The organism is Streptomyces sp. NBC_00029 (assembly GCF_045160505.1).
In the GTDB taxonomy this organism is placed as follows: Bacteria; Actinomycetota; Actinomycetes; order Streptomycetales; family Streptomycetaceae; genus Streptomyces.
Window position 1 is genome coordinate 1,350,773 of the sequence record NZ_CP108292.1, and the last position, 112,030, is coordinate 1,462,802.

Consider the following 112,030-nt stretch of genomic DNA (forward strand, 5'->3'; position numbering starts at 1 on the left):
ACCGGGGAGAACACCGGCTCCTACAGCGGCATGGAACTGGTCGCCGGCAGCGTCGACGGCCGCAAGGGCAGCTTCGTACTGGAGGAGCGGGGCAGCTTCGACGCCGGCGGCACCGTCTGCCGGTTCGAGGCGCTCCCCGGCTCCGGCACGGGGGAGCTCGCAGGACTGACGGGCTCCGGAGGCTTCACGTACCGCCACGGCGACACCTCGGTCGAGTACATGTTCACGTACGCCGTGGGGTAGCCACGTACTCGGGTGCGCGAAGGGGCGCGGACCGTCATGGTCCGCGCCCCCTCGTCCTCAGGGACCCGTCAGGTCACGGCGCACCGAAGGTGAGCGTCAGCTCCGGTGTCCCCTCGTTGGCCTGAGCCTCGGAGGACCACAGCCACAGGGCGTCCGTGCCTGTGCTGCTCAGGCCCAGGCCGTAGCTGCCGCCCAGCGCCGCCGCGACGGTCGCGGTGGTCAGCCCGGTGGTGTGCACCGCCGAGCCGTCCGGGATCCCGGCGAAGGCGCCGAGCGCCGGGCCACCCAGTGCGGGGCGGTTGTTGTACGTCGTCCCGCCCTCGCTCCACGAGCCGGTGACCGGGACGACCGAGACGGTGTCCGTCGTGCCGGCGCCGCTCATCGTGCTCGTCTTCACGCTGAGCGCCGCCGACTTCAGGACCGTGCCGGCGGGCGCGGCGGGGAGGTCGAAGCGCAGGTAGCTCGCGTAGAACGAGGTGCCGCGCACCGCGAGCGATCCCGAGGTCCCGTAGTTGGTGCCGGGTGCCCCGGCGTTGGCGTAGGTGTCCTCCGCGGCGGTCACGCGGACCACCGAGTCGGCCGGGGCGGTGGCGAGGGTGAAGTGGTTCTGCACCTGCGCCGCGCTGAGCACCGTCGGGTAGACGGCCGTCTCGTCGAGCTGTCCCGCCCAGTGGTCGCTGGTCGGGCGGTTGGGCCAGGCGGTGAGGTTGTCGCCGCCGGTGCGCCAGTAGCCGGAGTAGTTCTCGTGCGTGGTGACGTTCAGCGTGCCCTTCTGGGCGCCGTCCACGTAGAGGGTCATCCCGCCCGGCCCCTGGGTGGCGACGACGTGGTGCCACTGGTTGTCGTTGTAGGCACCCGGGGTGGTGATGGTGCGGGTGGCTCCGGTGTACACGCCGTACACCAGCCGGCCGTCATTGGTCATGTAGACGTGCTTGTCGTACTGGTTGCTGGTGCCGCCCTGGCTGTTCCCGAAGCCGACGAGCTTGCCGCCGCGGGTGGTGTTCGTCCTGAACCAGGTCTCGACGCTGTAGGTGCTGCCGATCGCCTGCCGCTTGTCCGCGTACACGTGGGTGTTGGAGCCGTTGAATCCGATCGCCGTGCTCGCCCCGGAGACCGCGCCGGGCGTCTGCCTCAGGGCGGGGGCGTTGTTGTGCACGCCGCTCTGGTTGCCGCCGGCGGAGGAGTCGGCGACGAAGGGCAGGGCCGATTCGTCGTAGCGCCAGTACAGGTCGGCCCCGTCGGTCCGGACCCGGCTCGGGTAGCCCTCCGCCGAGGTGGGGACGGTCACGCTCGCCGTGGCGGACAGGGCGCTGGTGTTGCCGGCCGCGTCCGTGGCCGTCACCCGGTAGGTGTACGTCTGGCCCGCCGCGGCGGTGGTGTCGGTCCAGGAGGCCTGCGGCCGCTTGAAGAAGAGCGAGTCGGCGGCGACCGTGGCGATCGGCGTGGCCGCGCCGTTCCGGTGGATCCGGTAGGTCAGCGCGCTGTCGTCGAGGTCGAGGCTGGTGCGCCAGCGCACCTGGACCTCGCCCGGCTTGAAACTGACCGCGCTGGCCACGGGCACGGTGGGCGCGCCGGTGTCCCCGGTGGAGGCGAAGCGCGTCAGGCTCTGCTGCGCCGCTCCGTTGACGGTGGTGAACTCCCCGCCGACCCACAGGTACTGGACGCCGCCCTTGGACCCGACCGTCATCACGCGCGGCCCGATGCCCTCGCCGATGCCGTCGTTGGTGTCGGGGGCCCAGCCGAGCTTGCCGGTGCCACTGGTGGGCTGGGCGAGCAGGTGGTGGCGCTGGCCGTCGGGGAATTCACCGACGCTGGAGCAGTCGTGCGCGTGCGAGGCGCTGTAGAGCACGTTCTGGTGCGGCAGCACGGCCTGGGTGGCGCCGAGGCAGGTGTCGCGCCAGCGCTGGCCGAAGTCGGGCAGGTTCAGCGCGATCCGGCCGTCGAAGACGCCGCCGCCCGTGCCCTCGTTGGCGGTGTAGAAGCCGGTCGCGTCGGTGGCTATGTCCTTGACAACGGAGTTGGTCTCGATGAAACCGGCGTACGACTTGGTGAGCGCACCGCTCGTCGCGTCGACGACGGCCAGGGCGTGCGTGTTCGTGCCGTTGACGGTGAAGAAGTCCCCGCCGAGCACCACGTTGTTGCCGTCCGGGGTGACCTCGACGGCGCGCCCGGGTTCGTCGGCGTCGGCGGTGAAGGGCTTCAGCGCCCCGTCGGCCGCGCCGACTGCGGCGAAGCGCTGGCGGGGCTGGCCGGCGACGCTGAGGAAGTCGCCGCCCGCATAGACGGTGTCACCGGTGACGGCGAGGGCGCGGACGGTGGCCGCGAAGGCCGGGCGGAAGCCCTGCTTCACGGTGCAGCTCGCCACGTCGATGGCGGCGATGCTGGAGACGGCGGTGCCGTTGACGGCGCCGAAGTAGCCGCCGGCGTAGAGCGTCGACTTGTCCGGAGAGAGGGCGAGCGCGCGGACCGTGGCGGTGCCGGAGCCGACGGTGAAGGACAGTTCGCAGGAGGTCGGGGCGCCGGTCGCGGCGTCGAGCGCCACGAAGTTCACGGCCGACTGCTCGCTTCCGGAGCCTCCGGCGGGCGGGCGCACGGTGGAGAAGGTGCCGCCTGCGAAGACCTGGCCGCCCGCCTCGGCGAGCGCCCAGACGACGCCGTTGGGCTGCCAGGTGGACAGCGCGTCGGCGGTGAACGCGACGGGCGGGGTGACCGCCGCCGCCTGCGGGACGAGGCCGAGGCCCACCCCCGCGCCGGTTCCCGCCAGGGACAGGGCGAGAGCAGCCGCCGGCCCTCGGAATCTACGCATGAATCCCCCAGTTCAGTGTGCGGTACGGCCGTAGGGTGCGGCCGGGCGAGTCATGGCCGAAAACCACCGAACAGCAGTCCGGAACCATGCCTACGGGCGCACCCTAGAGCGATTTGCGGCTTGATTCATCCCACTTGGCGTATCGGATGCCAAATCACTCCGGGCCGTGCGCGTGTTCCGCCGTCACGCGCGGGGCTTCGCCCGGACGTGCATGCGCTCCCCCTGCCGTCCGAAGAGGCTGAGGATCTCGACGGGCCTCCCGTCCGCGCTGGTGAACCAGTGGGGCAGCCGGGTGTCGAACTCGGCGGCCTCGCCGGGGCCGAGGACCAGGTCGTGTTCGGCGAGGACGAGGCGCAGCCGGCCCTCCAGTACGTACAGCCACTCGTAGCCCTCGTGCGTCCGCGGGTCCGGCTCGCCGCCCCGGTCGGGGATGAGCATCTTGTACGCCTGGAGGGGCCCGGGGCCCCGGGTCAGCGGTACGGCCGTGCCGCCGTTCGGCAGGGTGCGGGGGGTCAGTCGCACCCGGGGATCGCCCACCTCGGGGGCGCCCACCAGGTCGTCGAGGGGAACCTGGTACGCGGCCGCGAGCGGCAGCAGCAGTTCCAGGCTGGGGCGGCGCTGCCCGGACTCCAGCCGGGACAGGGTGCTCTTCGAGATTCCGGTGGTCTCGGAGAGGGCGGCCAGGGTGAGGCCGCGCCGGGCGCGCAGCCGCCTGAGCCGGGGGGCGACCTCGTCGAGGACCGCCTGGTGCGGAGATGGCTGCGGGGCCTGCTTGTCGTCCATACGGCCATTCCACTCGGGCGTCCCGGAATCGGCAACAAGGTTTGCCGCCCGGCCCCTGCTCCGCGCACCCTCCCGGCATGACCCCGCACAGTGATTCCAGAACGAGTGGCAGCGCCGAGGCCGGGAGCGGAGCCGGGCAGGCCGGAGCCGGGACGGGCACAGGGACGGGCGCCGGGAAGACCGGGACCCCTCACGCGGTCCGCTGGGCGCTCGCCGGCCTCTCCCTCTCCGTCCTGCTGTCCTCGCTCGGCACCGGCATCGCCCACGTCGGCCTGCCGGCCCTGGCGCAGGCGTTCTCGGCATCGTTCCAGGCGGTCCAGTGGATCGTCCTCGCCTATCTCCTCGCCATCACCACCCTGGTCGTCGGCGCGGGGCGGCTCGGTGACCTCGTCGGCCGGCGACGGCTGCTCCTGGCCGGGATCTCCCTGTTCACCGCGGCCTCGGTACTGTGCGCCGCCGCGCCCGCCCTCTGGCTGCTGGTCGGGGCCCGGGCGGCGCAGGGTGTGGGAGCCGCCGTCATGATGGCGCTCACCATGGCTTTCGTCGGTGAGACCGTCCCCGAGGAACGGACGGGCAGTGCCATGGGGCTGCTCGCCACGATGTCCGCCGTGGGCACCGCGCTCGGTCCGTCACTGGGCGGGGCCCTGCTCGCCGGGTTCGGATGGCGGGCGCTCTTCCTCGTCAACGTCCCGCTGGGCATCGTGGCGTTCCTGCTGGCCCACCGCCATCTGCCCGCCGGCCGCCACAGGCCCGCCGGGGCCGACCGCGCCCGCTTCGACCACGTGGGCACGCTGCTGCTCGCGCTGACGCTTGCCGCCTACGCGCTCGCCATGACCCTGGGCCGCGGCCGGTTCGGCGCGCTCAACGCGGCGCTGCTGCTGGCCGCCGCCGTCGGGGTCGCCCTCTTCGTACGCGCCGAGGCGCGGGTGGCGTCGCCCCTGGTCCAACGGGCGCTGTTGCGTGATCCGGCGATCGGCGCCGGCCTCGCCTCGAGCGCGCTCGTGTCCACGGTGATGATGGCGACGCTGGTGGTCGGTCCCTTCTACCTCTCCCGCGCGCTCGGGCTCGACGGGGGCGCTGCCGGACTCGTCCTGTCGGCCGGGCCGCTGGTGGCGGCGGTGACCGGGGTGCCGGCCGGCCGGCTCGCGGACCGGTTCGGCGCACGGCGCACGACCCTGCTCGGGCTCCTCGTGATGGCGGCGGGCTCCCTCACCCTGGCCGTGGCCCCGGCGTCGACCGGTGTGCTCGGTTACGTCACCCCTCTCGCGGTCGTGACCGCGGGCTACGCAGTGTTCCAGACGGCCAACAACACCGCCGTGATGGCGGATGCAGGACCCGACCGGCGGGGCGTCGTGTCCGGCATGCTCAACCTCTCGCGCAATCTCGGACTCGTCACCGGCGCGTCCGTCATGGGCGCCGTGTTCGCCCGCGGGTCGGGGACGGCCGACATCGCCTCGGCGCATGCCGGCGCCGTGGCCGCCGGCATGCGCTTCACCTTCCTGGTCGCGGCGGTCCTGGTCCTGGCCGCACTCACCGCCGCCGCGACCCGCCGCCCGTAGGGCGCCGTACTAGGGCGTGTCCGGACCGGGCAGGGGACGGCACAGCAGCGCGGCCGGGGAGGGCCGCGAGCCCACGCGGGTGGTGAAGGCGATGCCCGCCGCGTACTCGGTGGTCAGGCACTGGCCCTTGTAGTGCCCGGAGGCGAAGTCCGCGCCGGGGCCGCCCTGCGGGCGGTTGTCCCCGCGGTCGAACCAGAGCGTCCGGCCGCCTGCGGGAAGGGCCGTACGGGACGGTGCGCAGAGCGCCGCCGACACCCGCTCGCCGCGCAGGCTGTAGCCGATCAGGAACTGGCCGCCCGGGCACTGGAACTTGGTGTAGCCGGTGGCCCAGTCGCCGCCCGCGGGGACGTGCGTCTCGTCGCGGACCACCGTGTGCCCGCCCGTCGGGGCGCGCAGGTCGGAGGTGCGGCACAGGCCGCGGCCGCCCGTGTGGGCGAGCCCGGTGAGGCGGGAGCCGTCGGGGCAGACCGCCTTGCGGGCCCCGCTGTCCCAGTCGCCAAAGGCGCGGGTGCGCAGCGAGGCGTTGTGGTCGCGGTGGTCGGTGGTCAGCTGGTACCAGGCGCTGGTGGCGGGGACCGGCCCGGTGCGGCCGGGCGTGGTGGCGAGCGGGGACCATCGGGCGGTGCGCCAGTCCCCCGCGTCCAGTACGCCGGAGCGGCGGCCGGCCGCGTCGTAGCGCAGGAGTGCCCAGCTGTCGCCACCCGGGTTGCCCTGGGCGTCGGTGCTCCAGCCGACGAGGGGCCAGTACGCGAAGTCGGCGTCGGAACGCGTCAGGTACGCGGTGAGGCGGTCGAACCAGGTGCGCGGTGCGGAGCCGGTTTCGTCGGCCCCGGTGCCGAACTCGCTGATCCAGACGGGGGCGGTGAAGTGCGTGCCGGTCTCGGCGGACACGAAGAAGGCCTGGTCGTACAGGGTCTGTTCGAGCTGTACCGCGGTCATGTCCTGGTAGCGGAGGTCGCTGGTCTCGCCGATGCCGGTGGCGCCGCTGTGCCGGGGGCCCGTGTAGCCGTAGAAGTGGGCCGAGTAGACCAGCTTGTTCGAGGTGACCAGGGTGTGGGAGAGGGTGCGTACGGGGGTCAGGGTGGGGCGGCCGTGCGGGAAGCCGTCCACGGGGAGCCCGAACCAGTTGATGCCCTCGACGACGATCAGCAGCTGGGGGTTGGCCTCGGTGAGGATGCGGTCGGCGGCCTCCTGGGCGGCGGCGTGCCAGTCGTGGTTGTCGCCGAGACCCCAGTTGGGGTCGTCGAGGAAGTCGCGGCGGACCTCGTTGTAGAGGTCGGCGCCGACCACGCGCGGGTTGTCCCGGTAGCGGCGGGCCAGGAAGACCCAGTCGTCGGCCCACTGGGCGGTGGAGCGGCCGCTGTTCCAGCGTTCGTTGCCGTCGAGGCCGCAGCACCAACGGGTGGTGACGGTGTGGTTGTTGAGGATGACGGCGAAGCCTGCGTCCGTGAGGGCCGCGACGACGGCGTCGTAGACCTGGAGGGGCGTGCGGCCGCGCAGGGCCGCATTGGCGGCGACGGCCGAGTCCGGGACGGGGGTGGTGTCGCGCAGCATCTCGTTGGAGAAGGGCAGCCGGATGCTGTTCAGCCCCAGGGCGCGGAAGTCGGCGAGCAGGGCGGGCAGGGGGGTGCGGTCCAGGCCGATGGGTATGCCGTGGGCGTTCTGCCCGCTGTGGTGCGTGGCGGGGTCGTTCCGGTCGCCGGAGCCGTTCCAGGACCCCTGGGCCCCGTCCCAGTTTCCGGAGCGCAGGCGGAAGCGGTTGCCCTGGGCGTCGACGATGTACCGGCCGCGGGTGGACAGCGGCGGGGTCCAGGCCTCACCGGGGCCGGTGCCGGTACCGCCCGCGGGCGGCGGGGCGGCGTGGGCGGGCGCGACGGCCGGCGCGGCGAGGGCGCCGATCACCAGCAGGAGGGCGCAGAGGACCGCGCGTAAGAGGCTCTTCATCGTGCTCCTGCCAGGATCCGGCCGTCCGGTCGGGCGGCTGCCGCGGGCAGGTTACCGGCGGGTCGCTTCTGGGGGAAGGGGAAGCCGAACGCACGGGCGCTTTCGGACGCCGGACGGCGCCGCCCCGTCCGCCCGGGCCGCCTGTCCGCCCGGGGCGGGCCGGGTCCGCCCGGGACCGGCCGGCGACGCGCGGGACCGCCTGCGACCGGTCGGATTCAGCCGGTCGGTGCGTGATCACGCACCGTCACCCTCACGAAACGGCCCCGCGCGGGGCCGCGTCCCTCTACCGTGCCCTGAGGCGATTCGGGCACGGCACCGGAGGGCGGGCGGATGGACGACCAGGAAGACATGCGGCTGGCGGGAATGACGCCGGAGATCTCCCGCCGCACCCTCACCCTGCTCCGCGGTCTCGCGGGCCTCGAACCGCCCGAGCAGGTCCCCGAGGAGGCCATGGTCGTCGCGGACGCGGTCCTGGCCGAGCACGGCACCGACGGGCTCCGCGTGCTGGTGATGACTCTGGCGGCCTGGGCGACGGCCCAGATCGAGAACGTCGCGGAACTGAGCGGCCGCAGTCACGAGGCGGTCCTGGACGCGATGGAGCTGGCCTGCCTCGAGGCGAATGCCGAGGACACTCCCTGAGGTCCCCGTCGGCCCGGGCCGCACAAGGCCACCGGCCGGCGTTCCCGGTCCGGGCGGGGAAGAAACCATGTCCCGTCCGGCCGCGATATGGCCCGCGTCGGCGACACTGGGGAGAGCAGGAGCGTCGTGGGGGGTCGTGATCGGAGGCCGTCGTGAGCACACCTTCCCCCATCAAGATCGCCGCCGTCCTGTCCACCGAGCACCGTGGACGGCTGATGTCCCAGGCCCGTGAGGTGAACTTCCCGGAGGGTGCGCGGATCTTCGACGAAGGCACGCGGGCGGATTCCTTCTGGATCGTGCGTTCCGGCACGGTGACGCTGGAGGTTCCCGTGCCCGGCCGTCGGCCGGCGCCCGTGGAGAACCTCGGTCCGGGTGAACTGGTGGGCTGGTCCTGGCTGTTCCCGCCGTACGTGTGGCAGCTCGGTGCGGAGGCGATGACACCGGTGCGGGCGTACGAGTTCGACGCCGCCACCGTCCGGATGCTGATGGACGCCGACCCCACCTTCGGCTCGGCCATCGGGCACTGGGTCGGGCGGGTCCTCGCGATGCGCCTCCAGCAGACCCGCACCCGCCTGCTGGAGCTCTACGCCCCGCGCCTGAGCCCCACCGCCTGACTCCCCCGGAGGGATTGCGGAGCCCGTCCCGGCAGATCAAAGCCGGGATGCGGCATGTTTCGGGGAGGTGTCCCGGTCGGTGTTCGGCCGATTCGGCGGCCCGCTCCCCCACAGGTCAGCTCGCTCGCACGGCTGCGGTCTGCAGTCATTCGTACACGATCGGTGACGAGAAATGGGGGTGCGAACGGGCGTTCACGGCTCGGGTCGGCAAGACTCTGTCCGCTATCCGAAACACCAACCCAAGGGAGTGTTCGAAATGCGGTCCATCGCAAAGGGTCTCGGGCTCGGTTCCGCCGCCATGGCGCTCACCGCGCTCACCGCACTGGCCTGGCCGGGCACGGCCGGAGCCGCACCGACCGGTACGGAGAGCCTGTACGCGCCGTCCGCGCTGGTGCTCAGTGTGACGGCCGGACCCGATGCCGACGCGGGCACGGTACTGCGCGCGGTGACGCTCGTCTGCTCGCCGACGCCGGGCGGAACGCACCCGAGCCCGGTCGCCGCGTGCGCGGAGTTACGCGCGAACGGCAGCGCACAGCTCGACCCGCTCGCCGCCCCGGTCCCCGACGCCGTCTGTACCAGGGAGTGGAACCCGATGACGGTGACGGCCGACGGGGTGTGGCAGGGCCGTCGGCTCAGCTACTCATACACCTTCGCCAACCCGTGCGGCCTGCGGAACACCTCCGGCACGACGTTCGGCTTCTGACCCCGCGTGAAACCGTGGGCCGGGCGGCGCCGTGCGACCGCCGTCCGGCTCACAAGGGGTTGCTGCCGTCCATGTTGAGCGCGTGTCCGGGCCGGAAGAACCGCTTGGCGAAGAAATGCCCGCGCTCCGCGGCCATCCGGAACCACGGCTCGGACGCCTCCAGTCCGTCCCGCTGCTCGACGAGGCGCCCCATCTCCCACATCGCCTCCACGTCCCCCAGCTCGACCGCGGCGCGCAGCAGCCGCTCGGCCTCGGTGAAGTCGTCCAGCAGCTTCTGCCGCATCGCGAGGGCCCGCATCGCGCGGGTGTTCCCGGCGTTCGCCGCGGCCTCGGCCGCCTCCAGCGTCGGGAACCTGCGGCGGTTCCGCCGCCATCGGAGCAGCAGGAGGAGGATGCCGGCACCCCAGACCACCCAGCCGGCCGTGGTCAGGGCCTCGCTGTCGTTCAGCCAGCCCAGGACACTGAGCACGGCGGCGACGAGCAGCAGCAGATACGACATGGCGTTCCCCCCGGAACAGCGCGGCAGCGATCGGGCCTCGCGCAGTCTAGGGCCATCGACCCGCCAACCACCCTGATTCTCAGCCGAGTTCGAGGCTTGTCACCCCGAACAGCTCGGCCAGGGCGAGGTCCGGGGCCGGCCCGGTGTACATCCGGGCGGTCTCGAAGACCGGGGCCAGGCCGAGGCCCTCGAACAGGGCGGCGGCCGCCGGGTTCGCGTCCGGTACGTCCACGGACACCAGCCCGTCGGGTGCATGCCCGGCCAGCCTCCGCAGCAGGGCCGCCGCCACGGCAGGGGTGGCCGCGTACAACGGGCCGATCCGGTGGGCGGCGCTGGACGGGCGGATCACGCCGAGACCCTCGACGCGTCCGTCCCGGACGGCGGCCAGGGCCGTCCGCCCGGGCAGACCGGTCCACGCGGAGAGGAAGGCGTCGCGCGGCGCAGGGAAGAACCGCCGGTCGTAGGCGGCGAGCACACCGAAGGGGAGGGTGCTCGCGTCCACGATCTCGACCCCGGCGGCGCCCTCCGCGGCGCCCCCGGCAGCGGGATCCTCGGCGCCGTCCTGCGGCACACCCTCGTAGCGGAAGTTGTTCCAGGCCCAACGGAATCCGGATTTGCGGTAGTTGTCCTGCTGGTCGACGACCCCGTCCAGGCCCACGAGCCGCCCGACGAGCCGGTCCATCCCGGCGTGCCACAGCCGGATGCCGTACCCCTGGCCGCGGAAGGCGGGCCGGGCGATGTAGAAGCCGATGAAGCCGAAGCCGTCGCCGTAGCGCACGGCGGAGATGCAGGCCACCGGCTCACCGTCCAGCCGCCCGACGAGGAACCCCTCGGGGTCGGCGACGGCGAAGGCGAAGCGGTCCGAGTCCCCCGGGTTCCAGCCCTCCTCGTCCGCCCAGTCACGGATCAGCTTCATGTCGGCGGCGCTCGCGCCGGTGATCTCGAATCCCGTCATGCCGGTGTTGTACCAGATGGGGACGGTGTGCACAGGAGTGCCTGATCGGCCGTCAACAGGCGGACGAAAGCTGCCCGGTCGGCCTCCCGGTGGAGGTCGCTGACCTGCCCGTCCCCCACCTCGACGACCCGCCAGACCCCGTCCGCGCGCAGGGCGAGGTCGGTGGTCACGAAGGGGCAGTCCAGAGCCTCGACGGCCGCGCGGACCGGTTCGAGGTCCGGTTCCGTGACTTCGGCGACCGGGCTGTCGGGGTGGGCGGTGACCATCCGGGGCGTCCCGTCCCGCCACCACACCCGCACCTCGGCGGCGGCCGCCCCGGGCGCGACGAAGTGCTCGAAGGCCCTCAGCACCACCCCGCCCGCCAGGAACTCGCCCTGCAGCTCGACGAAGCGGGCGACGACGCGGTGCAGAGCGGCCGGGTCGGCGAGGTCGGGGACGTAGCAGGCCTCGGCCCACTCGTGCTTGCGGGACTTCACGTAGTCCTTGACGACGGCGGCCCCCGGCGGCAGGCCCGCCGCGAGGGCGGCCAGCCCTTCCGGGTCCGGGACCGCCTCCGGCGCCGCCGGCAGCCAGCCGCTGACCGGGGTCAGTCCCGCGAAGGTCTCGTACCAGCCGGGAAGTTCGTGCGCCCGGCGGTACGCCTGCGGGGTGACGGCCAGGCCCCCGCCGCGCCGGCGCAGGGCCGCGTCCAGTTCGGCGTACCGGTCCGCGGGGACCATCCAGCCCCGGTACCAGACGGCGCCGGCCCCGTCGGGCACCCGAGCCACCGCCCGCTCGGCGTCCCCGGCGAGGAGCGCGTCGTGGTCGACGAGCGCGACCCTGCCCCCGGCGGCACGCAACTGCCGGGCCTCGGCCGCGAAATGGGCGTCGGCCCGGCGCTCGTTCAGCGGGTCGGAGCAGTAGAGAACGGTGGTCGCGGTCGTCGTCGCCATGCGCCCACCGTAGAGGGTGTCTCTTCCGGCGGGCCTTGTGGACCACCGTACGGGTTTCAGCCGGCGCAGATCACGTCGTCGAGCCGGATGGGCTTGGAGTCGAGGCGTACGTAGGCGGTGAAGGTGTCCGTGCCGCCGGAGTCCCAGTGGGTGGTCACGGTGGACCAGCCGACCGCGGCGGTCTGGGCGACGGTCACCGGGCCGATGCTGATGCGCTGCGGCTCGTTCTGGGCGCAGAGCAGGACGTCGACCTCCTCGTTCACCTGCTGTCTTTCCCTGAGGACCTGCGATACGTAGTTCTCCCGGTCGTGCGCGGAGGGGCCGTGGTGACCGTAGAAGCGGGTGAGGAAGTCGGTGATCTGGGCGGCGGTGTGCCCCTTCGCGGCGGACGGCGCGGCGAGGGCGGGGGCGGACGGCATGACCGGCAGCGCGAGCAGGGTCAGCAGCAGGACACCGAGGCGGTACGGCTTGAGCATCATGTCCGGTTTTGTACCCGCCACGCCGATGGATCGGGAGGGCGGAGCCCGGATCTCACTCCTGCGGGGGGCGGGATTCACCGCAGAAACGACCCTCCCGCGCTCTTCCGCGCTCACTCGCGCCCCCTCGCCGCCGGTGCGGGGAAATGGGCTCGCGGGCGGCCCGCGCCCGTACGTAGGGTCGACGCATGGGGAAGCCACTCGTCGCAGTGTTCAGCGGGGCCGGGATGTCCACCGACTCCGGAATTCCGGACTACCGGGGGCCTCAGGGCCTGTGGCGGCGGGATCCCGACGCCGAAAAGCTCGTGACCTACGAGTACTACATGGCCGATCCGGAGATCCGGCGCCGCTCCTGGCGGATGCGCGCCGAGATCGGCGCGCTCGCAGCGCGGCCGAACGCCGCGCACCTGGCGGTGGCGGAGCTGGAACGCGGCGGCACCCCGGTGCGGGTGATCACCCAGAACGTGGACGGGCTGCACCAGCTCGCCGGGATGCCGGACCGCAAGGTGTTCGAGCTGCACGGCAGCGCCCGCTCCGTGGTGTGCACGGCCTGCCACGCCCCGTCGGGCATGGAGGAGGCGCTGGCCCGGGTGGCCGCCGGGGAGCCGGATCCCGCCTGCCTGGTGTGCGGCGGGATCCTCAAGTCGGCGACCGTGATGTTCGGCCAGCGGCTCGATCCCGAGGTGCTCGGGCAGGCGATCGCCGTCGCCAAGGGGTGCCAGGTCTTCATCGCCGTGGGATCGACCCTGCAGGTGCAGCCCGCCGCGTCGCTCGCCGGGATGGCCGCGGAGGCCGGAGCCCGGCTGATCATCGTGAACGCGGAGGAGACCCCGTACGACCCGCTCGCCGACGAGATCGTGCGCGAGCCGATCGGTACCGCCCTCCCGGCCCTGCTGGCCAGGATCGCCGCGCCGTAGCCGCACGCACCGGAGCCAGGCCCCGGGGCCGGACCCGGGGCCGGGGCCGGCCCGCGCCCTATCCCGCGTCCGCCGCCCTGCGCATCTCCGCCACGTCCAGCTTCTTCATCTGCATCATGGCGGCGGTCGCCCGGGCGGCCCGCCCCGGGTCCGGGTCGGAGATCAGGTCGATGGCGCCCGCGGGGATGACCTGCCAGGACACGCCGAACGGGTCCTTGACCCAGCCGCAGACGCTCTCCTCGCCGCCCTCGCTGGTCAGCGCGTCCCAGTAGTAGTCCGCCTCCGCCTCGTCCGCGCAGTGGATCTGGAAGGAGATCGCCTCGCTGAAGGTGAACTGCGGGCCGCCGTTGAGGCCGATGAATTTCTGGCCGTTGATCTCGAACTCCACGACCATCACCGAGTCGGCCCGGCCGGGGCCGGCCTCCGTGTACCGGCCGATCCGGCCGAGCTTGCCGTCCTTGAAGACGGACAGGTAGTAGTCGGCGGCCGCTTCCGCGTTGCCGTCGAACCACAGACACGTGGTGAATCCGTTGCCGCTCATCTCTGCCTCCGGGCCGGTGAAGGGACGGTGGACACCGTCCCCTCACATACAGACCGGCCCCGGACCCGAAATTCATCGGTGGGTCCGGGGCCGGTCCGCGATCAGCCGGAAATTCGTCCGTTCGGCCTACTTGGCGGGCGCCGCACCCATCTCGAGCATGCGCGCGACGACGCGCTCGGTGGCGTTGCCCTTGTCCAGGTCGCAGAACTCGGCGCGGAACGCCGCCCGCGCCTCGGCGTACTCCGCCCCCACCGCGTCCGCGTTGCGCACGGCCTCGATCAGGCTCGCCGAGTCCGCCAGCAGCGGTCCCGGCGCCTTCGCCTCGAGGTCGAAGTTGAAGCCGCGCAGCGTCCCGCGGTAGTGCTCCAGGTCGTAGGTGAAGAGCAGGATCGGGCGGTCGGTGTGCGCGAAGTCGAAGATCGCGGAGGAGTAGTCCGAGATCAGCACGTCGGCGACCAGCAGCAGGTCGGCCGCGTCGGGCCAGCGCGAGACGTCGACGACGAACCCGTCGCGGACGCCCTCGCGGACCTGCTCCGTCACGTGGTGGTGGCCGCGGATCAGCAGGACGTGGTCCTCGCCGAGCTCACGGCGGGCCCGGTCCAGGTCGATCCGCAGGTCGAGCTTGTAACCGCCCGACCAGCCCTCGCAGTTCTCCCGCCACGTGGGCATGTAGAGGACGACCTTCTTGCCCTCCGGCAGGCCGAGCCGGCGCCGGACCTCCGCGATCCGCTGCGCGTCGGGCTTCACGAGCGCGTCCGTCCGCGGGCTGCCGGCCTCGATGACCTCGCCGTCGTAGCCGAGGGCGCGCTTGAGCAGCGGCGTGGCGTAGGAGCTCGGGGAGGCCAGCAGGGACCACTGCGCGCTGTCGTGCGCCAGGCCCTCCAGGATTTCCGGGCTCGTGTAGTAGTCGTGCACGAAGTCGTGACCGATCTGCTTGATCGGCGTGCCGTGCCAGGTCTGTACGACGACCTGACCGCTGCGGCGCTCGAAGCGCTGCGGCACATTGTCGTTGGTCACGTAGTAACGGGCGCGGGCCAGCACCTCCCACGACTCCACGCTGCCGTACTGCACGGCGCGGGCGGTCGAAGGAACCTCGGCGCGGCCGTCGCGGACCAGCCAGATGTGCTCCAGCTTCTCGCCGCGGCGCACCAGCTCCTCGTGGATGGCGCGCGGCGAGTCGCCGGAGCCCTGCCCCTGGAAGGTGTCGTAGACGACGATGTCCTTGACCGGCAGGGCGCGCTGCGCCGGGTAGGTCTCGAAGCGGGCCACGCGCTGCGCGTAGTGCGAGCGGTCGTGGGGGCTGATCAGCGGGTCGGCGACCAGCACCATGCGGTCGTGGAAGCGGGTCTCGACCCGCATCCGGCGGCCCTCGACCGTGATCGGGTGGGGGCCGGCGAAGAGGAGGCCGGGGCCCATCTGCACGGGGGCACCGCGGTCGACGCCGAGCAGACCGGCGGTGGTTCCGCCCTGGGCGACCGGGCGCAGCGTGGGCCACCAGCGGCCCTCGGGGAGCGTGGTGCGGCCGGCGTACGCCTCGGGGAGCACGGGCTTGAAGGTGGCTTCGAAGGTGTCGCCGTCGCGGGTGACGGGGTAGCTGAACTCCACGCCGTGCGCGTTGTGCACGACGAGCTCGTACGGCTCGTCGGCGGGCGCGACGAAGCGGCCCCGCAGGGTGAGGGTGCCGTCTTCCGCGGTGACCTCGTCGATCAGCGGCGGGGAGGGCTGCACGGAGAGGGTCAGGTGTCCGGTGTTCCCGCGCTTGGCGAAGAGGGTGCGGTCCGCGTTCTCGCCGGGCAGGGGAAGGACGAGGCCCTCGAATCCGCCGCGCTCGTCGTGGACCATGCGGTGCTCGGTGCCGTCGGGGCCGATGACGGAGAGGCCCCAGGGCTCGGGGGTCCACTCGCCGGGCTCGCACTCGGCGTCCGGTACGGCGGCCAGCTCGGCCAGCGGTACGCGGGCGGTGAACGAGGCCCGGCCGGCGCCGGACGCGGCGCTCTCCAGCGGGAAGGTCAATGCGGTACCGGTGGTGACGTGGACGGCCCGCAGCGCGGTGGCTCCGACGGCCTCGGCGGTGAGCTCGCCGACGATCTCGACGGCGTCGTCACCGGCGGCGTGGACGTCCAGGGCGCGGGCGCGGGCGATCTCCACCTGGATGGTGAGGGCGCCCGAGACGACCGGGACGATCCGCACGTCGGAAGCGACCCAGTGCGGGGGCGGGTTCTGGCCGGTGTCGTGCTCGCCGCCCCTGAGGCGGGCGCGGTGCAGGCCGCCGGCTCCGGTGACGGCGATGGACGTGGTCCATATCCCCTGGTTCCACTTGCCGCCCGACTGGAAGATGGACGGGTCGATGACGGCCGTGAAGCCGGCCCAGTCGGCGTGCCGCAGGGCGAGGTGCGGGGACTTCACCGTGGCCATCGGGGAGGCGACGGTACGGGCGCTGACGACCGAGCGGCGGCGCTTGCCGCCCTCGCGGAAGACCAGCATCTTGCGGGAGCCGAGGCGGCTCTCCGCACCGAGGTGGCCGGGGAGGGCGTAGCCGCGCAGCAGCAGCTTGCCGTCGGCCCAGGCCGCCTGCTCCAGACGGCTGACGACGCGGCGCTCGCGCGGGCCGAGGGTGAGGATCTTGGCCGGGACGGGCGGGCGGCCCTGCAGGAAGGGGTAGTCCGCCTGCGGACGGGCGAGGCCCTTGACCGGGACGCTGTAGCTGTAGTCGCGCTGGTGGTGCTGGAGCGCGATGAAGTCCTCGACGCGGCCCTCGCCGGCCAGGTACGCCTTGAGGCGGTCGGCGACGGTCAGGTCGGACCAGGGGCCGGTGCCGATCTCCCGGACGAGGCCGCCCACCTCCTTGACGAACGCGGCGCGGAAGTCCGGGCCGCCCTCACCGACGTACTTGTAGATGAGCGGGAGCTCCTCGCTCAGCACGTTGTAGTCGTAGTCGCGCAGGTAGCGGGTGTACTTGGCGCCCTGCTTGGCCTTGAGGGACTCGCGGACCAGGCGTACGGACTTGACCCGGTCGATGAGGGAGACCGGGTCGGTGGAGCGCTGGGTGATGGAGCGCTCGCCGGTCTCGCGGACGCGCCAGTGGTAGACGCAGTCGCTGATGATGTCGACGCTGGAGGCGAAGTAGTGCGCGGGGATGCTGACCGGGGCGTCCTCGTAGAGGATGCCCTCCGGGTACTGGAAGCCGTGCTTGTCCCAGAAGCTGCGCCGGTAGACCTTGTTCCACGCGGTGCGGTCGGTGACCAGCGCCGGGAACTTGGAGATGTGGGTCTTCAGCTGGGTGCGGGCGAAGGCCGCCCGGTGCCCCCAGGACTGCTGCATGCCGACCGACCGGAAGCGCTTCACGTTGCCACCCGCGAAGTCCGAACCCGTCTCGTCCAGCGCGTCGATGAGCCGCTGGTAGGCGTAGTCGGGCATCGTGTCGTCACTGTCGACGAAGGCCAGGTACTCGCTGTCCTTGTCGGCGTGGCGGGCACCCACGTTGCGGGCGGCGCCGAGGCCGGCGTTCTCCTGCATCACGACACGGAAGCGCTTGTCCTTGGCGGCGAACGCCTTGGCGATGACGGCGCTGGTGTCCGTGGATCCGTCGTCCACGAGGATGACCTCGAAGTCCTCGAAGGTCTGAGATGCGATGGACTCCAGGCACTCGTCGAGATAGAGCTCGACGTTGTAGACGGGGACGACGATGCTCAGGCGCGGGGGCATGGGTGGCGGTATCTCCAGCGTTTTATGCTTTATCGATGATCAGCTGCTCACAGCATCTTACTCTGTAACAGAGTCATAAACTCCACCCATATGGGGCATACGCAGCTGATCGCCAGGGCGGACGGCAAAGAATTCAGCCGTCCGCCACTTCGGCGATGCGGTTCGACGCGGCCAGACCGTGCCCGCCGGGGCCGGTCAGACCTCCAGTTCGGCCTCGATCTTCTTCAGTTGGTGGCGGGCCATCGCGAGGTTGGCCCGCCCCTTGTCGAGTGCCAGGTAGAGGAAGAAGCCCGTGGAACCACGGCCCTTCATCAGCCGGATCAGGTGGTACTGGCCGCCGAGGGTGATGAGGATGTCCTCGATCTCGTCCTTGAGGCCGAGCATCTCCATCGTGCGGACCTTCGCGCGGACCACGTCCGTGTTGCCCGCTGCCGCGACCGCGAGGTCGAGGTCCTTGCCTCCCCCGATGGTTCCGAGGGCCATGCCGCTGCCGTAGTCGACGAGGGCGGCGCCGATCGCACCTTCGATCGCGGTGGTGGCTTCCTTGAGTGCGGTCTCAACATTGACCATGAGAGGTTCCTCTTTCTCGTTTCACTGTGAGTGAGTTGTGAGTGGGTTGTGACGGGTGTGTGACTGGCTGTAGCTGTGGCGGCACGTTCCGGACCCGCCGGGTCCCGCCGCCGACCGGAGCTCGAATCACCCGGGCGGGGTTGCGGGACCCCGTCGCGCGAGGGTGCGGTCGATCAGTTCGGCTATCCGGAGACTGGAGCGCCGGGCCTCCAGGTGCAGGCGCCCGACGTTGACGCGCGGCTCGGCGGTCAGGGTGAGGACGGCCGCCAGGCCTGCCGCGTAGGTGGCGACGTATCCGTCCTCGCCGCGCACGAGCAGTTCGCGGAACGCGCCCTGGCCGGTGGTGTCGCTCAGCCGCTGGGCCACGCCGAGGGCGGCGGCCGTGAGCGCCGCCACGGACTCGGCCTCGGCGGCGGCGCTGTCCTGGGCGAGGACGAAGCCGTCGGCGCTCGCGGCGAGGGCGCCGGTGAGCTGGGGCACCCGGGCCCGCAGTCTGCGGAGCTCGGCGAGTATCTCGGCCTCCGTCTCGGGGGGCACCGTACTCATGTCGGCCTTACTCCTTTCGGGCTGCCTACGCTCGGAGCGGTCGGCGCGCAGGGCCGGTCGCAGCGGGAGCCTCACAGGCTTGCCTCCAGTGCGTCGCGTAACCGGCGGAGCAGCGCCACGTCCGGGGATTGGGCCTCGGTCATCCAGTCGGGCAGGGGTGCCACGGCCGGTGGCGGGGCCGGGGTGTGCGGGGTCTCGACCAGTCCGGCCGCCGCGAGGCGCCGTACGTCGAGCAGGGTGTGGAAGGCGGGCCGGCCCAGGACCCACGCGAGGTCGGCCGGGGTGCGATGGCCGTCGGCGCGGCCCAGCAGGGTCCGCTGCCGGGCGGTGATCGTCTGGCCGGGCGCGGCGGCCCTGGGTACTACGGGGGAGGTGTCCAGCAGCGGGTACGGCCAGACCGCGTCGAGGAGGTCCCGGCGGCGCCGGGTCTCCCGTTCCACGGCTGCGGCGGGAACGGAGCGGACGGAGCCGATCCAGTGGGTGGCCCCGCGGCGGAACCGGGAGGGGCCGCTGCCCGGGGAGAGTGCGAAGAAGGCGGCGTCGAATATGGCGGCGAGGTGGCATATCTCCAGCTCTCCGCCGGCGAGCCCGCCGCTGTCCACGAGGAAACGGGCGACCTGGCGGCGGGCACCGGCCCGGTCCACCGCCTCCCGCCAGCGCTCGGGGGCGAGCCCGCCGCCGGTGGTGAGCAGGACGTCGAGGCCGGGGGTGGCCGGGCTCTCCGCGTGCACGACGCGGCCGTCCTCCAGGAAGAGGGTGCCGCGGTCGCGGAGCAGGGCGCCGGTGGCACGTTCGGCGGCGAGTCGGGTGAGTAGGGGGGAAACGGCTGCGAAGGCGTTCGCCGCCGTGGCCGGGACGGTCATCTGAGCACCAGTCCCTCGGCCAGTGCGCGGAGCCTGTGACGCGCGAGGGCGAGATTGCCGTCGGCGCGGTCGAGCCACAGGTGCAGGAATACGCTGCTGTCGAAGCTCGTCTCGACGAAGCGCAGTACGTGGTATCCAGTGCGGGTGGTGACGATCAGATCCTCGACGGGCGGGCCGGCCGGTAAGCCGGCGGACGAAGCGGCGGAGGGAACGGCTCCGCCACCGTGTGCCGAGTCGGTCTCCGATGGTGCGAAGGACTCGTACTCGGCGGCCGCCCGGGCCAGTTCGGCCGTCTCGGCGGCGGTGGTCTCGTGGTCACCCACGGGCGACTCCCCCGCGGTGCCGAGGGCCAGTCCGCTGCTCCAGTCGACCAGCGCGGCCCCCCGCGCACCAGGCAGGGCCATGGCTTCGAGCAGGCATTCGTCGATCCCGGGCACGCGGGCTCCCCTCCCGGCCGGACGTGCGGGGTGCACGGTCGTACGGCGCGACAGGAGGGAACTTACTCAAGTTCCACAGTACGAAAGGGCGTTCTGGCATTTTCCGCTGGAACATGCCAGGAAGGGTGCGAGAGCTTGGCCGGAACGCGTCAGAATTTGATCACGAAGCGAGCGGAAGATCGTCCGCGAGACGGAACGACCCTCCCTCGCGCTCCACATAGCCCTCGTGGCTGAGCGTGCGCAGCAGGTGGTACACGGTGGGCAGGGGGATCCCGGTGAGCCGGGCGAGCCGTTTGGCCGTCGCCCCGCCCTCCGCGGACATCGCTTCCAGGAGGCGCAGAGCGCGCTGCACGGAACCGATCAGGGTGGGTGTGCTGTCCTTCTGAGTGTGGTCGGTGCCCATGACTGGTCCCCCTGCTCGGTACGACGTCTGGCAAACCCATCAAAGTCGCTCACCGGGCGCAAAACCAGCGGACTCGCGTAAACCTGAGCATAAGATCACCGCATCCCGGAGCCTGACCGTCCGCTAGCGCGTACAGGTCACGTACGCCGGGAGCGCCGTGTCCGCGATCAGGTGGCGCGGCAGGCACAGCCCGAAGCGGCGCTCCACGACGGCGAGGGTGCGGCGGTCGCGGTCCGCGTCCGGTTCGTCGGCCGGGCGGGCGCACGCGCCGTCCGGGGTGAGGATCCCGGCCGCGATCAGCTCCGGGAGCAGGAAGTCCGGCCGGTGGCCGCCGCGCCAGCACTCCTCGCCGAGGCCGAAGCAGCACACCAGCTCACCGTCCAGGGCGTACGCGAACTGCTTGGGCGGGTGGTCGGGCTGCGGGTCGAGGTGGACCGCCTCGACACCGCCCCGGGAGACCTCGGCGAGCCGTTCCGCTCCGGCCGGCAGGCCGTGCTCGACGGCGAAGGACCAGCCGCCCCACCTGCCGACGCGGGCCACGCCGTCGCCGTCCGCCGTCTCGGTGACCATGCTCCAGGCGTCCGGTGCGCCCAGCGGCCCGGGGTGCACGCCCGGCAGCGCGCCGAGGCGTGCGGCGAGTTCGTCGGGACCTATGCCCCGGGCGAAGGTCAGACCGGCGAACCACTGGTCCCAGTCGGCAAGCCACCGGATCCCGTGCGCCGCATCCTCTGCGACATCCGTTATATCCGTGATGTCCGCCATCTACGCACTCCCCACGGTTTCCCCACCCCGCCGGCGCTTGTTCACCGGCACGATAGTCAGTCCGCGGGCTTCTCCGGGAGGAGGCGCTCGACCATCGTGTGAATGAGCCCCTGCACCGAGTGCGCCTCGAGCATCGCCGGGGCGGTCAGATCGTCCACGATCAGGCCGAGCATCGCCAGGTACATCAGGACCACGCCATGCCGGTCCCCGGGCAAACCCGCGTCCAGGTGCCACCTGACGTTGGCCTCCAGCTCCAGGCCCTGGAAGGACGCGAGCTCCGCCTGGAGTTCGGGGCGCCGGGTGCCCTCCAGCCGCAGCTCCAGCATCGCGATGTGCACACTGCGCTCGCGCCGCATCCGGTCCAGGAGCCGGCCGAGCAGGACCTCGGTGTCCAGCGGGCCGGCGAGGTCCGCCGGATCCGGGACCAGCCGCTCCCTGGTGCGGTGCAGGATCTGCACGAGCAGCTGGGAGCGGTTGGCGAAGTAGTTCGAGGCCGTGCCCGTGGGCACGCCCGCCTCGGCGTCCACCGCGCGCAGGGTCAGGCCGCGCGAGCCCTCGCGCGCCAGGACTTCGATGGCGGCGTCGAGCAGCGCGGCGCGGCGCTGCGGGTTCTGGCGCATGGGCGTTCCTGGGTGTGGAGGGGGCACATCGGGTGATCACTGCAGGTGCAGTGCTTCGCACAAGGTAGCGGACGCGGCCGGTCCGGGCCCTCCCCACCGCCCCCTCCCCCGTGTCAGGCTGCGCGTCATGGAGCGGATCATCGAGGAGATACGCGAGGACCTGACCCGCCGGATCGCCGTGGCGGCGGACCGGCTCGCCGACCGCACGCTGGCCGAAGACCCCGCCTACGCCGCCCTGCTGGGCCGGGCCGAGCTGCGCGAGCGGATCCACCACAACCTCCACCAGGCCGTCGAGGGCCTGGTCCGCAGCTCCCGCGGTCTGCCGGTGGAGCTCGCCGACGCCCGGGCGGCCGGCGCGCTCCGCGCCGAACAGGGACTGCCGCTCGCCTCCGTGCTGCGCACCTACCGCCGCGGCGGCCGGCTGCTCTGGCAGAGCCTCACCGAGGCCGTGACCGCGCACGACCGGACGGAGCTGCCGCGGCTGCTGCCGGGGGCGGCCGCGCTGTGGGACGTACTGGAGCAGACGACGGACGCGGTGACCGAGTCGTACCGCCGGGCGGAGGCCGCCCACGGCGACCGGAACCGCGAGCGCCGGGCGGCCCTGCTGGACGTGCTGCTCGACGGCGGGGCGGGTACCGACGAGCCGTCGGCCGAGGCCACCGGGGCGGCGGCCGTGCAGCTGGGGCTGCCGGAGCGGGGCCGCTTCGCCGTGGTCGTGCTGGCCGGCGACCGCTCCGGCACGCCCGCCGCCCCGCCCGGCCCGACCGCCGCCCCCGCCTCCGCCGTCCCGGCCGGCGGGCCCGGCGCCGCCTCCGGCCCGCGCGTCTGGTGGCGGATCCGCGCCGACGGGGAGACCGGCCTGGTGGAACTGGGCCACCATCCGCTGGAGTCCGTACGGGAACTGCTCGCGCCCTTCGGGCTGCGCGCGGGGGTCGGCCCGGTCGTGGGGACGCCGGCCGAGGTGGCCCGGTCGCACCGGCTGGCCGCGCTCGCACTGCGCACCGCCCCCGAGTCAGGGGGCCCGCTCACCACGCTGCTGGACGAACGGCTGCCGGCGGCGCTGATCGCGGCGCAGGCCGAACTCGCGGGCCGGCTGCGCCAGGTGGTGCTCGGTCCGGTGCTCGCGCTGCCCGCCGAGGACCGCCGGACGCTGCTGACCACCCTGGGTACCTGGCTGAACTGCCAGGGCTCGACCACGTACGCCGCGCAGCGGCTGTACTGCCACCGCAACACGGTCTCCAACCGGCTGCGCCGCCTGGAGCAGCTCACCGGCCGTTCCCTGTCCGACCCCCGGCATGTGGTGGAACTGGCGCTCGCGCACTCGGCGGTGCTGCAGCGCGGCGCCGCGGAGCCGGCTACCCGTCCCGCCCTGCCCGATCAGCGGGTTTCGCAGACTCCAGGAGGTACGGCACGTCGATCACCGCGACGCCGGGCGTGAACAGCAGCCGCGCCTTGAGCCGCAGGGCGTTCTGGTTGTGCAGGGGCTGCTCCCACCAGTGGCCCACCACGTACTCGGGGATCACCACGGACAGCATGTCCGTGGAGGATGCGGCGGCCAGTTCCTGGACGTGGGCCATGATCGGACCGACCACCTCCCGGTACGGCGAGTGCAGGATCTTCAGCGCGAGGCCGGTGTCGTGCTCCGCCCACACCTCGCGCAGCCGGGCAGCCTCGGCCTCGTCCGCCGCCACGGTGACCGCCGTCAGGCTGTCGGGGCGCAGCCCCTGCGCGTAGCCGATGGCCTTGAGCGTCGGGGCCTGTACGGCGGCGACCAGCACCAGCACGTGGTGACGGGCGGGCTTGCGAGGGGCGGCGTCGGGGGCGATGGCGACCTGCCGGGCGACCTGGTCGTAGTGGCGGCGCACGCCCTTCATGCCGAGGAAGAGCAGCGGCATCGCGATGACGACCAGCCAGGCTCCGTGCGTGAACTTGGTGAGCAGGACGATGACCAGGACCAGGGCGGTCAGGGTGGCGCCGACCGCGTTGATGGCGAGCCTGCGGTGGATGTGGATCCGTTCCTCGTGCGGGGTGGAGGGTGAGGCGAGCTCCTTCCTCCAGTGCCGGACCATGCCCGACTGGGAGAGGGTGAAGGAGACGAAGACGCCGATGATGTAGAGCTGGATGAGGCGGGTCAGCTCGGCGTCGAAGGCCACGATGAGGGCGATGGCGGCGAGTGCGAGCAGGACGACGCCGTTGGAGTAGACGAGCCGGTCGCCGCGGTTGAAGAGCTGGCGGGGCGCGTAGCGGTCCCTGGCCAGGATCGAGGCGAGCATCGGGAAGCCGTTGAAGGCCGTGTTCGCGGCGAGGATCAGCACGCCCGCGGTGACGGCCTGGAGCAGGTAGAAGAGGAAGTGCCAGCTGCCGAAGGTGGCTCGGCCGATCTGGGCGAGGGCCGTGGAGGTCGCGGTGCCCGCAGGCAGCCCCAGTTCGGTGGGGTCGGCCGCGACGTGCACCTGGTAGGACATGGCGAGGGCGGTGATGCCGACGAACATCGTCACGGAGAGCACGCCCATCGCGGCGAGCGTGGTCGCGGCGTTCTTCGCCTTGGGCTTGCGGAAGGCGGGGACGCCGTTGCTGATCGCCTCGACGCCCGTGAGGGCGGTGCATCCGGAGGCGAAGGCGCGCATCGTGAGGAACACGAGGGCGAATCCGGTGTAGGTGTCGACGGGGATGATCGGGAGGTCGGCGGATTCGGCGCGGATGGTCTCCCCGGTCCCCAGCCGTACGGCGGCGACGGCGAACATGAGGTAGATGACGAGGACGAAGCCGTAGGTGGGGATGGCGAAGACGCGGCCCGACTCCCGTACGCCGCGCAGGTTCATCAGGGTCAGCAGCACCACGAAGGCGACGGACAGGGCCACTTCGTGGTCGTTGAGCGAGGGAACGGCCGAGGTGATGGCGGAGACGCCGGAGACGACGGAGACGGCGACGGTCATCACGTAGTCGACGAGCAGGGCGCTGGCGGCGGTGAGCGCGGCGGTCTGCCCGAGGTTCTCGGAGCTGACGATGTACGCGCCGCCCCCGCCGGGATAGGCGTGGCAGGTCTGGCGGTACGAGGCGACGACGACGACGAGGAGGAAGACGATGGCGGCGGCCGCGTACCAGGTGAGGTGCAGCAGTGCGACGCCGCCGAGGGCGAGGATCAGCAGGATCTCCTCGGTGGCGTAGGCCACGGAGGAGAGCGGGTCGCTGCAGAAGATCGGCAGGGCGAGCCTCTTGGGCAGCAGGGTCTCACCCAGGCGGGAGGTGTCGAGGGGTTCCCCGACCAGCATGCGTTTCGCATTGATACGCCTCATTCGGGCATGATCGTGCATGTTCGTGAATTTTCTTCGGCGAACATCCCTTTCAGGGCTTGTGTCACCCGGCGAGTTCTTCGGCCCGGTGCGCCAGCCACAAGTCGTGGCGGACGCTCGGGGACTGCAGCAGCGAGCGCTCCAGCAGGGCTTCGATCCGGGCCAGCCGCTTGCGGGCACCCGGTACGGAGACCCCGAGCGCGGCGGCGGCCGGTACGAGCCGGGCGTCGTGCTCCAGCCAGGTGCGGACCGTGGTCCGGGCGCCGGCCGGGGCGTCCGGGCCGGTCAGCCGGCTCAGGTGGGACCTGGCCCACGCGGTCAGCCGCGGATCGCGCAGGACCCCGTCGAGCCCGGGGGCCGCCGCCGGCGCCGCGGCGCCGATCCCCCGCCCCGCGCCCGGGGTCAGCCGCAGCGCCAGGGAGAGCGCCGCCTGATCGCCGAGGCGGGCGAGGTCCAGTCCGAGGAGCGTCTCGACCAGCCGGATCCTGGCGGACAGGGTGTTGCGGTGGACCCTCAGCAGCCGGGTGGCGTGCGAGCCGAAGTTGAGCCAGGCGTGGGCGGTGGTGCGCAGTTCCTGTCCGTCGGGGTCCTGGGGGCGCCGGGGTCCGTACGAGTGCAGGGGCGCGAGCAGGGCCCATGCCCAGTCGGCCCCGGCCTCGTGGGCCGCGAGCGCCAGCTCCGGGCCGGGGCCGAACCGGGCGTGCCGTTCGCCGCGGCCCCGGGCGACGGCCAGGGCGTGGAAGGCCTGGGTGTAGGCGGTCGGGGCCTGGCTCAGGGCCAGCTCCCCACTGACCCCGACGGCGCAGTCCGGGGCGATCGCCGTCAGCGCCCCGGCGAGGGGGTCGTGGTCGGCCGACACCGCGTCCGCGTCGGCCGGGACCAGGATGATGAGGTGGCGCACGTATACCGGGCAGGGCACGACCCAGGCCCGGCCGCCGGTCAACTCTTGGCACAGGCGGGCCACTTCGGCGCGCCGGCCGATCCGGCACTCGGCGACGTACAGCCGGATCGGGTCGGGCAGCGGGGGCCGCAGCGCCTCGGCGATCTGATGGGCGGCAGGGAGCCCGCCGTTCATCAGCAGGCGGAGCACGGCCTCGCGGGCGCGCGCCTCGGCGACCGCGGCCCGCTCCTCCCGCCGCTCGGCCTCCTCGGCGCGCAGCACGAGGGCCAGCGGTACGGCCGCGTCCGCCAGCAGCGCGGACGCGTCGGGCGGGTGCGGCAGCGGCAGCACGGCGGCCAGGGCCCGCCCGGCGTCCAGCGCGAACAGCAGGGTGGCGGACCCGTCGCCGTGCAGGACGGCCGACCGTACGCCGCGGGCGCTCATCTCGGCGGCGCCGCGGACGGCGGCCTCGGGTGCTTCCCCGGACCGCTCCCGATCCGCGCCGGCGGCGGGACCGCCCCCGCGCACCACTCCGGTCCATCCGCCGAGGCGGGCGGCGAGCCAGTCCAGCAGCGCGGCCGACCCCCCGGTGTGGGCGAGCCGGTGGACCTTGAGTACGTCGTCGGACCGTGACACCGGCGCATTCAACCACCCGCCGCACACTGTGCGCTGTGATACCGGTCTCGCCCGGTCACTGGGCAGTGCGAACCCTGCGCAGGGGCGCGCGCCCGCGTAGGTTTGTCCATGAGCGGACGGGCCCCGGCGCCCATGAGTACGAATACGGGGGAGGCACCGGGGTCCGCCGCTCACATCCGGGCGGCCGCGCTGCGGATGGCCTCCCGGATGCGGAAGTACGTACCGCAGCGGCAGATGTTGGCGATGGCGTCGATGTCCTCGTCCGTAGGCTCGCTCGTGCGCTTCAGCAGCGCGACGGCGGCCATGATCTGGCCGGGCTGGCAGAAGCCGCACTGGGCGACGTCCTGTTCGAGCCAGGCCTCCTGCACGGGGTGCAGGTCGTCCCCGTCCGCCAGGCCCTCGATGGTGGTCACCGCCCTGCCCGCGCACGCCGAGACGGGCACCACGCAGGGACGGATGTCGGCGCCGTCCAGATGGCTGGTGCAGGCCTTGCAGACGTCCACCCCGCAGCCGTACTTGGGGCCGCGCACACCCAGTATGTCGCGGAGCACCCAGAGCAGGGGGAGGTCGTCGGGCGCGTCCACGGTGACGCTCCGCCCGTTGACGGTGAAGGTGTGCGAGGGCACGGAGTACTCCTGGATCCTGGGGCTAGCGGGGATACGGGGTGAAGTCGACGTCGAAGTCGAGGGGGAAGCTGCGCGGCTTCGAACCGGTGGCCCTGGCCCAGGCGTTGGCGATCGCGCCGACCGCCGCGGGCACGCCGAGCTCGCCCGCGCCACCCGGCTCGTCGCCGGTGGCCGGCAGCACGAAGACCCGTACGTCGCGCGGGGTGTCGCGCTGTTTCGCCCAGTGGAACTGGCTGTAGCTGCCTTCCAGGGGCAGCCCCTTGTCCAGGTGCAGCCCGGCGCGCAGGGTGGTGGAGATCGCGTCGGTGAGGCCGCCGATCATCTGGGCCTCCAGTCCGCGCGGGTTGACCGGCAGGCCCACGTCCACTGCGATGACCGCCTTCGTGACGCGCACGTGGTCCGGGTCCCGGGTGTCGATCTCGACGAGACAGGCGGTGCGGGACTTGTACTCCTCGTGGAAGGCGATGCCCTGCGCGCATCCGGCCGGCATCGCCCGGCCCCAGTCGCCCTCTTGGGCCGCCTTGTCGAGTACGGCGCGCTGGGCGTCGGTCTTCAGGAAGGTGCGCCGGAAGGCGTACGGGTCCCGGCCCGTCCGGGCGGCGAGTTCGTCGACGACGATCTCCTCGGCTCCGCGCGTGTTGGCGGAGTACACCGAGCGCCAGGAGCCGGTGGGGATCCCGGTGGGGACCTCGGTGAGCGCCTGCGTGGTGAGTCCGAAGTGGTACGGGGACTTCACCGTGGTCAGGAAGAGGGTCTGGGCGAGGGTGGCGTTGCCGATGCCGAGGGGCAGGCTGGCCGCGGTGGCGGTGATGATCTCGCCGAGGCCGTGCCGGAAGTCGGTCTCGGCGGCGGCGACGCGGTGCTCGAAGCTGAGCACCTCGCCCAGGAGGTGGGTGGCGCGGATCCGGTGGTGGGTCGCGGGGCGCATCCGGCCGTGGCGGGTGTCGTCCACACGCGTCCACATCAGCCGGACCGGGCGCCGGCAGGCCTTGGAGATCCGGGCGGCCTCCAGGGCCGCGTCGAAGAAGAGCCGCCGGCCGAAGGACCCGCCGGCCTGGACCACGTGGACCTTGACCTTGGAGAGGGGCAGGCCGAGGTCGGCGGCGATGGTCTCGCGGGCCACGATGGGGGACTTGAGGCCGGACCAGATCTCGGCCCGGTCCTCGCGCACGTCGGCGATGGCGGAGTTGGTCTCCATCGGGGCGTGGCTGACGAAGGCGAAGTCGAACTCGGCGTCCACGTAGGGGGTCAGCAGGGGCGGGACGAGCAACGGCGGGGTGGCGGCGCGCAGCTTGGCGCGGACCTGGGCGTCGGAGAGCTGGTCGGCGGGGCCGGGGCCCCAGGTGACCTGGAGGGCGGACTTGGCGTCGATGGCCTGCCCGAAGGTCTCGGCGACGACGGCGACCCCGGTCGGGACGGTCACCACGTGCAGGACACCGGGCATGGCCCGGACGGCGGCGAGGTTGGCGACGGTGCGGACCGTGCCGCCGAGGGTCGGCGGGCGGCGCACCACGCAGGGTTTGGCGCCGGGCACCTCCAGGTCGAGGGTGTACTGCAGGGCGCCGGTGACCATGGCCCGGGCGTCGACCCGGCCGGTCGGCTTCCCCACGAGGGTGTGCCCGGCCCTCTTCTTGGGGGTGGCGCCGAGGACGACGAGGCCGGGGTCGGCCGCGGCCGCGGCGAGTTCCCCGTAGCCGGCGGTGCGGCCGTCGGGGGCGCGGACGGCGCCGCCGGCAGTGGTCAGCGAGGCCGGGGTCAGGCCCCAGCGGCGGGCGGCGGCGGCGACGAGGCGGGCCCGGGCGGTGGCGGCGCACTGGCGGACCGGTCCGTAGAGGGAGCGGATCGAGTTGGAGGATCCGGTGAGCTGGTTGAAGAGCAGCTCGGGCCGGGCGTCGTCCAGCTCCACGCGTACGTCGGTCAGTGGCGCGTCGAGTTCCTCCGCGACCAGCATGGCGACGGCGGTGGTGAGGCCCTGGCCGACCTCCTCGCGCGGCAGGCGGAAACGGACGGTGCCGTCCGCCTCGACGGCGAGCGCCAGCAGGGCGGAGGTGGGAGCTCCGGCCAGGATGAACAGGTCGCCGAGGTCGATCACGTCGGCGATGGCCGGCAGGGAGGGCACCACGGCGTGGGCGGACTGCGGGGCCAGCGCGTCGGCGGCGGCCCGGGTGACCAGGGCCAGGGTCGGTGCGGCCACGAGGTGGGTCAGGAAGGAACGGCGGCTCCGCCCCGTGGCGCGGTCCCGGCCGGTGGCACGGTCCCGGCCCGCGGCGTGGTTCTGGTCGTCGGCGCGGTCCCGGTCGGTGGCACGGTCCCGGTCGGTCATGTTGTGTGTCCCCACGCTGCGCGGGCCCGCCCGCGCAGACCTCCCCCGGTTATTACCGGCACGTAGAGTAGCCATTCGCCGGTGCGCTGGGAAGCCCCGATTCCGCCCCGTCACTCAGGCGCCATCACTCCTTCGGGGGTATCCCGATGGGCCGCCTTGATCCGCCCTTTACGCGAGGCGCACGGCCCGCGCGCCTCGTACATCTCGGCCGTACGATCGACCGGCGGCCGCCGGAGGGCCTTGTTCCGGCCACCGCTCCCCGCGGCTCCCCACCGTGCCACGATCCCCACCAGCCCCTGCCGGTCCGTCACCCCGCAGCCCTGCTGACCGGATTCGTTCGCACGCTCCGGAAAGGCCGGAAGGCCTACGGCATATACCAGAAGCAAGAACGTAGCGGATGTTGCCAAACGCCTTACACACCGTCGCGCCCTGTGCAACAGTCGTTACCGGTCCTTCCTTCAGACTTGGCCGTGCCGCGCCTGTATCGGAGTTCTCATGCCGTCCCACCTGTTCGCGGACCGTCCCGCGCAGCCGCCCGAGCCGGGGTCGGTGGACGCGCTGATCTCGCAGACCCGGCGACTGCGGGGCGAAGTGGACGCGGTCCGCCGCGACACCGTCGTCGACGACGACGACGCCCAGGGCCGCTGGCAGCGCGCGCTGTGCGATCTCGCCGTCCACCACCTCGACGACCTCCGCGAGCACCTCGGCCAGCTCAAGGAAGGCCTGCCGCCGCCGCCCGAGACCGTCGAGTACCCGCAGGCCGCGCCCGAGGCCGGACCCGAAGCCCATACCCGCGTCGGCAGCGCCGAGTGGAACCTGCTGACCGACGAGGTCAGTTGGTCCGACGAGCTGTTCCAGATCTTCGGCCGCTCGCCCGAGTCCGGCGCGCTCCCCCTCGACGAACTGGGCTCGACCCTGTTCTCCGAGGACCAGCCGCTGCTCACCGCGTGGGTCACCGCCTGTCTGGTGGACGGCAAGCCGATCGACGGCGAGTTCCGCATCGTCCGGGCCGACGGCCGTGTCCGGACCTTGCACATGAGGGGCGAGCCGGTACTCGACTCCGACGGCTGCACGGCCTCGATGTGGGCCGTCATGCGGGACGTGAGTGAACTGCGCCGGAGCCAGCGGGCGGTGCGCGAGTCACGGGACTCGCTGCAGCGCCAGCGGGAGATCGCGCAGACCGAGCACCGGCTGGCGGTCGAGCTGCAGGAAGCCGTGCTCCCCCCGTGGCGCGGCTCCCTGCGGTTCCCGTACGGCAGCGCCGGCACACTGGACGTCGCCGCGCACTACCTTCCCTCCGCGACCAGCGCTCTGATCGGCGGCGACTGGTACGACGCCCTCGAACTCCCCGACGGCTGCTCGATGCTGACGGTCGGTGACCTGACCGGCCACGGAGTGACCGCGACCTCCGGCATGGCGATGATGCTGGGCGCCCTGCGCGGCATGGCCATGGCGGGTATCGAGCCGGGCCCGCTGATGGGCTGGCTCAACCAGCTCCTGGAGAACTCCGTACAGCCCGCGCTCGGTTCCGCCGTGTGCTGCCGCTACGACCCCGCGCGCCAAGTGCTGTCCTGGGCTCAGGCGGGCCACCCGGCACCCCTGTTGTTCCGCCGCGGGTCGGGGCGTTCCCTGGTCCCGCCGGAGGGCGTACTGCTGGGCGCGACCTCCGGAGCCACGTACGGGCAGGCCGAGGAACGGCTCGAGGTCGGCGACCTGCTGATCCTGCACACCGACGGACTCACCACGCGCAGCATCGAGTTCAGCCGGGCGGACGGGACCGAGCGGCTGCTGGCGCTCGCGCCGCGGTTCTCGGCGGCGCGGTCGGCGCAGGACTGCGTGAGGATCGTGATCGAGGAGTTCGGCGAGAGCGAGCGGGAGGACGACGCCTGCGTGCTCGTCGCCCGGGTCGGCGGGTAACGCGTCGGCCGGTGATCCATCGGCCCTCCGGGCTGTCGTACGGGCTTCAGGGGCCGCGCCGGAAGGCGCGGCCTTTCTCGTCTCCGCACCAGGCCGCTTACAGGGCTCCGTACGAGGTCCCGTACGGGGCTCCGCGCCCGGGGCCGCGGGGGCCGGCGAGGGACTACGCCCCCGCACCGCGCGGGGCGCGCGCCGCCGGGGCGTCGGGGAGGGCCAGCTTGATCTCCTGGCGGAGGTCCTCGATGCGCGCGTACCCGGAGTACTGGGCGGTGAGCCGGTACATCTCGCGCAGCCGGTCCCAGGTCCGGTGCGAGGAGGTCTCGTTCATCGAGACCAGGGCGAGGCGCGCGTACCGGTCCGCCTGCTCCGGTTCGTCGGCGATGAAGCAGGCCGAGGCCATGGAGATGTAGTCGAAGATCTGCGAGCGCTGATAGCCCTCGCCCCGCAGCCGCAGGGCCTCCCTGGCGTGGCGCGCGGCGATCGGAGCCGCCGCGGCGTCGTGGTCCGCCAGCGTCCGGTAGGCAAGGGCCTGCATGCCGTGCAGGTCCGCCTCGTCGAAGTGCTGCATCCAGCTCGGCGGCGGCACGTCCCCCTTGTCGGAGACGAACAGCTCCTCCGCCTCGCCCAGGGTGCGGCGCATGGCCTGGCCCTTGCCCATGGCGGCCTGCGCCCAGGCCTCGATGGTGTGCAGCATGGCGCGCGTGCGCGGCAGCGTCTGCTCTCCCGAGCCGGACTGGGCGAGCTTCATCAGGTCCAGCGCCTCGTTCGGCTTGCCCAGGTGGACCATCTGGCGCGCGGCGCGGGACAGCGCCTCTCCGGCGCGCGGCCGGTCGCCCCCCTCACGGGCCGCGTGCGCGGCGATGACGAAGTACTTCTGCGCGGTGGGTTCGAGACCCACGTCGTGGGACATCCAGCCGGCGAGGACCGCCAGGTTCGCCGCCACCCCCCACAGGCGCCGCTGCAGGTGGTCGGGGTGGTGGTAGGCGAGCATGCCGCCCACTTCGTTGAGCTGGCCGACGACCGCCTTGCGCTGGAGTCCGCCACCCCTGGAGGCGTCCCAGGCCCGGAACACGTCGACGGAGCGCTCCAGGGCCTCGATCTCCTGGGAGCCGATCGGGGCGGCCTCGTAGCGGTCGTAGCCCGCTGGGTCTGCCTGGAAGGAATCCCCGAAGTTGCGGGCCTCCTTCGCCAGGGCGGGGTCGGTGTGCAGCCAGTCGTACATGGCATTGCTGAGGGCGGAGCCGGCGGTGAGCACCGCTCCCGCGCCCATCAGACCGCGACGGTTGAGCATGAGGTCCATTCCCGTGAATTCGGTGAGGACCGCGGCTGTGCGTTCGGGCGCCCACGGCATTCCGTCGGGGTTCTCTCGAGCCCCGTCCGGCTGCCGTCTGGAGGTGCGCCGCTGCCGTACGAACCCGAGGTCCTCGATGGTCACGACACGACCGAGCCGCTCGGTGAACAGTGCTGCCAGTACCGTGGGCACCGGTTCGCGGGGGGCCTCCCCCATGTCGATCCAGCGCCGCACCCGCGAGGTGTCGGTGGCCAGCTGGGGGTGGCCCATGGCCGCCGCCTGCCGGTTTACCATCCTCGCCAGTTCGCCCTTCGACCAGCCGGCCAGGCCGAACAGGTCGTTCAAGCGGGTGTTTGGACCTTTGCTCACGTCAAGCCCCCAGGTTCTCGGCTGAGTTGACAGTAGCCCGCCGTCAGATGCCCAGCGACTATTCGCCAGGCTTCGCCAGGGCACGCCCGATGGTTCGCCACCTCGCGCCGGGTGTCAGGTAGGAATGCGCCTCCCCGCCCCGGTTCACCGGCGGAACTCCCCAGGGTGAAGTACGGGATCCGGCGGGGTGGCGTACGCAACTCGTCGGCGCACGAAGGGATCCGTATCACCATGTACGCAGCAACGTCCTCCGTGTCCGCACCGGTCCGGTCGCACCGCACGCTCCCGGCGGGCGGCGGCCCCTACCTCGAACCCGGCCGCCCGTCGGCCCAGGCTCAGGGCGTCGTCCGGGCGCGGCGGATGCCGGGTACCGGATCGCAGCCCGTCAGCGGAAGAATCGACCTCTCGGGGCCGCAGGGGGCGCAACTGCGCACCGCGCTCGCCTCGGTGCAGCGGATCTGTCCGGAGTTCGCCCCGGTTCAGGTGCTGCGGCGCAGCGGCCGCTCGGTCCTCCTGGTGGGCACCACCGGTCGGATGACCGCCGTCGCGAAGGTTTTACTGGATCACTCGCCGGAATGGCGTGAGCGCTACCGGCACGAAATAGCGGCGTACCGGGCGTTCGTCCGGCACCGCCCGCCGGTCCGGGTGCCGCGGCTGATCGCCGCCGACCCCGAGAACTGCACGCTGGTGGTGGAGCGGATGGCGGGCCGGGTCGCGGCGCTGCAGCGGCACCCGGTGGAGCCGCCGCCGCGGGTGGACCTCCGGGCGGCCCTGGGCGCGGTGTGTCGCGTCAACCAGTGGCGGCCGCCGGCGGACCTGTTCGGCACCCCGATGAACTACGCGCGGCGGATCGCCCGTGACTACGAGCTGGGCCTGCTGACCGACCGGGACCTGGGTGACCTGCAGAAGCTGCTGCACGGCGTGAAGCTGTCGGGCACGGGACTGCAGTTCAACCACGGTGACGCCCTCCTGTCGAACCTGCTGCTGTCGCCGGCCGGTCCGGTCCTGCTCGACTGGGAGCACGCGGGCTGGTACCTGCCCGGGTACGACCTGGCCACGCTGTGGACGGTGCTGGGCGACGCCCCGGCCGCCCGCGCGCAGATCAGCCGGCTCGCGCAGTCCGCCGGTCCGGCCGCGCGGGACGCCTTCCTGGTCAATCTGATGCTGGTGCTGACCAGGGAGATCCGGATGTCGGAAACGGCGGTGCAGCGCTCGATGCTGGCGACCTCCCCGGCCCAGCCTCTGCCGGTGGGCGCCCTGACCTCCGGCGAGGAGCAGCGGCTGCTGCTGCGCCGTCTGCACGACGACGCGGGGATGGCGCGCCGGGCGGTGCGCGCGGCGGTAGGCACGCGCTGATTCGTCCCCCGTACGCGAAGCCCCGTGGCCCCCACCGCCACGGGGCTTCGCCCGTTCACAGGTGCGCAGGTACGGGAATGCCCCATCGGGCTCCGTTAGCGTGGGGAGACGACCGACGGGAGGCGCTGATGAAGTCCGTGGTGCGCAAGTGGGAGGCGGTGCGGGAGTTCGCCCTCGGCCTTCCGGAGGCCTTGGAGGATCACCCGTGGGGGCCTGAGGACTGCGTGGTGAAGGTGAACAAGAAGATCTTCGTCTTCCTGGGCAACACCGACGGGCCCGGGAAGCCCGGTATCTCCGTCAAGCTCAAGGACGAGGCCCTGCACGGGCACGCGATGACCGCGCCGGGGGCGGAGCCCACGGGTTACGGTCTGGGCCGCTCCGGCTGGGTGTCCGTCCCGCTGGGGGAGAAGGGGGCGCCCTCGGTGCAGGTGCTGTGCGAGTGGGTGGAGGAGAGCTACCGCACGGTGGCGCTCAAGCGGCAGGTGAGGGAACTGGACGCCCGTTCGCCGGCACAGGACTGAGCGCCCGGCCCATGTGCGGGCGCCGGATGCCTTGACATCACATGATCCCCCGAACACTTTTCTGACTCAGCATCAGACATGCTGGAGGCACTTCCCCTCGCCCTTGACTTCGCTGGAGCCTGCCCATGTCCGCAAGCGCTTCACGCACCTCCCCCAACGCCCTTCCTTCCAGACGCGGGGTCCTCGCCGGTACGGGGGCCGGGGTGCTCGCCGCCACCGTGCTGCCCTCCGCCTCGGCCCGCGCCGACAGCGCTCAGGACGGGCCCTTGCTCGGCGAGTACGACGTCGTCGTGGCCGGGTCCGGGGCCGCCGGGATGACCGCCGCGCTCACCGCCGCCAAGCGGGGGCTGAGCGTGCTGGTGGTCGAGAAGGCCCCGACCTTCGGCGGATCGGCCGCGCGGTCCGGGGCCGGCATCTGGCTCCCCAACAATTCGGTGATCCTGGGCGCGGGGGTGCCGGACACCCCGCAGAAGGCGGCGACGTACCTCGCGGCCGTGGTCGGGCCGGAGGTGCCGGCCGACCGGCAGGCCGCGTTCCTCGCGAACGGGCCCCGGATGCTGGACTTCGTGATGGCCAACAGCCCGCTGAAGTTCCGCTTCATGGAGGGGTACAGCGACTACTACCCCCAGCTGCCGGGCGGGATGCCGAACGGCCGTTCCATCGAGCCGGACCAGATCGACGGCCGTCTCCTGGGCGCGGAACTGGCCCGCCTGAACCCGGCGTACATGCCGGTCCCGGCAGGCATGGTGGTCTTCAGCCAGGACTACAAGTGGCTGAACCTGGCGGCGGTGAGCGCCAGGGGGCTCGCGGTATCCACCGAGTGCCTGGCCCGCGGCACGCAGGCGGCGCTGCGCGGTGAGAAGCCGCTGACGATGGGCCAGGCCCTGGCGGCCGGACTGCGCGCCGGACTCCAGCGGGCGGGCGTACCGGTGTGGCTGAACACTCCGCTGCTGGACCTGGTCCAGGAGGCCGGTTCGGTCACCGGAGTGGTGGTGGAGAAGGAGGGCGTGCGGGGCACCGTACGGGCCCGGCGCGGGGTGGTCATCGGCTCGGGCGGTTTCGAGCACAACGCGGCGATGCGTGCGCAGTACCAGCAGCAGCCGATCGGCACCCAGTGGTCGGTGGGCGCGAAGGAGAACACCGGCGACGGGATCCGGGCGGGGCAGCGGGCCGGGGCCACGCTGGCGCTGATGGAGGACGCGTGGTGGGGGCCGTCGATCCCGCTGCCCGGCGAGCCGTACTTCTGTCTCGCCGAACGGACCCTGCCGGGCGGGCTGATCGTGAACGCGAACGGCGCGCGGTTCGTCAACGAGGCGGCGCCGTACAGCGATGTGGTGCACCTGATGTACGAGAAGGACCGGGGTGCGCCCGGCTCGCACATCCCGGCCTGGCTGATCGTGGATCAGAACTACCGCAACAAGTACCTGTTCAAGGACATACTGCCGACCCTGCCCTTCCCGGACTCGTGGTACCAGGCGGGCGCGGCGAAGAAGGCGTGGACCTGGGACGCGCTGGCGGGCCAGATCGGGGTCCCGGCGGGCGCGCTGCGGGCGACGCTGGGCCGCTTCAACGCGCAGGCGTGGAGCGGCAACGACTCCGACTTCCACCGGGGGGACACGGCGTACGACCACTACTACACGGATCCGAACGTGCACCCGAACTCGTGTCTGGCACCCGTCTGGGTCCCGCCGTTCTACGCGTTCAGGATCGTGCCGGGGGATCTGGGTACGAAGGGCGGCATCGTGACCGACGCACGGGCGCGGGCCCTGCGGCCGGACGGATCGGTGATCCCGGGCCTGTACGCGGCCGGCAACGCGAGCGCGGCGGTGATGGGCCACAGCTACGCGGGGGCCGGATCGACGATCGGCCCCGCGATGACGTTCGGCTACGTGGCGGCGAACGCCATCGCGGACGCGTGACGCCGGCGCCCGGGAACGGGAACGGGAACGGGAACGATCAGCCCTGCTGGAAGAGCTCGGCGGGGAGCGGCTTCAGGAGCGCGTAGAGGTCATCGGTGATCGGGCGGTCCCAGCTGGCGATGGTGACCAGCACGTTGTCACTGCGGTCGAACTGGACGCAGGAGATGCGGGACTCCGACAGCTTGATCTTCCGGACGATGAGGAGGTTGTCACCCTGCATGACGGGGCAGTCCTCGACGCCGGTGACCTCGACGTCCTCGTCGTTCTCCAGTGCGTCGAGGAGCTGGGCCACCTCGAAGGGGATCTGGCTGTCGGTGAGGTCCCTGGCGGGGGAGCCCTCGGGGAGGTTCCCGATGATCATCGCGGGGCCGCGTCCGCCGAACAGGTCGTAGCGGAGGAAGACACCCTGGCAGCTGCCGTCGGGCGCGGGCAGCAGCCCGGCCCCGAGATTGCCCGGCCAGTCCCCCGGGTCCATGGCCAGGACATCGAAGTCCGGGCCGGCGGGTGTGGCGGCGCGGTGGCGGCGGAGGAAGGACATGCCGCCATGGTACGTGGCCGCGCGAGTTTTCCGGCCCGGGGGCCCGCATCCGGGAACCTGCCCGGGCCGGGCCCGCGGGCCACGGGGGTCAGACCGGTGGGACGAGCGTGAACCAGTGCGGGAGCAGGGCGGCGTCGCCCGTGACGTGCAGGGCGGTGGGCGGGAGACGGTGCCAGAGGAAGAGCGCGAGGTCCGAGGTCCGGCCCGCGGCCTCGACGTCGGCCGGGGCGGTGGAACCGGGCTCCAGCAGCACCTGGTCCCCCGAGAGGAGGACCGTCCAGGATTGCTGACCGTCGGTACTCCGGAAGCGGTACCTCTCCCCCGCGCCCGGCGGTGCCTGTTGCCAGCCGCGGCGGGCCGGGGCCATCACCTCGATCGTCTGGGTCACGGCGTCCGCGGCCACGTCCGGGGCGAGGGGAACCGGGGTGCCGGTCGCGGATTCGGCGTCCCAGCGGTGCACGGCGAGCTCGATCAGCTGCATCCGGAGCCAGAATCCCGTGGTCTGCTCCGCCGACCAGGTCCAGACCGCCGTGTCCGGCCCCAGCTCGTCGAAGAGCTCCGCCAGCTCCCGGGCACCCTGCGCGAACCAGTCGGTCAGGGCGTCCGGGCCGTCGGGGACCTCGGGCAGGGTGAGGCCGGCGGGGTCCGGCGGGGCCGTGAGCCGCTCGCGCAGCACGTAGGCGAGGAAGCGGTGCACTCCGCCCAGGTGCCGGACGAGGTCGGTGACCGTCCAGCCGGGACACGAGGGAACCGCCGGCACCGGCGCGCCGCGGTCGAACGCCCGGCGGACCGCCTTCTCGAACGCCGCCGCCTCGGTCCGGAAGGGGGCGAGCCTCGCGATGTGATCCATGGGATCGACCCTGCCCACCGGGCCGGGGCTCCGATCACTTTGAGCTACGGGCGAACGCCTCCAGTGCGTCCCTGAGCCCGGGCCGGTCGGTGCCCAGCTTGCGGCAGGCCGCCGACAGTGCCCAGTCCGGCGCGGGCAGCACCACCGTCTCCGGGACGGGCTCCTTCTCGGTCCGCACGGCGAGGTCCGCGGCCCGGATCTCCTCCTCGGTGAGCCCGTCCTGCCGGGCGGGCCCGCACGGCAGTGCGCCTCCCATGCCCAGCAGGGTCTCGGCCGTCTCCGCGGCCAGCCCGTCGGCGCCGCACTCCTGCGCCGTCACCACGGCCTGCATCAGCAGGCCGGTGTCGCGCAGCTCGCTCCCGAGCGCGGCCAGGGCGCAGGCCAGTTCGTAGCCCGCCGGGGAGGCGGACAGCAGGGTGACCGCTTCCCGCAGGAGAGCGGCCCGGTCCGCCGGTTCCGCGACCTGCGCCGCCACCCGCAGGGCCTGGCCGATGCCCGAGGCGGCGCCGAAGGCGCGGGCCCGCCGGACGGCGTCGTCGGCCAGGGCGCGGGCCCGCTGCGGATCGTCGGCGGCCACCGCCCGGGCCAGGTGGAGCTGCCACGGGCACCAGGCCGGATTCTGGATGCGGCGCGGGGTCAGCCGCCGGTCGACCGCCTCCAGTTCGGCGATCGCGGTCCGCACCTGCCCCCGGGACAGGAGCAGTTCGGCGTACACGGTCTGCGAGTCGGGGAAGACCACGGCCGCCGGGAAGGGGCTGCCGTACTCGTGCTCCTGTGCCAGCTCCCAGGCCTCCTCGGGCCGGCCGCGCGCGAGCAGGGTCGTCAGGAGGATCGCTATGGCGTACCAGTGCACGGGGGTGCGCCGGCCCACCCGTTCGGCGAGCCGGAGCCCGGCCCGTGCCAGTTCCTCGGCCTCCACGAGCCGCCCGCGCCGGTAGCGGACGTAGGCGCGCAGGCTGTAGGCGAAGGAGAGGTGCGCCCCGCGCCAGCCGTGCCGCTCGAACTCGGCGGTGCCGGTCTCGAACAGCTCCTCGGCGCGTCCGGGCCGGTCGGCGTACATGTGGACCATCGCCGCCAGCACCGGGACCTCGAAGCCGCGGTCCTCGTGGGCCCAGCTGAAGGGCTGCTCCAGTACCCGTCCGGCGTGGTGCAGCACCACGTCCACGGGCTCTCCGCGCAGGCAGGCGTCCCAGGCGCGCAGCCCGATGATGTACCGCTCGGTGAGGTCGCGGCCGGTCAGCCGGTCGGCGAGGCGGGTGAGCCGCCGGGAGCGGGCCGGGGAGTCGGTCTCGGCGGCGTTGAAGGCGTCCCACATGAACTGCTCGGACTGCAGGCGCAGCCGGGCGCGCACGTCCTGGGTGTACGGGATCTCCCGCGCGAGCGATTCCGAGGCCTCGGCGAGGCGGTCGCTGTGCGCGAGGACCTGGGCGAGCCGGATCACGATGCCCTGGCGCAGGGCCGGGTCGTCGGAGGGCTCGGCGAGGGCGGCCCGCAGGTGGTTGACGGTGTTGGCGGGCTCGGTGAGCAGGGAGGCGCAGCCCAGTTCGTAGAGGACGGCGGCGCGTTCGTCGAAGTCCGGGGGCTCCAGCAGGGCGCGGGCGAGCTGGCGGCGGGCGGCCTCGGGGGCGCCGGCCCGCAGGTTCTCGCCGGCGGCCTCGCGCAGGGTGCGTACCACCCAGGGGTCGCTCTCGGGGTGGGTCTCCAGCAGGTGGCGGGCGGCCGCGGAGGAGCCGAGTCCGGCGTCGACGACGGCTGCCGCGGCCTTGCCGTGCAGGGCGACGCGGAGTGCGTCGGGGATGGCGCGGTAGATGGCGGTGGCGATGAGGGGGTGGACGAATTCCAGACCGGCCTCGGCGTCGGGTTCCTCGGCGGCGGCCGCGGAGAGGATGCGGGCGTCGCGCAGGCGGCGGGTGGCGTCCACGGCCTCCTCGGCCCCGAGGGCGGCGACCCGGGCAGCGAGGTCCTGCGGGATGGCGGTGCCGAGGACGGCGCAGGCCCAGGCGAAGCGGACGGTGGAGGGGCCGAGGCGCTCGAGGCGGGCCACGAGGCCGCTGCCGCGCTGGGCGGCGGCGAGGTCGCGCAGCTGCGGGGCGTTCGCCTCGACCGGGGTGAGGCCCTTGCCGCGGACCTTGGCGGTGAGTTCGACGGCTTCGAAGGGGTTGCCGGTGGTGACGGCCCAGGCCTCCTGGCAGAAGGCGTCGTCGGCGTGTGCGCCGACGGACTCGCGGACCAGGGTGGCGACGGCGGCCGGGGTGAGCGGGGCCAGCGGCAGCGGGCGCTGTCCCGCGCGGCCCGGCAGCGTACGGAAGGCGTCGGCGTGCTCGGGCAGTTCGTCGGGGCGGTAGGCGACGACGAGGAGCAGCGGGAGGTGCTCGGCGCGCGGGGCGAAGGCGGCGAGCCAGCCGAGGGACTCGGGGTCGGCCCAGTGGGCGTCGTCGAGGACGAGGGTGACGGGGGCGCGCTTGACGACGAGGTGGGTGAGGACCCAGTCGAGGCCGTCGCGCAGGCCCTGCGGGTCGGGCGGGACTCCCTGCTCGGGGGCGCAGAGCCCGAGGGCCGGGCCGACGATGGAGTACCAGCTCCCGAGGGCGGCGCGCAGCTCCTGCTCGGAGGTACCGGCCAGCTGGGGCTGGATGAGCTGGCGGGCGACGTGGAAGGGCTGGCTCTGCTCCTGTTCGCCGCCGCGGGCGGCGAGGACGGTGCAGTTGCGGGCGTGGGCGCGGCGGCGCAGTTCGGCGAGCAGGGTGGTCTTGCCGAGTCCTGCGGGTCCGGAGAAGGCGAGCAGCGCGCCGCCCGCGTCCGGCCCGGGACCGGTGAGCTGGTCCAGGGCTTCTTCGACGATCGCGAGTTCGGCATCGCGTTCGACCATTGTGCGCCGTGTGCGGGTCCGGCGGTCCGTCATGGCTGGTACCCCCCAGGCCTGTTCGGGGGTTCAGCGTACGCCCGGCGCGCAGCGCAAGGGATGCCACTGCGGAAAAGAATCCGATCTTCTTTTCCGGGGAGTATCAGCCCTGTGCCGAGCGGGCGGCGAGGCCCTCCAGGACGGCCACGGCCTCGGCGGCCCGGTCGGCGGCCACGAAGAGGTGGTCGTGGTGGTAGCCGGCGATGACGTTGCAGCTCAGACCGTGTGCGCCGAGTTCTGCGGCGAAGGCCGCGGTGAGTCCGACGGCGTCGAGCGCGGAGTGGATCCGCAGGGTGATCCAGCCGGCCGTGTAGTCGTAGGCGAGGCCGGCCGCGTCGGCGTCCTCCTGGCGCAGCACGAGGGTGAGTCCCTCGGGTTCGAGGACGGTGGCGACGGGGGCGGTTCCGGCGGGGACGGTGGCGGCGTCGACGGTGCAGAAGACGTACGTCCCCTCGTGCAGCTCGGGCCTCATGCCGCTCAGCAGTGTCCGCAGGTCCCGCTCTCCGCTCATACGGCCGACCCTACCGATCGCCCGGGCCCGTGCGCGGTTCATCGGGAAGCGGGTCGGGTGCCGTGCCCGGGTGCGTGCGTGCGGGTCTGCGGCTCACGGGTACTCCTCAACGTAGTGCGCGGAGCGGCCCCACACCTCGGCGAGCTCCTGCCGGTCAGTGGACGCGATGAGCGCCACGAGGCGGTCCGCCTCCGCCGCCGGGTTCCCGTCGCCGACCGCCAGGGGCACTCCGAGCTGCAGCCACGGCCGGCCGTCCTCCTGCGCCGCCCGCTCGGGGTGGATGAGCACCAGCTCCAGCCGGTTCCGTTCGGACGGGCCGGTCCAGACCGCGTCGAGCTCGCACTCCCACCGCCGTGACCAGGACCGGTCCTCCCGGAGCCGCTCCGCCAGCAAGCCCGCCACCGTCCGGGCGGGCCATTCCCAGGCGCGGTCGTCAGCCGCCCTGCGGACCTCGGCCGCGTACCGTGCGGCGTCGAACCTGAACGCGGGCAGGTCCGCCCGACCGCCGGCCGGATTGCGCCAGCCGTCCCAGATCACCTCGCCGCCCTCCCGCCGCACCGTCACGTACAACGCCCCGCAGCACATCTCGGTGCAGGAGATCCGCGCCAGCCGTACCTCGTGCGGCCCGCCCTCGGCAGCCGCGACGCCTCCCGGCCCGAGAACGACCCACGGGTCCTCGCCCGCCCACGCCGGCCACAGGTCCGCCAGGAGGTCGAGCCCGTCGATCACGGGCCGGACCTGCACCCATCCGCCCGCCGGCACCACGATCCGCAGCTCCAGCAGCTGGCCCCTCCGCTCCTCCGCGCTCATCTCCCTCATCTCCCTCGTCTCTCCCCTCGCTCTCCGCTCACCCTTCCTCGTAGAGCCGCCGGTGCCACCACGGGCGTGGACTCCCCGACCGGTCCGTGGCGGGTGCGTCCCGGTCGAAGACCGTTCGCCTGCGGAACTCCGCGTCCAGGAACCGCAGTACGCCGCCCAGCGCGCGCCGGGCTCCGGGCGGCAGGGCCCGGTACGCGTCGGCCAGTTCGTCCCGGACCGCGGCGACGTCGTCGATCGCGCAGGACGGGGCCGGGCAGACGGCGTAGGTCAGCCGCAGTCGCGAGCCGGGGCTCCGCAGGAAGACGCGATAGCGGTGCAGGAGGTCGCCGAGCGGGTGGAGGCGGGAGCCGGCCGTCCAGTGGGCCTCGGCGCTCGCGGCCGGTGACAGCCGGTCCAGGCACGGCAGTTCACGCGCCCAGGCGGGTGACCGCCGGCCGGCGTGGGTTCCTCGTGCGGCGCGCAGCGCGCCCGGCCGTCTACGCGGCATCGCCCTTTCGGCGGGTGGACATCATGAGCCCCACCCTGCCGGGCGCCCCGGGCCTGCGCAAGGGGGATTCGGCGGCCGGTGGGGATCCGGCGGCCACCGGGCCGGCGGCTCCGCGCCCGGTGGTACGCCGCGTACGTACTCCCCCGGTCAGGTCAGGTCGAACTCACCGCCCCGGGCGTTCAGCACGAACTTGTGCCACTCGTCCGGCGAGAAAATCAGTGAAGGGCTCTCGGGTCGCTCGCTGTTGCGCATCGCGATGAAGCCCTCGACGAAGGCGATCTGGACGTCGCCCACTCCCCGGCTGCTCGACCGCCACTCGGCCTCGGTGAGATCGAGGTCCGGCTTCCCCCAGCCAGCGAGGGGCTGTGAAGTCATGCTCTCGGCCACGTGCGTGCTCCTCCCGGTACGTCGTCCGGGGGCAAGGTTAACCACCGCGGCGGGTGCCGGACAGGCCACGGTGAGTCACCCGTGGCCTGTCCGGCACCCCGGCCGGCCCCTCCGTCGTCGGCCGGGCCCGTGTTCAGGAGGTCGGCTCCTGTGCCCCCACCAGCCACATCGCGAAGAACTGCGCGCCGCCGCCGTACGCGTGCCCCAGCGCCCGGCGGGCGCCCGGAACTTGATGTTCGCCGGCCTGGCCGCGGACCTGGAGGGCCGCCTCCGCGAAGCGGATCATGCCGGAGGCCCCGATCGGGTTGGTGGACAGCACCCCGCCCGAAGGATTGACCGGAAGGTCCCCGTCGAGTTCGGTGACGCCGGCCTCGGTGAGCTTCCAGCCCTCGCCCTCCGCCGCGAAGCCGAGGTTCTCCAGCCACATCGGCTCGTACCAGGAGAACGGCACGTACATCTCGACCGCGTCGATCTCCCGGCGCGGGTCGGTGATCCCGGCCTGGCGGTACACGTCGGCCGCGCAGTCCTTGCCCGCCTGCGGCGAGACGAAGTCCTTCCCCGCGAAGAGGGTGGGCTCGCTGCGCATCGCTCCGCCGTGCACCCAGGCGGCCGGCTTCGGCGAACGGCTCGCACCCGCCCGGTCGGTGAGGATCATCGCGCAGGCGCCGTCCGAGGAGGGGCAGGTCTCCGAGTAGCGGATCGGGTCCCACAGCATCGGCGAGGCCTGGACCTTCTCCAGGGTGATGTCGTGCTCGTGCAGGTGCGCGTACGGGTTCTTCAGCGCGTTGCGCCGGTCCTTGTAGGCCACCAGCGAGCCCACCGTGTCCGGCGCGCCGGTGCGCCGCATGTAAGCGCGCACGTGCGGGGCGAAGAACCCGCCGGCGCCGGCGAGCAGCGGCTGCTGGAAGGGCACGGGGAGCGAGAGGCCCCACATGGCGTTGGATTCGGACTGTTTCTCGAAGGCGAGGGTCAGGACGGTGCGGTGGACGCGGGCCGCCACCAGGTTCGAGGCGACCAGGGCGGTGGACCCGCCGACGGAACCGGCGGTGTGCACGCGCAGCATCGGTTTGCCGACGGCGCCGAGGGCGTCCGCCAGGTAGAGCTCGGGCATCATCACCCCCTCGAAGAAGTCGGGGGCCTTGCCGATGACGACCGCGTCGATGTCCGCCCAGGTCAGTTCGGCGTCCGCGAGGGCGCGCGCCGCCGCCTCGCGGACGAGTCCGGCGATGGAGACGTCGTGGCGGGCCGCCACGTGCTTGGTCTGGCCGATCCCGACGACGGCCACGGGCTCCTTGCTCATGCTCGGTCCCCTTCCAGGACGGCGACCAGGTTCTGCTGGAGGCAGGGGCCGGAGGTGGCGTGGGCGACGGCGCGGTGCGACTCGCCGCGGTGGATGCGGGCGGCCGCCTCGCCGATGCGGATGAGGCCGGCGGCCATCATCGGATTGGCGGCGAGCGCTCCGCCGGAGGGGTTGACGGCCACGTCGTCGGCGAGCCCGAGCGCCTTGCGGAGCACGACCTCCTGGGAGGAGAACGGCGCGTGCAGTTCGGCCGTGTCCACCGGGGCCTCGAAGACGCCCGCGTGCTCGGCGGCGATCCGGGTGGACGGGGAGTCGGTGAGGTCGCGCAGGCCCAGGCTGTGGGCCTCGATGCGGTGGTCGATGCCGGTGATCCAGGCGGGGCGTTCGCACAGCTGCCGCGCGAGGTCGCCGGCGGCGAGCACGACGGCGGCCACGCCGTCGCCCACGGGCGGGCAGTCCCCGGTGCGCAGCGGCCGGACCTGGTAGTCGCCCTGCGGGACAGAACCGCGGAGCTGGGCGTGCGGGTTGGCCCCGGCGTCCGCCCGGCTGCGCGCCCCGATCGCGGCCAGGGCGCTCTCGTCGGTCTCGCCGGCGTCGATCAGGGCCCGGGCCTGGAGGGCGGCGAGGGCCACCGAGTCGGGCCAGAGCGGGGCGACGTAGTACGGGTCGAGCTGGCGGGTCAGCACGTCGCGCACCGTCCCCGGCGAGGACTTCCCGTACGAGTAGACGAGCGCGGTGTCGGCCTCGCCGGTCTGGATCTTGACCCAGGCCTCGTAGAGGGCCCAGGCGCCGTCCATCTCGACGTGCGACTCGGAGATCGGCGGCCAGGCTCCGACCCCGTCGAGGGTCATGGTGAAGGAGAAGGCCCGGCCGGCCAGGTAGTCGCTGGAGCCGGAGCAGGTGAAGCCGATCTCGCCGGCCTTCAGGCCGGTGGCGGCCAGCACCTGGTGGAGGACCGGCATGACCATCTCGACTTCGCTGAGCTCGTCGGTGCGGCGCAGGTGGTCGCTCTGTGCGAAGGCGACCACCGCGACCTCGCGGGCGTATCGGGCCATCAGATGAGCTCCTTGTACGCGTCGTAGTCCGCGTCCGGTTCGCCGGTGGGGCGGTAGTGGTCGGGGTAGCGGCCGCCCTCGGTCCATACGGGCTCGACGCGCAGGCCCATGCGGACCTGGTCGTAGGGGATGCCGCCGATCCGGCCGTGGAGGGCGAGGCCGGCGCCGTCGAGGGCGATGTGGGCGTAGACGTAGGGGACTTCGATGTCGAGGTTGCGGGCCTTGATGTTGACGATGCAGTACGTCGTGACCGTGCCCGCGGGGCCGACCTCGACCCGGTCGGTGGTGGCCACCCCGCAGGTGGGGCAGGCGCCGCGCGGCGGGACGTACACCTTGTGGCAGGAGGGGCAGCGCTCGCCGACGGTCCGCCGGTCGGAGAGGGCGTTGATGTACGCCGTCTGGGCGCGGCCGGGGCTGTAGACGTAGTCGAGGCGGGCCTCGGCGACGATGCCGGTGACGGCGTCGGTGAAGTCCCCGTCGTGCGGGAGCGCTGCCCCGCCCGCGGGGCCCTCGTACGGTTCGAAGCAGGCGATGTCGGTGATGGCGCCGGTGCGTTCGGCGGCCCAGCGGACCCGCACGCGCATCCCGGTGCGGACGGCGTCGGGGCCGGGAGCGTCGAGGACGTGCAGGAGGGCGGTGTCGGCGCCGTCGAGCTTGACCAGTACCCAGGCGAAGGGGGTGTCCAGGGGCTGCTGGGAGCGGGGCCGGTCGTTCCACGCCCAGGTGGTGACGGTCCCGGTGGCGGCGACCTCGACGAGGTCGCGGATCTCCTCGGCGGTGACGGGGTCGTACTCGACGGGCGGGACCATCACCCTGCCGTCGGAGGTCTTCACACCGAGGACGGTGCGCTCGCGCAGGCCGCTGAGGAAGGCGCTCTGGACGGGCCCGAGGGAGCGGGTGAAGGGGAACTCGACGATGAGGGGTGCGCGGAGGATCTCCGGTGGGGAGGCAGCTGTCATGACGGTTCTCCGATGCGATCGATTCGTGTACGGACGGTGGGAACGAGCACAAGCCCTCCCGGGCCCCACCGGCGCTGCTTCCAGCCCGGCCGACGTTCGGGGCTCCGCTTCTCAGCCCGGCGCGGCGTTCGGGGCGCCGCTTCCAGCCCCGCCGGCGTTCGAGGCGCCGCCTCTCAGCCCGGCTCGGCGTTCGAGGCGCCGCTTCCAGCCCCGCCGGCGTTCGAGGCGCCGCTTCTCAGCCCGGCTCGGCGTTCGAGGCGCCGCTTCCAGCCCCGCCGGCGTTTGAGGCGCGGGGGTCCGGGGGCAGCGCCCCCGGCGACCGGCCCGCACCCGGACTCGGGCGCGGCCACGGGCACCGGCACCGGCACGGCACCCGGCCCGGCCCCGCCTACTCGCGCCGATACACCGCGGGCCGCTTCTCCGCGAAGGCCCGCGCCCCCTCCTTCGCGTCGGCCGTGTCGAAGATCGGCCACCCCCGCAGGAGTTCCGACGCCAGCCCCTCCCGCTCCGTCAGCTCGGCGGTCTCGTAGACCGACGCCTTGACCGCCTCCACCGCCAACGGCCCGCACTCGTTGATCCGTTCCGCGATCTCCAGCGCCGCCGCCAGCGCCGTGCCGTCCGGCACGACCCGCCCGACCAGCCCGATCCGCTCGGCCTCCGCCGCGGAGTAGGCGCGTCCGGTCAGCAGCATCTCCAGGGCGTGCGTACGCGGGATCTGCCGTGGCAGCCGCACCGTGGAGCCGCCGATCGGGAAGAGCCCGCGCTTGACCTCGAACAGCCCGAAGGTCGCGCCCTGCGCCGCCACCCGGATGTCCGTGCCCTGCAGAATCTCGGTCCCGCCGGCCACGCAGTATCCCTCCACCGCCGCGATCACCGGTTTGCGCGGCCGGTGGTGGCGCAGCATCGCCTTCCAGTGCAGGTCGGGGTCGGCCTTGAGGCGGTCCCGGTACCGGTCGCCCGCCATCCCCTTGCCGGCCAGGGCCTTGAGGTCCATTCCGGCGCAGAAGTCCCCGCCCGCACCCGTCAGGACCACCGAGCGGATCCCGTCGTCGGCGTCCGCCTCCAGCCAGCCGTCGTACAGCCCCACCAGCAGCGGCAGCGAGAGCGCGTTCTTCGCCTCGGGCCTGTTCATGGTGAGCACCAGCGTGGCGCCGTGCCGATCCACGGTCAGGTGTTCTGTCCCACCCATTGCCGTCCTCCCGTCTCAAGACCTAGAACAGGTTGCAGTAGGGGCGGGAGCAGTTCAATAGTTTTCTGACACCCAGTCAGATTTCTTGGGCGGCGCCCTTCCCAGTTGCCCTCTCCGGCGCTCTAATGACCGCCGGAGCAGGCCGGCCACGGGGCCAGTCGTCGGGTACATCGGGAAACATTCGGGGTCAGGAGGAACGGTGGAGTACAACCTTGCCGACCTGTTCGAGTCGGTCGTGGACGTGGTCCCGGACCGCGAGGCCCTCGTGTACGTGGACCACCCCGGGACGGGCGCCGAACGCCGCCTGACGTACGCGGAGCTCGACGAGGCGGCGAACCGGATCGCGCACCACCTGCTCGACAGCGGCCTGACGGCCGGCGAGCACCTGGGCCTCCACCTCTACAACGGGATCGAGTACCTGCAGACCGTACTGGCCTGCCTGAAGGCCCGGCTGGTCCCGGTGAACGTCAACTACCGTTACGTGGAGGAGGAGCTGGTCTACCTCTACAACGACGCCGATCTCGCCGCCCTCGTGTTCGAGGGCGAGTTCACCGAGCGGGTCGCCGCCGCGCTCCCCCAGACGCCGGGGCTCCGGCACCTGATCCGGGTCGGCGAGACTCCCGAGGCCGCTCCGGAGCCCTCGATCGCGCCGGTCCCGTACGCGGACGCGGAGGCGTCCGGCTCTCCGGGGCGAGGATTCCCGCCGCGCAGCCCCGACGACCTGTTCATCATCTACACCGGTGGCACGACGGGCATGCCCAAGGGCGTGATGTGGCGGGCCGAGGACCTCTTCTTCGCCGGGCTGTTCGGCGGCGAGCCCTCGGGCGAGCCGGTGAAGCGGCCGGAGGAGCTGGCCGAGCGGGTCGCGGCGCGCGGCGCCGGGCTCACCTTCTTCCCGGCTCCCCCGCTGATGCACGGCACGTCGACGCTGACGTCGTTCATCGCCTTCAACTACGGGCAGCGGGTGGTCATCCACCGCAAGTACGCGCCCGAGGAAGTGCTCCGTACGATCGAGAAGGAGAAGGTCTCGAGCGTGTCGCTGGTGGGCGACGCGATGCTGAGGCCGCTGATCGACGCCCTGAACGGGCCGCTCAAGGGCACGGACCTGTCGTCGCTGTTCAGCGTCTCCTCGTCCGGGGCGATCATGTCGGAGACGGTACGTGCCGAGTTCCAGCGGCTGGTGCCGAACGTGCTGCTGCTGAACAACTTCGGGTCGTCCGAGTCCGGTTCCAACGGCCGCGCGACGGACGACTCCGGCCCGGAGAAGGGCTTCCGGCTGGAGGTCAACGACCGTACGCAGGTGGTGGACCCGGTCACGCACGAGCCGGTGGCGGTGGGCGAGCCGGGACGCCTCGCCCAGCGCGGGCACGTCCCTCTCGGCTACTACAACGACCCGGCGAAGACCGCCGAGACCTTCTTCCAGAAGGGGACGGAACGCTGGGTGCTGCTCGGCGACATGGCGACCGTCGACGAACAGGGCATCGTCACGGTGCTGGGGCGCGGCTCGCAGTGCATCAACACGGGCGGCGAGAAGGTGTATCCGGAGGAGGTCGAGCAGGCGCTGAAGTCCCACCCCGACGTGTACGACGCCCTGGTGGCCGGGGTCGCGGATCCGACGTGGGGCAGTCATGTCGCCGCGGTGGTGCAGGTCCGGGAGGGCGCCCCGGCGCCGTCCCTGGACCAGATCCAGAGCCACTGCCGCACCCGGCTGGCGGGCTACAAGATTCCGCGCCAGCTGGTCATCGCGCCCGCCATCCAGCGTTCCCCGAGCGGCAAGGCGGACTACCGCTGGGCGAAGGCGGTGGCGACGGAGGCGGACACGGCCTGACCTGAGCTGACCTGAGCTGACCTGAGCTGACCGGGCGAGGTTCGCGGGCCCGTCGGTGGGGCTCCCGCCGACGGGCCGTGCGGGTCGCGTCCCCCGCATCCGCGCTCAGGAGGCAGCGGGTGCGGGTGTGAGGGCAGGAGAGGGGGACGCCGGGGCGGTGGTGGCCCCCTCGCCGGCGTCCACGCAGTTCAGCGATACGAGGACCAGCGCCTGCGGACCCGGTCCGGAGTCACCCGAGAAGCCGGCCACGACCGTCCAGTTGCCCTTCCTGAGAAGGTTCTGCGACTCCCAGCCCATGTTGGGGTCGTCCTGCCAGCCGTGCTCGGAACGGGCCCGCGCCAGGGCCGCCTTGAAGGCGGCCGCCACCGTCTCCTGCGCATGGTGCCCCGAGAGCCGTTCGGAACACATGCCGTTGAGGTTGGAGGGTTCGCGCCTCATCACGATGCCCTCGGCCGCCAGTGCCGCCGTCATCTCCCCCACCGCCGTGTCGGCGGACATCGGCGGGCCCGAGAAGCGCGGGGGCAGGGGGCCGAGGTCACGCAGCGGATGCGCGCAGGCCGTCGCCGTCGCCGCCGTCAGTGCCGCCAGGGCCAGGCCCCCCAGGGCTGCGCGTGCCCGTATTCGTCGCACGATGATGTCCGTCCTCCCGGTTCGCGGTGCAGCCGGCCAGTCTGCCATCCCGGCGATCTTGACGGATCAGCAACCAGCGGCCACCGGCCGACTGCCGACTGGGCCGCAAACCCCGGCCCCGCCGCCTCGCATCGTCAGGCTCCCGCCGCCAGGAACCGCTCCACGCGGGCCGCGAACCAGGCCGCGTCGTCCAGCCACGGGAAGTGGCCGGCCCGGGGCTGGACGTCGACCGAGCCCCGCGGGAACAACGTGGCGAGCCGGGCCGCCAGGGCGGGGCGGGGGTTGCCGTCCAGTTCCGCGGCCAGCACCAGGACCTCGCCCGCGACCCGGCGGAGCGCCTCACGGGTGGCGGGCGGGTCGAAGGCGCCGGGGCCCGCGTAGACCTCGGCGGCCTTCTCGTTCTGCTGCCGCGCGTTCGCCGCCCAGTGCGCCCGGGCCGTCGCGTCCCAGTTCCCGTAGAACACCGGCGCGGCCAGCTCCCAGTCCTCCTCGCCGTGGGCGGTGTCCCCGAGGATCCGCTCGTAGGCCGCGATGGCCGTGTCGTACGGCTCGCCGCCCGCCCGCAGCCGGGCGCCCTCCAACCGGTCCTCGGCGACGACCGGGAGGTCCACGGCCCACGCGGTCGGGGTGACCAGGACGGTCCGGCGCAGCCGCTCGGGGTGCGCGGCCGCGTAGAGCTGGGCGAGGTTGCCGCCGGCGGAGTGGGCGAGGAGGTCCATGCGCTCCAGGCCCAGGTGCGCCCGCAGCGCCTCCACGTCGCCGACCTGATGGTCGACGCGGTACGTCGACTCGTCGGCCGGTACCGCGGAGTCGCCCGTGCCGCGAAGATCGAGGAGGATCAGAAGGCGTCCGTCCGCCAGCCCGCCGAGGTCTCCCAGATATGTGGAGGCCCGCATGGCGCCACCCGGGATGCAGACCAGTGGCTCACCGTCCCCCTGGAGGTGGTAGGCGAGTTCGGTTCCGTCGTAGGTGATGAAGGTAGGCATGCCGGCCATCACAACAGACGATCACTCGTTCGAGTCATTGATTTAACCTGCGGATTTCTGGCAATCTACCGAATGATCGGTCGGTTCTCATGGTGAGGTGACGGCATGGCGGCGTACGCGGATCTCCACGACGAGGGCGAGCGGCTGGGCCGCGACGAGCTGGCGGCCCTCCAGCTCACCCGGCTGCGCGCCACCCTGCACCGGGCGTACGAGAACGTGCCGTTCTACCGGCAGGCCTTCGACAAGGCGGGCGTGCATCCCGACGACTGCCGGTCCCTCGCCGACCTCTCCCTGTTCCCCCTGACGACCAAGGCCGACCTGCGCGACCAGTACCCCTTCGGGATGTTCGCCGTACCGCGCGAGCAGGTGCGCCGCATCCACGCCTCCAGCGGCACCACCGGGCGTCCGACCGTCGTCGGGTACACCGACGGGGATCTCGCCACCTGGGCGGATGTCGTCGCGCGCTCCATACGCGCGGCGGGCGGACGGCCCGGCCAGATCATCCACATCGCCTACGGGTACGGGCTGTTCACCGGCGGCCTGGGCGCGCACTACGGCGCCGAGCGCCTCGGCTGTACGGTCGTGCCCGCGTCGGGCGGGATGACGGACCGGCAGGTCCGCCTCATCGAGGACTTCAGGCCGGAGGTCATCATGGTGACCCCCTCCTACATGCTGACCCTGCTGGACGAGATGGAGCGCCAGGGGATCGACCCGCGCGCCACCTCGCTGAAGACGGGGATCTTCGGAGCCGAGCCGTGGACCGAGGAGATGCGCCGGGAGATCGAGGAGCGCCTCGGCATCGACGCGGTGGACATCTACGGCCTGTCCGAGGTCATAGGACCGGGCGTGGCGCAGGAGTTCGCGGAGACCAAGGACGGCCTCCACATCTGGGAGGACCACTTCTATCCCGAGGTGGTCGATCCGCTGACCGGTGCGGTGCTGCCGGAGGGCGAGCCGGGCGAGCTGGTGTTCACCTCCCTCACCAAGGAGGCCATGCCGGTCATCCGCTACCGCACCCGGGACCTGACCAGGCTGCTGCCCGGCACGGCCCGGCCGGCCTTCCGCCGGATGGAGAAGATCACGGGCCGCAGCGACGACATGATCATCCTGCGCGGGGTGAACATGTATCCGACCCAGATCGAGGAGATCCTGCTGCGGACGCCGGGCCTGGCTCCCCACTTCCAGCTGCGACTGACCCGCGAGGGCCGGATGGACGCCCTGACGGTACGGGTGGAGGCGCGCCGGGAGACGGACGACGACCGGCGGCGGGACGCGGCCGCCGCCGTGGTCCGGGCCGTCAAGGAGGGGATCGGGGTTTCCGTCCGGGTCGAGGTGGTCGATCCGGAGACCTTGGAGCGTTCGGTGGGGAAGATCAAGAGGCTGGTCGACCTCCGCAGCGCCGGGTAGCCCCGGTCCGGGCGGCTGAAACCACCCCTTCGGGCCCATTTCGGGGCGGCTCCCGGGAGCGGGCGGACGCGCGCGGGTAGGGCATGAAGTGTGATCTCCACCGTCCGCCAGCTCTACGACCGGCTCCAGGGCTCCCAGATCGGGCTGGCCTGGAGCCGCGGCCGGGAGATGGAGCTGATGCACCGGGCGATGGGCTTCGCCGCCCTCGGCTTCCTCACCCTGGTGCCGCTGCTCGTGGTCGTGGCGGCCGCAGCACCGGGAAGCGGATCGGGGTTCGGCCGCTGGCTCGGCCAGGCTCTCGGGGTGACGGAGGCCTCGCGGGTCCGGGTCGAGATGCTGTTCGGCGCGGCGGACCTGGCGCTGGAGCGGACCACGGCGTTCGGTCTGGCCGCGCTCGCGGTGTTCGGCCTGACCTTCGGCTCGGCGGTGCAGACCGGCTACGAGAAGGTCTGGGACCTGCCGACCATGCGCTGGCACACCATGTGGCGGCACGTCGTCTGGCTCGCTCTGCTGGTCTGCTACCTCGGGCTGCTCGTGGGGATCCCGGCCCCGTCGAAAAGCGTCGTCGGCTCGGTCCTCGGCGCTCTGGGCGACCTCGTCGGAACCTTCCTGTTCTTCGTCGGCGGGCAGCGTCTGCTGCTCGGCGGCCGGGTCCGCTGGCGCGCACTGGTACCGGGGGCGGTGGCGACCAGCCTCGGGCTGCTGGGGCTGCGGATCTTCTCGCAGCTGGTCTTCTCCCCGCTCATCGCGTCCAACGCCGTCATCTACGGCCCCTTCGGCACCCTCCTCGTCGTGCAGTCCTGGCTGGTGGGCGTGGGCTTCGTCGTCTACGGCGGCGCGCTCGTCGGCCGGCTGGTGCACGAGCACCTCACCCTGCGGCGGCTGCGGCGCAGCGGGCTCTTCCCTCCCGAGGACCCCGCCACCCACCATGCGTGACGGCACCGACCGGGGTCGGAACCTCCGGCACCCCTGACCAAGACGCCCGGCCGGCCTCCCCTACGCGGGGAGGCGGGGCGGAGGGGTCAGCTGCCGGGCTCCGCGAAGCGGTCGCGGAGTTCCCGCTTGAGGATCTTGCCGCTGGCGTTGCGCGGCAGGGCGTCCACGAAGAGCACCCGCTTCGGGGCCTTGAAATGGGCGAGTTTCTCTCGCGCGTAGGCCATCAGCTCCGCCTCGGTCACCTCCCCCCGCGGTACCACCAGCGCCGTGACCGCCTCGATCCAGCGCTCGTCGGGCAGGCCGATCACCGCCGCCTCGGCCACGCCCGGGTGGGTGTAGAGCACGTCCTCCACCTGCCGTGAGGCGACCAGTACCCCTCCCGAGTTGATGACGTCCTTCACCCGGTCCACGACCGTGTAGTAGCCCTGCGCATCGCGCACCGCGAGGTCGCCCGAGCGGAACCAGCCGTCCCGGAAGGCCTTCTCCGTGGCCACCGGGTCGTTCCAGTACCCCTGGCACAGCTGCGGCGAGCGGTAGACCACCTCGCCCGCCGTCCCGTCCGGCACGTCCTTGCCGTCCTCGTCGACGATCTTCGCCTCGACGTGCCGCACGGGCCGCCCGCAGGAGTCCATCCGTCCCTCGTGCTCCCGCGGCCCGAGCACCGTGGCCAGCGGGCCGATCTCGCTCTGGCCGAAGCAGTTGTAGAAGCCGAGCCCCGGCAGCCGCTCGCGCAGTCGTTCCAGGACCGGAACCGGCATGATCGAGGCCCCGTAGTAAGCCTTCCGCAGCGGGCCGAGCTCGCGCGCCGCGAACTCCGGGTGATTGGCCAGGCCGATCCACACCGTCGGCGGTGCGAAGAGGCTGTCCGCCTCCCCGGCCTCGACGAGGTCGAAGATCCGCTCCGCGACCGGCGCGTCCACGATCGTGTTCCGCGCCCCCACCGCCAGGTACGGCAGCAGGAAGACGTGCATCTGCGCCGAGTGGTACAGCGGCAGCGAGTGCACGGGCCGGTCGTCCTCGGCCAGGTCCAGCGCCTCGATCGCGCTCTCGTACTCGTGGACGAGCGCCCGGTGCGTCATCATCGCGCCCTTGGGCAGGGCGGTGGTCCCCGAGGTGTAGAGGAGCTGCGCCAGCGTGCCCGGGTCCCGGCCGGCGTCGAAGGGCAGCGGCTCCGCCAGGTCGGCCAGGAAGGAGCCGGGGGCGTCGCGCAGGGCCCGTACCCGGTACCCCTCGGGAATCCGCCCGGCCAGGTCCGGATCGGCGAGGACCAGGGCGCTCTCCGAGTTGTCCAGGATGTGGGCGAGGTCCTCGCCGGTGAGGTTCTGGTTGACCGGGACGTGGGTGAGCCCGGCCCGGGCGCAGGCGAGGAAGGCGAGGAGATAGGCGTCCGAGTTGTGGGCGAAGGTGGCGACCCGGTCCCCCGCGGCCAGCCCGTACCGCTCGCGCAGCACGGCGGCGCCGGTGGTGACCGCCTCGTCGAGTTCCGCGTACGTCCAGCTCCGCCCTCCGTAGCGGACGGCCGGGCGGTCCGGGACCCGCCGCGCACTGTCCCGCACCAGCCCGTCGACCGTGTTGTCCCGCACTGCCCGCACTGCCCGTGCTGCCGTCATGGCGCGATCCTCGTCCGCCGGTGCACCCAAGGTCAATAACCGGATACCAAACGGCATGTTGACAGATCATCGGACCGCCTGAATGAGTGTGGGGGCACGGACGCACCGCCTGTCCATCGGGTAACCACGCCCATCCACAGGCTACTTGGGAGGACTGTTGCATCTCAGAACTCGTCCGATACTCCGCCGCGTCGCCCTCACCGGCGCCGCCCTGCTCGCCGCGACGGCCGCGATGCCGCAGACCGCGGCGGGGGCGGCGACCGACGACCGGACACCGGCCGGGCGCGGCGGCCTGTCCGCCGTCGTCCGGTACACCGAGAACGGCATACCGCACATCCTCGCCCGCGATTACGCGCAGCTCGGCTTCGGCACCGGCTGGGCCCAGGCCGCCGACCAGGTCTGCGTCCTCGCGGACGGGTTCGTGACCCTCTCCGGGGAGCGTTCCCGCTGGTTCGGCCCCGACGCCGCACCCGATTTCTCGCTCTCCTCGGCGACGAAAAACCTCTCCAGCGACCTGTACTTCAAGGGGGTCCGGGAGTCCGGCACGGTGGAGAAGCTGCTGGCCACGCCGGCCCCGGCCGGACCCACCAAGGACCTCAAGGAGCTGATGCGCGGCTGGGCCGCCGGTTACAACGCCTGGCTCGCCCAGAACAAGGTCACCGACCCGGCGTGCAAGGGCGCCGGCTGGGTCCGCCCGGTCACCACGGCCGACGTGGCCGCCCGCGGCTTCGCAGTCTCGGTCCTCGGCGGCCAGGGCCGCGGCATCGACGGCATCACGGCGGCGCAGCCCCCCGGGCCCGGCACGGCGGGCGACACGGGCACGGCGGGCGACACGAGCAGGGCGGGCGCGGCGGGCAGGCCGGGCGACGTGGCCGGCCCCGGGTCCGATCCGGCGGCCGCCGCCGAGGCGGCGAGGGAGTTCTTCGACACCAGCCGGTACGACATGGGCTCCAACGCGGTGGCCTTCGCCGGCTCCACCACCGCGAACGGACGCGGCCTGCTGCTCGGGAACCCGCACTACCCGTGGCACGGCGGGCGCCGCTTCTGGCAGTTCCAGCAGACCATCCCGGGCGAGCTGAACGTCTCGGGCGCCTCCCTGCTCGGCACCGCCGTGGTCAACGTCGGCTTCAACGAGAAGGTGGCCTGGAGCCACACGGTGGCCACCGGTACCCCGGTGAACCTGCACCAGCTCACCCTGGACCCGGCCGACCCGACCGCCTACCTGGTCGACGGAAAGCCGGAGCGGATGACCCGGCGGACCGTCACCGTCCCGGTGGCGGGCGGCGATCCGGTCACCCGCACCCAGTGGTGGACGCGCTTCGGACCGGTGCTCTCCGGCCTCGGACCGGGCCTGCCGCTGCCGTGGACCGCGCAGACGGCGTACGCGCTGAACGATCCGAACGAGGCCAACCTGCGCGGCTCCGACACCGCCCTCGCGATGGGCAGGGCCCGTTCGGTGGCCGGTGTCCAGGACGCGCTGAAGCGCACCCAGGGCCTGCCCTGGGTCAACACCGTGGCCGCCGACTCCGCGGGCGGCACCCTCTTCACCCAGACGCAGGTGCTCCCCCGGATCACCGACGAGCTGGCCGCCCGCTGCTCCACCCCTCTGGGCCGGGCCACCTACCCGGCCTCGGGACTGGCGGTGCTCGACGGATCCCGCGCCGACTGCGCGATCGGCTCGGACCCGGACGCGGTGCAGCCGGGCGTCTTCGGCCCCGGCAAGGCGCCGACGCTCCTGAACGCCCCGTACGCCGAGAACTCCAACGACAGCGCCTGGCTGGCCAATGCCGACCGGCCGCTGACCGGCTACGAGCGGATCTGGGGCACCGTGGCCACCCCCCGCTCCCTGCGCACGCGCGGCGCGGTCGAGGACGTGTCCGCGATGGCCGCGAAGGGCCGCCTGACGGTTGCCGACCTGCAGAGGCAGCAGTTCGCCGACCGCGCCCCGGCCGGTGATCTGGCGGCCGCGGACGCGGCGAAGGCGTGCGCCGCGCTGCCCGGCGGGACGGCGACGGCGAGCGACGGAAGTGCGGTGGACGTCTCGGCGGCCTGCGGGGTGCTGGCGAGCTGGGACCGTACGACCGACAGCGCCAGCCGCGGCGCGCTGCTCTTCGACCGGTTCTGGCGCAAGGTGACGGCTTCGACGCCCGCCAAGGACCTGTGGCTGGTGCCGTTCTCGGCGGCCGATCCCGTACGCACTCCCCGTACGCTCAACCAGGCGGCGCCCGGCATCGGGCGGGCGCTCGCGGACGCGGTGGCGGAGCTGAGGGCGGCCGGGATCGCGCTGGACGCACCGCTGGGTGAGCACCAGTTCGTGCTCCGGGGCGGGCGCAAGCTGCCGGTGGGCGGCGGTACGGAGGCGCTCGGCGTCTGGAACAAGGTCGAGGCGCCCTGGAACGCGGCGGCCGGCGGCTACCCGGAGGTCTCGAGCGGGTCCAGCCACATCCAGGCGGTCGGCTGGGACGGCGGCCGCTGTCCCGTGGCCCGCACCCTGCTGACGTACAGCCAGTCCTCGAACCCGCTCTCGCCGTACTACGCGGACCAGACCCGGATGTACTCCGAGGAGCGCTGGGTCACGGCACGCTTCTGCGAGCGGGACATCCTCACCTCGCCGAAGCTGAAGGTGGTGCCGGTGCGCGAACGGCGCTGATCTCTTGGATCTCTTGGCTCCGTGACCGCTGCGCTGCGTGCCTCTTCCCCGCTCCGGCCCTCACGGGCTGACGGCAAGGAAGAGGTACGCGGCGAGCAGCACGATGTGCACGCCGCCCTGGAGCAGCGTGGCCCTCCCCGGGACGATGGTGAGGGCGCTGACCACGACGGTGAGGGCGAGCAGCACCATGTGGATCGGGCCGAGGCCCAGCAGGAGCGGGCCGGAGAGCCAGATCGAGGCCAGGGCGATGGCGGGGATGGTCAGGCCGATACTGGCGATGGCGGAGCCGTAGGCGAGGTTGAGGCTGGTCTGCATGCGGTCGCGGCGGGCGGCGCGGACGGCGGCGAGGGTCTCGGGCAGCAGGACGAGCAGGGCGATGATCACACCGACGACGGCCTGGGGCAGGCCTGCGGCCGCGACGGCCCGCTCGATGGTCGGGGAGACGGCCTTGGCGTCGCCGACCACGGCGACGAGCGCGACCAGCAGCAGGCCGAGGCTGATGAGGGCGGCGCGGGCGGTGGGCGGGTCCGCGTGCTCCTCGCCCTCGCCACGCCCCTGTCCGGTGTCCACGGGCAGGAAGTAGCTGCGGTGACGGACCGTCTGGACGGCGACGAAGAGCCCGTACAGCGCGAGCGAGGCGACGGCGGCGAACGTGAGCTGCGCGGTGGAGAACTCCGGGCCCGGCTTGCTGGTGGTGAAGGTCGGCAGGACCAGGCTGAGGGTGGCCAGGGTCGCGACGGTCGCGAGGGCCGCACCGGACCCCTCGGGGTTGAACACGGCGATCCGGTTGCGCAGGGCGCCGACGAGCAGGGAGATGCCGACGATGCCGTTGCAGGTGATCATGACGGCGGCGAAGACCGTGTCCCGTGCCAGCGAGGCGGTCTTGTCGCCGCCGTCGACCATCAGCGTGACGATGAGCGCCACCTCGATCACCGTGACCGCGACGGCGAGGACGAGGGAGCCGAAGGGTTCACCGACCCGGTGGGCGACGACCTCGGCGTGGTGGACGGCGGCCAGCACCGCGCCGGCGAGACAGAGCGCGACGATCCCCACCGCGAAGCCGGGTAGGTCCCGGCCCCAGCTGAGGACGAGCGCGACCAGCGCCACCACGGGGACCACCACGGTCCAGTCGGTCAGGAGAGATCTGCGCGCAGTCGTACTCATATCAGCCAAGTTGCCAGAAGTATCCCGTCTGTGCGGCGCAAGGCGCGCCTCCGGGCCCTTGACGTGGCTTTTCTCACGACATCGCCCGGTGTGGCGGGCGGGGCGCGCCGGAACCTGCCGGTTTCCGGCGCCGCCCTCGTACGGCCCGACCGGCCCGCTCGGCGCCGCCGCGGCCCGCGCACCGAGTCCGAGCCCGCGCACCCGGGCCCGTACGGCCGGCATCACAGCGGTCGGTCGTGGCCCTCCCAGTAGGGGTCGCGCAGTCGCCGCTTGTAGAGCTTGCCGTTGGGGTCGCGCGGCATCGTCTCGATGAAGTCGACCGTCTTGGGGCGCTTGTACCCGGCGAGCTGCCGTTCGCAGTGGTGCAGGATCTCCGCGGCCAGGGCGTCGCCCGCGACGAAGCCCTCGGCCGGTTCGATGACCGCCTTGACCTCCTCGCCCCAGTCTGCGTGCGGGATGCCGAAGGCGGCGGCGTCCGCGACGGCCGGGTGGGTGAGCAGGGCGGACTCGATCTCGGCCGGGTAGATGTTGACCCCGCCCGAGATGATCATGTCGATCTTGCGGTCGCGGAGGAAGAGGTAGCCCTCCTCGTCCATCAGCCCCAGGTCGCCGACGGTGAAGAAGTCGCCGATCCGGTTCTTCCTCGTCTTGCCCTCGTCCTTGTGGTAGCTGAAGCCGCCGGTGTTCATCTTCAGGTAGACGGTGCCCAGTTCCCCGGCGGGCAGCCGGTTGCCGTCGTCGTCGAAGACGGCGAGCTCGCTGATCGGCCAGGCCCTGCCGACGGTTCCCGGCTTCTTCAGCCAGTCCTCGGCGGTCGCGAAGGCGCCGCCGCCCTCGCTCGCCGCGTAGTACTCCTCGACGCAGCGGCCCCACCAGTCGATCATGGCCCGCTTGACGTGGTCCGGGCAGGGCGCGGCGCCGTGGATGGCGTGCCGCATCGAGGAGACGTCGTAGGCGTCCTTCGTTTCCTGCGGGAGGGCGAGGAGCCGGTGGAACTGGGTCGGCACCATGTGGGTGTGCGTGCAGGCGTGACCGTCGATGAGCCGCAGCATCTCCTGCGGGGTCCACTTGTCCATCAGGACCAGCGGGTGCCCGATGTGCAGGGCGGCGCCCGCGAACTGGAGCACGGCGGTGTGGTAGAGCGGCGAGCAGACCAGGTGGACGTTGCCCTCGAAGGGCCGGATGCCGAAGATGCCGAGGAAGCCGCCCAGGTACGTCTCCTCCGGGAGCTTGCCGGGCAGCGGGCGGCGGATGCCGCGGGGCCGGCCGGTGGTGCCGGAGGTGTAGTTCATGACCCAGCCCAGGGTGCGGCCCTCGGGCGCGCCCGAGGGCTGCCCGTCGAGGAGCTCCGCGTACGGCCTGAAGCCCGCGACCGCTCCGACGGCGTAGCGGTGGCTCGCGGGCAGGCCGGCCTCGTCGGCCGCGGCGGTGGCGGCGTCGGCGAAGCGCTCGTGGGCGATGAGGACCTTGGCTCCGGAGTCCGAGACGATCCAGGCGATCTCGGGGCCGACGAGGTGGTGGTTGACGGGAACGAGGTAGAAGCCGGCCTGGGAGGCGGCCAGGTAGGCGGTGAGGAACTCGACGCCGTTGGGGAGGACGACGGCGAAGACGTCGCCCTTCTCGAGGCCGGCTGCGCGCAGGCCGTGGACGAGGCGGTTGACGTCGGCGTGCAGCCGGCCGGCGCTCCATTCCTCGCCCTCGGGGGTCACCAGCACGGTGCGCCCGGGGTCGGCGGCTGCCTGGGCCCAGAAACCGTTGGGCGGCTGCTGGTCGGCGGCGGGGGTCGTGGACGTCGTGGCGGTCATGTCTGTCACGCCTCTCGGACTCGGCCGGCGATGCGGTTGATGCGGTCGATCGCCTTCTCGAACCCGCTGGTGAGGTCGTCGAAGACGGCCTGGACGCTGCGCTCTTCGGTCATCCGGCCGACGATCTGCCCGACGGGGGTGCCGAGCAGCGGCTGGATCTCGTACTTCTGGATCCGGGACACGGCCTCGGCGACCAGCAGACCCTGGAGCGGCATGGGGAGGGCGCCCGGGCCCTCCGGGTCGTCCCAGGCGTCGGTCCACTCGGTGCGCAGCTGGCGCGCGGGCTTGCCGGTGAGCGCCCGGGAGCGGACGGTGTCGCCGGAGCCGGCGGCGAGCAGTTTCGCGGTGAGGGCGCGCGAGTGGAGGTCGGCCTCGGTGGTGGTGAGCCAGAGGGAACCGAGCCAGGCGCCTTGGGCACCGAGGGCGAGTCCGGCGGCGATCTGCTCGCCGCTGCCGATGCCGCCGGCGGCGAGGACCGGGAGCGGCGCGACGGCCTCGACGATCTCGGGGACCAGCACCATGGTGGCGATGTCGCCGGTGTGGCCGCCGGCCTCGTAGCCCTGGGCGACGACGATGTCGATGCCCGCCTCGGCGTGGCGACGGGCGTGTTTGGCGCTGCCGGCGAGGGCGGCGACGAGGACGCCGTGGTCGTGGGCGCGCGCGATGACGTCGGCGGGCGGGGAACCGAGCGCGTTCGCCAGGAGTTTGATGGGGTAGTCGAAGGCGACGTCGAGCTGATTGCGCGCGACCTGCTCCATCCAGCCGGTGATCCGCCAGCCGGAGGCCTCGCCCTCGGCGAGCTCGGGCACGTGGTGCTTGGCGAGGGTGTCGCGGACGAAGTCGCGGTGGCCGGCCGGGATCATCGCCTCGATGTCGGCTTCGCTGATGCCGTCGACGGCCTTCCTGGCGGGCATGACGACGTCGAGGCCGTAGGGCTTGCCGTCGGTGTGCGCCTGCATCCAGTCGAGGTCGCGCTTCAGGTCGTCGGGGGCCGTGTAGCGGACCGCGCCGAGCACACCGAAACCGCCCGCGCGGGTGATGGCAGCGGCGACCGCCGGGAAGGGCGTGAAGCCGAAGATGGCGTGCTCGACTCCCAGTTTCTTGCTCAGCTCCGTCTCCATGGGCGGCAGGATGCCGCAGCCCGGCGGCCGAGGGAAGAGATTTTCTGATGCAGTGTCAGATTCTTTACGGGCCGGTCGGTGCGGAGGGTGCCCGATGGGCGGGCAGATACCCACTACCGTGCGGATCGCCTGCGGCGCTGCTCGGCGGACAACGGGCCCCGGGCCCGGCCCCGGCGCGTGCTCCGCGAGCGGCGGGCGGCACCGCGGATTGCGGATTGCGGGCGGCGGGATACGGACGGCGGGCGCCGGGTGCGGATGGCCGGCGGCCCGCGGACGCGGGATGCGGGATGCGGTTGCGGGTTGCGGGTGCCCGGTACGGACGACGGATGCAGACAGTGGTGCGGGCGTGGGTGCGGGCGACGGGGTTGCGGACGAGGAGGGCCGGACATGGCAGCGGACACGGGGGCCGAAGCGGTGGCGGAGGTCGGCACGGAACGGACGGGCGGTACCAGCCGGGAACAGCCGCTCGGGCATTCCCTCGACGGCGGGGGCGCGTTCGAGGTCGCGCGCCGACAGGACTGGGCCCAGGACCGCGAAGGCACGGCCGAACCAGGCCGCCCCCGGGAACACGACGGCACAGCCGGATCAGGACGCGCGCGCGAGCACGAAGGCACAGCCGGATCGGGGCCCGTGCGGGAGCGGACGGACGGGGCCGGAACGGGGCGGGGGCTGACCCGGCGGCGGCTCGGGGCTCGGCTGCTCGCGCTCGGCGGGGTCCTCGTCCTGCACGCGGCGCTCCCGGGAGCCGCAGGCGCCGCGGGCGGCCCGGCCGAGCGGCGCGCACTCCAGGGGCTGCGGCTGCGGTACGGGTCCGCGCGCCAGGCCGGGCTGCTGGAGAAGCACCTGGAGGGGGTCGCGGACGAGGCCCGGCGCTTCCTGGGCCCCTCCCCCGAACACCCCTACTACGCCGGCGCGGTGGTCCTCGCCGGCCGCGGCCGCACCATTGCCCTGCACCGCGCCATGGGCGACGCCGTGCGGTACGCGGACTACGACGGGCGGAGCGACCGGGTACGGGAGTTCCCGGCGGCCGAGCGGATCGCCATGGCAGAGGACACCGTCTTCGACCTGGCCTCGCTGACCAAGCTCTTCACCTCCATCCTGGCCGTGCAGCAGATGGAGCGCGGGCGCCTGGAGCTGGAGGCTCCGGTGCGCCGGTACCTGCCGCAGTTCACCGGGGGCGGCAAGGAGATCATCACGGTCCGTCAGCTCCTCACGCACACGTCCGGGTTGCGCTCGTGGGCACCCTTCTACCAGGAGTCCACCCGGGAGGGGCGGCTGAGGCTGCTGTGGTCGGTGAGGCCGCAGGAGACTCCCGGGAGCGTCTACCGGTACTCCGATCTCAACCTCATCGCACTGCAGCTGCTGTTGGAGCAGATCACCGGTCGCACTCTGGACGTCCTGCTCCGCGACGAGATCACTGCTCCGCTCGGGATGCACCGCACTCGTTACAACCCACCGCTCTCGTGGCGCCGGGTCACCGCCGCCACCGAGGTGCAGCGCCCTCCCTGGTCCGGCCTGGACCGCGGGCTGGTGTGGGGCGAGGTCCACGACGAGAACGCGTACGCGCTCGGCGGCGTCGCGGGCCATGCCGGAATCTTCGGCACCGCCTGGGACCTGGCCGTCCTCGCCCGCACCCTCCTCGACGGCGGGGTCTACGCGGGCAAGCGCATCCTGCGCCCCGGCTCCGTCGAGCTGCTCTTCACCGACTACAACACGGCCTTCCCCGGAGACGACCACGGCCTCGGCTTCGAGCTCTACCAGCACTGGTACATGGGCGCCATGGCCACCCCGCACTCCGCCGGACACACCGGCTTCACCGGCACGTCCCTCGTCCTCGACCCCTCCACCGACTCGTTCCTGATCCTGCTCGGCAACTCCGTGCACCCCGTTCGCACCTGGCGGGCCGGAAGTGCGCCGCGCGTCGCCGTCGGCAACCGCTTCGCTCGCGCCGTCCCGGTCCGCACCCGGCACGGCGGCGCGGCCTGGTTCTCCGGCGTCCGGCCGGGCGCCTCGGGAACCCTCACCCTGCCGCCGCTTCGCCCGGCCACGGACGCCGCCCGGCTGCGCTGCGCCGTGTGGTGGGACACCGTGCCGGGCGAGGGCGCCCTGCACCTGGAGGCCTCGGCCGACGGGGAGCACTGGGAGCCGCTGCCCTTCAGCACGCTGCGCTCCACGGGCGGCGCCCCCGAGCAGTGGCCGCGGGGTTCCGTGAGCGGCTGGTCGGGCCGCATCTGGCACCGCCTCGAAGCGCCGCTCACGGCCGCCCGGGCGGGCCGTGAGGTGCGGCTGCGGCTGCGCCACACCGCGACCGGCCGCTACGTCGGGCGCGGGGTCTACGTGGACGTCGTACGCGTGGCGGAACCGGGCCGCCTGCTCTTCGCGGAGGACCGCCCCGCCGACGCCGACCGCATCGAGGCGATCGGCTGGACCCGGTCGGCGGACTGACCGCCCCTGTGCCCGCCCCTGCGGCTCAGTGCCGGACCAGGCAGAAGGGGTGTCCCGCCGGGTCCGCGTAAACCCGCCAGCCGCGCCCGTCAGAGCCGTCGAGCAGCGTCCCGCCGGCCGCCAGCACCTCCTCCTGCGCCCGGTCCAGGTCCGGGACACCGAGGTCCAGGTGGAACTGCTGCGGCCGGGCGGGATCGGGCCAGCGCGGGGGCACGTGGCCGGGTGCCTGCTGGAAGGCGAGGACCAGACCCGAGGCGGTGTGGAGCGTCGCCCACTTCTCGTCGAGCGACCAGCGCGGGTCCGGCCGGTTGACGGTCCCGCCCAGCAGGGACCGGTAGAACTCGGCGAGCGGCTGCGGCTCGGGGCAGTCCAGGACCACGCATTGCAGTTCAGCGATCATGATCGGATCCTAGGCGTGCCCAGTGGGGTCCCGGGGTGTCCTGTCCCGTCGATCGAGCGCGGCCCCCCGCGCCGCTTGCCGCGGGCGGCGGGCGGCGCCGGCTCCTGCCGGGCGGCGCCCGCCGGCCAGACGATCTCCACCGGTATCCCCCGCGCACGGGCCGCGGCCACCGCGTCGCGCGTCCCGCCCCGCCTGCCGCCGGGCCCTTGGTCCCACACCGCGACCAGGAGCTCGGCCCGGCCGAGCAGAAGCCGGTTGGCGGCGGCGTAGGCGTCCGTACCGGCCCTTCGGTACGGCATGACCTCGACCTCGGCTGCGGCCCGCAGGAGGCGGTCGAAGGCCACGGCGTCCGGGCCCTCCCGCAGGCGCGCCCGGTAGTCGGCCGAAGGGAGAACCGCCACCAGCCGCCCGCCCAGGGCGAGAACGGCGTCCCCGAAGACCGTGTCGGCGCCGGGGGCCAGGCAGGACATACCGGTGAGCTCCGCGGCCGGGTAGCGTGCGAGCACCGCGAGCAGCGCCTCCGCGACCGGCTGAATGCCCGCACTCGTAAGGTTCACGTGGCCGGTCACCGCGATGGTCGCCATGGCAGCGCTGCGCTCCGCTCCGAAGGATCGGCATCGTCGCCGCCCGGGTGGCGGCGACGTCCCCATCATGCGGCGCCGGTACTCCCCCGGCCAGAGGTTTTGCGGCCTGTCGGGACCGCGGCGCTGCCGGGTCCGTCCGTCGGCGGTGACCGCCGGTCAGCGGTCCGGGAGCGTCTTCTGGAGCCAGTCGAAGACGACTTCGCAGTGCAGCTGCGGGGCCATCGGGGAACAGTGCAGCTGCGCACCCTGGGCCGCCGTCAGTTTCAGGTAGTCCTTGGGCGAGGTGAGGGCGTCGTACATGCGGCGCGGCTGGCCGGGGTAGAACTGCTCGCCCTCGTAGTCCAGCACCAGGGTGGGGGCCTTGATCCGGCCGACGACATCGGTGATGGACAGCGCCTGGATCCGGGTGGCGGGGGTGTAGAAGTCGGTGAAGAGCTTGCCCCGGCGCGCTTCGAGCATGGCCGGTACGGAGAAGGGCTCGAAGCGCTTCTTCATCACGTCGGCCGCGTCCGGAGGCAGTTCGGGGACGACTTCCTTGTTCCAGATGTCGTTCGTCTCCTGCTTGTCGGGGGTGAGGATCTCCCGGATCTCGGGCGGGAAGCCCAGCCACGGCTCCACGCAGCCGGGCATGGCGACCAGAGCGGCGATCCGGGTCTCGAAAGCCGCTGCCCTCGGGGCGAGGTCGCCCGCCATGCTCAGACCCGTCAGCGCGATCCTGCCGGAGTCCACGTCGGGGCGGGCCGACAGCCAGTCGACGAGGGGCGTGACCACCTTCTCCCAGGTCGGCGTGAACACCACCTGATCCACGAAGAGCAACTGCCCCTGGCCCGGCCCGTCGTAGACGAGCGCGTTCCAGCCCCGGTCCAGCGCGGCGGGGACCCCGTAGGTCCACATGTCCACGTTCTGGCCGTCGCTCCCGTTGGTCAGGATCACTGTCGGGCGGGGGGTACCGCTCGTGTCGGGGCGGAAGAACCACACCGGCAGCGGCGTGCTCCCGTAGGGCACGTTCGCCTTCACCGGGGCGGGTTCGCACAGGTCGCAGAAGGCGTCCCAGGCCCCGCGTCCCGCCTTGTAGAGCTGCTCCTCGCTGGCGGGGTCGTCCGAACCGAGGACGAAGAAGAGTGCCTGGCCGTAGTACTGGGCGGCGCGCAGCGCCCGGAACCGCTTGCTCTGGCTGTCGGCCGGCGCACCCGGGGGCGCCTTGAGCAGCTGGTCGCCGAGGGCGCGGAAGGTCTTCACGTACGACTGGGCGCTCAGACCGGAGCCGTTGATCGCGTTCACGGCCGTGAGCACCTCGCCGACCTCGGCCGCTCCGGCGCCCGAGGCGCCGAGCGCGAGGAGTCCGTTGAAGTTGTACCCCGGATCCTTGAACAGGGTCATCACGCCCGGCGTGAGACCGCCGGCGGCCGCGGTGGGCGTGGCGGTGGGCGTGGCCGCCGGTGTGGCGGTACCGCTGGTCGCCGCCGCCTGAGCGCCGGGGGCGCCGCCGCGCGCGCAACCCGCCGCGAGGGCCGCACCTGCCCCGGCGGTGAGCAGGGCGCGTCGGGTGGGGCCGGAGTGCCGATCACCAGGTATGCGGTTCATGTCTCCGGAACGTAGCGCCGACCCGCTGCGCCGGCCTCCCGTCCCGTCCCGCTCCGTGCGCGGCGGGCGCCGGTCCCCGCCCCGGCCGTCGTCCCGAGCGGCAGGTGGCGGGCCGGTGTCCCGCCCGAGTGGCGCGGCCTTCCGGACGCCGCCGGTCCTACGCCCGTCCGGGGGAAGCGGGGCCCGGTTTCCGCGCCCCGGCCGTCCTGGCGGAGCGGATGTGGTGTCCCTGCATGGGTTTGGGCCCCGACCGGCCGGGGGGAGGCCGGTCGGGGCGGGCCCGGGCAGGCCGGGGGGGGAAGGCCTGCCTGGGCGTATGAGGGTGGGCACGCGCAGTCCCACATATGGATGAACGGTCAACCACCCCGGGGGGCTCCCCGCCTCAGCGGCAGCCGCAGCGGCCGCCCCCGTCGGGGGTCAGGCCTCGGCGAGGACCGCGTCGAGCATCCGCCGGGTGATGGAGGTCAGCTCGGCGAGGTCCGGGACCGGGCGGGAGCGGGCGAGGGCACCGGCCAGCCGGTCGTAGAGGAGCCCGTCCGTCCAGGCGACCAGCAGTTCGGCGGCCTCCTCGGGCCGCTCGGCCCCGAGCGCGGCGAGGATGCCCGAGGCCCGGGCCCGGGCCCCCTGTCCCGCCCGGTGGAAGTCCGGTTCGAGTTCGGGGTTGCGGGCTGCTTCGAGGCTGAGCTCGAAGCGGGCCAGCTGGCGCTCGCGCCCCACGGTCAGCCAGCGGTGCAGCAGCCCGGCCAGCGCGGCCGCGGCCGCCTCCCGGCCCGCCGCCGGGGGCTGCGCCTGCGCTCCGGGACCACCGCCGGGACGGCCGCCGAGAACACCGGCGGGATGACCGGCGGGCTCCCCGGCCGGGTGACCGGCGAAATCGCTCCCGGGATCCTTCCCGTTCCCGGGAACGCCCCCGAGGCCACCGCCGAGATCACCGACGTCACCCAGGTCCAGCTCGGCCAGCCGCTGGTAGCAGGCCCCGATCAGGGCCGTCCTCGTACGGAAGTAGTACGAGGTGCTCCCGGCCGGCAGGTGGGCCGCGCCGTCGACCGCCCGGTGGGTCAGGCCCCGGAGACCGGCGGCGGCCACGAGGCCGATCGCGGTGTCGGCGATCAGCGTTCTGCGATCCGCGGTGGTGGACATCCACCCACTCTACAGCTGTAGAGTGACGCCATCGTCCTCTACAGCTGTAGAGGACCTGATGCATGTGAAGCACACGCGCAGACCGAAGAGGAAAAGGAGGACCCGACATGCCGGCAGTTCAGCGTCACGCGGTCGTGGCAGGCGCGGGGATCGGCGGCCTCACCGCGGCCGTGGCCCTGCACCGTCGGGGCTGGCGGGTCACCGTGTGCGAGCGGGCGGCCGGGCCCTCCGCCGTCGGCGCGGGGATCGTGCTCGCCCCCAACGCCCTGCGCGCCTTCGCCACCATCGGCTTCGACATCACCGGTGGGGCCGACCGCACCGTCCCCGCCGCGATGGGACTGCGCCGCCCGGACGGCCGCTGGCTCAGCCGCGCCGACACCGCGGCGCTGGCCGCCCGCTACGGCGGTCCGCCGCTGGCCCTGCACCGATCGGCCCTCGCCGAGGCCCTGGCCGCCGCCCTCCCGGCCGGATCGATCCGCTACGGCGTCGCCGTCACCTCGGTGGACGACGCCGACGGCTCCCCGGTGGTCCGTACCGGCGCGGGCGACCTGGGCGGCGCCGACGTCGTCCTTGCGGCCGACGGCATCCACAGCCCGCTGCGCCGCCAGTACTTCCCGGACCACCCGGGCCTGCACCACAGCGGGGAGACCGCGTGGCGCACCGTCCTGCCGACCGCCGCGGGCCGCGCCGAAACGTGGACCGCCGAGACCTGGGGCCGCGGCGAGCGCTTCGGTGTGGTCCCCCTCGCCGACGGCCGGATCTACGTCTACGCCACCGCCGTCGCCCCCGAGGGCCACCGCCCCGCCGACGTCCGCGCCGAACTCCTGCGCCGCTTCGGCAGCTGGCACGACCCCATCCCCGCCCTGCTGGAGCGGATCGACCCGGAGGCCGTGCTCCAGCACGACCTCTACGACCTGGCCGCCCCGCTCCCCCGCTTCCACCACGGCCGCCTGGCCTGGCTCGGCGACGCCGCCCACGCCATGACCCCCAACCTGGGGCAGGGCGGGTGCCAGGCCGTCGAGGACGCGGTGGTCCTCGCCCACCTGCTGGACGGGACCGGAACCGGCGGTGTTCCGGCGGCCCTGGCCGCCTACAGCGGCGCCCGCTGCGCCCGCACCGACGCCATCCGCGTCCGGGCCCGGCGCGCGGGCCGGGTCGCGGCCCTCACCCACCCCCTGGCCGTGGCCCTGCGCGACCTCGCCGTCCGCGCCACCCCGGCCCGGGCCGCACACCGGGCGCTGGACGACATCTTCGACGGGTTCACCCTTCCGGCCGGAATGGGCGGCGCACCCACGGGCGTTGGCACTCGTTGGTGAGGTTCGTTGACCGTTCTATCCGAAGGCAGGCGACACCCCATGACCACCGGAATCGACTGGGACCACCCGACCGACCCGCGGGCCGGGAGCTGGCAGCTGGAGCACGTCAAGCAGTACGTGGGCTCCGGCGGCACCGAGGGCCAGTACTGGAGAGGCACCCAGACCCTCCTGCTCACCACCGTCGGCCGAGTCTCCGGCAACCCCGTGCGCACGCCGCTCATCTACGGCGAGGCCGACGGCCGCTACCTGCTCGTCGCCTCCAAGGGCGGCGCCGACGAGCACCCCCTGTGGTTCCGCAACCTGAGCGCGCACCCCGAGGTCCGCATCCAGGTCGGGGCACAGATCCTGCAGGGCACGGCGCGCACGGCGAACGCCGAGGAGCGCGCCGCGTACTGGCCGGTGATGGTGAAGCAGTGGCCCGCCTACGACGAGTACCAGGCCAAGACGGACCGGGAGATCCCGATCGTGGTGATCGAGCCCGCCGCGTAGGCACGGCGGCGGACCCGTCACCTCGGCGGCATCACCTCAGCCGCAGGTGCGTGCCACGCGCTCGAGCTCGTCCGCCCACACGGCCGGGTCCTGCGGGCCGACGTGCGGAGCGGCCAGCGACCGTACGTGGAAGCGGTTGCGCGGGGTCGCCTCGTCCGCCTCTCGGATCATCAGGTCCTGGAGTGCGGGCGGGATGGCCCGGTCCTCGCCGAACCGCAGGTACGTGCGCGGCACGCGCCCCCACCGGTCGGGCAGCCCGCGGGCGTCGGCGGCCCCGATCGCCGCGGATTCGTCCGGTTCGAGGATGTTCAGCAGGGTCCGCACCTGCGCGTCGGACCAGTCGGCCGCCAGCGCGTCCTTGATCACCGCGAAGAAGACGGGGTCACCGGAGCGCCAGTTGACCCGGTTCACGCCCAGCTCCGGCGGGGTCTTGAAGCCGGGGATCCGGAACAGGGCGCTGGAGGCGGCCTCGGGGGTCGTCATCAGCTCCACCACCGAGCGGTGGCGGGTCGGGCAGAACGCGGATGCGTACACCAAGTGGGAGATCAGCTCGGGCACTTGGTTGGCGACCGCGTTCAGTGTGACCCCGCCCAGGCTCTGGCCGACCAGGACGACCGGCCCGTTGCGGTGCGCGGCGCGCACGGCGTCGACCACGTGGGCCGTGAAGTCGGCCAGTGTCACCGCACCGATGGGCGACGGCTCCGTGGCGAGGCGCTCCAGGTCCTGCGGGGCCTGGTAGGAGACCGGGAAGTATGCGCCGGGCCCGTGGCCGGGCAGGTCCACCGCGATCGCCCGGTGGCCGCGCAGACCCAGCTCCCGCAGGACCGGGCTCCAGCCGTAGGAGTTGCTTCCGGAGCCGTGGACGAGGACGAAGACGGGTGCGCCCCGCCTCCGCGTGTCCGCCTCCGCGGCGGAGGCCCCCGCGCCCACCGCCGCGACCGCTCCGGCTCCGGCGACGGCGGCCTTCAGGACCCCTCGCCGTGACCGCCCGCCGGGGCGCTCCGCGCCACCGATGTCACTCACATCACTCGCGTTACGCATGAGTAACACCCTAGGCGCGGGACCCCACATGACCGGCTGATTTCGGACAGCCCGCGCGAGGCGTGCCGCGGCGCGCCCAGGGGCTGTCCGTCCGGACGGCCCCTGGGCGAAGGTATGCGGACCGGAACACCACAGCGGTGGGGCGTCACATGGACCGAACCCCACCGCACGAACCAAGGACACTGCCGTGCGCATACCGAAGCTCCTCATGCTCTTGGCCGCCGCCATTGTTCTGGCCGGATGCACCGGCCAGGAAGATCGGGCCTACGAGGCGGTATGGGAGCCGGACGACGCCTTGCAGAGGGCGCAAGCAGCGCTGAAGGGCGACGATGCCTCGGCGCGGCGCGTACGGTTCGGTGCTCCCCACGTCGGCTCGGGCATGAACGAGAGACTGGAGACGAGCGGCGACACGTCCTACCGTCTCGATGTCGTCTGCGACAGCGCGGACGTTCCAAGAGTGACAGTCGCCCTCACCCGGGAAGCGTCGAAGAAGCAGGTCGAGGTCACCTGCGCAGGCACCGCAGGCAAACACCCCGTGCGTCTCAACTTCCCCGCGGGCCCACCCGTCACGGTGACAGTCGCAGCGGCACCGAGCGACGCCATGGGCCTGATCGTCTGGGAGCTCAAGACCATCGGCCCAGCAAACGTGCAGGGCTGCGCCGACGAGATCACGGGCTGCTAGGCCGTTTCCTGTGGATCTTCACTGGGCTTGTGCGGCCTGGATGCGGTGTCGGCATGACGACGATCCTGCGGCACGCCCGACCCGGATTCGTGTGGGATTGGTGGGCAGCCTGCCCGGCGGGGCCGCCGGGCCGGCCGGGCGTGAGGACGAACGCCGGCGGCCTGCAGCGACGTCGGCTGCGAGGTGGATCCTGGTGGTCCGTCCGACGCGGGAGCGTCCGAGGGTATGGTCGTCGACAAGACACCCCCCTCAGTGCCCCAGCACCGCCATCGCCGCGTTGTGGCCGGGGACCCCGCTGACGCCGCCGCCGCGGACCGCGCCCGCGCCGCACAGCAGGACGTTGCGGTGGGCCGTCTCCACACCCCACCGCCCGCCGCCCTCGTCCGCGTACGGCCAGGACAGGTCGCGGTGGAAGATGTGGCCGCCGGGCAGCCGCAGTTCGCGCTCCAGGTCCTGCGGGGTCTTCGCCTCGATGCACGGGCGGCCGTCCGCGTCGAAGGCGAGGCAGTCGGTGAGCGGTTCGGCCAGGTGCGCGTCGAGCTGGGCGAGGGTGGCGGTCAGCAGCACCTCACGGGCCTGCTGGTTGTCGTGTCCGAACAGCCGGGCCGGGGCGTGCAGGCCGAAGAGGGTGAGCGTCTGGTAGCCCTGCTCGACGAGTTCCGGGCCGAGGATCGTCGGGTCGGTCAGCGAGTGGCAGTAGATCTCCGAGGGCGGTACGGAGGGCAGTTCGCCCGAGGCGGCCTCCGCGTACGCCCGGGCGAGCTCTTCGTAGCCCTCGGCGATGTGGAAGGTGCCGCCGAAGGCCTCGCGCGGGTCCACGGAAGTGTCCCGGAGCCTGGGCAGCCGGCGCAGCAGCATGTTGACCTTGAGCTGCGCGCCTTCGGGGGCCGCGGCCGCGCCCTGCGCCGGGCTCTCGCCGAGGAGTTCGGCCAGGGCCCGCGGCGAGGCGTTGACCAGCACCGTACGGCCGACGACCCGGCCCTCCCCCGTCGCCGTGCGGAACACCACCTCGGCCGGGGCGACCCCGTCCGTGTCGATCCGAAGCACCTCGTGGCCGGTGGCGATGTGCGCCCCGGCCTTGGTCGCGGCCGCGGCGAGGGCGTCGGTGAGGGCGCCCATGCCGCCGACCGGCACGTCCCAGTCCCCGGTGCCGCCTCCGATGACGTGGTAGAGGAAGCAGCGGTTCTGCGCGAGGGACGGGTCGTGCGCGTCCGCGAAGGTGCCGATCAGCCCGTCCGTGAGGACGACCCCGCGGACCAGGTCGTCGGCGAAGTTCCGTTCGACCGCCTGCCCGAGCGGCTCCTCGAAGAGCATCCGCCACGCGGCCTCGTCGTCGATCCGGGCCCGCAGCCCGGCCCGCGTGGGCAGGGGCTCGGTCAGGGTCGGGAACACCTTCTCGGCGACGCGCCCGGTGGTCCCGTAGAAGGCGCGCCAGCTCTCGTACTCCCGCTCGGAGCCGGTCAGCTTCGCGAAGGACTCCCGGGTGCGCTGCTCGCCGCCCCCGACGAGGAGCCCGCCGGGGCGCCCGCCGCGCTCGGTGGGCGTGTACGAGGAGACCGTGCGCCGGCGTACCTCGAACCGCAGGTCCAGATCGCGCACGATCTTCGCCGGGAGCAGGGAGACGAGGTAGGAGTAGCGGGAGAGTCTGGCGTCGACCCCGACGAACGGGCGGCTGGAGATCGCCGCCCCGCCCGTGTTGCCGAGCCGCTCCAGGACCAGCACCGAGCGGCCGGCCCGAGCCAGGTATGCGGCGGCCACCAGGCCGTTGTGCCCACCGCCCACGATCACGTCGTCGTACACGTCCCGCCCGAAGGTCGTCATGGCTCTTGGTAGCACACCTGGCCGAGTCGCTCCAGACAGTGCGCCTCGTCGGCGTGGGCCAGGGCCGTGTCGGGATGGTCGTCGCCGAGGGCCCGCTCGCGGATGCCGGAGAGGTCCCGGTAGATGGGCAGCGCCTCGTCCCATCGGCCCAGGCGTCCCAGTCCTCCGGCGAGTTCGCGGCGGCTGACCAGGGTGTCCGGATGCTCGGCGCCGAGCACCTCGGCGCGCAGCGCGCCCACCTGGCGGGCCTCGGCCACCGCTTCCTCCCAGCGCTCCAGGCGGCCCAGGTTGACCCCGAGGACGTGCCGGGCGCGCAGGGTCTCGGGGTCGGTGACCCCGTAGGCGCGGGTGCGGTCGCGGACCAGGCCCCGGAACAGGTCGAGGGCCCGGGCGACGTGCCCGGTGCGGCCGAGGGCGATGCCGACCTCGTAGCGGGCGGCCAGGGTGTCGGGGTGGTCGCGGCCGAGCACCCGGTCCCGTACGGCGGCGATCTCGCGGAACGCGGCCAGGGCCTCCTGCCAGCGCTCCAGGCGGCCGAGCGCGTACGCCGCCTCGTAGCGGGTCAGCAGGGTGTCGGCGTGCTCGGCGCCGAGCACGACCGCCCGGTCGGCGGCGACCTCGGCGGCGGTGGCGTGGGCGTCCGCGAAGCGGCCCAGCGCACCCAGCGCGCAGGCCAGGTTGTGCCGGCAGCGCAGGGTGTCGGGGTGGAGCGGGCCCGTGGTCCGCTCGCGGGCGACGAGCACGGCGCGGTAGACGTCGTGCGCCTCCTGGTGGCGGCCGAGCCGGCCCAGTTCGTACGCCGTCTCCTGGCGCGCCGCGAGGGTGTCGGCATGGTCCGCGCCGAGTACCCGGGTGCGTCCCTCGGCCACGGCCGCGTACCCGGCGAGCGCCTCCTCGGGCCGGCCCGCCCGGCTGAGGGCGTAGGCACGGGCGTGGCCGGCGTCGAGCGCGTCGGCGCCGTTGTCCCGCGGTCCGGCGGGGCGCGGGAATCCGTAGGCAGCGGTGAGCCGCGGGTCCTCGGCGGGCTCGGGGCGGACGATGGTGGCGCCGGGGCGGGCCGCGCGGTGCTCGCCGTCCGGGCGCGGCCCCGGCTGCCGGACGCCGGGGCGCGCGGCCGTCCAGGAGCCGGTGAGCACGGCCCATGCACCGCTCGCGGGCCGTGCGTCGATGCCGGCCTTGCGGCCGGCGGTCATACCGCGGGCCCAGGCCGGGAGCGGGGCCTGGGCGCCGGGCAGCCCGCCCGGTCCCAGCCGTGCCTCGACGAGCCGGCGGTGCACGTGGCGGGCGTCGCCCGGGCGGTCCTCGGGGCGCTTGGCGAGCAGGTCCAGGACCACCTCGTCGAAGTAGCCGGGCAGCTCGGGGCGGTGCTCGCGCAGCGGTACGGGCGCGTTGTCGCGGTGGCCTACCAGCACCGACCAGGAGTCGCCGAGGTCGAAGGGCGGGGCGCCGGTGGCGATCTCGTACAGGACGCAGCCGAAGGAGTAGAGGTCGCTGCGGTGGTCGACCTCGCCGCCCGCGATCTGTTCGGGCGACATGTAGTGCGGGGTGCCCATGGCCATGCCGCCGCCGGTGAGCTTGGCGGTGAAGCCGATGTCGTGGGCGAGGCGGGCGATGCCGAAGTCGCAGATCTTCACCGTGCCGTCGGTGAGCCGCATGATGTTGGCGGGTTTCAGGTCACGGTGTACGACGCCCTGGTCATGGGTGTAGCCGAGGGCGGCGGCCATCTGCTCGGCGATGTCGACGACCACGTCCACGGGGAGCGGGCGTGCGTCGTTGTCCTCCAGGAGCTGGCTGAGGTTGCGGCCCTCGAGGAGTTCCATGACGAGGTAGAGGGGACCGCCCGCGGCGCTGTCGTCGCCGAAGTCGTGGACGACGGTCACCCCGCGGTGCTGGAGCGACGCGGCCACGCGCGCCTCGCGCCGGAACCGCTCGCGGAGCACCTGGGTGAAGTGGGCGTCCTGCTCGGCGCCGATCGGCTTGAGGCACTTCACGGCGACCTGCCGGCCCAGCGATTCGTCGCGGGCGCGCCATACCTCGCCCATGCCGCCGCGCCCGATCAGATCGAGCGACCGGTAACGGCCCTGGATCAGTCTGGACTCCGCCATGTCTTAAAGCCGCCCCCGTTGTCGTGCTACGCCCTCCCCGGCCGATCCAGTATGGCCGCTGATGTACGCAGTGTGTACGGCGAGGGGCGGCTCCCGGGGCCCATGCGACGCATCGCTTTCAAGATGTGACCTGGAGGCAGCTGCCAGCGTAGACCTGCGGGAATGGTGCGCAGTGCGCGCCCGGTGAGACGCAGGCGCCGGGTGACGCTGCGTGGTGCCGGTGCGGGCCGCCCGTACAGCTGGTGCGCCCAGCCGGGGAGGGAACCGTACGCCAGACCCGCGATCGGTGGCCACAGCAGGTTTCGGCCACGGACGAGGCGGGGGTGGACGGGCGGGCCGCGCAGGAAGTCGTCCACGGCAAGGGCGTCGGGGCCGGCGGCGAGCTCGGGGCGGACCCGGTCGAAGTAGGCGGCGAGGTCGGCGGTGCCGGCGGGGACCCCGGCAGGGTCGAGTCCGACTAGGCGGGCGTTGACTCGGTTCTCGTCGACGTAGCGGTCGGCCTGGGCGGGGGTGAGGGGGACGCCGGAGCGGCGCAGGACGTGCAGGAAGCTGTCGATCTGCGCGCAGTGGATCCACAGCAGCAGCGCGGGGTCGTCGACGGGGAAGCGTTCGCCGGTGTCCGGATCGGTGGCGGACAGTTTGCGGTGGATCGTCCGGACGCGCAGGCCCGCGCGTTCGGCGGCCTCGGTGGTGCCGTAGGTGAGGGTGCCGACGAAGTCGGCGGTGCGCAGCAGCCGTCCCCAGGCGTCGGGGCCGCCGTCCTGCCGGTCGAAAGCGGCCGAATTCTCCATGACCCCGCGGACGGCTCGCGGGTGGAGGGCCTGGAGGTAGAGCGCCCGGAGCCCGGCGATCCACATCATCGGGTCGCCGTGGCACTGCCAGGTGACGGACGACGGCCCGTACAGCCCCGGATCAGGCAGGGGGCCGGGTCCGGTCGCGGTGCTGCCCATCCGTACCTCCCCGTCGCAGGCGCCCGGCGGCTCCAGCCTACCGATCCGGGGCGGCCGTCAGCGATACGTATGGACCGGGCCCATGACCGTCAAGGTCCCGTCAGGGGGCGGGGCGCGGGGTGTGGTGGCGGGGATAGCTTCGGCGTCACCGACCGAACGAACCGACCGAACGAACCGAGCGATCGAACCGAAGACCGGTCGTCGAAGGCCGGTCGTCGAAGGCCGGTCGTCGAACGCAGATCGCGGCCCCTCCAGGAGGACCCCATGTGCCTGATCCAGTACGCCGAGGACCCCGAACCCGAGGAACCCGGGCCGGCGGCCCCCGGACACGCGGACCCCGAACCCGTGGAACGGGTCCCCGCCGGGCTCCTGTACGTGCCCGTCCGGCCGGGGACCCGGGAGGTGACGCTCCGGATGTTCCGCACCCCGCTGGGCCACCGGACCGCTGTCGGATTCACCCGCACGGAGCTGCTGGCCACGACGCTCGGGCCGCACGCCCCCTGGATCCGGCTCTCCGCCTCCGCGCTCCGGGCGCTGGCCGCTCCCCTCGGCGCGTCCCTCCTGACGATCGACCCGACCTTCTCGGCTCCCGCCGCGACCCCGGTGCCGGAGCGCACCGGCAGCGGCCGGTCCGTGGTCCGCGCACGCTGAGAGGGATCACCATGACCACGACCGAACTCCGCGGGGTCGCCACCACCGGCGCGGACGACCTGTCCGTCTGGCCCGCCTCCACGGACCGCCTCCCGCACGGCGGACTGGCCGTCGGCGGGGTGTCGCTGGCGGAGCTCGCCGACCGGTTCGGCACCCCGGCGTACGTGCTGGACGAGGGCGAGGTGCGCGCCCGCTGCCGGACGTACCGCGACGCCTTCCCGGAGGCCGAGGTCCTGTACGCCGCCAAGGCGTTCCTGTCCCGCGCCATGGTGCGCTGGGTCGGCGAGGAGGGCCTGGGGCTCGACGTGTGCTCCGCCGGCGAGCTCGAACTCGCCGTCACCGCCGGATTCCCGCCCGAGCGGATCGTGCTGCACGGCAACGCGAAGTCGCCCCACGACATCGGGGCGGCGCTGCGGTTCGGCGTCGGCCGGATCGTCATCGACGGCCCGTCGGAGATCGCGCGGCTGGCCGCGGCGGTGGGGACGGGCGGCCGTCAGAAGGTCCTGGTCCGGGTGGTCCCCGGCGTCTCGGCCGGCGGCCACGACAAGATCCGGACGGGGACGGACGACCAGAAGTTCGGCCTGTCGGCGGGCGACGGCTCCGCGCAGCACGCGATCGCCCGCATCCTCGGCCAGCCGCAGCTCGACCTCGTCGGCCTGCACTGCCACATCGGCTCCCAGATCACCGGGACAAAGCCGTACGTGACCGCCGTGCGCCGGATGGTGGGGCTGATGGCGCAGGTCCACCGGTCCCACGGCGTGGCGCTCGGCGAACTGGACATGGGTGGCGGGCACGGGGTCGCCTATCGTCCCGGGGAGCCGGCTCTCGACACGGTCGCCCTCGCGCGCAAGCTCCGTACGGAACTGGTGGCGGGCTGCGCCGCCGCGGGGCTGCCCGAGCCGCGGCTGCTCATCGAGCCGGGGCGCGCCGTCGTGGGCCCGGCGGGGGTGGCCCTGTACCGGGTGCTGGCCGTCAAGCACACCGGGGAGCGGGTGTTCGTGGCCGTGGACGGCGGGATGAGCGACAACCCGCGGCCGGCGCTGTACGGGGTCCGCTACGCGCCCCGCCTCATCGGCCGCCGCCCGGCGGCGGATTCCCGTACGGCCACGGTCGTCGGCCGCCACTGCGAGGCGGGCGACATCCTGGCCGCGGACGTTCCGCTGCCCGCCGACATCCGGCCGGGCGATCTGCTCGCGGTCCCGGTGGCGGGTGCGTACCAGCTGTCCATGGCCTCGGCCTACAACCTCGTGGGCCGCCCGCCGGTGATCGCCGTGCACGGGGGAACGGCGCGCCTGCTCGTGCGGCGCGAGACGCTGGACGATCTCCGCCGCCGGGACGTCGGAGCCTAGGGGGTGCCTCGTCGATCGGGCCGCGATCCCGGCCCGATCGGCAAGGCATCCACTGGGTCGTCCCGACCGGGCTGCGGCGGCATAGAGTTGCGGCGTGCAGCTCTACACGATCGGCGAGGCCGCCCAACTCCTCCGCGTCAGCACCGACACCGCCCGCCGCTGGGCGGACGCGGGCCGCTTCCCGACCGTGCGCGACGGCAACAAGCGCATGGTCGAGGGCGTGCACCTGGCCGCGTTCTGCGTGACGCTCGCCCGGGAGGCCGCGGAGGGCGACGGCGAGTCCTCCACCTCGGTGCGCAACGCGCTGCCGGGGATCGTGACGGCGGTGACGCTCGGCGAGGTGGCCGCCCAGGTCGAGATTCAGGCCGGCCCGCACCGCGTGGTCTCGCTGCTGACCCGGGAGGCGGTCGAGGAGCTCGGTCTCGCGGTCGGCGTGCAGGCCGTGGCCCGCGTGAAGTCGACCAGCGTCCACATCGACCTCGACTGAGGCCGGCTCGGACCCTTCGGGGCGATGAGGCCGGCCGGCATCCGCAGCAGGGTCCGTTTCCGGAACGCTCATGTACGGGATCGTGCCTGCCGACCCACCGGTGCTGCCGGATCCGGCAGGCGCCTCCTGGGCTCGCGCGGGGGCACGGGCCGCATGTGAGGGTGCCGTGGCGGGGCAGGGATCATTGCCGCATGTCCGGAGAATCGAACATGCTGTCAGGCCTGTGGCCGCTCGTACCGTCCGGCGCGACCGACTGGCTGCTCGAGCTGTGCGGCGACGGCATCACGGGGTTCATGCCGCCGGCGATGCCCGACTCGGTCTGGGTGCTCAATGCCATGTACGAGCACGAGCGGGGTCCGGCCGAGGTGTCGTACCACGAGTACCGCCAGGCGCGTGTGGCGGACGGGAGCATCCAGCCCGACGTCTTCGCCGGTATCGACCTCGAAGTGGGCACTGCCACGGGGGGCGGACTGGGCCGCGCCGAGCATCCCGGACGCGGCTGGCGGCGGTTGCGCTGGGCGGAGCTCGCCCGGCGCACCGGCGATCCCGTCGTACCCGACGGGCTGCTCCCCTCCTGCCGCTGCTTTCCGTCGGCCAAGAAGGCGGGCAGCTGGCCGCTCGGCATCGCCCCGCCCACCGAGGGGAGCCTGGACCGCGACACCTGGAACGGACTGATCGCGGTCCTCACCGAACACAGCACTGCCGGCCCGGACACCCCCTGCCTGGCGTACTACAACCCGCTGATGCTCGCGGCCGTCGACTTCGACAACCTCCATGTTCAGGCCGGCCGCCTCGAAGACGCCGGGGTCCTCTACGACAATCCGGTGGCCGGCTTCAGCCCCTCCAACCTCTGGGCACAGGACCGCTCATGGGTCATGTGCACCGACTACGACCTGTGGGCCACCAAGGTCGCCGACCCCCCGGCCCTCGTCCAGGCGCTGCTCAATGACCCGGGGATCGAGGCCGTACGGCTGCCCTGGGCACCGTGACGGCCGGGAGCCGCCGGCAGATCCCATCGCTCGCGCTGCTGCCGAGGTGTTGCCGGCGATGGGATTCAACACGGCCCACGCTCGGACCAGTTGTCAGGTGCTCCCTGACGGCTTATGTTGTCAGGACCACCCTGACAACTGACACCATGGGAGAGCGCGCCGTGGCACTGTCCGACACCCTGGCCGAGCCTGCCCGGTGCTCCTTCTGCGGCAGGCTGAGCACCGAAGTCGGCAAGCTGATCGCCGGCCCCGGCGTGCACATCTGCAACGAGTGCGTGGCACTCTCCGCGTCGATCATCGACGGGAGCCTCGGCGGCACCGCGCGACCGCGCGTGCCGGTCTGGGAGTCGATGGCCGACGAGGAGATGCTGGGTCACATTCCGCGTGTTGCCGTGCACATCGACCAGGCGGAGGCGGACCTGCGCTCGTGGGTGCAGGAACTGCGCCGGCGGGGCGTCACCTGGACCAGGATCGGCGAAGCCCTCGGGATCACCCGCCAGTCCGCATGGGAGCGGTTCTCGGGCGAGGAGTGACACCCGGCGCCGGCCGGTTGAAGGGACTGCCGCACCGGATGGGCACACTGCCGCCTCGCCGCCGAACCTGCGTTCCGCGAGCCCGTCGGCGTCAGCGTGGCCCAAACCCGCCCAGATCCTCCAACATCCCTGCAGCACAATGGGGTTGAAAGGGACCGGCCCCCGTCGCCGCTGGATTCCTTGCGTGGAGCGATGCGGTCGACGCTGCCGAGCGCCCCGCCCCACCGGCTTCGGGCCGGCGTCGCCCGGGCCGCCGCCCGGGCACGTTCCGCCTCGGTCCCCTTCTCGGATCCTGCTCCGGTGATCGCCATGCGGAACGCCGGCATGCGACGGCCGGGGCCCGGGTCCGGTCCACCGCGTGGCAGGGTGAAGGCATGACGACGCACCACGAGCACTCAGTCCCGCCCCGCTCCGGGCCGTGGCCGGACACCGCCACGGCCCACGTGGACCTCGTCGCGGCGAAGGAGCTCGTGTACGACCCCTGCGGATTCACCTGTTCTCAGCCGGTCCCCGAGGCCGAGGGCGCCGACTACGCCGCCCACGCCTTCACCCTGGACGGCCTCGCCGTCCGGTTCCGCGCGGCCAAGACGACCCCCACGAAGGTCGGCCAGTTCGTCACCGTCTGGAAGCGGTCCGCTGCCGGGCCCATCGCGCCGTTCGACACCACGGACCCCGTGGACCTCTTCGTCATCGGAGTCCGCGACGAGCACCACTTCGGCCAGTTCGTCCTCCCCATGGACGTACTCCGCCGGCACGGTGTCGTCTCGACGGACGGCGTCGGCGGGAAGCGCGCCTTCCGCGTGTACCCGCCCTGGGTGACCACCGCCAACCGCCAGGCCGACCGGACGCAGACGTGGCAGCTGGAGCACTTCCTGCGCCTGCACCGGGACGAGCCCGTCGACCTGGCCCGCGCCCGGGAGCTCTACAAGTGAACCGGCCGGTCAGCGGCACGCTCCATCACGTGGAGCTGTGGGTGCCGGACCTCGACCGCGCGGTCGCCTCGCTCGGCTGGCTCCTGGAGGCCCTGGGCCACACCCCTTACCAGCACTGGGCCGCCGGCCGCAGCTGGCGGCTCGGGCCGACGTACCTGGTCGTGGAGCAGTCCCCGGCCCTGACCGCCGACCGGCACGACCGCTGCCGCCCGGGCCTGAACCACCTGGCCTTCCACGTCGAGGACGCGGCGGCGGTCGAGCGGCTGGCCGAGGAGTCGCAGCACCACGGCTGGCACCTGATGTTCCCCGACCGCCACCCGTACGCCGGCGGCCCACAGCACTGCGCCGCCTACCTGGAGAACGACGACGGCTTCGAGATCGAGCTCGTCGCCCTCCGTACGTGACACATCCAGAGCGCCGCATCGCAGACGCGCAACGCGCTGACGATCGCGGTAGATCGGCGGACTGGGGGACCACCGCCAGGCCGCGGCGAAGGCGCCCGGGTGTCACGGGGAAAGCGCCCGGGTACCTCAGGACGGCGGCGCGCTGTTCCCGCACCTGAGCGGCTCGCCGACCGTGTGGCGGTCTCGGCCCGCGGGCTCAGGCGAGGGCGGCGACCAGCAGGGTGAAGGCGGCGATGATGACGGCGACGCGGACGTAGTGGAAGCGCAGCCAGCGGTTCATCTGCTCCTTCCAGTCCTCGGGCCGGTTCTCGGGGGTCCACGTCTTGTTCCGGTTGTTGATCGGGACGAGCAGCAGAACCGACATGATCACGCTGAGGATCAGCAGCGCGCCGGCGGTGATGACGAGGCCGGCGCCGTGGTGGTGCCATCCGGCGACGGCCCAGACCGCGACGAGCACGAGCGAGGTGATGTACCAGACCGGCATCACGGCGCCGAGCATCCGGCCCCCGTGGGCGTGGCCGAGCTGGCCGCTGTCGCCGGGGAGGGCGTTGAGGATCGGGTTCATGACGAAGGCGACGGAGAACTCCACCCCCACCATCACGCCGACGACCACGACGGTGAACACCTCAAGTGCGTTGAGCATGATGACCTCTCCAGTGATCTAGCGCTGCTAGCTGTTGAGGCAACGCTAGCTCTACTGCCGCTCGATTGTCTAGCGGTGCTAGGATCGAGTCATGTCGGTACAGGAACGCAAGCAGCGCGAACGGGCGGAGCGTGAGCGCCTCATCGTGGCGACGGCCCGCGAACTCGCCGAGCAGCAGGGCTGGGACGCGGTCACCACCCGTCGGCTCGCCGAGCGCATCGAGTACAGCCAGCCCGTCCTCTACAGCCACTTCCGCGGCAAACGGGAGATCATCGGCGCCGTCGCCCTCGAGGGCGCCACCGAGCTGGCCGCGGCGGTGCGTGCCGCGGCGTCCAGGGCGAACGGCCCGCGTGAGCGGGTTGCCGCCCTCGCCCACGCCTACCTCGACTTCGCCGAACGCCATCCGGCCGTCTACGACGCCATCTTCCAGCTCGACGGAGGTCTCGCGTACGCGCAGGAGGACACCCCGGAACAGCTCAAGGACGCCTTCTCCGCCCTGCTGGAGAGCCTCGGCGACGTCGCCGGGGACGGCGTCCACCCGGGACTGTTCACCGAGGTGTTCTGGGCGGCCCTGCACGGCGTCGCGACCCTGACCCGGGCGCGACGGCTTCCGCCGGAGGACACCGGGCGCAGGGTGGAGCTGCTGGTGGACCGGCTCGCCGAGTTCTGACCCACCGTCCGGGCGGACGGGCAGCCGGGGTTCTTCGACGATCTTTCGCGACTGGACGTGCTCAGCTCCGCCGCTGCGGATCAGCACTCCGCCGGTACATGCCGGGCGGGGTCCCGTGCGTACGTTCGAACGCGTTGGCGAAGGCGAACTCGGATGTGCAGCCGACCTGGGCGGCCCGTCCTCCGGTGTCTTCCCGAGCAGGCCGCTCCGTGAAGCAGGTGTGCAGGACGTACAGCAGGAGTGCGTCCAGGAGCGCGGGACGGGTCGAGACGGCAGGCCCCGCAGAGCACCACGGTGAGCGGCCCCCGCCCGGACGACGGAACGCGAGCGCGCAACGACGGAAGCGACGGCTGATGCACCGGTTCAGCAAGATCACCAGGGGATCCGTCCGCGTCGGTCAGCGGGTGCTGAGAGTGCCGGTGTACACGTCCGTACGGTTCTGCGGTGCGCCGGAGTTGGTCTCGGTGAGCACCGCCCGTACTCCCTTGCCGTCCGCCACCAGGCCTTGGTAGTCGCCGAGGAAGTAGCCCCCGGCGAACGGTGCCTGCAGCCAGTCGAAGATCCGCGAGATGCGTCGTTCGGTCCGGCGCTTCGGGTCCCCGTGCGGCAGGGTGGCCAGCTGGTAGGCGGTGGGCAGGGTGGTGGTGTCGCCCGGCTTGAGGAAGCGCAGGTCGTAGTACATGAGCGCGAGCGTGCCCCGCTCGTCGACCGCGACCGACGGGGAGAACGCCGGCACGCCCTCCGGGCTGATCAGCTCCGGGGCGCCCCAGGTGCGGCCGCCGTCGGTGGAGCGCACCAACTGGACGGAGTTGAACCGGCCGCCGGAGAAGTCCGCACCCTCGTAGGCCATGTAGAGCATGCCCGTCTTCGGGTCGACGGCCGGACTGGGCAGGGTGGACGCGGCGCGCAGCGGCTTGGCGGGGTCGTTCGGGTGGACCTCCGGTACGGCGGTGTCCTTGGCCACGGTGACCGGGGCGCTCCAGGTCTCTCCGGCGTCGGTCGAGGTGACCATCGCGTAGTGGGCGTCGACGACGGTGCTCAGGTCCTCGGAGAGGGTGATCCGATCGAAGAAGTCGTACAGGGTGCCGGTGTGCCGGTCGACGACGATCAGATGGCCGATGGTCTGGGTGTTGGGCACGGTGCTGGTGTCGACGAAGGGCCGGGCCCCGCTCCAGGTGCGGCCGCCGTCGCGGGTGACGGAGATGTAGCCCGGACCGTCGAGGGAGCCGGGGCCGGGCGGGTCGTTGTCGAGGCGGTCCCAGACCTGGTAGGCGGTGCCCCTGCGGATCGGGTCGGCGGTGAGCGAGGGCTTGTCGTTGAAGAACGGCTGCTCGTCGACGTGCGTGGTGGTGACGTTGTGCCAAGTGCGGCCGCCGTCGCGGGACGTGGCGGCCAGGAGGCCGGTGCGCGTGCTCTTGACGAAGTCGACGCCCTCACCGCTCGCGTAGACGGTGCCGTCCGGTCCGGTGCTCACCCAGGGGTCGGTGGCCCGTTCGAAGTCCGCTCCGCCCGGGGCGCAGAGGCTGAACGGCAGCGTGCTCCGGTGGAAGGTGCGGCCGTCCGTGGTCCAGCTGGCCGCCAGGCCACGGGCGCCGCCGTCGTTCCAGCGGTCCTGCTGGAACACGGTGACCACGCGCTTGGGGTCGCGCGGATCGACGGACAGGTACGGCTCGACCTCGGTGGCGGGGTAGGCGACGCTGTCGGGGGACCTGGCTCCGATGGTGCAGTTCGCGTACGGGTCGCCGTGGGACACCTTGACCAGTGGTGTGCCGTCGGGGTTGCGTTCTGCTGCGGCCGGAGTCGCGCCGGTGACCGTGACGAGCAGGAGTGCGGCGGTGGTGACGGCGGTCAGGGGCAGGCGGACGCGCATGCGGGAATTCCTCCGGGCCTGTCGGCTGGGGCATCGGACCGCCGTCATCGGGGCGGCCCGGGGCGCGGAGGCGTACCGGAACGCGAGGGTGGGGCGACTCCGCTCGGTTCTTTTCGGCGTGGGAGCCGGTGCCCTTGATGGGCCGAACGACGGAGTCATCCCCGAGGTCGTACGGGAGCACGGCGGAGCCGACCGGCGGGTGCACCGTGCCGGTCGGCTCCTTGGTCGTGCTGTTACGGCGCCGTCTCGTAGGTCTCCGGAGAAGGCGGTGGACGGTGGGCGGCGGGCCGGTGGCGAGGCGGCGGGGTCGGACTCGGCTCGGACGGGCGAGGCCGGCGGGACTGTTCGTTCTTCTGCGCCTGTTCAAGACCTGCCGAGTGTCGACAACGCTCGTGTTCAGTACAGCCGGGAGATGCGAACGACCTCGTCGGTCACTGTATGACGCATGGCCGAGGCCGTGTTCGGAGCGGCGGCGAGCGCCGTGTCCACCCGACGGCGGACCGGGTGCCGTCACTCCATACCCACCGCGCCTGGTGCACCGGCCGGACTGGTTGCCCGGCCGTGCGCCGACCGGTCAGGTGATCGCCGGCGTGATCCCGTCAGGCAGCAGGCAGCCGGAGCAGGCGCGGGAGAGCTCTCAGGCGCCTTCCCCGGAGAGGCACGACGTTACCGACCTCGACCGGCCGCATCGGTCCGGCGCGTGCGCGTCGGTGGAAGCGGGGCGACATCGATGTCGTTGGCGTCAGGACTGCCCAACGGCGCCGTGTTGTGTCCGGGCAGGCCGGGGGCCGAGGAGGACACGGACCGTACCTGCCTCCCACCGGTGCCGGGGGGGCGGCTGCCGCGCGGTCCCCTAACGCGGTTCGTGGGCCGCCGCGCGGCAGGCACCGGTGGCGGCGCCGCCCGCCACTCCGGCCTCGGTCAGCCCGCTCACACAACTCTGCAGGTCTCCGACCACGCCACGGCTGCAGGCCGCTGAAACGGAGCCGGAGTCGGTGGCACCGGCCTGTGTGGCCATCTGAGTGCAGGCGGGGATGTCCGCACGGACCGAGGGAGCAGCGAGGACCGCACCGCCGAGGGTGAGGGCCAGGCCGGTGAGGGCACCGGCGATACGGGTCGACGTGCGCATGGGACGCACCTGCCTTCCGGGTTGGTCGCGCGGGCCGGGTCCCGACGGGCCGGATCCACGCGGTGGGGCCGCCTGACGCCGCTCGGTGAGCGGTGCCCCGGCCGGCGCGCTCCCGGACCGACCGCACGATTCTTCGTCGCACCCGTTGAGCCGCACCGGGGCATGGCCGCCAGGCCGGAGGAGAGGGCCGCGGGCCGGATGAGACACACTCGGACCTCGACTCGCGGGCCCCTCACTCCAGCGTCGCATCCTCTCTCCCGCCCGTCCTGGGCACCCGGGCGGGGCGGCCGCTTTGAGTAACTGCGCGGCCCATGCCGGTCTACGGCACAAGCCGCCGCACCGGACCGGGACGCGCCCTCCCCGGCGGCCCGAGAGCGGAACCGTTTCCGGACGAGTTCCGGACCGGCCCCGCCCAAGGGAGCCGCAATGACGGCCGATTTCGCTGGTCAGCGTGGGTGAACCACGGGCAGCAGCTGCTCAGTGCCAAGGGCTACGGGTCGCGTCACCGACCCCTCACCCAACAGCACCGCCACCCTCATGGCCCGACATGACGTGCCACCCACAGGGGTGAGAAGCTGAAGAGTGCCCCAACAGAGGCAATCCGCAAAAGGAGAACCGAACGCGCATTCGACGAATCTCCGCCGCCGTCATCGCCACGGCAGCTGGGACTCGCCCTGACCTGCATCGATGCCACCCACCCCTCCCCGTCTCCAACCGGAGGGACGCACTCTTCTCGGCACTTCCGTACAGCAGCTCAGCAGAACTCGGGCGCAGTACGCCACCGTGGGCACAGTCGACGACTCACAACGACCAACACAATGAGGTGCGTCGCCCCACCGGCACCTGAGGACAGCAGTACGGTCGGGTGATCGCGCGAGTCGGCCCGGTGGTTACAAGTCGCGCCAGCCCACGAAATCGTGCGGCCCTGATCCCGCGATCCGCTCGCTGAACGGATCCACCACGCCGGTCAGGACGGCCAGGCAGAAGTCGGCCATGCCGCCGTCGAAGACCGTCCAGCGGTTCGCCCCCCACGGCACCTGCCTCCGAAAAGTGGCCACCCTCCAGCTGTCGGCTGCGCCCGTTCGTAGCCAGAAGGCGACATCGCTGCTCGCCGAGTCCGCGAAGGGCAACAGGAGCGGCAAGTCTTGCCTTCCAAGGAGAGCGCCCAGCTCCTGGCAGTCCCGGTCCGAGAGTGCGGAATCGACTCTCTCGAGAAGATCCCCGTACGGCGATCCCGGGACGGGAGGCGTACTGACGGACAGGTACTCGTCGATCTCTCCCCCGCCGTATGACTCTACGAACTCGCGGTAATCCTCGGGGAGTTCCAGCTGTACCGCGTCGGCGAGTCGTTCCCAGTCCACCACGTCTCCTCCGGAGACAGGTGGAGGCAGTAGCTGACGCAGGCGGGTGAGAGCAGCAGACATATCGGCGTTCCTTCCTCGTCCCCGTGGCGCGCTGCTTTCGGCGGCCACCCAAGAGGTCAACCATGGGCGCCGGTGCGACTGCCGGCTGCGGTCCGAAGTGATTGAGCTCCGTTCAGCAGCGCACACGGCTAACGCAAGGATGTCACTCGCCGGTAGGTGATGAGGCAGCAGGCCAGCCTGAGGAAGGCCTCATGAATGTCAGCCCGACGCTCCCAGCGGATCCTCAGGCGTCGGAAGCCGTGCAACCACGCGAAACTCCGCTCGACCACCCATCGGTAGGTGCCCAGCCCGGTGCCATGCCGCGTTCCGCGGCGGGCAATCGCCGGCACGTACAGGATCCCGGACAGCACCTGCCGGTCTGGCAGCGGCTTGCGGCCCGGGTACCGGAAGCGCCGCTCACGTTGCGGCCGTAGCGGCTCCAGGCGCTCCCACCGCTCATCCGACACGGTCCACGGCACGTTCCCCACGCCGGTGTGAACGCTCAACTTCCTGCCACGGCACTGCTGTCAGAGCCGATCCACCTCATTGCGTCAGTCGTTGTAAGGCGCGTTCCTCAATGGGGCAGAGGTTGAGCGTGGGTGCGGACACCGCCGGAACCCGTCCAGAGGCGGCTGCCTCGACCGGGCGGGCAGGGACGCGCTCATTCCAGGCAAACCCTGAAGTTGATTTTCCTTCATCAAATGATGGAGAGTCACGCAGCGCACACGCTGGGCGATTTAACTAATTGACAGCGCGTCCAATGAAGGACCGAGGTGGATCAAGTTTGCGTAAAGTCCCATGCCTCAGGTGACCGTCAAATGGCCTGGACCAATGGCTGTTGGATCCTCAACCCGTCGTAAACATAACTAGATTGACGGTCTGTCACATCAGCCCTTTCCAGTGATTGAATTCGCGACATCTTCGCGCGTAGAGCAAGGGCGTTCAGGTCCCCCAATCTCTCTGGCAGGATTCCCGGCACCCAATCCAGTCAAGGAAAGAGGTGCGGTTGTGCGTGGTCGCGGAAGGCCTGAATCTCGGCTTCACCGGCAGGGCAAAGCCATCGATCTGCCTGAATGTGACGCTCGGTCAATTGGCGTCGCCCGGCTGTAGTTGTCCGGCTCCCGGTCGCCGTTACGGCGACTCGCGGTGGTAAGGCGACGGCAACGGCGCACTCCCGACCCTGCCGCGACGGCGTGCACGCAAGGTGGACAGTTCACCCGCACCTGCGGAACCACAAGAAACCGGTCGGGGAGTGTTCGCCGGCAGCATGAGCGCGACCGCCGCCGAAGGCGCCACCGTCGGTCCATCGTCTCCGATGTGTGCCCGGCCGGTCGCGGCAGCCTCATCGACAATGCGGCGCCGCCCCTGTGCCGCCGCTCCGGTGAGTGGCCGCCGCCCGTTTCGAGCGCCGCCCTGGTCGGTTCTGACTGGCCCGGGCCAACTGACCATTCGTCACTTATGGGAGTGCCGCCCGGCAAACCCGTTTCCGCATTTCAGATCAAGGATCACGATGCACAAACGTCGCGCGTCCCGCCGCAAGAAAGCGCTGATAGCCGCGATCACCGCCGCACTCTCCGGCGGTCTGCTCTTCGGCTTCAATGCCCTCGCCCAGGCCGATGTGGTCAGCGGCACGGTCGTCGGCGGGCAGGGCAACTACAAGACCGTCAACCACCGGGCCAAGCCGTCCCTCTCGGCCCAGGTGAAGGGGTCCTCGAAGGTGGGCGCCAAGATCCAGATGTCCTGCCGGACCACCGGCGACACCGTGGAGAACAACCCGAGGTGGATCTTCACCGGCTCGTTCTACATCGCTGACGCCTTCATCAAGGAAAACACCACCTCCCTGCCGGTCTGCGGTTCAACCCCGAACCCGAAACCCATCCCCACAACCGCGAAGACACTCGGCATCGACATGCAGAAGCAGGTCAGGACCCAGTGGTGCTGGGACGCCTCCGGCGTGACCATCGCCAAGCACTGGGGCCGCTCCGTCAGCCAAGAGCAGTTCTGCCAACTCGCAGCCCAGGGAACCTGGGTGAACTGCAACAACCAGCCCGCGACGCTGGAGGACATGGCCAATGGCCTGGCCAGGCTGGGACTGCGGAACAGCGGCCGCAGCCTGTACCGCAACGCTTCGTTCGGTGAGTCCGCCGCCGAGATCGACGCAGGCCGGCCGTTCGCCGTCCGGTTCGGCTGGCGCACCGGCGGCGGTCACATGAACGTCATCTACGGCTACGACAGCGCCACCAACATGATCGCGGTCGGCGACCCGTGGCAGACCACCCAGACTCACACCTGGTGGAACCACTCCACTTACACGAACAACAACTCGTTCCAGTGGACCCACTCCCGCATCGGCATCCAGGGCTGAGGAGCAGACCGACCATGCAGACCATGCGACACGCCAGGCACGCTGCACTCCGGGCCGCCGTCCTCGCCACGGCTGCGCTCGCCGCAGCCCTGTGCGGAATCGTTCCCGCACAGGCTGCGGAAGGCGACGGCATCGCGGGCTACCAGTCGGCCCAGCAAGCCCTCGGGAGTGACCAACTCCGCAACACCGTCTCCCGCTTCCTGGTCTCGGCCCGGCAGCCCCGCACCGCCCCCGCCGCGGACGGCGGCTCCGTCGGCACCCCTGGGAACGCGCCCGCCGCGGTCGCCGCGCCGCCCGGGTTCGATCTGAACAAGGACCCGGTGCCGATGTTCGAGATCAGCCCTGAGTTCGTGACCGGCAAGACCCAGGCGACCCCGCAGACCGCACTCCGGCTCTCCTACCTGGCCTCGCGGGTGACCGCCTCCGACGGCAAACACGCCGCCGTATTGCTCGCACCCAAAGGGAACGCCACTACGCCGGCAAGCGGCGCTCAGAACGTCGGTGCCGAGGGCTGGCAGCTAGCGGGCATCCGGGACGGGGACGCCGAGGTCGGCTTTGCCGAGCGCGGCACTCCCCAGGCCCGTACCTTCACCGAGCCGCAGATTCACGCCTGGTACCGGCTCACCGCCGAAGGCATGGTCGAGCCGCTCAACGAGGAAGCGACCACCGGCCTCGGCGGAAAGCACGGAATCACCCTCGCCGCCTACCAGAAGTTGGTCACCGCCCGCTACGGCGACAAGATGCCCGGCTCGGAATACGACCGCAAGGGCCTGGCCGGCGGATACGGCGGCCTCGTGGAGGACCAGCCGGAGCAGGTCACTGCTGCATCCGGTGAACCGGCGCCCGAGTCGTCCTGGCAGCCGATCTCCGCGACCGCGGCCGCAGCCGCAGCCGTGGCGGCGGTCGCCGGTGCGGTCGTCTACGCGCGCCGCCGGGGAACTGCCACCACCCGCTGATCCGGCTCCATAAGCCGGGCCCCTTCTCCGTGCTCAGCCCGGCGAATTCCGTCACCGGATCCGCACAGGCGCGGGAAGGAGGCCCGGCCCCTGGTTTTTGTGCCAACTAAAAATCCTTGTCACAAGGGAGCTAGCGGCGCACGCGGGGCATACCGAGGCCGATCCAGGAGATGATCTCGCGCTGGATCTCGTTGTTGCCCCCGCCGAACGTGAAGATCACGGCGCTGCGGTAGCCGCGTTCGAGCTCGCCGTGCAGGACCGCGCCCGCCGAGCCGTCCTTGAGGGAGCCGGCCGCGCCGACTATCTCCATCAGCCAGGCGTACGCGTCCCGGCGGGCCTCCGAGCCGTACACCTTGACCGCGGAGGCGTCCTGCGGGGTGAGGGTGCCGGCCTGGACCGCGCCCACCATCTGCCAGTTGAGCAGCTTCATCGCGTCGAGACGGGCGTGGGTGCGCGCCAGGCGGCCGCGGACCCAAGGGAGGTCGATGACGCGGCGGCCGTCGGCGAGTTTCGTCGCGGCGGCCCAGCGCTGGACGTCGTGGAGGGCCCGGATGGCCATGGTGCCGTGGGCGGCGAGGGTGACGCGTTCGTGGTTGAGCTGGTTGGTGATCAGGCGCCAGCCCTTGTTCTCCTGTCCGACGCGGCGGTCCGCCGGGACCCGGATGTTCTCGTAGTAGCTGGCGGTGGTGTCGTGCGAGGCGAGGGTGTTGATGAGGGTGCAGGAGTAGCCGGGGTCCGAGGTCGGGACGAGGAGCATGGTGATGCCCTTGTGGGCGGGGGCGTCCGGGTCGGTGCGTACGGCGAGCCAGACCCAGTCGGCGGTGTCGCCGTTGGTGGTCCAGATCTTCTGTCCGTTGACGACGTAGGTGCCGCTCTCCTCGTCGCCCTCGCGGACCGCCTTGCACTTGAGCGCGGCGAGGTCGGTGCCTGCGTCGGGCTCGCTGTAGCCGATCGCGAAGTCGATCTCGCCGGCGAGGATCTTCGGCAGGAAGTACGCCTTCTGCTCGTCGGTGCCGAACTGCATGATGGTCGGCCCGACCGTGTTGAGCGCCATCAGGGGCAGCGGTACGACGGCCTGTGCGGCTTCGTCGAAGAAGATGAACTGGTCTATCGGGGTCATCCCGCGGCCGCCGTACTCCTTGGGCCAGCCGACGCCGAGCCAGCCGTCGGCGCCGAGCCGGCGGATGGTGTCCCGGTAGAAGCGCTTCTGGGCGGCCGGGTCCTCGTAGCGGGCGTAGACGTCCTGCGGCACGAGCTCGGCGAAGTAGGCGCGCAGTTCGGTGCGCAACTGCTGCTGCTCAGGCGTGTATTCGAGGTGCACGGCCCCTCCGGGAGTCTCGCGGTCCAGCCGGTCGCTGTGGTGGCGGCGGTCAGAGTAGAACCTGTTACAAGAATTCGGAAGGACCCGCGTGCCGGCCGTTCGAGGACGCCGTTCATACTCGCGACCATGACGAGCCCACGCAGCAGAGCGGAATTCTTCGTCGAACCCGAGCGGGACGGCCGCTTCAGCGGCCCGGCGACCGGCGACGAGCGGCGGATGCTGGTCGCCTTCCTGGCGGACCACCGCGCCACCCTGGAACTGAAGTGCGCAGGCCTGGGGGCCGAGTTGGCGCGGCGGTCGGTGGAACCGTCCACCCTGTCCCTGCTCGGGCTGGTCCGGCACCTGGCCGATGTGGAGCGCCGCTGGTTCCGGAAGGTCCTGGCGGGCCGGGACGCGCCGCCGCTGTTCTCCTCGGCGGACGAACCCGACGGGGGCTTCGACGGAGCCGTGTCCGATCCCGCGGCCGTCGAGGCGGCCTGGGAGGCCTGGCGCGGTGAAGTGGCCTTCGCGGAACGCTTCGTCGCCGAGGCGCCCCACCTGGACGTCGAGGCCGTCGACGCGTGGCGCGGGAAGGTGTCGCTGCGCTGGGTGCTGATCCACATGGTCGAGGAGTACGCACGGCACAACGGGCACGCCGACCTCCTGCGCGAGCGGATCGACGGGGCCATCGGCATCTGAGCCCGGACCCGGTCCCCTCCTCATCGCCATCCCCGGAGCCAACTCGGCTGACATCGCCGCGCAGTTCGGCCGCCTGCCGCACAATGTGCGGACATGGACATCGACGCATGGCGCCGCGAGGACCCCGGGTTCACGCGGGCGGTGACGCAGATCCACGAGCCGGGCGACCTCCCCGTGGACGCCGGGATCCCGCCCAGGCACGCCTAATGGGAGCTGCTCCCGGGCGGACGTACGGGCCCGGCTGCCGGAGAAGGCCGGCCGGGCCCTGACCTGGTGGGCCGGGCCGGATTCCGACGGGCGGCCCGCCGCCGTGGTGGTCGGGGACCGCGGCCTGTGCCGGACCGGCCCGGTGGTGCGCGACGGGGTGGCGCAGTTCCGCGGCTACGACGAGGCCGTCGGACCCGACCGGACCACCTGGTTCGTCGCCCTCGTCCTGTTCGGCGAGCACGCCCTGGCGCTCGCCGAGGGCACCCGGACCCTGGACCGGGGCGCCCGCCCGGACCGGGCCGAGTGGCACGGGATCGTCACGTGAAGAGGTACAGGAGGTCGAAGTGGACGAGGTCGCGGGCCACGTCGAAGAGGTAGCGGCCCGACGGGGTCCCGTCCGAGGCTTCGCTCTTCCCGCCCTGGCCGTTCGCGTACGCGTCGAATCCCGGGCTGTGCTGCCAGGCCGCGTCAGCGGGCAGGTACTTCTTCAGCGGGGCGGGCAGGCCGGACGGCGCACCGGGCGCGAAGGCGTGGTCGGGCTTCGCGGTGATCGCGGCCGCGCCACCGGCCGGCAGGCGGGCTGCACCGACCAGCCGGATCCGGGAGTCGGGGCTCGGGATCCGGTCGTCGCCCGCACCGCTGGCGTCGATGTCGTATCCCAGCCAGTGCGCGTCGGTCAGTTCACCCAGGAACGGACCGAGCCGCCGGTTCAGCGGCTCGAGGTCGGTGCGGACCTCGGGACGGTACGGCGGCTCCGGCCACAGCAGGTACGTCAGGCCCGCGCCCACGGTCAGCACCGGGAGGCCGGCGATCAGCAGGAACCGGCGGCGATCGGTACGACCCCGCTGCACGTCCATGATCGCCGCCCCCGCCGTACGTCAGTTCAGGGCGCCGATCATAGCCGTCGCCGTCACCGTCATCGCCGTCCGGGCGGCCGTCAGGTACGGCCGCGGGTCCGCCGGGGTGAGGTGGGCACGGATGGCTTCGGTCATGGCCACGTTGAGCGCGGTGCCGATGTTGACCTTGCGGATACCGCCCGCGACGGCCGCCGCCAGCTCGGCGTCGGGCAGACCCGACGAGCCGTGCAGGACGAGCGGTACGTCCACGGTCTTGGCCAGCCGGGCCAGGAGCGCGTGGTCCAGGGCCGCGGTCCGGCTGGTCATCGCGTGGCTGCTGCCGATGGCGACGGCAAGGGCGTCGACCCCGGAGTCCGCGACGAACCGCCGGGCCTCGTCCGGGTCGGTACGGGCGCCGGGCGCGTGCGGGTCCAGCGGCGCGGCGCCGTTCTTCCCGCCGACCTCCCCCAGCTCGGCCTCGATCCACAGCCCGTTGGCGTGCGCCCAGTCGGCGGCGGAGCGGGTGGCCTCCAGGTTCTCGGCGTACGGGAGCTGTGCGGCGTCGTACATCACCGAGCTGTATCCCGCGTCGCAGGCCTGCCGGAGCAGCTCTGGGCTCTTGACGTGGTCGAGGTGGAGGCCGACGGGGACGCCTGCGGCCTCGGCGCAGGCGAGAGCGGCCCGGGAGATGGGAAGCAGCCGCCCGGCGCGGAACTTCACTGCGTTCTCGCTCAGTTGGAGGATGACCGGCAGGCCGGCCGCCTCGGCCCCGGCGACGACGGCTTCGGCGTGCTCCAGGGTGATGATGTTGAAGGCGGCGACGGCCCGGCCGGCCGCGGCCGCCTCCAGGACCAGGTCGCCCGCGCGGACGAGGCTCATCGGACCGCCTCCTCGCCGGTGGTGAGGATCACCGAGCGCGTGAGATTGCGCGGCGCATCCGGGTCGAGCTGCTGGTGGGCGGCGACGGCCAGGGCGAGGCGGTGTACGCGGACCAGTTCGGCGAGCGGATCGAGCCGCCCGGGCACCCACTGGGAGCCGGTGGCGCGCACCTGCTCGGCAAGCCCGTCGGGGGCCTCGTCGAGCGACCAGGTGACCGTACCGGGCCCGGAAACGCTGATCGGTCCGTGCCGGTACTCCATCGCCGGGTAGGACTCGGCCCAGGACAGCGAGGCCTCGCGCATCTTCAGCGCGGCCTCGTTGGCGAGCCCGACGCTCCAGCCGCGGCCGAGGAAGGTGAACTGCCCGCGGCCGGCGATCTCGGCAGGGAGGGGGTCGATGAGGGCGGTACGGGCGTCGGCGACCGCGGAGGGGGTGTGCAGCCCGACGTGGGCGCGCAGCAGGGTGAGGGCAGTGGTCGCGAAACGGGTCTGCACGACGGACTGTTCGTCGGCGAAGTCCAGGACGACGAGCTCGTCGGCCGCGGTCATCACCGGGGTCGCTGGGTCGCCGACGACCGCCGTCGTGGGCACGCCCGCGTCCCGCAGCCCGGCCAGCAGGTCCAGCACCTCGGTGGTGGTGCCGGAGCGGGTCAGGGCGACGACCCGGTCGTAGCGGCGGTGGCGCGGGAACTCGGAGGCGGGGAAGGCGTCGGTCTCGCCCTGGCCGGCCGTCTCGCGCAGCACGGCGGCCGCCTGGGCCATGTAGTACGAGGTCCCGCACCCGACGATCGCGGTACGCTCCCCCGCCTGCGGCAGCACCGCCCGGTGGACCGGGGCCAGTTCGGCGGCCCGCTCCCAGCATGCGGGCTGCGTGCCCAACTCGTACGCGACGTGACTCATACAGGCTCCCTCGTGCGACAGACGGGTCTGAATGGTGAAGACGTGAATGCGATGCGTTTTCCTGCAAGGTATAGGCCTGTTTCACGCAACTTCAAGCATCGACGGGTTGCTCGGCTGAGTTAGTGTCGCCGGGTAGGCCGATGGAGGCCGCCGAAACGCCGTGGAACGAATGTCGCAGAACACCGAAGGGGGCGGCCGATGACCCGCAAGGAGCGCTGGCAGACGCTGCTGGACCTGCTCGTGGAACGGGGCGAGCTGGAGGTGGAACCCGCCGCGGAGACCCTCGGCGTGTCCGCCGCGACCATCCGCCGCGACCTCGACCAGCTCGCCGAACAGCAGCTGCTGGTCCGCACGCGCGGCGGAGCCGTGCTGCACGGGGTGTCCTACGAACTCCCGCTGCGCTACCGCACATCGCGCCGCGCCGCCGAGAAGCGCCGGATCAGCGAGGCGGTGGCGGCCCTGATCGTGCCGGGCGAGGTGATCGGCCTGACGGGCGGCACGACGACCACCGAGGTGGCACGGGCCCTGGCCGGACGCCCGGACCTGGCCCAGGGGTCCCCTGCGCTCACCGTCGTGACCAACGCCCTCAACATCGCGGGCGAGCTGGTGATCCGGCCGCAGTTCAAGATCGTACTGACCGGGGGCGTGGCCCGTCCCCAGTCCTACGAGCTGACGGGCCCCCTCGCCGAACAGGTCCTCGGGCAGCTCGCGGTGGACACCGCGGTGCTCGGCGTGGACGGCTTCGACCCCACGGACGGCGCGGCGACCCGCCACGAGGACGAGGCCTCGATCAACCGCCTGCTGTGCGAGCGCGCCCGCCGGGTGGTCGTCGCGGCCGACTCCAGCAAACTGGGCGTCCGCGCATTCGCCCGCATCTGCGCGACCTCGTCGGTGGACACCCTGGTGACGGACACGGGCCTGCCCGACACCGTGGCGGAGGCCTTCGGGGCGGCGGGGGTCGAGGTGGTACGGGTGTGAGGGGCGGGGTCGGTTGGCGGGGCGGGGGCTTCGGGGACGGCGGGAGCCGCTGGGGCGGTGGTCAGTGACGTGTATGGGGGCTTCCCGTCAGTCTCATCGTCTCTCCGTGTCGGGCCGGCCCCTCAAGGGCGCTCCTCCTTCGTCGTCGCGTCGCTGCGCGATGTCGCTGCGCTCCACCCTTGACCGACCGTCCCGCCCCGGACATACGAAGACTGTCGGGAAGCCCCCAAAGGAACGGGCCGGGCTATCAAGACAGGGACGGGGTGGTCGGAGATGCCCTGCCTTGTCGGGGGTGAGGCTTCTTCCCGAGGCGGGGCCCATGCCGCGCACCGGCCGGGTCGGTGGGCGCGTCCAATCGCTACGCGCTCCTCATCTCTCAGCGTCCGACGACCGTCCGGGGCTGGACATAGGCCGCCCACGCCCTCGGTTCCTCTGGCAAGGTGCGTCCGGCGACCGTCTGTGGCCGGTCATAAGCCGCCCAAGACGCCCCAGCGCTCCTCATCGAGGGCGTCTCGACGCTGTCTGGGGTGGAAAGACGCCTGACAGCGGCTATTTCGTCGTGGAGTGGGGTCAGCGAGAGCGGACCGCTCGAATCGCCGACCGTTTGCCCCAATTACCCCTATTTGGGGATGGGTTTGTGGTGTCACTTGTGCACTGACCCGGATCCACGACGGAATAGCAGAGGCATCAGGCCCTGCCGGCCGCCGGTCGCAGTCCCAGGAGAAGCACGTAGCGATCCGAGGCGGCTTATGCCGAGCTCCAGACGGTCGTCGGACGCAGTTCGTGAGGTGAACCGGGACCGTGGGCGGCCTATGTCCGGCCCAAGACGGGCTGGAGACGCTAAAGGATGAGGAGCGCGTAGCGATTGGATGCGCTTCCCCCGACCCGGCCGGTGGTCTGGATGGGCCCCGCCTCGGGAAAGTGCCCCTTCCCCCGACCGGGCAGGGCTTCTCCGGCCGCCCCGCTCCTGTCTCTTGTCCCCCGGCCCGTTCCTTTGGGGGCTTCCCGACAGTCTTCGTATGTCCGGGGCGGGACGGTCGGTCAAGGGTGGCCGCAGGCCATCGCGCAGCGACGCGACCGTAGGGAGCGCCCTTGAGGGGCCGGCCCGACACGGAGAGACGATGAGACTGACGGGAAACCCCCATACACGTCACTGACTCCCGACTGCTCGGATCCCGCCACCCGAAGCCCCCGCCAGGCCCCGCCCCCTCAATGCGCCGGCAAGCGCTCCGACTCCCGGACCAGGGCCGCCAGGACCGGGGCGATCAGGGGGTGGGTTTCCGCGCCTCGGCGGGTGGCCGCGAAGACGCGGCGGGTGGCCGCCGGGCCTGCGACCGGGCGGACCTGGACCTCCTTGAGGTCCATGCCGCGCAGGGCCGAGCGCGGGACGAGAGCCACTCCGGCCCCCGCGCCCACCAGGGCCGTCACGGCCCGGAAGTCGTCCGAGGAGTGCGCGAACCGGGGCTGGAAGCCCGCCAGTTCGCAGGCGAGCAGCGTCACGTCGTGGCACGGGTTGCCGGGGTACTGGCCCACCCAGTCCGAGTCGGAGAGGTCGGCCAGCGACACCGCGGGCAGGTCGGCGAGCGGGTGCCCCGAGGGCAGGACCGCGTCGAAGGGTTCCGCGTACAGCGGGAGGACGGAGAGCCGCCCGTCGTCGGCGCCCGGGGCACCCCGGTACTCGACCGCCAGCGCCACGTCCGCCTCGCCGTCGAGCAGCAGCGGCAGGCTCTGGTCGCCTTCCGCGTCCCGTACCCGCAGGCGGATCCCGGGCTGTTCCAGCGCGAGCCGGGCGATGGCCGGCGCCAGGACTTCCGCGATGCCGGTCGCGAAGGCGGCCACGGTGACCTCGCCCGCCGAACCGCCGGCGTACGCGGCGAGTTCGGCCTCGGCCCGCTCCAGCTGCGCGAGCACCTCGTGGGCGTGGCCGAGCAGGATCTCACCGGCTGCGGTGAGCCGTACGCCGCGCCCGCTGCGGGTGAGCAGCACGTGGCCCGTCTCCTGTTCCAGCGCCGCGAGCTGCTGGGAGACGGCGGAGGGGGTGAGGTACAGGGCTGCGGCCGCGGCGGTCACCGTACGGTGGTCCGCCACGGCCCGCAGGATGCGCAGCCGGCGGGGGTCGATCACCCCACCATTGTCTCAGGGTGCAGAGACCCCTCGGACCTCTTGCTCCGCTCAGGCCCCAGCGGTCTCGAGGGCCGCACGGGCGTCGATGAAGGCGGCGACGGCGCGCTCGACGTCGGCCGTCGAGTGGGCCGCGGAGAGCTGGACGCGGATGCGCGCCGCACCCATCGGCACCACCGGGTAGGAGAAGCCGATCACGTACACGCCGCGCTCCAGGAGCAGCTCCGCCATCCTGGCCGCCTCGGCCGCGTCGCCGATCATGACCGGGGCGATGGCGTGGTCGCCGGGCAGGACCTCGAAGCCGGCCTCGGTCATCTTCGTACGGAACAGCGCGGTGTTGGCTGCGAGGTGTTCGCGCAGGTCACCGGCGGACTCCAGGAGGTCGAGGACCTTGAGGGAGGCTGCCGCGATGACCGGGGCGAGGGAGTTGGAGAAGAGGTACGGGCGCGAGCGCTGGCGCAGCAGCTCGACGATCTCGGCGCGGGCGGCGACGTAGCCGCCGGAGGCGCCGCCGAGGGCCTTGCCGAGGGTGCCGGTGATGATGTCGACGCGGTCCATGACGCCGTGCAGTTCGGGGGTGCCGCGGCCGCCGGGGCCGACGAAGCCGACGGCGTGCGAGTCGTCGACCATGACCATGGCGTCGTAGCGCTCGGCGAGGTCGCAGATCTGGGCGAGCGGGGCGACGTAGCCGTCCATGGAGAAGACGCCGTCGGTGACGATCAGCTTGCGGCGGGCGCCGCCCTCGGTGGCTTCCTTCAGGCGGGCTTCGAGCTCGGCCAGGTCGCGGTTGGCGTAGCGGAAGCGACGGGCCTTGCAGAGGCGGATGCCGTCGATGATCGAGGCGTGGTTGAGGGCGTCGGAGATGACCGCGTCCTCGGCTCCGAGGAGGGTCTCGAAGACGCCGCCGTTGGCGTCGAAGCAGGAGGAGTAGAGGATCGTGTCCTCCTGGCCGAGGAAGGCGGAGAGCCGCGCCTCGAGCTCCTTGTGCACCTCCTGGGTGCCGCAGATGAAGCGGACGGAGGCCATGCCGTAGCCCCAGCGGTCCAGCGCGTCCTTCGCGGCGGCGACGACCTCGGGGTGGTCGGCCAGCCCCAGGTAGTTGTTGGCGCAGAAGTTGAGCACCTCTCCGGCGGCGCCGCCCGAGGTGACCGCGACGGCCGCGTTCTGCGGGGTGCCGATGACGCGCTCGGGCTTGTGCAGGCCGGCGGCGCGGATCTCGTCGAGGGTGGAGCGCAGGTCCTCGCGGACGGTGTCGAACATGGGTGCGGTTCTCCTTGTGCGGCGGAGGGCGACGAGGGAGGGGGCCGGGCCCCGCGGAGGGGGGAGGGTTTGCGGGGCCCGGCCCGAGGGAGATGGTTCGGAGGATGGGCGGCCGATGCGGCGGCCGGCATGACGTCCGGCGTGACCGTCGGGGTGGCGTCCGGCGTGGCGGCCGGAATGACGTCCGGTGTGAGGGCCGGTTACGCCGTCCAGTCCAAGATGATCTTGCCGCTGCGGGCGGTCGACGCCTCGTCGAAGGCGGCCTCGAAGTCGCGGTGCGAGTAGCGGCCGGTGATGACGGGGCTGAGGTCGAGCCCGCCCTCCAGCAGCACGGTCATCGCGTACCAGGTCTCGAACATCTCGCGGCCGTAGATGCCCTTGATCGTGATCATCGAGGTGACCACCTTCGCCCAGTCCACCGGGAACTCCTGCGCGGGCAGCCCCAGCATGGCGATCCGGCCGCCGTGCGTCATGTTGTCGATCATGTCGCGCATGGCCTCGGCGCGGCCGGACATCTCCAGGCCGATGTCGAAGCCCTCGCGCAGGCCGAGCTTGGCCTGCGCCTCGGCGATCGAGGACTCGGCGACGTTGACGGCGAGGGTGGCGCCCGCCTTGCGGGCGATCTCCAGCCGCTCGGGGCTGACGTCGGTGATGACCACGTTGCGCGCGCCGGCGTGCCTGGCCACGGCAGCCGCCATGATCCCGATCGGGCCGGCGCCGGTGATCAGTACGTCCTCGCCGACCAGCGGGAAGGACAGCGCCGTGTGCACGGCATTGCCGAACGGGTCGAAGATCGCGGCGACGTCCAGGTCCACGGCGGTGCGGTGCACCCACACGTTCTGGGCGGGCAGGACGACGTACTCGGCGAAGGCGCCGTCGCGGCCGACCCCCAGGCCGATCGTGCTGCGGCACAGGTGGCGGCGGCCGGCCAGGCAGTTGCGGCACTTGCCGCACACCAGGTGGCCCTCGCCGCTGACCAGCGCGCCGACCTCGATGTCCTGGACGTCGGCGCCGAGCGCCGCGACCTCTCCGACGAACTCGTGGCCGAGGACGAGGGGGGTCTTGACCGCGCCCTGCGCCCAGCCGTCCCAGGCGCGGATGTGCAGGTCGGTTCCGCAGATGCCGGTGCGCAGCACCTTGATGAGCACGTCGCCGGGGCCGTACTCGGGCTCGGGGACGTCCATGAGCCACAGGCCGGGTTCTGCCTTGTGCTTGACGAGTGCCTTCATGGGGTGGCTCCAGGCATGCGGAAGGGGACGCCGCGGGCGGGGGCGCCCGGACGGCGGCGGTGACGTGCACCAATCTGCCGATCGGCGCGGTGATCAGTCCATCGAGACTTTCTTAAGCGGGCCGACAGCACAGCTTCACGCCTATGCTCCTCCCGTAATGGGGAAGGGGCCCGCGCCGGCGACGGCGAGGGGGAAAAGGGGAGGTGAGGGGCGTGCCGAGTCTGCGCAGCAGGGCGCTGTCGGCGGCGCTTGTCGCGACGGGACGGCGAAGACGGTTCGCGAGTGCCGAGGCGGTCCGGACCCGGGTCGCTGAGTCCGCCCGCCGGCCCGCCTCCCATCTGCCGCCGCGGTCCCTGGGGCGGGTCGCCGACATCTCGCGGACCTTCGTCGGGGCCTGGCCGGTGTACGACGTCTCCCCGCTCGGGACGGAGCCCGCGGCCCAGGTGCTGTACGTGCACGGCGGCGGCTACGTCAACGAGCTGGTGCGCCCGCACTGGGCGCTGGTACGGACCCTGGTCACGCAGGCGCGGGCGCGGGTCGTCGTGCCGGCGTACATCCTCGCTCCGCGCGGTACCGCCGACCGGACGGTCCCGGTGGCCGCCGATCTGCTGAGCGGCCTGATCGCGGGCGGTGGCTCCGGAGGGACGGTGCTCGTCGGGGACTCGGCCGGGGCGGGGCTGGCCCTGGCGGCCGCGCAGCGGCTGCGCGACCGTACCGGGGACCAGCCGTCCCGGATCGTGCTGATCTCGCCGTGGCTGGACGTGACCATGAGCCATCCGGACCAGGCGGCCATCGAGGAGGACGATCCGATGCTGGCCCGCCCGGGGCTGCTGGAGGCCGGCCGGCTGTACGCCGGGACCCTGGCGGCCGACGATCCCCGCGTGAGCCCGCTGCACGGGGGTTTCGCCGGGCTGGCGCCGCTGACTGTGTTCACCGGGACCCGGGACGTGCTGACCACGGACAGCCGGGAGCTGCTGCGCCTGGCCCGCGCGGACGGGGCCGAGGTGGAGTTCCACGAGGAGGCGGGGCTGCCGCACGGGTACCCGCTGCTGCCCGTGCCGGAGGGGCGGGCGGCGCGTGAGCGGATCGTCGAGCTGATCAGGTCGGCGGCGGAGCTGTGAGGTCACGGCCCCCGCTCCGTGGTCGGGTCCGTTCGACGGGACGCCTCCCGGAGCCGGGCCGGTCGACGGAAGGCCTCCCGGAGCCGGGCGGGTCGAAGGCACGCTCCTTACGCCGTGCAGGTCATCAGTGAGCTGATCGGCCAGGCGCGGTACGCCGTCCAGTACGCCTCGTCCCGTTCGGCGTCGGCGGGCGGGGTCCGGTTGGGCTGCCAGCCGACGGTGACGAAACCCGCTTCGACGGCGGCCTCGGCGAGGTCGGCGTGGGCCCATTCGCGGAATTCGAAGGGCACCGGCGGTTCGGTCAGGAAGTGCGCCTTCAGCAGTGGCGCGTCGCCGTCGGCGACCCGGTCGAGGATGCGCACCCCGTACGGCGACCAGTCCACGCGGGGGAACGCGCCCGCGTTCGGCACGATGGCGAGCAGCCGCCCGCCCGCGCGCAGGTTGGCGCGGACGGAGCGGAACATCGCGTGCAGGGACCTGCGGTCGGGTGCGTAGCTGAAGACGTACGCGGCGGTCGCGAGGTCGAAGGGGCCGAGGTGGGGAAGGCCGGCGGCGTCGGCGACGTGGTACTCGACGTCCGGCCGGTCCTTGGTCGCCTCGTGCTCGCGGGCCCGCCGGATCATCTCCTCCGAGACGTCGACGCCGACGGTGCGCCGGGCCCCGCCGCGGGCCAGCAGCCGGGTGTTGTATCCGTATCCGCAGGCCAGGTCGAGGGCGTCGAGCCCGCGCACCCCGCCGAGGGCGTCGAGGGCTCCGTGCAGGGTGTAGGTGTCGGCGGCGGAGAAGGCCGCCGCGCTCCTTGACTCCGCGTAGCGCTCGCCGATGGTGTCGTACTGGAACCGCATGCTCTGCCTTCCGGGGGCCTGCCGGGGGTGGTACGCCTGCGTATCGTGCCCCGCGGCTCGTCCGGGGGGCGGTCCGCACACCCGTGCGTCCCCCGGACGAGGGAAGCGGTCGGCCGATCGGCGGGAACGGAACCGGGACGGGCCGGTGCGGAGGCGGGTGCGGGAGCCGGTGCGGGAGCGGCGACCGGCCGGGATGCAGGGGCCGCCGCCGAGGGCGCATCCTGGCTGTGTGATGGCGAGAGCGGACAGCGTCGGCGCCGCGCCTGACACCACGGATGCCCCTGATGCGACGGCCCAGGTGCTCGCACGGGCCACCGTGAAGGCGATGGAGGCCGTCGGTGGCTACGCGGGCGGGGTCTACCTGCGCTCGCCCACCACGGGGCTGCTCCTGATGGCCGTGTTCACGGGGCTGCCGCTGCAGCTGTTCCGGCCCTGGTGGCGGATGCAGGTCAACCGCCCCTATCCGGTGGCCGAGGCCTACCGCTCCGGGCAGGCCGTGCACCTGCCCGACGCGGAGTCGGCCATGAGCCGCTTCCCCCAGCTGGCGGCCGGGCTGCCGTTCCCCTTCGGCTCGCTCTACGAGCCGGTGACCGCCGGGACGGAACGGTTCGGCGTGCTGCTGGTGCTGCGCGAGGCGACCCCGGGCATCCCCGTCGGGACCGCGGACCGCGAACGCCTGCGGCTGACCGCGGAGCAGCTGGCCACCGAGCTCACCGCGCTGTCGGCGGCCGGGGCTCCGGTGGTGTGGGAGGGTCACCCGGTGGGCGTACCGGCGCCGCCGCCCGAGGCGGGGGCCGAGGGCGCCCGCAGGGCCGCGGACCGGCTCGCGCAGGCGGTGCTCTCGCTGGACCGGCAGGGCCGGATCGGGTACCTGAACACCGCGGCGGAGGCCCTGCTCGGCCTCGGCGGGACGCAGCTGCACGGACGGCTGCTGTGGGAGGCGCTGCCCTGGCTCGGGCATCCCGCCTACGAGGACCACTTCCGGGCCGGCTTCATGTCCGGCGAGCACGTGCACTTCGCGGCCCGGCGCGGCCCGCAGGCGCCCGGGGAGTGGGTGTCGGTGGACCTGTATCCCGCTCCCGACGGTGTCACCCTGACGCTCGGCACCTCCGCGAAACCCTCCTACGCGCCGACGATCCAGGCCGGCCGGAGCCCGGACGGGAACGCGGACACGGCGGCGGACACGGACGCCGCCGCGGAGGCGGGGGGTGACGTGTTCGCGGACCTGGACGCGTCGGCCGACGAGGCGTCGGCGCTGTACCGGCCGGTGGCCCTGGCCATCGCGCTGACGGAGGCGGTCACGGCCCGGCAGGTGTCGGCGGTGGTCACCCAGGAGCTGCTGCCGGCCTTCGGGGGCCGCCAGCTGGCGATCTACCTGCTCGACGAGCGCCATCTGTACCTGGCCTGGGAGACCGGTTTCCCGCGGGGCTTCCTCAACCGGTTCGACGGGGTCTCGCTCGATGTCCGGCTGCCGGGCGTGGAGACGCTGACCACGGGCCGGCCGATGTTCTTCGAGTCGATGCAGCATCTGGCCGCCGCCTACCCGGGCATTCCACTGGACGCCGACGTGGGCGCCCGCGCCTTCCTGCCGCTGATCGCCTCCGGCCGGCCGGTCGGCTCGTGCATCCTCGGCTTCGACTCGCCCCGCGGCTTCAGCGCGGAGGAGCGTACGGTGCTCACCGCGCTGGCCGGTCTGATCGCGCAGGCCCTGGCCAGGGCCCGGCGCTACGACAGCGAGGCGGCGCTCGCCCGCGGCCTGCAGTCGGCCCTGCTGCCGCACCGGCTGCCGGTGCGCGAGCACGTGGACACGGTGGGCCGCTACCTCCCCGGTACACAGGGCATGGAGGTCGGCGGCGACTGGTACGACGTCGTCGAGACCGGCGCGGGTCTGCTGGCCCTGGTCATCGGGGACGTCCAGGGCCACGGTGTGGCGGCCGCGGCCACCATGGGCCAGCTGCGCAGCGCGGTACGGGCCTTCGCGCTCAGCGGGAGCACGCCGGAGCAGGTGGTGAGCGGCACGAACCAGCTGCTCATCGACCTGGATCCGGGCCAGTTCGCGAGCTGCTGCTACATGTCGCTCGATCCGGGGTCGGGCTGCGTCATGGCCGCCCGGGCGGGGCATCCGCAGCCCCTGCTGCGCCATCCGGACGGCCGGACCGAGGTGCTGGACCTGGCGGGCGGGGTGGTCCTCGGCATCGACCCGGAGGCCTCGTACCCGGTCACGGAGCTGCGGCTGACGGTGGGCTCGGTGCTCGCCCTCTACACAGACGGGCTGGTGGAGAAGCCGGGCATCGACATCGATGTCGGGGTGGAGCGGCTGCGCAGGGCCCTCGCCGCGGCCCGGCCGTCCCCGTTGACCGAGACGGCCGACCGGCTGATCAGCGAGGCGGGCAGCACCGCCGACCGGCCGGACGACATCGCCCTGCTGCTGGCCTCCCGTACCGACTAGGCCGCCTCGGGTCAGCTGATGTCGGCGCGGGCCAGGGTGAGTGCGGTGTTCACCAGGCCGACGTGGCTGAACGCCTGCGGGAAGTTGCCGAGTTGGCGTCCGGCGAGGGGGTCGTACTCCTCCGCGAGCAGGCCCACGTCGTTGCGTACCGCCAGCAGCCGCTCGAACAGGGCGCGGGCCTCATCGCGCCGGCCCGTCATGTGCAGGGCGTCGGCCAGCCAGAACGAGCAGGCCAGGAAGGCGCCTTCGTCGCCGGGGAGGCCGTCGACGGTGGAGCCCGAGGTGCTGTAGCGGCGGACCAGGCCGCTGCTGCCGAGTTCGGCGCGCACCGCGTCGACCGTGCCGACGACCCGCGGGTCGTCGGGCGGCAGGAATCCGACCCTGGGGATCAGCAGGGTCGCCGCGTCGAGCTCCTCGGAGCCGTAGTACTGGGTGAAGGTGCCCCGCTCGGGGTCGTAGCCGTTGACACACACGTCGCGGTGCACCTCGTCGCGCATGGCGCGCCAGCGTTTCACGTCGCCGGGCGTGGAGGGGTCGCTCTCCAGGGTGCGCACGGCGCGGTCGGCCGCGACCCAGGCCATCACCTTGGAGTGGACGAAGTGGCGGCGGGGGCCGCGGACCTCCCAGAGGCCTTCGTCGGGCCGGTGCCAGTTGCGTTCGAGGAAGTCGAGGAGCGCGAGCTGGATCCGCCAGGCGTGGCGCTCGGCGGGCAGACCGGCGGACCTGGCCAGGTAGAGCGAGTCGATGACCTCCCCGTACACGTCGAGCTGGAGCTGGTCGACGGCCGCGTTCCCGACGCGGACCGGGGCGGAGGCGGCGTACCCGTGCAGCCAGGGCAGTTCGTTCTCGGGGATCCGTCGCTCGCCGGCGATCCCGTACATGATCTGGAGGTCGGCGGGGTCACCGGCGACCGCGCGCAGCAGCCACTCGCGCCACGCTCGGGCCTCGTCGAGGAAACCGGTGGCCAGGAGGGATCCGAGGGTGAGGGTGGAGTCCCGGAGCCAGCAGTAGCGGTAGTCCCAGTTGCGGATGCCGCCGAGCTCCTCGGGGAGGGAGGTGGTGGCTGCGGCGGCGATGCCGCCGGTCGGGGCGTAGGTGAGGGCCTTGAGGGTGATCAGGGAGCGGGTCACCGCCTCCTGGTAGGGGCCCTCGTAGCGGCATTGCGCGGTCCACTGCCGCCATTCGGCGAGGCTCTGGTCCAGTGCGGCGAAGGGGTCGCAGGGCTCGGGGCGGGGCTGGTGCGAGGGGTGCCAGGTCAGGACGAAGGCGACGCGCCGGCCGGCGGTGACCGGGAACTGGGAGCAGGTGCTGTTCTCCTCGCCCCAGGTGCGGACCGGGGGGTCGCTGCGGAACCAGACGGAGTCGGGCCCGGCGACGGCGACCCGGTCGCCGTCGCTGCGGCGCACCCAGGGCACGACGTGGCCGTAGTCGAAGCGCAGGCGCAGGGTGCTGCGCATCCTGACGGTGCCGCTGATGCCCTCGACGATGCGGATGACGTCGGGGGCGACCTCGCGCTCGGGCATGAAGTCGGTGACCTTGACGGTCCCGGTCCCGGTCTCCCAGTACGACTCCAGGATCAGCGTGCCGTCGACGTAGGACCGGCGGGTGCAGGGCTCGCCGGGGGTGGCGTCGAGGGGTGCGATGCGCCAGTGGCCGTTCTCCTCGTCGCCGAGGAGTTTGGAGAAGCAGGCCGCCGAGTCGAAGCGCGGCAGGCACAGCCAGTCGATGGACCCGTCGCGGCCGACCAGTGCGGTGGTCATCAGGTCGCCGATGAGTGCGTAGTCTTCGATGGGTTGTGTCATTTGTGCGCTATTCCCCTGATTGTCCGGGGCCAATCAGCTCGGGCCCCGGACACCGCTCATGGGATCAGGAGATGGTCACGAACTGGCCGATGCTCGGTACGCCCTGGGCGTCGAGGGCGAAGAGCATGTAGGTCCCCGGCAGGACCACGCCCGTGTCGGCGGGTATCGAGACCTTGTACGCGCCGCCTCCCGCGGCTGTGGACGCCAGGGGGACCCGGCGCTGGTCGTTGTCGGTGGAGTGGGTGGCGGCCGCGGCCCGCATGAGGACGAAGGACGCCACCGAACCCTGGGTGCTCACCGTGAGCGAGGTGCCGGGGGCCGTCCTCGGGGGTACGCCCGCGGTGATGGCCGGACGGGGCTTCGGTGAGCCGTCCGCGTTGAGCAGGTAGGGCGGCGTGAAGATCGCCCCGTCGGCGTGGTTCGTCGCGCAGTCGCCGCACAGGCCGCCGCCGCCGGAGAAGATCCGCCCGTCGGGCAGCAGGTTGGCCACGCTGTGGTAGTTGCGCGGGACGGCCATGGTGGCGAGCGGGGTGAAGCGTCCGGTCGCCGGGTCCCACAGTTCGGGGGTCAGGACGGAAGTAGCGTCGCTGAACGGCACCGGATAGGCCTGGCCGCCGAAGACGGCCACCTTGCCGTCGGGCATGACCACGCTGTTGCTGAAGGCGCGGGCATGTTCCATGTCGCCCGTACGGGCGGGCTGGACCTGGCTGCCCGAGATGCCCACGGTGTAGGCGCGCCGGGTGGCGGGGCTGTCCTGGTAGGCGGGTGAGCCGCCCAGGGTGAGCAGTTTGCCGATGTCGTAGGCGACGGCGTTGCCGGTCATGGCGTCCTGGCTGTCGGCCCGGTTGCCGGCGGAGGTGATGCTGCCCCGGCCGCTGGTGGAGATCCAGTTCATCTGCTTGCTCGGCCCCAGTTGCAGCACCTTGCCGCCCGAAGTGGCGTACAGCCACATGTGGTTGTCGGCGCGGTAGGGTCCGGCCGGGTCGGCGGTCAGGGCCGGGGCGGCGGGGACGCCGGGAAGGCTGCGCCAGGTGCGGGTGTCCGGGGACCAGACCTCACCGGCCTTGTCGGTGCCCGCGGATCCGCTCCAGGAGCCGCCCAGGACGAAGGCCTCGCCGGTGGAGAGCAGGGTCATGGCCTGGTAGCCGCGGGCGATGTTCATGCTCGTGGTGGCGGACCAGCTGTCGGTGGCCGGGTCGTAGATGCTCGCCTTCTCCGCGTTGCTGCCGCCGGTGACCAGCACCCGGCCGTCGGCGAGCATGGCGATGCCGGGGCAGAACATGTCGTGTCCGGTGTTGTCGATGCGGCGCTGGGTGACCTTGCCGGTCTTCAGGTCCAGGATCGCGGTCTGCGTGTAGCCGTTGCTGCCGCCGAAGCGGTCGACGGCGTACGCGGACCAGGCCAGCAGCTTGTCGCCGGGCAGGACGGCGGTGGCCACCGGAACCAGCGGGAAGCCGGTGACCCGGCCCCAGGAGCCGTGCACGGCCGGGCTGGCCGGTCCGCTCAGGCGTATCTCGCCCGCCGAGGTCCACGGGCCGCGGCCGCCGGCTTCGCTGGTCACGGTCAGCCGTACGAAGCGGGCCTGTTCGGCGCGGGTGAAGGTGGCGGTCTTGACGGTGTCATCGTCCCGCCAGGTGCCCGCGGCCACCGGCGTCCCGAAGGTGGAGCCGTCGGTGCTGGTGGCGATGGTGTACGCGCCCGCCCGCCCGTTGGGCCCGTCGGGGCGGGGATGGTAGACGAGGGCGGAGACGACTGCCGTGCGGTGCATGTCGATGGTGATGGTGTGCGGCAGCGGGGCCGGGGTTCCGGCCCACCTGCTGTGCCAGATGCTGTTCGCGTTGCCGTCGAGGACGTTGGCCGCGCGGCCGTTCTCGCTGCCGGTCTCCTCGTCGCTCGCCGTGGCGGTCCATCCGGTGCGGGGCAGGTCGATGGTGGCCGCCGGAGTGCCGGGGTCACCCAGCAGGTCGATCTCGGAGGCGGAGGACCAGGGGCCGCGGCCGCCGGCCTCGCTGAGCGCGGTGAGCCGTACGAAGCGGGCGCCCTGCGGGGCGAACCCGAGGGTCTTGGCGCTGACGTCGTCGGCGAGCGTGCCGGTGGCGACCGGAGTCCCCCAGCTCACGCCGTCGGTGCTGACGCTGATGCTGTACTCGCCCACGCGCCCGTTGGGCCCGTCGGAGCGGGGACGGTAGACGAGCGCGGAGACGACCGCCGTGCGGTGCATGTCGATGGTGATGACGTGCGGCAGCGGGGCGGGCGTACCGGTCCACCTGCTGTGCCAGAGGGTGGTGGTGTTGCCGTCGAGGACGTTGGCCGCGCGGCCGTTCTCTCCGCCGGTCTCCTCGTCGCTCGCCGCGGCCGTCCATCCGGCCCGGTCGAGGACCGGGGCCGTCGGTTCCATCGCGTTCGCCGGGGCGATGCCGTGGTGCGGCGACTGCTTCGCCGTCTGCTGGTCGGTGGGCACGGGTGCGGGGCGGGGCACCGGGGAGCGGCCGGCGGCTGCCGTGCTCGTGACGCCGAGCCACGGGATGAGGCCGATCAGCAGCGAGCCGAGGCCGAAGGCGATGAGCAGGTGGGAGCGGCGTAACACGCGGTGAAAGGCGAGGAAGCGCCTGGACTGCAATCTGACCTCCTGGGGCGAACTGATGTGCCCCGTAGAACATAGGTGAGCACAGCAGCAACTCGCTTGGGATCAGCGACAGTTGGCGCAAATCTGCATGGCCGGTCGGCATACGCCGGTGCCGGGCGGACCACTGCGGCCCGCCCGACACGATCGGCAGTGTCGGCGCTACCGGCGGGGCGCCCCTAGTCGCGGACGAGGAGCAGTACGGCGGCGAGGACCACGCCGAGGGTGACGGCCAGGGCGCCGTGCGCGAGGCGGTGGCTGCGCAGGACGGGCAGGAACCGGTCGACGGCGTACCGTCCGGGGCCGGTGAGGGCGAGGGCGGCGGCGCCCGCGGTGAGCAGCAGCTCGTACTCGATGCCCTTCGGGGCGAAGAAGGCGTCGGCGCCGTGAACGGCGATGGCGTTGATCAGGGTGCCGACGATCGCGGCGCCGGCGAGCGGGGTGAGCAGGCCGAGGGCGAGGCCGAGCCCGCCGAGCGTCTCGGTGAGGCCGGCGAGGACCGCCATGGCGTCACCGGCGGGGTAGCCGCTGGCGGTGAAGAACTGGCCGGTGCCGCTGATACCGCCGCCACCGAACCAGCCGAACAGCTTCTGCGAGCCGTGCGCGGCCATGGTCAGGCCGAGGACGAGGCGCAGGAGCAGCAGGCCGGTGTCGTGACCCGGGGTGGAGAGGACTGCGGGCCGGGGGTGCGTGGCCGGTGCGGTGGCCTGGGGCTTCGTCGCGGTGGCGGAGGGGCTGGTCATCAGGGGGGGTCCTTCCGGTCGGGCGGCCCGGGGGGCAGGGGCAGAGTTGTTCAAATTCGAACCGCTGACCGCGACCCTAACCACTGATTCAAATTGGAACAACCCGTGTAGGGTGGGGCCATGGCTGAACCGAGATGGCTGGACGACCGCGAGATGCGCGCCTGGAGCGGTTTCCTCGCCGCGTCGGCGCTGGTGAACCGGCGTCTCGACCAGCAGCTCAAGGACGATGCCGGGCTCTCGCACCCCCAGTACGAGATCCTCGTACGCCTCGCCGCGGCACCCGGGCGCGAACTGCGGATGACCGAGCTCGCCAACGGCCTGATCAACTCCAAGAGCGGCCTGACCTACCAGGTCACACAGATGGAGAAGGCCGGTCTGGTGCGCCGCCGCAGCTGCCCCTCCGATGTGCGCGGCGTCTTCGCCGTCCTCACCGACGCCGGCAGCGCCAAGCTGGAGGAGGCCGCCCCGGGCCACGTGGCGACCGTCCGCGAGATCCTCGTGGACGTCCTGACCCCCGGGCAGCTCGACGCGCTCGCGGACGGGCTGGGCGAGGTCGGGCGCCGCCTGCGCGGACAGGGCGCCCAGGTGGGTCCGGACGCCGGCCAGGTATCGAAACCCGATATCGGGGTATAGGGCCGCCATGGACGGAAAGGTCTGGCTCGCCCTGGGCGTGATCCTCGCAGTGGGGCTCGCGATCGCCGCGGCCGTGCTGCTGGTACGGGTCTTCGCGGCGCGGAAGCTGCTGCTGGATTCGGGCATCCCCCTGCAGGACAAGGCCCTGTTCTGGGCCGCCGTCGTCTACACGATCTCGCCCGTGGACCTGATTCCCGACCCGGTGTACCTGGACGACGTCGGGTTCCTGCTGCTGGCGCTGCGCTCGCTGCATGCGGCGGCAGGCGCCGTCCGCACCTCGAAGGATCCGGGCGCCACCGTCTGAGCCGGACGGTCAGACGTGCTGGTCGAAGAGGACCGGATTGCCGTCCGGGTCGAGGATGAGGAAGCTCCCCGGACCCGATCCCGACTCGTCGACCTCCGTCAGGAACTCCACCCCTCGCGCCTTCAGCCGCCGCTGCACGCCGCGGATGTCGGTGAACGAGTCGAGCGCGCTCGCGTTGGCGTCCCAGCCCGGGTTGAAGGTCAGCATGTTCTTCTCGAACATGCCCACGAACAGCCCGATCACGACATCGCCGTTCTTGAGGATCAGCCACTTCTGCTCGGGGTTCCCGCCGAAGACGGTGAATCCGAGATTCTCGTAGAACGCCTTCGAGGCGTCGAGGTCGCGCACGGTGAGGCTCACGGAGAAGGCGCCCAGATCCATG

Annotated in this window: 97 protein-coding genes and 2 pseudogenes (1 of these 99 only partly in view); 36 read left to right on the forward strand and 63 right to left on the reverse strand. The window is 72.6% G+C overall.

From position 1 onward, the window contains the following. On the forward strand, nt 1–243 hold the 3' portion of the coding sequence (locus tag OG753_RS06735) for a DUF3224 domain-containing protein (RefSeq protein WP_405787622.1). Its footprint begins 186 nt before the window's first position; the window shows 243 of its 429 coding nt (coding positions 187–429); its start codon lies beyond the left edge, outside the window; the stop codon is at nt 241–243. A gap of 73 nt (nt 244–316) precedes the next feature. Here OG753_RS06735 and OG753_RS06740 read toward each other — a convergent pair whose 3' ends face one another. Both OG753_RS06740 and OG753_RS06745 read right to left on the reverse strand, forming a co-directional pair. Further along, nucleotides 317–3,049: a DNRLRE domain-containing protein gene (locus OG753_RS06740; RefSeq protein WP_327260872.1), complete on the reverse strand. Its 2,733-nt coding sequence runs from the start codon at nt 3,047–3,049 to the stop codon at nt 317–319. A gap of 183 nt (nt 3,050–3,232) precedes the next feature. Continuing rightward, nucleotides 3,233–3,832 (reverse strand): XRE family transcriptional regulator, encoded by a 600-nt coding sequence (locus OG753_RS06745; protein WP_327260873.1) that lies wholly within the window; start codon nt 3,830–3,832, stop codon nt 3,233–3,235. A 77-nt stretch (nt 3,833–3,909) separates the two neighbouring features. Between OG753_RS06745 and OG753_RS06750 the strand changes: the two genes are divergently transcribed. Further along, nucleotides 3,910–5,391, forward strand: a complete 1,482-nt coding sequence (locus tag OG753_RS06750; protein WP_405787623.1) for an MFS transporter — start codon at nt 3,910–3,912, stop codon at nt 5,389–5,391. Between the two features lie 9 nt (nt 5,392–5,400). Here the strand turns inward: OG753_RS06750 and OG753_RS06755 are convergent, their stop codons facing one another. Then, nucleotides 5,401–7,335, reverse strand: coding sequence for a glycoside hydrolase family 5 protein (locus OG753_RS06755; RefSeq protein ID WP_405787624.1), 1,935 nt, complete (start codon nt 7,333–7,335; stop codon nt 5,401–5,403). 330 nt (nt 7,336–7,665) lie between these two features. Here OG753_RS06755 and OG753_RS06760 point away from each other — a divergent pair, with 330 nt between their 5' ends. The 3 genes from OG753_RS06760 to OG753_RS06770 all read left to right on the forward strand — a co-directional run bounded on the left by OG753_RS06760 (nt 7,666) and on the right by OG753_RS06770 (nt 9,291). Then, the gene (locus tag OG753_RS06760) at nt 7,666–7,974 is read left to right on the forward strand and encodes a hypothetical protein (RefSeq protein WP_327260876.1); all 309 of its coding nucleotides are present in this window, start codon (nt 7,666–7,668) and stop codon (nt 7,972–7,974) included. Between the two features lie 152 nt (nt 7,975–8,126). Beyond that, complete coding sequence (locus OG753_RS06765) at nt 8,127–8,588, forward strand: cyclic nucleotide-binding domain-containing protein (RefSeq protein WP_327260877.1); 462 nt, start codon at nt 8,127–8,129, stop codon at nt 8,586–8,588. Nucleotides 8,589–8,844: 256 nt separating this feature from the next. Beyond that, on the forward strand, nt 8,845–9,291 hold the full coding sequence (locus tag OG753_RS06770; RefSeq protein WP_327260878.1) for a subtilase-type protease inhibitor: 447 nt from the start codon (nt 8,845–8,847) through the stop codon (nt 9,289–9,291). A 49-nt stretch (nt 9,292–9,340) separates the two neighbouring features. Here the strand turns inward: OG753_RS06770 and OG753_RS06775 are convergent, their stop codons facing one another. The 4 genes from OG753_RS06775 to OG753_RS06790 form a co-directional block, all read right to left on the reverse strand. Next, the gene (locus tag OG753_RS06775; protein WP_327260879.1) at nt 9,341–9,790 is read right to left on the reverse strand and encodes a sel1 repeat family protein; all 450 of its coding nucleotides are present in this window, start codon (nt 9,788–9,790) and stop codon (nt 9,341–9,343) included. 79 nt (nt 9,791–9,869) lie between these two features. Then, nucleotides 9,870–10,745, reverse strand: a complete 876-nt coding sequence (locus OG753_RS06780) for a GNAT family N-acetyltransferase (protein WP_327260880.1) — start codon at nt 10,743–10,745, stop codon at nt 9,870–9,872. Continuing rightward, on the reverse strand, nt 10,742–11,677 hold the full coding sequence (locus tag OG753_RS06785) for an ATP-grasp domain-containing protein (RefSeq protein WP_327260881.1): 936 nt from the start codon (nt 11,675–11,677) through the stop codon (nt 10,742–10,744). The genes OG753_RS06780 and OG753_RS06785 overlap by 4 nt, the downstream gene beginning before the upstream one ends. A 56-nt stretch (nt 11,678–11,733) precedes the next feature. Further along, complete coding sequence (locus OG753_RS06790; RefSeq protein ID WP_327260882.1) at nt 11,734–12,156, reverse strand: hypothetical protein; 423 nt, start codon at nt 12,154–12,156, stop codon at nt 11,734–11,736. 185 nt (nt 12,157–12,341) lie between these two features. Between OG753_RS06790 and OG753_RS06795 the strand changes: the two genes are divergently transcribed. Continuing rightward, entirely contained in the window at nt 12,342–13,070 is a 729-nt protein-coding gene (locus OG753_RS06795) for an SIR2 family NAD-dependent protein deacylase (RefSeq protein WP_405787625.1), read from the forward strand. Between the two features lie 58 nt (nt 13,071–13,128). Here OG753_RS06795 and OG753_RS06800 read toward each other — a convergent pair whose 3' ends face one another. The 9 genes and pseudogenes from OG753_RS06800 to OG753_RS06840 form a co-directional block, all read right to left on the reverse strand. After that, a complete protein-coding gene (locus OG753_RS06800; protein WP_405787626.1) occupies nt 13,129–13,611 on the reverse strand; it encodes a VOC family protein in 483 nt (160 codons plus the stop codon). Between the two features lie 126 nt (nt 13,612–13,737). After that, nucleotides 13,738–17,316: a bifunctional glycosyltransferase family 2 protein/CDP-glycerol:glycerophosphate glycerophosphotransferase gene (locus OG753_RS06805; RefSeq protein ID WP_327260885.1), complete on the reverse strand. Its 3,579-nt coding sequence runs from the start codon at nt 17,314–17,316 to the stop codon at nt 13,738–13,740. 195 nt (nt 17,317–17,511) lie between these two features. After that, on the reverse strand, nt 17,512–17,886 hold the full coding sequence (locus OG753_RS06810) for a hypothetical protein (RefSeq protein ID WP_327260886.1): 375 nt from the start codon (nt 17,884–17,886) through the stop codon (nt 17,512–17,514). A gap of 126 nt (nt 17,887–18,012) precedes the next feature. Beyond that, nucleotides 18,013–18,432 (reverse strand): roadblock/LC7 domain-containing protein, encoded by a 420-nt coding sequence (locus OG753_RS06815; RefSeq protein ID WP_327260887.1) that lies wholly within the window; start codon nt 18,430–18,432, stop codon nt 18,013–18,015. A 71-nt stretch (nt 18,433–18,503) separates the two neighbouring features. Next, nucleotides 18,504–19,295, reverse strand: a complete 792-nt coding sequence (locus OG753_RS06820) for a transcriptional regulator (RefSeq protein ID WP_327260888.1) — start codon at nt 19,293–19,295, stop codon at nt 18,504–18,506. After that, entirely contained in the window at nt 19,292–19,732 is a 441-nt protein-coding gene (locus OG753_RS06825; RefSeq protein ID WP_327260889.1) for a hypothetical protein, read from the reverse strand. The genes OG753_RS06820 and OG753_RS06825 overlap by 4 nt, the downstream gene beginning before the upstream one ends. A gap of 181 nt (nt 19,733–19,913) precedes the next feature. Next, nucleotides 19,914–20,135: pseudogene (locus OG753_RS06830) on the reverse strand (helix-turn-helix domain-containing protein); the annotation flags it as partial. A gap of 123 nt (nt 20,136–20,258) precedes the next feature. After that, nucleotides 20,259–20,897 carry a DUF6461 domain-containing protein gene (locus OG753_RS06835; protein ID WP_405787627.1) on the reverse strand — a complete coding sequence of 213 codons (639 nt, stop codon included), beginning with the start codon at nt 20,895–20,897 and terminating at the stop codon, nt 20,259–20,261. A 56-nt stretch (nt 20,898–20,953) separates the two neighbouring features. Then, a complete protein-coding gene (locus tag OG753_RS06840; protein ID WP_405787628.1) occupies nt 20,954–21,517 on the reverse strand; it encodes a TetR/AcrR family transcriptional regulator in 564 nt (187 codons plus the stop codon). A 127-nt stretch (nt 21,518–21,644) separates the two neighbouring features. On the opposite strand from OG753_RS06840, the gene OG753_RS06845 reads away from it, so the two are divergent. Continuing rightward, entirely contained in the window at nt 21,645–22,955 is a 1,311-nt protein-coding gene (locus OG753_RS06845; RefSeq protein ID WP_405787629.1) for a PucR family transcriptional regulator, read from the forward strand. Here OG753_RS06845 and OG753_RS06850 read toward each other — a convergent pair. The 4 genes from OG753_RS06850 to OG753_RS06865 all read right to left on the reverse strand — a co-directional run bounded on the left by OG753_RS06850 (nt 22,873) and on the right by OG753_RS06865 (nt 29,275). Next, nucleotides 22,873–24,813 carry an APC family permease gene (locus OG753_RS06850; RefSeq protein ID WP_405787630.1) on the reverse strand — a complete coding sequence of 647 codons (1,941 nt, stop codon included), beginning with the start codon at nt 24,811–24,813 and terminating at the stop codon, nt 22,873–22,875. The two genes, OG753_RS06845 and OG753_RS06850, sit on opposite strands and share 83 nt — an antisense overlap. A 61-nt stretch (nt 24,814–24,874) precedes the next feature. Beyond that, the gene (locus OG753_RS06855; RefSeq protein WP_405787631.1) at nt 24,875–26,326 is read right to left on the reverse strand and encodes a helix-turn-helix domain-containing protein; all 1,452 of its coding nucleotides are present in this window, start codon (nt 26,324–26,326) and stop codon (nt 24,875–24,877) included. Between the two features lie 170 nt (nt 26,327–26,496). After that, nucleotides 26,497–26,952, reverse strand: coding sequence for a (2Fe-2S)-binding protein (locus OG753_RS06860; protein ID WP_405787632.1), 456 nt, complete (start codon nt 26,950–26,952; stop codon nt 26,497–26,499). Nucleotides 26,953–26,974: 22 nt separating this feature from the next. Next, entirely contained in the window at nt 26,975–29,275 is a 2,301-nt protein-coding gene (locus OG753_RS06865; protein ID WP_405787633.1) for a molybdopterin cofactor-binding domain-containing protein, read from the reverse strand. A 495-nt stretch (nt 29,276–29,770) separates the two neighbouring features. On the opposite strand from OG753_RS06865, the gene OG753_RS06870 reads away from it, so the two are divergent. After that, a complete protein-coding gene (locus OG753_RS06870) occupies nt 29,771–31,192 on the forward strand; it encodes a SpoIIE family protein phosphatase (protein ID WP_327260897.1) in 1,422 nt (473 codons plus the stop codon). Between the two features lie 163 nt (nt 31,193–31,355). Here the strand turns inward: OG753_RS06870 and OG753_RS06875 are convergent, their stop codons facing one another. Next, complete coding sequence (locus tag OG753_RS06875; RefSeq protein ID WP_405787634.1) at nt 31,356–32,852, reverse strand: hypothetical protein; 1,497 nt, start codon at nt 32,850–32,852, stop codon at nt 31,356–31,358. 231 nt (nt 32,853–33,083) lie between these two features. On the opposite strand from OG753_RS06875, the gene OG753_RS06880 reads away from it, so the two are divergent. The 3 genes from OG753_RS06880 (at nt 33,084) to kstD (ending at nt 36,648) form a co-directional block, all read left to right on the forward strand. After that, nucleotides 33,084–34,208, forward strand: a complete 1,125-nt coding sequence (locus OG753_RS06880; RefSeq protein ID WP_327260899.1) for an aminoglycoside phosphotransferase family protein — start codon at nt 33,084–33,086, stop codon at nt 34,206–34,208. 128 nt (nt 34,209–34,336) lie between these two features. Continuing rightward, on the forward strand, nt 34,337–34,729 hold the full coding sequence (locus OG753_RS06885; RefSeq protein ID WP_327260900.1) for an MmcQ/YjbR family DNA-binding protein: 393 nt from the start codon (nt 34,337–34,339) through the stop codon (nt 34,727–34,729). Nucleotides 34,730–34,854: 125 nt separating this feature from the next. Beyond that, the gene (kstD, locus tag OG753_RS06890) at nt 34,855–36,648 is read left to right on the forward strand and encodes a 3-oxosteroid 1-dehydrogenase (RefSeq protein WP_405787637.1); all 1,794 of its coding nucleotides are present in this window, start codon (nt 34,855–34,857) and stop codon (nt 36,646–36,648) included. A gap of 37 nt (nt 36,649–36,685) precedes the next feature. Here the strand turns inward: kstD and OG753_RS06895 are convergent, their stop codons facing one another. The 11 genes from OG753_RS06895 to OG753_RS06945 all read right to left on the reverse strand — a co-directional run bounded on the left by OG753_RS06895 (nt 36,686) and on the right by OG753_RS06945 (nt 47,645). Continuing rightward, a complete protein-coding gene (locus tag OG753_RS06895; RefSeq protein ID WP_030384415.1) occupies nt 36,686–37,186 on the reverse strand; it encodes a hypothetical protein in 501 nt (166 codons plus the stop codon). Nucleotides 37,187–37,274: 88 nt separating this feature from the next. Next, a complete protein-coding gene (locus tag OG753_RS06900) occupies nt 37,275–38,036 on the reverse strand; it encodes a maleylpyruvate isomerase family mycothiol-dependent enzyme (protein WP_405787639.1) in 762 nt (253 codons plus the stop codon). Between the two features lie 34 nt (nt 38,037–38,070). Beyond that, nucleotides 38,071–40,905: an ATP-binding protein gene (locus tag OG753_RS06905; RefSeq protein ID WP_405787641.1), complete on the reverse strand. Its 2,835-nt coding sequence runs from the start codon at nt 40,903–40,905 to the stop codon at nt 38,071–38,073. A gap of 136 nt (nt 40,906–41,041) precedes the next feature. Then, the gene (locus OG753_RS06910) at nt 41,042–41,449 is read right to left on the reverse strand and encodes an ACT domain-containing protein (protein WP_401683515.1); all 408 of its coding nucleotides are present in this window, start codon (nt 41,447–41,449) and stop codon (nt 41,042–41,044) included. A gap of 93 nt (nt 41,450–41,542) precedes the next feature. Then, nucleotides 41,543–42,268: a hypothetical protein gene (locus tag OG753_RS06915; RefSeq protein WP_405787643.1), complete on the reverse strand. Its 726-nt coding sequence runs from the start codon at nt 42,266–42,268 to the stop codon at nt 41,543–41,545. A gap of 28 nt (nt 42,269–42,296) precedes the next feature. Then, a complete protein-coding gene (locus OG753_RS06920) occupies nt 42,297–42,755 on the reverse strand; it encodes a hypothetical protein (protein WP_327260906.1) in 459 nt (152 codons plus the stop codon). Between the two features lie 147 nt (nt 42,756–42,902). Next, on the reverse strand, nt 42,903–43,130 hold the full coding sequence (locus OG753_RS06925; RefSeq protein WP_401280530.1) for a DUF397 domain-containing protein: 228 nt from the start codon (nt 43,128–43,130) through the stop codon (nt 42,903–42,905). Nucleotides 43,131–43,275: 145 nt separating this feature from the next. Beyond that, the gene (locus tag OG753_RS06930; protein WP_405787645.1) at nt 43,276–44,442 is read right to left on the reverse strand and encodes a thiolase domain-containing protein; all 1,167 of its coding nucleotides are present in this window, start codon (nt 44,440–44,442) and stop codon (nt 43,276–43,278) included. After that, nucleotides 44,439–45,497, reverse strand: coding sequence for a thiolase domain-containing protein (locus tag OG753_RS06935; RefSeq protein ID WP_405787647.1), 1,059 nt, complete (start codon nt 45,495–45,497; stop codon nt 44,439–44,441). The genes OG753_RS06930 and OG753_RS06935 overlap by 4 nt, the downstream gene beginning before the upstream one ends. Continuing rightward, entirely contained in the window at nt 45,497–46,456 is a 960-nt protein-coding gene (locus tag OG753_RS06940; protein WP_405787648.1) for a Zn-ribbon domain-containing OB-fold protein, read from the reverse strand. Before OG753_RS06940 ends, OG753_RS06935 begins: the two co-directional genes overlap by 1 nt. Before the next feature lie 388 nt (nt 46,457–46,844). Next, on the reverse strand, nt 46,845–47,645 hold the full coding sequence (locus tag OG753_RS06945; RefSeq protein WP_405787650.1) for a crotonase/enoyl-CoA hydratase family protein: 801 nt from the start codon (nt 47,643–47,645) through the stop codon (nt 46,845–46,847). 199 nt (nt 47,646–47,844) lie between these two features. Between OG753_RS06945 and OG753_RS06950 the strand changes: the two genes are divergently transcribed. Continuing rightward, nucleotides 47,845–49,473 carry an acyl-CoA synthetase gene (locus tag OG753_RS06950; protein ID WP_327260912.1) on the forward strand — a complete coding sequence of 543 codons (1,629 nt, stop codon included), beginning with the start codon at nt 47,845–47,847 and terminating at the stop codon, nt 49,471–49,473. A gap of 105 nt (nt 49,474–49,578) precedes the next feature. On the opposite strand, the gene OG753_RS06955 is transcribed toward OG753_RS06950, so the two are convergent. Both OG753_RS06955 and OG753_RS06960 read right to left on the reverse strand, forming a co-directional pair. Next, nucleotides 49,579–50,103 (reverse strand): hypothetical protein, encoded by a 525-nt coding sequence (locus tag OG753_RS06955; RefSeq protein WP_405787652.1) that lies wholly within the window; start codon nt 50,101–50,103, stop codon nt 49,579–49,581. A 134-nt stretch (nt 50,104–50,237) separates the two neighbouring features. Further along, nucleotides 50,238–51,089 carry an alpha/beta fold hydrolase gene (locus tag OG753_RS06960; RefSeq protein WP_405787654.1) on the reverse strand — a complete coding sequence of 284 codons (852 nt, stop codon included), beginning with the start codon at nt 51,087–51,089 and terminating at the stop codon, nt 50,238–50,240. A gap of 105 nt (nt 51,090–51,194) precedes the next feature. Between OG753_RS06960 and paaK the strand changes: the two genes are divergently transcribed. Both paaK and OG753_RS06970 read left to right on the forward strand, forming a co-directional pair. Continuing rightward, a complete protein-coding gene (gene paaK, locus OG753_RS06965; RefSeq protein WP_405787655.1) occupies nt 51,195–52,496 on the forward strand; it encodes a phenylacetate--CoA ligase PaaK in 1,302 nt (433 codons plus the stop codon). A gap of 90 nt (nt 52,497–52,586) precedes the next feature. Further along, nucleotides 52,587–53,432 carry a YhjD/YihY/BrkB family envelope integrity protein gene (locus OG753_RS06970; RefSeq protein ID WP_405787657.1) on the forward strand — a complete coding sequence of 282 codons (846 nt, stop codon included), beginning with the start codon at nt 52,587–52,589 and terminating at the stop codon, nt 53,430–53,432. Nucleotides 53,433–53,518: 86 nt separating this feature from the next. On the opposite strand, the gene OG753_RS06975 is transcribed toward OG753_RS06970, so the two are convergent. After that, a complete protein-coding gene (locus OG753_RS06975) occupies nt 53,519–55,042 on the reverse strand; it encodes a fatty acyl-CoA synthetase (protein ID WP_405787659.1) in 1,524 nt (507 codons plus the stop codon). A 157-nt stretch (nt 55,043–55,199) separates the two neighbouring features. Between OG753_RS06975 and OG753_RS06980 the strand changes: the two genes are divergently transcribed. Further along, a complete protein-coding gene (locus tag OG753_RS06980; RefSeq protein ID WP_405787661.1) occupies nt 55,200–57,692 on the forward strand; it encodes a penicillin acylase family protein in 2,493 nt (830 codons plus the stop codon). A 60-nt stretch (nt 57,693–57,752) separates the two neighbouring features. Here OG753_RS06980 and OG753_RS06985 read toward each other — a convergent pair whose 3' ends face one another. The 3 genes from OG753_RS06985 to OG753_RS06995 form a co-directional block, all read right to left on the reverse strand. After that, complete coding sequence (locus OG753_RS06985; RefSeq protein WP_405787662.1) at nt 57,753–58,856, reverse strand: calcium:proton antiporter; 1,104 nt, start codon at nt 58,854–58,856, stop codon at nt 57,753–57,755. A gap of 221 nt (nt 58,857–59,077) precedes the next feature. Continuing rightward, nucleotides 59,078–60,661, reverse strand: coding sequence for an acyl-CoA synthetase (locus OG753_RS06990; protein WP_405787664.1), 1,584 nt, complete (start codon nt 60,659–60,661; stop codon nt 59,078–59,080). Nucleotides 60,662–60,666: 5 nt separating this feature from the next. Further along, nucleotides 60,667–61,782, reverse strand: coding sequence for an NAD(P)H-dependent flavin oxidoreductase (locus tag OG753_RS06995; RefSeq protein ID WP_405787666.1), 1,116 nt, complete (start codon nt 61,780–61,782; stop codon nt 60,667–60,669). A gap of 387 nt (nt 61,783–62,169) precedes the next feature. Between OG753_RS06995 and OG753_RS07000 the strand changes: the two genes are divergently transcribed. Further along, complete coding sequence (locus OG753_RS07000; protein WP_405787668.1) at nt 62,170–64,227, forward strand: serine hydrolase; 2,058 nt, start codon at nt 62,170–62,172, stop codon at nt 64,225–64,227. Nucleotides 64,228–64,252: 25 nt separating this feature from the next. On the opposite strand, the gene OG753_RS07005 is transcribed toward OG753_RS07000, so the two are convergent. The 4 genes from OG753_RS07005 to OG753_RS07020 form a co-directional block, all read right to left on the reverse strand. Then, entirely contained in the window at nt 64,253–64,627 is a 375-nt protein-coding gene (locus OG753_RS07005) for a VOC family protein (RefSeq protein ID WP_327260922.1), read from the reverse strand. Further along, complete coding sequence (locus OG753_RS07010) at nt 64,624–65,211, reverse strand: hypothetical protein (protein WP_327260923.1); 588 nt, start codon at nt 65,209–65,211, stop codon at nt 64,624–64,626. Before OG753_RS07010 ends, OG753_RS07005 begins: the two co-directional genes overlap by 4 nt. A gap of 156 nt (nt 65,212–65,367) precedes the next feature. After that, nucleotides 65,368–66,795 carry an alpha/beta hydrolase family protein gene (locus OG753_RS07015; protein ID WP_405787671.1) on the reverse strand — a complete coding sequence of 476 codons (1,428 nt, stop codon included), beginning with the start codon at nt 66,793–66,795 and terminating at the stop codon, nt 65,368–65,370. Between the two features lie 417 nt (nt 66,796–67,212). Beyond that, nucleotides 67,213–67,935: a TetR/AcrR family transcriptional regulator gene (locus OG753_RS07020; RefSeq protein WP_405787673.1), complete on the reverse strand. Its 723-nt coding sequence runs from the start codon at nt 67,933–67,935 to the stop codon at nt 67,213–67,215. A gap of 107 nt (nt 67,936–68,042) precedes the next feature. Here OG753_RS07020 and OG753_RS07025 point away from each other — a divergent pair, with 107 nt between their 5' ends. After that, nucleotides 68,043–69,251 (forward strand): FAD-dependent monooxygenase, encoded by a 1,209-nt coding sequence (locus OG753_RS07025; RefSeq protein WP_327260926.1) that lies wholly within the window; start codon nt 68,043–68,045, stop codon nt 69,249–69,251. A gap of 39 nt (nt 69,252–69,290) precedes the next feature. Beyond that, a complete protein-coding gene (locus tag OG753_RS07030; protein WP_405787674.1) occupies nt 69,291–69,740 on the forward strand; it encodes a nitroreductase family deazaflavin-dependent oxidoreductase in 450 nt (149 codons plus the stop codon). A 36-nt stretch (nt 69,741–69,776) separates the two neighbouring features. Here the strand turns inward: OG753_RS07030 and OG753_RS07035 are convergent, their stop codons facing one another. Continuing rightward, entirely contained in the window at nt 69,777–70,781 is a 1,005-nt protein-coding gene (locus OG753_RS07035; protein WP_405787676.1) for an alpha/beta fold hydrolase, read from the reverse strand. A 187-nt stretch (nt 70,782–70,968) separates the two neighbouring features. Here OG753_RS07035 and OG753_RS07040 point away from each other — a divergent pair, with 187 nt between their 5' ends. Next, a complete protein-coding gene (locus OG753_RS07040; RefSeq protein ID WP_327260929.1) occupies nt 70,969–71,463 on the forward strand; it encodes a hypothetical protein in 495 nt (164 codons plus the stop codon). Nucleotides 71,464–71,712: 249 nt separating this feature from the next. On the opposite strand, the gene OG753_RS07045 is transcribed toward OG753_RS07040, so the two are convergent. From OG753_RS07045 to OG753_RS07055, 3 genes are read right to left on the reverse strand one after another with little or no spacing between them, the layout of a single operon-like run. Further along, nucleotides 71,713–73,284 (reverse strand): NAD(P)/FAD-dependent oxidoreductase, encoded by a 1,572-nt coding sequence (locus OG753_RS07045; protein WP_327260930.1) that lies wholly within the window; start codon nt 73,282–73,284, stop codon nt 71,713–71,715. Then, complete coding sequence (locus OG753_RS07050) at nt 73,281–75,389, reverse strand: protein kinase domain-containing protein (protein ID WP_405787678.1); 2,109 nt, start codon at nt 75,387–75,389, stop codon at nt 73,281–73,283. Before OG753_RS07050 ends, OG753_RS07045 begins: the two co-directional genes overlap by 4 nt. Nucleotides 75,390–75,415: 26 nt before the next feature. After that, nucleotides 75,416–76,339, reverse strand: coding sequence for an oxygenase MpaB family protein (locus OG753_RS07055; RefSeq protein WP_327260932.1), 924 nt, complete (start codon nt 76,337–76,339; stop codon nt 75,416–75,418). A gap of 264 nt (nt 76,340–76,603) precedes the next feature. Here OG753_RS07055 and OG753_RS07060 point away from each other — a divergent pair, with 264 nt between their 5' ends. The 7 genes from OG753_RS07060 (at nt 76,604) to OG753_RS07090 (ending at nt 81,684) form a co-directional block, all read left to right on the forward strand. Next, on the forward strand, nt 76,604–76,990 hold the full coding sequence (locus OG753_RS07060; protein ID WP_327260933.1) for an SAV_915 family protein: 387 nt from the start codon (nt 76,604–76,606) through the stop codon (nt 76,988–76,990). 11 nt (nt 76,991–77,001) lie between these two features. After that, nucleotides 77,002–78,339 (forward strand): diaminopimelate decarboxylase, encoded by a 1,338-nt coding sequence (gene lysA, locus OG753_RS07065; protein ID WP_405787680.1) that lies wholly within the window; start codon nt 77,002–77,004, stop codon nt 78,337–78,339. Nucleotides 78,340–78,433: 94 nt separating this feature from the next. Continuing rightward, entirely contained in the window at nt 78,434–78,826 is a 393-nt protein-coding gene (locus OG753_RS07070) for a molybdopterin-binding protein (RefSeq protein ID WP_383194907.1), read from the forward strand. A gap of 191 nt (nt 78,827–79,017) precedes the next feature. Next, complete coding sequence (locus OG753_RS07075) at nt 79,018–79,815, forward strand: hypothetical protein (RefSeq protein ID WP_405787682.1); 798 nt, start codon at nt 79,018–79,020, stop codon at nt 79,813–79,815. Nucleotides 79,816–79,961: 146 nt separating this feature from the next. Further along, nucleotides 79,962–80,348: a ClpX C4-type zinc finger protein gene (locus OG753_RS07080; RefSeq protein WP_405787683.1), complete on the forward strand. Its 387-nt coding sequence runs from the start codon at nt 79,962–79,964 to the stop codon at nt 80,346–80,348. 374 nt (nt 80,349–80,722) lie between these two features. Continuing rightward, nucleotides 80,723–81,280, forward strand: coding sequence for a MepB family protein (locus OG753_RS07085; protein ID WP_405787684.1), 558 nt, complete (start codon nt 80,723–80,725; stop codon nt 81,278–81,280). After that, nucleotides 81,277–81,684, forward strand: a complete 408-nt coding sequence (locus OG753_RS07090) for a VOC family protein (protein ID WP_405787686.1) — start codon at nt 81,277–81,279, stop codon at nt 81,682–81,684. The genes OG753_RS07085 and OG753_RS07090 overlap by 4 nt, the downstream gene beginning before the upstream one ends. Nucleotides 81,685–81,880: 196 nt before the next feature. On the opposite strand, the gene OG753_RS07095 is transcribed toward OG753_RS07090, so the two are convergent. Further along, the gene (locus OG753_RS07095) at nt 81,881–82,327 is read right to left on the reverse strand and encodes a DUF1772 domain-containing protein (protein ID WP_327260939.1); all 447 of its coding nucleotides are present in this window, start codon (nt 82,325–82,327) and stop codon (nt 81,881–81,883) included. Between the two features lie 91 nt (nt 82,328–82,418). Here OG753_RS07095 and OG753_RS07100 point away from each other — a divergent pair, with 91 nt between their 5' ends. Continuing rightward, nucleotides 82,419–82,997, forward strand: a complete 579-nt coding sequence (locus tag OG753_RS07100; RefSeq protein ID WP_405787687.1) for a TetR/AcrR family transcriptional regulator — start codon at nt 82,419–82,421, stop codon at nt 82,995–82,997. Nucleotides 82,998–83,394: 397 nt separating this feature from the next. On the opposite strand, the gene OG753_RS07105 is transcribed toward OG753_RS07100, so the two are convergent. From OG753_RS07105 to OG753_RS07120, 4 genes and pseudogenes are all read right to left on the reverse strand, one after another. Beyond that, nucleotides 83,395–84,867: a sialidase family protein gene (locus OG753_RS07105; protein WP_405787689.1), complete on the reverse strand. Its 1,473-nt coding sequence runs from the start codon at nt 84,865–84,867 to the stop codon at nt 83,395–83,397. An 853-nt stretch (nt 84,868–85,720) separates the two neighbouring features. Further along, a complete protein-coding gene (locus OG753_RS07110) occupies nt 85,721–85,996 on the reverse strand; it encodes a hypothetical protein (RefSeq protein WP_327260942.1) in 276 nt (91 codons plus the stop codon). 890 nt (nt 85,997–86,886) lie between these two features. Beyond that, nucleotides 86,887–87,420, reverse strand: a complete 534-nt coding sequence (locus OG753_RS07115; protein WP_327260943.1) for an SMI1/KNR4 family protein — start codon at nt 87,418–87,420, stop codon at nt 86,887–86,889. A gap of 128 nt (nt 87,421–87,548) precedes the next feature. Next, nucleotides 87,549–87,794, reverse strand: a pseudogene (locus tag OG753_RS07120) (transposase); the annotation flags it as partial. A 1,115-nt stretch (nt 87,795–88,909) separates the two neighbouring features. Here OG753_RS07120 and OG753_RS07125 point away from each other — a divergent pair. Both OG753_RS07125 and OG753_RS07130 read left to right on the forward strand, forming a co-directional pair. Beyond that, a complete protein-coding gene (locus OG753_RS07125; RefSeq protein WP_405787691.1) occupies nt 88,910–89,764 on the forward strand; it encodes a papain-like cysteine protease family protein in 855 nt (284 codons plus the stop codon). 14 nt (nt 89,765–89,778) lie between these two features. Beyond that, on the forward strand, nt 89,779–90,720 hold the full coding sequence (locus tag OG753_RS07130) for a hypothetical protein (RefSeq protein WP_405787693.1): 942 nt from the start codon (nt 89,779–89,781) through the stop codon (nt 90,718–90,720). Between the two features lie 130 nt (nt 90,721–90,850). On the opposite strand, the gene OG753_RS07135 is transcribed toward OG753_RS07130, so the two are convergent. Then, entirely contained in the window at nt 90,851–92,041 is a 1,191-nt protein-coding gene (locus tag OG753_RS07135; protein ID WP_405787695.1) for an acyl-CoA dehydrogenase family protein, read from the reverse strand. A gap of 126 nt (nt 92,042–92,167) precedes the next feature. On the opposite strand from OG753_RS07135, the gene OG753_RS07140 reads away from it, so the two are divergent. Together OG753_RS07140 and OG753_RS07145 are read left to right on the forward strand one after the other, a co-directional pair. Continuing rightward, nucleotides 92,168–92,719, forward strand: coding sequence for a DinB family protein (locus tag OG753_RS07140; protein WP_405787697.1), 552 nt, complete (start codon nt 92,168–92,170; stop codon nt 92,717–92,719). 310 nt (nt 92,720–93,029) lie between these two features. Then, the gene (locus OG753_RS07145) at nt 93,030–93,251 is read left to right on the forward strand and encodes a hypothetical protein (RefSeq protein WP_405787699.1); all 222 of its coding nucleotides are present in this window, start codon (nt 93,030–93,032) and stop codon (nt 93,249–93,251) included. On the opposite strand, the gene OG753_RS07150 is transcribed toward OG753_RS07145, so the two are convergent. The 3 genes from OG753_RS07150 to OG753_RS07160 are packed head-to-tail and all read right to left on the reverse strand — an operon-like array spanning nt 93,244 to nt 95,540. After that, complete coding sequence (locus OG753_RS07150; RefSeq protein WP_405787701.1) at nt 93,244–93,783, reverse strand: hypothetical protein; 540 nt, start codon at nt 93,781–93,783, stop codon at nt 93,244–93,246. The genes OG753_RS07145 and OG753_RS07150 overlap by 8 nt on opposite strands. Before the next feature lie 21 nt (nt 93,784–93,804). Then, nucleotides 93,805–94,641 (reverse strand): class II fructose-bisphosphate aldolase, encoded by an 837-nt coding sequence (locus tag OG753_RS07155; protein WP_327260949.1) that lies wholly within the window; start codon nt 94,639–94,641, stop codon nt 93,805–93,807. Then, on the reverse strand, nt 94,638–95,540 hold the full coding sequence (locus OG753_RS07160; RefSeq protein ID WP_327260950.1) for an SIS domain-containing protein: 903 nt from the start codon (nt 95,538–95,540) through the stop codon (nt 94,638–94,640). The genes OG753_RS07155 and OG753_RS07160 overlap by 4 nt, the downstream gene beginning before the upstream one ends. Before the next feature lie 198 nt (nt 95,541–95,738). Here OG753_RS07160 and OG753_RS07165 point away from each other — a divergent pair, with 198 nt between their 5' ends. Next, on the forward strand, nt 95,739–96,518 hold the full coding sequence (locus OG753_RS07165; protein ID WP_327260951.1) for a DeoR/GlpR family DNA-binding transcription regulator: 780 nt from the start codon (nt 95,739–95,741) through the stop codon (nt 96,516–96,518). 1,209 nt (nt 96,519–97,727) lie between these two features. Here OG753_RS07165 and OG753_RS07170 read toward each other — a convergent pair. The 3 genes from OG753_RS07170 to tdh all read right to left on the reverse strand — a co-directional run bounded on the left by OG753_RS07170 (nt 97,728) and on the right by tdh (nt 101,128). After that, the gene (locus tag OG753_RS07170; protein ID WP_327260952.1) at nt 97,728–98,642 is read right to left on the reverse strand and encodes a LysR substrate-binding domain-containing protein; all 915 of its coding nucleotides are present in this window, start codon (nt 98,640–98,642) and stop codon (nt 97,728–97,730) included. A 48-nt stretch (nt 98,643–98,690) separates the two neighbouring features. Further along, nucleotides 98,691–99,899 (reverse strand): glycine C-acetyltransferase, encoded by a 1,209-nt coding sequence (locus OG753_RS07175; RefSeq protein ID WP_405787704.1) that lies wholly within the window; start codon nt 99,897–99,899, stop codon nt 98,691–98,693. A gap of 200 nt (nt 99,900–100,099) precedes the next feature. After that, nucleotides 100,100–101,128 (reverse strand): L-threonine 3-dehydrogenase, encoded by a 1,029-nt coding sequence (gene tdh, locus OG753_RS07180; protein WP_327260954.1) that lies wholly within the window; start codon nt 101,126–101,128, stop codon nt 100,100–100,102. A 212-nt stretch (nt 101,129–101,340) separates the two neighbouring features. On the opposite strand from tdh, the gene OG753_RS07185 reads away from it, so the two are divergent. Then, entirely contained in the window at nt 101,341–102,249 is a 909-nt protein-coding gene (locus tag OG753_RS07185) for an alpha/beta hydrolase fold domain-containing protein (RefSeq protein ID WP_405787705.1), read from the forward strand. A 107-nt stretch (nt 102,250–102,356) separates the two neighbouring features. On the opposite strand, the gene OG753_RS07190 is transcribed toward OG753_RS07185, so the two are convergent. Continuing rightward, nucleotides 102,357–103,094, reverse strand: coding sequence for a class I SAM-dependent methyltransferase (locus OG753_RS07190; protein WP_327260956.1), 738 nt, complete (start codon nt 103,092–103,094; stop codon nt 102,357–102,359). A 232-nt stretch (nt 103,095–103,326) separates the two neighbouring features. Between OG753_RS07190 and OG753_RS07195 the strand changes: the two genes are divergently transcribed. After that, complete coding sequence (locus OG753_RS07195) at nt 103,327–105,543, forward strand: SpoIIE family protein phosphatase (RefSeq protein WP_327266662.1); 2,217 nt, start codon at nt 103,327–103,329, stop codon at nt 105,541–105,543. A gap of 11 nt (nt 105,544–105,554) precedes the next feature. On the opposite strand, the gene OG753_RS07200 is transcribed toward OG753_RS07195, so the two are convergent. The 3 genes from OG753_RS07200 to OG753_RS07210 form a co-directional block, all read right to left on the reverse strand. After that, nucleotides 105,555–107,345 (reverse strand): glycoside hydrolase family 15 protein, encoded by a 1,791-nt coding sequence (locus OG753_RS07200; protein WP_405787707.1) that lies wholly within the window; start codon nt 107,343–107,345, stop codon nt 105,555–105,557. A gap of 64 nt (nt 107,346–107,409) precedes the next feature. Beyond that, complete coding sequence (locus OG753_RS07205) at nt 107,410–109,932, reverse strand: discoidin domain-containing protein (RefSeq protein WP_405787708.1); 2,523 nt, start codon at nt 109,930–109,932, stop codon at nt 107,410–107,412. 215 nt (nt 109,933–110,147) lie between these two features. Next, on the reverse strand, nt 110,148–110,711 hold the full coding sequence (locus OG753_RS07210) for a DoxX family membrane protein (protein ID WP_327260959.1): 564 nt from the start codon (nt 110,709–110,711) through the stop codon (nt 110,148–110,150). A 120-nt stretch (nt 110,712–110,831) separates the two neighbouring features. Here OG753_RS07210 and OG753_RS07215 point away from each other — a divergent pair, with 120 nt between their 5' ends. Both OG753_RS07215 and OG753_RS07220 read left to right on the forward strand, forming a co-directional pair. Then, nucleotides 110,832–111,344, forward strand: a complete 513-nt coding sequence (locus tag OG753_RS07215; protein ID WP_327260960.1) for a MarR family transcriptional regulator — start codon at nt 110,832–110,834, stop codon at nt 111,342–111,344. 7 nt (nt 111,345–111,351) lie between these two features. Next, nucleotides 111,352–111,648 carry a YkvA family protein gene (locus OG753_RS07220; protein ID WP_405787709.1) on the forward strand — a complete coding sequence of 99 codons (297 nt, stop codon included), beginning with the start codon at nt 111,352–111,354 and terminating at the stop codon, nt 111,646–111,648. A gap of 9 nt (nt 111,649–111,657) precedes the next feature. Here the strand turns inward: OG753_RS07220 and OG753_RS07225 are convergent, their stop codons facing one another. Then, complete coding sequence (locus tag OG753_RS07225; RefSeq protein WP_405787710.1) at nt 111,658–112,029, reverse strand: VOC family protein; 372 nt, start codon at nt 112,027–112,029, stop codon at nt 111,658–111,660. Nucleotide 112,030 lies beyond the last annotated feature (1 nt).

What these genes read in the sequence shown, in the direction of transcription:
- OG753_RS07075 (WP_405787682.1), top strand. Translation starts at nt 79,018, where the DNA reads ATGTCCGGAGAATCGAACATGCTGTCAGGCCTGTGGCCGCTCGTACCG.
- OG753_RS06810 (WP_327260886.1), bottom strand. Translation starts at nt 17,886, where the DNA reads ATGGTCAATGTTGAGACCGCACTCAAGGAAGCCACCACCGCGATCGAA.
- OG753_RS07225 (WP_405787710.1), bottom strand. Translation starts at nt 112,029, where the DNA reads ATGGATCTGGGCGCCTTCTCCGTGAGCCTCACCGTGCGCGACCTCGAC.
- OG753_RS07010 (WP_327260923.1), bottom strand. Translation starts at nt 65,211, where the DNA reads ATGGCGACCATCGCGGTGACCGGCCACGTGAACCTTACGAGTGCGGGC.
- OG753_RS06880 (WP_327260899.1), top strand. Translation starts at nt 33,084, where the DNA reads ATGTACGCAGCAACGTCCTCCGTGTCCGCACCGGTCCGGTCGCACCGC.
- OG753_RS07190 (WP_327260956.1), bottom strand. Translation starts at nt 103,094, where the DNA reads ATGCGGTTCCAGTACGACACCATCGGCGAGCGCTACGCGGAGTCAAGG.
- OG753_RS07165 (WP_327260951.1), top strand. Translation starts at nt 95,739, where the DNA reads ATGACCCGCAAGGAGCGCTGGCAGACGCTGCTGGACCTGCTCGTGGAA.
- lysA (WP_405787680.1), top strand. Translation starts at nt 77,002, where the DNA reads ATGACCACGACCGAACTCCGCGGGGTCGCCACCACCGGCGCGGACGAC.
- OG753_RS06910 (WP_401683515.1), bottom strand. Translation starts at nt 41,449, where the DNA reads ATGAGCGGAGAGCGGGACCTGCGGACACTGCTGAGCGGCATGAGGCCC.
- OG753_RS07055 (WP_327260932.1), bottom strand. Translation starts at nt 76,339, where the DNA reads ATGGGCAGCACCGCGACCGGACCCGGCCCCCTGCCTGATCCGGGGCTG.
- OG753_RS07000 (WP_405787668.1), top strand. Translation starts at nt 62,170, where the DNA reads ATGGCAGCGGACACGGGGGCCGAAGCGGTGGCGGAGGTCGGCACGGAA.
- OG753_RS06935 (WP_405787647.1), bottom strand. Translation starts at nt 45,497, where the DNA reads ATGGCCCGATACGCCCGCGAGGTCGCGGTGGTCGCCTTCGCACAGAGC.
- OG753_RS07025 (WP_327260926.1), top strand. Translation starts at nt 68,043, where the DNA reads ATGCCGGCAGTTCAGCGTCACGCGGTCGTGGCAGGCGCGGGGATCGGC.
- OG753_RS07035 (WP_405787676.1), bottom strand. Translation starts at nt 70,781, where the DNA reads ATGCGTAACGCGAGTGATGTGAGTGACATCGGTGGCGCGGAGCGCCCC.
- OG753_RS06760 (WP_327260876.1), top strand. Translation starts at nt 7,666, where the DNA reads ATGGACGACCAGGAAGACATGCGGCTGGCGGGAATGACGCCGGAGATC.
- OG753_RS07005 (WP_327260922.1), bottom strand. Translation starts at nt 64,627, where the DNA reads ATGATCGCTGAACTGCAATGCGTGGTCCTGGACTGCCCCGAGCCGCAG.
- OG753_RS06850 (WP_405787630.1), bottom strand. Translation starts at nt 24,813, where the DNA reads ATGAGGCGTATCAATGCGAAACGCATGCTGGTCGGGGAACCCCTCGAC.
- OG753_RS07100 (WP_405787687.1), top strand. Translation starts at nt 82,419, where the DNA reads ATGTCGGTACAGGAACGCAAGCAGCGCGAACGGGCGGAGCGTGAGCGC.
- OG753_RS07215 (WP_327260960.1), top strand. Translation starts at nt 110,832, where the DNA reads ATGGCTGAACCGAGATGGCTGGACGACCGCGAGATGCGCGCCTGGAGC.
- OG753_RS06915 (WP_405787643.1), bottom strand. Translation starts at nt 42,268, where the DNA reads ATGAGGGAGATGAGCGCGGAGGAGCGGAGGGGCCAGCTGCTGGAGCTG.
- OG753_RS06930 (WP_405787645.1), bottom strand. Translation starts at nt 44,442, where the DNA reads ATGAGCAAGGAGCCCGTGGCCGTCGTCGGGATCGGCCAGACCAAGCAC.
- OG753_RS07140 (WP_405787697.1), top strand. Translation starts at nt 92,168, where the DNA reads ATGACGAGCCCACGCAGCAGAGCGGAATTCTTCGTCGAACCCGAGCGG.
- OG753_RS06885 (WP_327260900.1), top strand. Translation starts at nt 34,337, where the DNA reads ATGAAGTCCGTGGTGCGCAAGTGGGAGGCGGTGCGGGAGTTCGCCCTC.
- OG753_RS06940 (WP_405787648.1), bottom strand. Translation starts at nt 46,456, where the DNA reads ATGACAGCTGCCTCCCCACCGGAGATCCTCCGCGCACCCCTCATCGTC.
- OG753_RS07195 (WP_327266662.1), top strand. Translation starts at nt 103,327, where the DNA reads ATGGCGAGAGCGGACAGCGTCGGCGCCGCGCCTGACACCACGGATGCC.
- OG753_RS06985 (WP_405787662.1), bottom strand. Translation starts at nt 58,856, where the DNA reads ATGAGTACGACTGCGCGCAGATCTCTCCTGACCGACTGGACCGTGGTG.
- OG753_RS07210 (WP_327260959.1), bottom strand. Translation starts at nt 110,711, where the DNA reads ATGACCAGCCCCTCCGCCACCGCGACGAAGCCCCAGGCCACCGCACCG.
- OG753_RS06785 (WP_327260881.1), bottom strand. Translation starts at nt 11,677, where the DNA reads ATGGCGACGACGACCGCGACCACCGTTCTCTACTGCTCCGACCCGCTG.
- OG753_RS07080 (WP_405787683.1), top strand. Translation starts at nt 79,962, where the DNA reads ATGGGAGAGCGCGCCGTGGCACTGTCCGACACCCTGGCCGAGCCTGCC.
- OG753_RS07175 (WP_405787704.1), bottom strand. Translation starts at nt 99,899, where the DNA reads ATGTTCGACACCGTCCGCGAGGACCTGCGCTCCACCCTCGACGAGATC.
- OG753_RS06745 (WP_327260873.1), bottom strand. Translation starts at nt 3,832, where the DNA reads ATGGACGACAAGCAGGCCCCGCAGCCATCTCCGCACCAGGCGGTCCTC.
- OG753_RS06995 (WP_405787666.1), bottom strand. Translation starts at nt 61,782, where the DNA reads ATGGAGACGGAGCTGAGCAAGAAACTGGGAGTCGAGCACGCCATCTTC.
- OG753_RS06740 (WP_327260872.1), bottom strand. Translation starts at nt 3,049, where the DNA reads ATGCGTAGATTCCGAGGGCCGGCGGCTGCTCTCGCCCTGTCCCTGGCG.
- OG753_RS06975 (WP_405787659.1), bottom strand. Translation starts at nt 55,042, where the DNA reads ATGACGGCAGCACGGGCAGTGCGGGCAGTGCGGGACAACACGGTCGAC.
- OG753_RS07115 (WP_327260943.1), bottom strand. Translation starts at nt 87,420, where the DNA reads ATGTCTGCTGCTCTCACCCGCCTGCGTCAGCTACTGCCTCCACCTGTC.
- OG753_RS06755 (WP_405787624.1), bottom strand. Translation starts at nt 7,335, where the DNA reads ATGAAGAGCCTCTTACGCGCGGTCCTCTGCGCCCTCCTGCTGGTGATC.
- OG753_RS07110 (WP_327260942.1), bottom strand. Translation starts at nt 85,996, where the DNA reads ATGCGCACGTCGACCCGTATCGCCGGTGCCCTCACCGGCCTGGCCCTC.
- OG753_RS06800 (WP_405787626.1), bottom strand. Translation starts at nt 13,611, where the DNA reads ATGAGCGGCAACGGATTCACCACGTGTCTGTGGTTCGACGGCAACGCG.
- OG753_RS07130 (WP_405787693.1), top strand. Translation starts at nt 89,779, where the DNA reads ATGCAGACCATGCGACACGCCAGGCACGCTGCACTCCGGGCCGCCGTC.
- OG753_RS07060 (WP_327260933.1), top strand. Translation starts at nt 76,604, where the DNA reads ATGTGCCTGATCCAGTACGCCGAGGACCCCGAACCCGAGGAACCCGGG.
- OG753_RS06840 (WP_405787628.1), bottom strand. Translation starts at nt 21,517, where the DNA reads ATGCGCCAGAACCCGCAGCGCCGCGCCGCGCTGCTCGACGCCGCCATC.
- OG753_RS07150 (WP_405787701.1), bottom strand. Translation starts at nt 93,783, where the DNA reads ATGGACGTGCAGCGGGGTCGTACCGATCGCCGCCGGTTCCTGCTGATC.
- OG753_RS06775 (WP_327260879.1), bottom strand. Translation starts at nt 9,790, where the DNA reads ATGTCGTATCTGCTGCTGCTCGTCGCCGCCGTGCTCAGTGTCCTGGGC.
- OG753_RS07095 (WP_327260939.1), bottom strand. Translation starts at nt 82,327, where the DNA reads ATGCTCAACGCACTTGAGGTGTTCACCGTCGTGGTCGTCGGCGTGATG.
- OG753_RS07155 (WP_327260949.1), bottom strand. Translation starts at nt 94,641, where the DNA reads ATGAGCCTCGTCCGCGCGGGCGACCTGGTCCTGGAGGCGGCCGCGGCC.
- OG753_RS07085 (WP_405787684.1), top strand. Translation starts at nt 80,723, where the DNA reads ATGACGACGCACCACGAGCACTCAGTCCCGCCCCGCTCCGGGCCGTGG.
- OG753_RS06905 (WP_405787641.1), bottom strand. Translation starts at nt 40,905, where the DNA reads ATGGTCGAACGCGATGCCGAACTCGCGATCGTCGAAGAAGCCCTGGAC.
- OG753_RS07160 (WP_327260950.1), bottom strand. Translation starts at nt 95,540, where the DNA reads ATGAGTCACGTCGCGTACGAGTTGGGCACGCAGCCCGCATGCTGGGAG.
- OG753_RS06990 (WP_405787664.1), bottom strand. Translation starts at nt 60,661, where the DNA reads ATGACCGCCACGACGTCCACGACCCCCGCCGCCGACCAGCAGCCGCCC.
- OG753_RS07020 (WP_405787673.1), bottom strand. Translation starts at nt 67,935, where the DNA reads ATGTCCACCACCGCGGATCGCAGAACGCTGATCGCCGACACCGCGATC.
- OG753_RS06780 (WP_327260880.1), bottom strand. Translation starts at nt 10,745, where the DNA reads ATGACGGGATTCGAGATCACCGGCGCGAGCGCCGCCGACATGAAGCTG.
- OG753_RS06865 (WP_405787633.1), bottom strand. Translation starts at nt 29,275, where the DNA reads ATGACCGACCGGGACCGTGCCACCGACCGGGACCGCGCCGACGACCAG.
- paaK (WP_405787655.1), top strand. Translation starts at nt 51,195, where the DNA reads ATGGCGGCGTACGCGGATCTCCACGACGAGGGCGAGCGGCTGGGCCGC.
- OG753_RS07030 (WP_405787674.1), top strand. Translation starts at nt 69,291, where the DNA reads ATGACCACCGGAATCGACTGGGACCACCCGACCGACCCGCGGGCCGGG.
- OG753_RS06790 (WP_327260882.1), bottom strand. Translation starts at nt 12,156, where the DNA reads ATGATGCTCAAGCCGTACCGCCTCGGTGTCCTGCTGCTGACCCTGCTC.
- OG753_RS07045 (WP_327260930.1), bottom strand. Translation starts at nt 73,284, where the DNA reads ATGACGACCTTCGGGCGGGACGTGTACGACGACGTGATCGTGGGCGGT.
- OG753_RS06815 (WP_327260887.1), bottom strand. Translation starts at nt 18,432, where the DNA reads ATGAGTACGGTGCCCCCCGAGACGGAGGCCGAGATACTCGCCGAGCTC.
- OG753_RS06920 (WP_327260906.1), bottom strand. Translation starts at nt 42,755, where the DNA reads ATGCCGCGTAGACGGCCGGGCGCGCTGCGCGCCGCACGAGGAACCCAC.
- OG753_RS06945 (WP_405787650.1), bottom strand. Translation starts at nt 47,645, where the DNA reads ATGGGTGGGACAGAACACCTGACCGTGGATCGGCACGGCGCCACGCTG.
- OG753_RS06750 (WP_405787623.1), top strand. Translation starts at nt 3,910, where the DNA reads ATGACCCCGCACAGTGATTCCAGAACGAGTGGCAGCGCCGAGGCCGGG.
- OG753_RS06900 (WP_405787639.1), bottom strand. Translation starts at nt 38,036, where the DNA reads ATGGATCACATCGCGAGGCTCGCCCCCTTCCGGACCGAGGCGGCGGCG.
- OG753_RS07200 (WP_405787707.1), bottom strand. Translation starts at nt 107,345, where the DNA reads ATGACACAACCCATCGAAGACTACGCACTCATCGGCGACCTGATGACC.
- OG753_RS07125 (WP_405787691.1), top strand. Translation starts at nt 88,910, where the DNA reads ATGCACAAACGTCGCGCGTCCCGCCGCAAGAAAGCGCTGATAGCCGCG.
- OG753_RS06835 (WP_405787627.1), bottom strand. Translation starts at nt 20,897, where the DNA reads ATGGCGGACATCACGGATATAACGGATGTCGCAGAGGATGCGGCGCAC.
- OG753_RS07015 (WP_405787671.1), bottom strand. Translation starts at nt 66,795, where the DNA reads ATGAACCGCATACCTGGTGATCGGCACTCCGGCCCCACCCGACGCGCC.
- OG753_RS07105 (WP_405787689.1), bottom strand. Translation starts at nt 84,867, where the DNA reads ATGCGCGTCCGCCTGCCCCTGACCGCCGTCACCACCGCCGCACTCCTG.
- OG753_RS06770 (WP_327260878.1), top strand. Translation starts at nt 8,845, where the DNA reads ATGCGGTCCATCGCAAAGGGTCTCGGGCTCGGTTCCGCCGCCATGGCG.
- tdh (WP_327260954.1), bottom strand. Translation starts at nt 101,128, where the DNA reads ATGAAGGCACTCGTCAAGCACAAGGCAGAACCCGGCCTGTGGCTCATG.
- OG753_RS07050 (WP_405787678.1), bottom strand. Translation starts at nt 75,389, where the DNA reads ATGGCGGAGTCCAGACTGATCCAGGGCCGTTACCGGTCGCTCGATCTG.
- OG753_RS06805 (WP_327260885.1), bottom strand. Translation starts at nt 17,316, where the DNA reads ATGCCCCCGCGCCTGAGCATCGTCGTCCCCGTCTACAACGTCGAGCTC.
- kstD (WP_405787637.1), top strand. Translation starts at nt 34,855, where the DNA reads ATGTCCGCAAGCGCTTCACGCACCTCCCCCAACGCCCTTCCTTCCAGA.
- OG753_RS06820 (WP_327260888.1), bottom strand. Translation starts at nt 19,295, where the DNA reads ATGACCGTCCCGGCCACGGCGGCGAACGCCTTCGCAGCCGTTTCCCCC.
- OG753_RS06960 (WP_405787654.1), bottom strand. Translation starts at nt 51,089, where the DNA reads ATGCCTACCTTCATCACCTACGACGGAACCGAACTCGCCTACCACCTC.
- OG753_RS06795 (WP_405787625.1), top strand. Translation starts at nt 12,342, where the DNA reads ATGGGGAAGCCACTCGTCGCAGTGTTCAGCGGGGCCGGGATGTCCACC.
- OG753_RS06870 (WP_327260897.1), top strand. Translation starts at nt 29,771, where the DNA reads ATGCCGTCCCACCTGTTCGCGGACCGTCCCGCGCAGCCGCCCGAGCCG.
- OG753_RS06925 (WP_401280530.1), bottom strand. Translation starts at nt 43,130, where the DNA reads ATGACTTCACAGCCCCTCGCTGGCTGGGGGAAGCCGGACCTCGATCTC.
- OG753_RS07220 (WP_405787709.1), top strand. Translation starts at nt 111,352, where the DNA reads ATGGACGGAAAGGTCTGGCTCGCCCTGGGCGTGATCCTCGCAGTGGGG.
- OG753_RS06845 (WP_405787629.1), top strand. Translation starts at nt 21,645, where the DNA reads ATGGAGCGGATCATCGAGGAGATACGCGAGGACCTGACCCGCCGGATC.
- OG753_RS06895 (WP_030384415.1), bottom strand. Translation starts at nt 37,186, where the DNA reads ATGTCCTTCCTCCGCCGCCACCGCGCCGCCACACCCGCCGGCCCGGAC.